Source organism: Streptomyces sp. NPDC043861, from assembly GCF_056435905.1.
This window is the reverse complement of sequence record NZ_JBWKDP010000003.1, coordinates 281008-363290: the sequence shown is the minus strand read 5'-3', so window position 1 is coordinate 363290 and position 82283 is coordinate 281008. Positions and strand designations below refer to the sequence as shown.

Sequence of the window (82283 nt, the reverse complement as noted above, 5' to 3'; positions counted from 1 at the left end):
GGCCGCCGCTGCGGGGGAGTCAGCAGCGGCCCGGGCGGCTGGGGCGGATCAGGCGGACGGTTCGGAGTCGGGGATCCAGTGGCCGTGGATGCCGGACGGGTTCGGGGCCCGGGCCGCCGCTGCGGGGGAGTCAGCAGCGGCCCGGGCGGCTGGGGCGGATCAGGCGGACGGTTCGGAGTCGGGGATCCAGTGGCCGTGGATGCCGGCGGGCACCCTGCGGGGGAGTTCGACCGCGGCCACGGTGCTCAGGTCGCTCGCGTCCAGGACGAGCAGCTCCGAGGCGTCGGCCTTGAGGTCGCTGACGACGGTGAGCAGATAGCCGTCGTCCTCGGCGGTCCCGCCCTCGGCGGGCGCGAAGACGGCCTCGCCGGGCATCCGGCCCTCGCCGTGCGCGAGCAGCTTCTCCTGGCCGGTCCGCGAGTCCAGCTTGACGGTGTGGTAGCCCGACAGGCCCGCGCCGGGGAAGGCGATGGCGTAGCTGTAGCGGTAGTCCGAACCGGTGTGGGCGTCGTTGATCGACGGGAACTCGGTGACAAGGTCGTTGAGGGACTCGGTGGTCACCTTGCCCGTGGCCGGGTCGACGATCCACCGGTGGAAGGTCGAGCCGGCGTCGGGGCTGGTGCCGTAACCGGGAGCGCCGACCCACCACTTCCACGAGTTCTCCCAGGCGGAACGGTCGAAGCGCGGTGCTTCGAGGACAATCCGGCCCTGCGCGTCGGTGTAGGCGTTCGCGACGTGCAACAGCGCCGCCTGGTCGGCCACCTCGAACCAGGTGGTCCTGCCCCCGGCGCGCGGCATCACGCCGATGCGCAGCGGGACGTCGTCGCGCCAGCGGTAGGGGATGCCGGAGTGCTCGGCGTGGTCGAAGACCACCGGCGAGTTGATGAAGACGACGTGCTCGCGGGTGATGGCGAAGTCGTGCATGAGCGACGGGCCCGAGCCGTCGACGACCTCCGACCTGACGATGTCGCCGGAGGCGTCGGCCACGTAGTAGGTCAGGTACGGCGGAAAGGGGCTGTAGCTGAAGAAGTGCAGCTCGCCGGTCTCCGGGTCCTCCTTGGGGTGGGCGGTCATCGAGCTGGTGAGCTTGCCGCCGAAGTCGTGGACGCCGATCGTGTCGAGGTCGGCGCTGACCTCCCAGGGCAGGTTGGCCTCCTGCAGGGCCAGATAGCGGCCCCCGTGGAAGATGATGTTGGTGGCGGCGGCGCTGACTTCGAGCTCGGTCCCGGTGAACGGCACGCCGTCCAGGAAGGGGGTTCGCACCCAGCGGTTGCGGTACCACTCGGCCCGGCCGGCCGTGAGGCGGACGCCGTGGATCATGCCCTCGCCGCGGAACCAGTGGGTGGGGGTGATGCCCGGCTTGGGGTTGTGACCGTTGCGGAAGTAGCGGCCGTTCAGCTCGGGCGGGAGGGTGCCGCGCACCTTCAGCTCATGGCCGGTGATCTCGTCGGTGACGGGGGTGAAGTGGCCGCTGATGTACGGCTTGTCCAGGGTCATGGTCATGCCTTTCGCGTCGAGAGAGCCGAGATGAGCAGCGTCAGGGCGGCGCAGGCCAGGAAGGCCGAGCCGAAGGAGGGGAGCAGGGTCAGGAAGGACAGGCCGATGGCTCCGCCGATCTGCCGGGTGGCGTTGACCAGCCCGCCGGCCAGGCCGTTGTCGGCGGCCGGGACACCCGTGGAGGACATCGCGGTGAGCCGGACGAAGGCCACCCCCAGCCCGATGCCGATGAGGAGCGTCGGGCCGAGCAGGTCCACAGGGAAGGTGCCGTCGGCCGGGGTTCGGGACAGCCAGGCCAGTCCGGCCGCCAGGACCAGCAGGCCCACGGGGAGCACATGGCGGCCGGACACCTTGCCGGTGACCCACGACGAGAGGGTGATCACGAGGGCGAGGGGAAGCTGGGTCAGCCCGGCCTCCAACGGCGAATAGCCGAGGGTGCGCTGCTGGTAGAGGGGCAGGAAGTAGAACAGGCCGAGCCAGACCGCGCCCAGCAGGGCCGTCAGCACGTTGGGCATCGCCACCACGCTCATGCGCGCCGGCAGCAGCGGGTCGGCGGCGCGGCGCTGGAGCACCACGAACAGGCCGAGCAGCGCCAGACCGATCACGGCGAGCGGCCAAGGGCCTGACAGGCCGTAGGTGAGCGCGACCAGCCCCGCCGTCACCGTCACCGCGCCGGCCGCGTCCAGGCTTCCGCCGCGTGGCCGGTCGGCCCCGACCAGCAGCCGGGTGGCCGCCAGGACGGCCAGGGCGAGGGGCACCATCACGACGAACACCGCACGCCAGCCGTAGATGCCGGTGAGCAGCCCGCTCAGCAGCACGCCCGCCGCCCCACCGGCACCGGAGACCGCGCCCCACACCCCGAGCGCGGTGCCACGCCGCTTCGTGTCGGGATACAGCGTCAGCACGAGGGCCAGCGCCGTGGGCGCCAGCAGCGCGGCGCCGATTCCCTGCACTGCCCTGCAGGCGATCAGCACGATCGCCGTGGGCGCCAGTGCCGCGCCCAGGGAGGAGAGGGCGAACAGGCCGATGCCGAACAGGAACACACGGCGAAGGCCGTATACGTCACCCGCCCGCCCACCCGGCAGCAGCAGCGCGCCGAAGACGAGTACGTAGGCGTTGACCGTCCATGCCTGGCCCGTGTCCGACAGATCGAGCCCGGCCCGGATCTGGGGCAGGGCGACGTTCACGATCGACGTGCTCAGCACGACCAGGAACTGGGCCGTTGCCAGGACCGCCAGCGGTATCCAGCCGGTGGTCGTCCGTTGCGGTGCGGTGCGGGTCATGGCTCGACACTCGCAGCGGGCGTCCGCCGCTCGCGTCGGTAGTCATCGCCTATACGACTCCTGCGGAGACCCTTAGGCGACCGGGGTCGTTCCCGGATTCCCCTGCGGCGCACGACCGCATAGGTTTTCGTACATGCCCGAGACATACACGGATGTGCTGATCGGTCGTCAGGACGAGATACGCCGGCTCGACGCCCTGCTCCAAGCGGCACGGGAAGGCCGGGGCGGCGCTCTGGTCCTGCGCGGTGAGCCGGGCATCGGCAAGAGCGCGCTGCTGCGGCATCTGGGCGAGGCCGCGACCGGATTCCTGGTCATACAGGCGTCTGGCGCGGAGTTCGAGATGGAACTGCCGTTCGCCGCACTGCACCAGTTGCTCGCTCCCGTCACCGGCCGGCTGATGGCGTTGCCGGCGCCGCACCGCAAGGCGCTGGAGATCGCTTTCGGCCTCGACACCGGCACACCCGATCCGTTCCTGGTCGGCGTTGCGTCGCTGGGCCTCCTGGTGGAGAACGTGCGGGAACGCCCGCTCCTGTGCGTCGTCGACGACGCACAGTGGCTGGACCAGGCGTCGGCCAAGGCGCTGGCCTTCCTGGCCCGCCGGGTCTCGGCGGAGTCGATCGCCCTCGTGTTCGCGGCGCGCGAGCCGAGCCGCCTGCCCGAACTGGACGGACTGCCCGCCCATTCGCTCCAAGGGCTCGGCGAATCCGATGCCCGCGCGCTGCTGGCCGCGGCGATCCGCGCCCCGTTGGACGAGCGGGTGCGCGACCGCATCCTGGCCGAGGCGCGCGGCAACCCCCTCGCGCTGGTGGAACTTCCCAGGACCGCCGGACTCGCCGGAATGGCGGGCGGATTCGCCCAGCCGGACTCGGTACCCGGCGTGATCGAGCAGAGCTTCCGGTCCCGGCTGGAACTCCTGCCGTCGGCGGCCCGGCTGCTGGTCACCGTCGCCGCCGCCGACCCGATCGGCGACCCCGGCCTGCTGTGGCGTGCGGCCGAACTCCTGGGCATCGACGCGGCTGCCGCCGCGGAGTCCGTCCCGCTGGTCGAGTTCGGCACCCGGATCCGGTTCAGCCACCCCCTCGCCCGCTCGGCCGCCTATCGTGCAGCGGCGCCGGAGGAGCGGCGCAGGGCGCACGAGGCGCTGGCCGCCGTGACCGACCGGGTCGCCGACCCCGACCGGTGGGCCTGGCATCGCGCCCAGGCCAGTGCCGGCCCGGACGAGCAGGTCGCCGCCGAGCTGGAAGCCTCCGCCGCCCGCGCCCAGGAACGTGGCGGTGTCGCGGCGGCTGCGGCCTTCCTCGAACGCTCGGCCGCGCTCACGGTCAACCCGGTCCAACGCGCAGAGCGGGTCCTCGCAGCGGTCCAGGCCAAGCTCTCGGTGGGCGACTTCGACACGGCGGCCGACCTGCTCACCACCGTCCGGACCGACGATCCGGGCCAGGCCGCCAGGGCGGACCTGCTCCGCGGCAGGCTGTCGTTCGTCCGCCGCCGTGGGGACGAAGGCCCCACGGCGCACCTCCTGCGTGCCGCCGCCCGGCTGGCGGACACCGACCCCGCCTGGTCACGGGAGTGCTATCTGGACGCCGTCGAGATGGGCCTTCTGCTCGGCGGCCTCGACCAGGTGGTGGAGGCCGCCAGGAAGGCCCCGCCACCGGACGGGCCGCTGTCCGGCGCGGCGGCGGTCCTGGCCGGTCTGATCAGCCTGGTCGGCGACGGGCATGCGGCGGCGGGGGAGATCCTCGGGCCGGTCGTCGGCGACACCGACGCCGAGGTGTGGACCAGGCGGCCGTCCCTGGGCTTCATGGTGGCCGGCGAGCTGTGGGACTTCGACGCCATGCACGGCATCGCCACCCGGGCCGTCGCGGCAGGCCGCGAGTCGGGCTCCTTCCATGCGCTGCCCATCGGACTGGCCATGCAGGCCACCACGGCCGTGCACACGGGCGACTTCGGTGCGGCGATGGAGCTGATCTCCGAGGAGGAGGCGATCGCCGACGCCACCGGCGCGGCACCGCTGGTCTACCCGCGCCTCCACCTGGCCGCGATGCGCGGGCGGCGCAAGGATGCCGTCGAACTGTTCGCGTCGGTGGATCACCGGATGAGCCTCAGCGTGCAGTGGGCGACGGCCGTGCTCAGCAACGGCCTGGCCGACTACCCGGCCGCGCTGACGGCGGCGAAGCAGGCGGTCGAGTACGGCGCCGTCGGCACGGCGGGCCTTGCCCTGCCCGAGCTGGTCGAGGCGGCCGTGCGGTGCGGCGAGACGGAGGTCGCCGCCGCGGCCCTCGCGTCCCTCCAGGAACGCACGCAGGCGGGCCGGCAGGCGTGGGGTCTTGGCGTCGAGGCCTGTGCGCGGGCCCTGGTGACCGAGGACGAGTCCGCCTACCAGGAGGCGATCGGCCTGCTCGACGACAGCGCACTGGTCGTCTACCGCGCCCGGGCACATCTGCTGTACGGGGAGTGGCTGCGCCGCCAGGGCCGACGGCGTGACGCCCGGTCCGCGCTGCGGCTGGCGCACGAGTCGCTGTCCGACCTCGGTATGGAGGCGTTCGCCGAACGCGCCGCCGGCGAGTTGCGCGCCACGGGCAAGCAGGCCCGCAGCCGCACGTCGAAGGCATCGGACCAGCTGACGATGCAGGAGGTGCACATCGCACGCCTGGTCGCCGACGGCGCCACCTCCAAGGAGGTGGCGGCGAAGCTCTTCCTCAGCCCGCGGACGGTCGACGCACACCTGCGCAACATCTTCCGCAAGCTCGGGCTCACCTCACGCAGGCAACTGCGAGACCTGCCCGACATTCGTTAGCCGCATGGTGGTGGCCGCGGCCTCGTGCGCGTTCATCGACTCCACGGGGCCGGGCCAGCTCAGCCCGTACTTGGCCCGGTAGGCACCGGAGACGCGCTGGACGAGCTCGGGGTCGTCCACCGGCTGGAGGGTGACGGGCAGCCGGGCCCCGGCCACCTCCACCTCCGTGTCCGCGCGCCGCAGGACCCGGCGGTACCACGCACTGCGCCGTCCGAAGGCCGAGCGGACATACGCCTCCCCGTCGAGCATCACCACCCAGACCGTCCTGGCCGACCACCGGCCGTTCGCATGCCGTACCCACAAGACGATCTCCGCGCGATCCATGACCGTGTTCATGGACCAACTTTCACCGTGCCGGCACTGCGTACGCGTCGGTGGTCATCACCTAGATAGGCGGGCTTCGCCGACGCGAGGGCGGTGCTCCCGCGACGAGGCTGAGTGCCATGACGAACATCGACGTGAACCCCGCAACCGCAACCACAACCGCGATCGGCACCGGAACCGGCACCCTCGAGGCGGCCCCAGGCGCAGCGGCGCCGCACGACGAGGGCTCGAAGAAGAACAAGGGCACGCAGAAGAACAAGGCCAGGCGGCGCGCCGCCAAGGCACTGGCCTACGTCGCCCTGATCTTCACCGGGCTCCTGGTCCTGGCCCAACCGTGGCTGCTGCTCCCGGTCGCGGCCCTGGTCCTGGCGATCTCCCTCTGGTACTGACCTGGGTGCCGCCGGGTGACGAACCCTCCTCGGAGGCCGTCCGCAACGACACGCGGATCCGAGAGCGAGGCGCAGCCGACGCTGCACCGGACCCCAGCGGCATTGCCGTCCGGACGATCCTTCCGGCCTTCCGGCCGCCACACGCCGACCGCCGGAAGATCAAAGAATGGACGGAGACCTCGCCCCTCGGCGGGCAGCGCCCGCGCAAACGCACTCATCACCGGCTCAGGGCAGGCCCCCCTGGGCAAGTGCATCCCCACGGGCCGCCTCGCACCGACCGGCCCGCAATCCGGAGCGAGGCGGCACCGTCTGAAGATCAACCGGAGAACAGGGTCCACATCGTGACATACGCCACGGTGTGGACCCTTTCACGTAGAAACGCAGCCGCGGAGCCGACCCAGGGCCGAGGGCCGCCACAGACAACGAGAAACGGGCCCCCATCAGGACATTCGTCCTGACGGAAACCCGTCTCTACTGGTGCGCGAGGGGGGAGTTGAACCCCCACGCCCTTTCGGGCACTGGAACCTGAATCCAGCGCGTCTGCCTATTCCGCCACCCGCGCAAAGGGTGTTGCCGCTGTGTCCCTCACCTGTTTCGGTGTCGGCCGGTCGCGACATGCAGAACATTAGCACGCGGTGGACGGTCGATTCACATGCGTTTGATTCGGCCCTCCACGGTGGAGGAGGAAAGAGCGGGCGGGGGCAAGGACGCCTCCCCCGACCCCCCGGGGTCCACCCCGAGTGCGGGACACTGTCAGGAAGCCGCCTCTACGATCCGTGTGGAGATCCGTGTGAGAGGTGACACTCATCGACGGGGCAGACAAGGGGAACCAGCCGATTTCCCGACGCGTGGATACGATCAGTAAGCAGTACCAGGACGGCAACGACGGAGGAGGTGCCCCATGGGAGTCCTGAAGCGTTTCGAACAGCGACTTGAAGGTCTGGTCAACGGCACCTTCGCCAAGGTCTTCAAGTCCGAGGTCCAGCCCGTCGAGATCGCGGGAGCCCTCCAGCGCGAGTGCGACAACAACGCCACGATCTGGAACCGCGAGCGGACCGTCGTACCCAACGACTTCATCGTGGAGCTGAGCACACCGGACTTCGAGCGGCTCAGCCCCTACTCGGGCCAGCTCGGTGACGAGCTCTCGGGCCTGGTCCGGGACTATGCCAAGCAGCAGCGGTACGCCTTCATGGGCCCGGTCAAGGTCCATCTGGAGAAGGCCGACGACCTCGACACCGGCCTGTACCGGGTACGCAGCCGTACCCTCGCGTCGAGTACATCACAGTCGCCCGACCGTGCACCCGCCGGACCTGGGGCCGGTCCGCACGGCGCCCCCGCGGGCGGCCCGCCGGGCGGAGGATACGGTTACCCTCCTGTTGGTGCTCCTCCCATGCCGGCCGCACCGCCGCCGGGGATGAACCGGCCGGGCCACGCGCCCGCCGCCGGCCGTCCTGCTCCGGCGACACCGGGCGGCATGCAGGGAACGCAGGTGCGCCGCTGGATCGAGATCAACGGCAACCGCCACCAGATCTCCCGCCCGACGCTGGTGCTGGGCCGCAGCACCGACGCCGACGTGCGGATCGACGACCCCGGCGTTTCGCGCCGCCACTGTGAGATCCGGACCGGAACGCCCTCGACGATCCAGGATCTCGGATCCACCAACGGCATCGTGGTGGACGGGCAGCACACCACCCGCGCTACGCTCCGCGACGGCTCGCGGATCGTCGTGGGCAGCACCACCATCGTTTACCGGCAAGCCGAAGGGTGAAGCGGGGGCAATGTCAGAGCTGACCCTGACGGTCATGCGGCTGGGTTTCCTGGCCGTTCTGTGGCTGTTCGTCATCGTGGCCGTTCAGGTCATCCGCAGCGACCTGTTCGGTACGCGCGTCACGCAGCGCGGCTCACGCCGCAATGCCGACGCCCGGCCGCAGCAGGCCGCGCGCCAGTCCGCTGCCGCGCCTCCGCAGCAGCGCCAGCAGGCCCCGCGCCAGCGCCGGGGGGCACCCACCAAGCTGGTCGTGTCCGAGGGCAGCCTCACCGGCACCACGGTCGCGCTGCAGGGCCAGACGATCACCCTGGGGCGCGCCCACGATTCGACGATCGTGCTGGACGACGACTACGCGTCCAGCCGGCATGCCAGGATCTATCCGGATCGTGACGGCCAGTGGATCGTCGAGGATCTCGGGTCCACCAACGGCACGTATCTCGACCGGGCCCGGCTCACCACCCCGACACCGATTCCGCTGGGCGCGCCGATTCGTATCGGCAAGACCGTCATCGAGCTGCGGAAGTAGTACGACAATGAGCGAGCGGAGCGAGCGAGCCGCAGCGGTCCCTGCACAGGACCCCGCAGCGGTCCCGGCAGCGGGCCGGGACGGGCAGCTCCCGACCGGAGGGTGGGCAGTGTGGCTCGAGACCGGCTGTACCCCGAGGCGGCGTCGACAGGGCAGGTGCGCATGAGTCTGTCACTGCGCTTCGCCGCCGGATCGCACCGAGGCATGATCCGGGAAGGCAACGAGGACTCCGGCTACGCCGGACCTCGCCTCCTCGCGATCGCCGACGGCATGGGCGGCCAGGCCGCCGGCGAGGTGGCCTCATCCGAGGTCATCTCGACACTCGTCCAGCTCGACGACGACGTGCCCGGCTCCGACATCCTGACCTCGCTCGGTACGGCCGTGCAGCGGGCGAACGACCAGCTGCGCGCGATGGTCGAGGAGGACCCCCAGCTCGAGGGCATGGGGACCACCCTGACCGCGCTGCTGTGGACCGGCCAGCGCCTCGGTCTCGTCCACGTCGGGGACTCCCGCGCGTATCTGCTCCGCGACGGCGTGCTGACGCAGATCACGCAGGACCACACCTGGGTGCAGCGCCTCGTGGACGAGGGCCGCATCACCGAGGAAGAGGCCACCACCCACCCGCAGCGCTCCCTGCTGATGCGCGCGCTGGGCAGCGGTGACCATGTGGAGCCCGATCTCTCCATCCGCGAGGTCCGGCCCGGTGACCGTTATCTGATCTGCTCGGACGGGCTGTCCGGCGTCGTCTCGCACCAGACGATGGAGGACACCCTCGCGAGCTACCAGGGCCCGCAGGAGACCGTGCAGGAGCTGATCCAGCTCGCGCTGCGCGGCGGCGGCCCCGACAACATCACGGTGATCATCGCCGACGTCCTCGACGTCGACGGCGGTGACACCCTCGCCGGCCAGCTCAGCGACACTCCCGTCATCGTCGGAGCGGTCGCCGAGAACCAGGTGCAGCTGGGCGACAACGGGGCCATGCAGACGCCCGCTGGGCGCGCGTCCGGTCTCGGCCGCCCGGTCCCCCCGCCGCACGGGGGCGGTGGCTTCGGTCCTCCCGGAAGCGGTGACGAGGCCGGCTACGGCGGGATGCCTCCGGAGGCCGGCTTCGACGCGTACACCGACGAGGACCTCGCCAAGCCGCGCTCCGGCCGGAAGTGGCTCAAGAGATCCTTCTTCTCGGTGCTCGCGCTCGCCGTCGTCGGCGGCGGTCTGTACGGGGCCTGGCGCTGGACCCAGACGCAGTACTACGTCGGCGTCAAGGGCGAGCACGTCGCGCTCTACCGGGGCATCAGCCAGGATCTGGCCTGGGTTTCGCTTTCGAAGGTCGAGAAGGACCACCCCGAGATCGAACTCAAGTACCTGCCGCCGTACCAGCAGAAGCAGGTCAAGGAGACGATCGCCGAGAGCAGCCTCGGCAGCGCCCGCCACAAGATCGAGGAGCTCTCCACGCAGGCGGCCGCCTGCAAGAAGGACGAGCAGCGGCGCAGCGCCGACAAGGCCGCACCCAGTGCGCCTCCCGGCGAGGGCCAGGCCGGCGGCACGACCGGCACCCAGCCCTCCACCCAGTCCGCCCAGACCAAGCCGACCGCAGCCACTCCCTCTCCGGGCCCCACCCTCTCGGAGGAGGAGCAGAAGCTGGCCTCGAACTGCGACAAGCAGTGAGCGGCATAGCGGTAGACCCGTAGGGGGCCTTTCTCCACCATGAGCGTTGTCACCAACACGACCACCATCGGCGCGATCGAACTGCCGAGCCGCCGCAACACCGAGCTCGTGCTGCTCGCCTTCGCCGTCGTCATTCCGGTGTTCGCGTATCTCAACGTGGGCCTCGCGCTCGACGGCGAGGTGCCGACGGGCATGCTCGGGTACGGGCTAGGGCTCGGCCTGCTTGCGGGCGTCGCCCATATCGTGGTGCGGAAGTTCGCCAAGTACGCCGACCCGCTGCTGCTGCCCCTGGCGACCCTGCTCAACGGGCTCGGCCTGGTGCTGATCTGGCGGCTGGACCAGTCGCCCCGGCTGATCTCGCTGGCCAAGCGGAGCATGGGCAGCTTCAGCCCGGACGCCCCCAACCAGCTGATGTACTCCGCGATCGGTATCGCGCTGTTCGTGGGTGTGCTGCTGGTCCTCAAGGACCACCGAGTCCTGCAGCGCTACACGTACATCTCGATGGCGGCGGCGCTGGTGCTGCTGGTGCTGCCGATCATCCCCGGCCTCGGTGCGGACGTGTTCGGCGCCAAGATCTGGATCCGTGTCGGCGGCTTCTCCATCCAGCCCGGCGAGTTCGCGAAGATCGTCATCGCGGTCTTCTTCTCCGGCTACCTCATGGTGAAGCGCGACGCCCTGGCCCTCGCCAGCCGCCGCTTCATGGGGCTCTACCTGCCGCGCGGCCGTGACCTCGGACCGATCCTCACGATCTGGGCAATAAGCCTGCTCATCCTGGTCTTCGAGAACGACCTCGGAACCTCGCTGCTGTTCTTCGGCATGTTCGTCGTCATGCTGTACGTGGCCACCGAGCGGACCAGCTGGATCGTCATCGGTCTGCTGATGTCCGCGGGCGGCGCGGTCGGCGTGGCCTCGTTCGCCAGCCACGTCCAGGCCCGTGTGAACGCCTGGCTCGATCCCTTCGCCTGCTACGAGGTCTCCGGCGCCTGCCAGCAGATCGGCCAGGCGATCATGTCCTTCGGCTCCGGCGGGGTCCTCGGCACCGGACTCGGCCAGGGCGACTCCGACCTCATCGGCTTCGCCGCCAACTCGGACTTCATCTTCGCCACCGTCGGCGAAGAGCTCGGCCTGGCCGGAGTGATGGCGTTCCTGCTGCTGTACGGCTTGATCATCGAGCGGGGTGTCCGCACGGCCCTGGCCGCCCGTGACCCCTTCGGAAAGCTGCTCGCGACCGGACTGTCCGGCGCCTTCGCTCTCCAGATCTTCGTCGTCGCCGGCGGTGTGATGGGCCTCATCCCTCTCACCGGCATGACGATGCCGTTCCTCGCCTACGGCGGCTCCTCCGTGATCGCCAACTGGGCCCTGATCGGCATCCTCATCCGGATCAGCGACACCGCGCGCAGGCCCGCGCCCGCCCCCGCCTCGTCCCCCGACGCCGAGATGACCCAGGTGGTCCGACCGTGAACAAGCCTCTGCGCCGCATCGCGATCTTCTGCGGACTCCTGGTCCTCGCGCTGATGATCCGGGACAACTGGCTCCAGTACGTACGCGCCGACGAGCTGAACACACACAAGTACAACCGCCGCGTCCAGATCGAGCGCTACGCCCACGAGCGCGGCAACATCATCGTCGACGGCAAGCCCATCACCGGCTCCGTCGCGACGGACGACACCGACTACAAGTACAAGCGCACCTATGTCGACGGCCCCATGTGGGCCCCCGTCACCGGCTATGCCTCGCAGGCCTATGACGCCAACCAGATCGAGAAGCTCGAGGACGGCATCCTCACCGGCAACGACGACCGGCTCTTCTTCGACCGGACCATGGCGATGTTCACCGGTGACAAGAAGAAGGGCGGCAATGTCGTCACGACCCTGAACACCAAGGCCCAGCGGGCGGCGTTCAAGGGACTCGGCGACAAGAAGGGCGCGGTCGCAGCCATCGACCCGGGTACCGGCAGGATCCTCGCGCTCGCGTCGACGCCGTCGTACGACCCGTCCACCTTCTCCGGCTACTCCGGCAAGGACGAGAAGGCCTGGCTCGCGCTGGAGAAGGACAAGGACAAGCCGAAGCTGAACCGGGCGCTGCGCGAGGCCTACCCGCCCGGCTCCACCTTCAAGGTCGTCACGGCCGCCGCCGCCCTGGAGAACGGCGTCGTCACGGACATCAAGGCCCCGACCGACACCCCCGAGCCGTACCGGATCCCGCTGTCCACCCGGCCGATGATCAACCAGCACGGCGGCTGCGAAAAGGCGAGCCTGAACAAGGCCATGGAGATCTCCTGCAACTCCGTCTTCGCAAACCTCGGCGACAAGGTCACGCGGGACAAGATGCTGGAGACGGCCGAGAAGTTCGGCTTCAACAACCCCGAGGTCGACATCCCGGTCCGCGCCTCGGCGTCGGTCTACGACAAGAACATGGACCGTGGTGGCAACGCCCAGTCGGCGATCGGCCAGTTCAACACCGCGGCCACCCCGCTCCAGATGGCCATGGTCGCCGCTGCGATCGCCAACGACGGCAAGCTGATGAAGCCGTACATGGTCGACCGCCTCGAGGCTCCCAACCTCGACGAGCTCGAGCGGACCGAGCCGGAGGAGATGAGCCGCCCGCTCTCCGAGAAGAACGCTCAGCTTCTCCAGGAGATGATGGAGAACGTCGTCGAGAACGGCACCGGTGACAACGCGAAGATCGACGGTGCGACGGTCGGCGGCAAGACGGGTACCGCTCAGCACGGCGTCGGCAACAGCAAGCGCCCCTACGCCTGGTTCATCTCGTACGCCAAGACCGGCGACGGCTCGCCGGTCGCCGTCGCCGTCGTCGTCGAGGACTCGGCGGGCACGGCCCGTGACGACATCAGCGGCGGTGGCCTGGCCGCCCCGATCGCGCGGGACGTCATGGAAGCAGTGATCAAGGGCTGAGGCCGTGGCAGTCGTCGCTCACGGGTGCGGCTGACACCCGTGAGCCCGGTCATGACGAAGACCTCCGGTGTGGTGCGGCCGTCCAGGCGCACCACACCGGAGGTCTTCGTCCTTCCCGCGCGCTCCCGGCCCCAAGACGGCTTCGGCCGACTGGTGTTGGCCTTCCGGAAGCCCCCGGACAGGTCGTTCTTGCCCTCCGCGGAGCCCGGAGCTCCCGGACCGGCCCGCGCGGAGCCCACTGGTGTTCGAAGCACGCCCTCCACAGCCGTGAGGGCCGAAGTCGGGCGCTTCCTGACCGTGGGAGCACTCCGCGTCCACCGGCTCGGATATGTCATGGCCGCGCGTCATTCCCTGCCTCGGACCACATGGCGGGCGCCGCGCGGCCCCATCGCGCGAGAGCGATGCCCATGGCCGTCGGAACCGATGCCGCTCCTGCTGCCGGCGGCCACCGTGTTTTCAGGTTCGGCACGCTCTTCGGAACAAGCGCGACGCCGCCGCTCCTACGGTGATTCGTCGATGCGGCCGTGCCGTCGGCGATCGGATTCTCCCTAGTTCCCTCGGGCATGGGCCCGGTGGGCGAACGACAGGTGAATCCACAGATGAATCCATATTCGGTGCAGGCATTTCGTGACCTGTTTCGCCCCGGCTCCAAGAAACGTTCCTTCTGTCGAGCGTTCGCATGAAGGGCCCGTGTCGGGCAGGCCGCTCCCGAACGCTCTTGAGCTTGGGCCGCGGCCGTTCCGGTGGCGATCTCGTCACGGTGCGCAAGGCATTCGCGAGCTCCACGGCTCATGGTCCGGCGTGACACCGGAACACGCCCCGGCAGTCGCCGTCATGGAAGTGCCGGTCACTACCGCACCGAATGCGTATGCGGAGCCGAGGCCGCTGTGGAATTCTTCACTGGATTCATCGGGGTGCCCTTCATCGGGCGGATCGAGTCTCCGTGGCAGCGGCTCCGCCGAAGGCCCGACGGGATGATCAGCCATTCCCTCGACGCGGCAATACCAGCCATCTCCTGGCCGAAAGCCCATTCCGGCGAAGTCCTGCGGCCGGGTCATGAACGCGTTCAACGACGGGTCCATGACAACCCTGGGGGACCCCTCGGCAAACCCTGACAGTGATACCAGTCACATATCAGCTGCCGGTCGGGGTCCAGTACCGTGCGGCCCGCCGGGTACGGTATCCCGAGCAACCACACGTGACGGTTGAGGGAGAGGTCTACCGCTATGGAAGAGCCGCGTCGCCTCGGCGGCCGGTACGAGCTGGGCTCGGTGCTCGGCCGTGGTGGCATGGCGGAGGTCTACCTCGCCCACGACACACGGCTCGGCCGGACCGTCGCCGTCAAGACGCTGCGGGCCGACCTCGCCCGCGATCCGTCCTTCCAGGCCCGGTTCCGCCGTGAGGCCCAGTCGGCCGCCTCGCTGAATCACCCTGCGATCGTCGCGGTGTACGACACGGGCGAGGACTACGTCGACAGCGTGTCGATTCCGTACATCGTGATGGAGTACGTCGACGGTTCCACGCTGAGAGAACTGCTGCACTCCGGGCGCAAGCTGCTGCCCGAGCGCACGCTGGAGATGACCATCGGCATCCTCCAGGCACTGGAGTACTCGCACCGCAACGGGATCGTCCACCGGGACATCAAGCCGGCGAACGTCATGCTGACGCGCACCGGCCAGGTCAAGGTGATGGACTTCGGCATCGCCCGCGCCATGGGCGACTCGGGCATGACCATGACCCAGACGGCGGCCGTCATCGGCACGGCCCAGTACCTCTCACCGGAGCAGGCGAAGGGCGAGCAGGTCGACGCCCGGTCCGACCTGTACTCCACCGGCTGTCTGCTCTACGAGCTGCTGACGGTCCGGCCGCCGTTCATCGGGGACTCCCCCGTCGCGGTCGCCTATCAGCACGTACGGGAGGAACCGCAGCCGCCCAGCGTCTTCGACCCCGAGATCACGCCCGAGATGGACGCGATCGTCCTGAAGGCACTGGTCAAGGACCCCGACTACCGCTACCAGTCCGCCGACGAGATGCGGGCCGACATCGAGGCGTGCCTCGACGGTCAGCCGGTCGCGGCGACGGCGGCCATGGGTGCCGTCGGCTACGGCGCCGGGTACGGCGGCCAGCACGACGACCAGCCCACCGCCGCACTGCGCCAGGCCGACCCGGCCGGTCAGACGTCGATGCTGCCGCCCATGAGCCCCGACGACGGCGGTTACGGCTACGACGACCGCCCGGACCGCCGCCGCCAGAAGAAGTCGAACACCTCGACCATCCTGCTGGTGATCGCGGGCATCCTCGTGCTCATCGGTGCGATCCTCATCGGCAGGTCGGTCTTCGGCCAGGACGGCGGCACCGGCAGGATCGCCGTCCCGAACCTCGTCGGGAAGCCCCTCGCGGAGGCCAAGCAGTTCGGGGTCAACGCGAAGGTCAAGGTCGCCCAGGACGGCACCGCCCGCTGCAACGAGCCGAAGGGCAGCGTCTGCAGCCAGACGCCGGCCGCGGCCCAGGGCGCCAAGATGAACGAGGGCGAGACCATCCGCGTCGTCGTCTCCGAGGGCGCTCCCCTGGTCGAGGTGCCGGACGTCGTGGAGCAGTCCGAGGCGAGGGCCACGGAAGCCCTGGAACGCAAGGGCTTCACTGTCAAGACGGAGTCGGTGGAGGCGGACCAGGAAGCCGGCACCGTCGTGAGCCAGGACCCCGAGGGCGGCACCAAGGCGGAGAAGGGGACCGAGGTCACCCTGAAGATCGCCAAGCAGGAGACGCAGGTCGTTCCGCCCGTGGTGGGCTCTCAGCTCGCCGCGGCGAAGGACCAGCTGACCAAGCTCGGGTACGTGGTCGTCGAGCAGCAGGTCGACTCCGACAAGCCTGCGGGCGAGGTCGTGGCACAGGACCCGTCGGCGGGCTCCAGGCAGCCGAAGGGTGCCACGATCACTCTGCAGGTCTCCAAGGGCCCGCAGACGCCTCAGACCCCGGTACCCAACCTGTTCGGCCAGACCCTCGGCAACGCCAAGCAGCTGCTCGCCCAGGCGGGCCTGCAACTCGGCAATGTCGACGGCTCCAACGACGACAACGCCATCGTCATCGCCCAGGACCCGCAGGCGAACCAGCCGGTCAATCCCCAGCAGCCCGTCAATGTGAAGACTGCGGGTGGCAACGGCGGCAACCCGGGCGGGAACGACAATGGCGGCGGCTTCTTCGGCGGTCCCGCCGGCTAGGGTCTTTCGTTTGGATCAGGCTGGATCAGTGAGCGGGTTCCGGTGCGACAACGCGGCGAGCGTGCGTGCCGGGACACGCGCGCCCGCCAAGATCCAAACGAGAGGCCCCAGGTCCTGACGGCCTTCGTGAGCCCCGGCATCCTGACGGTGCCGGGGCTCACTGCTGTCCCGGCTCGCGGCTGCCCGACTCGCAGCTGTCGGGAAGGAGGGAAGCAGGACGCCCGTCATGGATTCATCGTGAAAACACGGGGGACGGCACTGACGAATCCCCGCCCTTCTCGAATGTCCCAGAGGCCCCGTGCGATCGATCGCAGCCGTTCGCCGACGCCGACGACCCATTCCGTATGAAGCAGAGAGACGCTCGGGCTCTACCGAGGAATCGGTTCTGGGTGGGACGGGGCGACGTTCGCCCCATTCGGTCCCGTGAAGAGCAGGGCACCCCGGCTCAGGAAGCAGCGCACAGCCGGAGACGGCGCGGCTCGGCAATCAGCGCGCAGTTCGGGGCTCGCCGCGGACTCAGGAAGCAGCGCGCAGTTCGGCCGGCTTCGTACGGTCCTTGTCGACCTTCTCCGTGCGCTCCAGCTCGCCCCAGACGACGTATCGGTAGTCGGACGTGTAGACGGGCGTGCAGGTCGTCAGGGTGATGTACCGGCTGGGCTTGGTCCTGCCGGATTCCTTCGGGACCGGCTGGAGGACGTCGACATTGAACTTCGACGTCTCCTTGAGGTCCTTGAAGACCTTGTAGACGTACCAGGTGTCCTTGGTCTCGAAGACGATCGAGTCGCCCGTCTTGACCTTGTGGATGTTGTGGAACTTGGCCCCGTGGCCATCGCGGTGTGCGGCAAGCGTGAAGTTGCCCTGCTTGGCGGACGGAAGGGCCGACCGGATGGGGTCGATGTAGTAGCCCGCGACCCCGTTGTTGAGCGTCTCGGGGTCGGTGCCCTTCTTCACCAGCACTTCACCGTTCCTCATGGCGGGTACATGGAGGAAGCCGATGCCGTCCTTGGTGTCCAGCTCCCCCGGACCACCTGCCCAGCGGTCACGCACCAGGTTGCCGTCCTTGGCTGCCTCACGATCGGCGAGGACGTTCGTCCACCACAGCGAGTAGACGACGAAGAGAGCCAGCAGCACCCCCGCGGTGATCAGCAGCTCGCCGAAGACACTGATGGCGCCGGCAATCCGGCTGCGTGCACGTGCCACTGCACCTGTCCCTGTTGTATGTCGTCCTGAAAGCGGTCATCCGTCAGCCGACGAGAGCGTCGGGCTTGCCCTTGCTGCGCGGGCGTTCCTCGAACATCTTGCCCCACACGATCATGCGGTACGTACTCGTGAATTCGGGCGTGCACGTCGTCAGGGTGATGTACCGGCCAGGACTCGTGAAGCCCGAGCCCGTCGGCACGGGAGCGATGACACCGACGTTCGCCGGCGAGGTCTGCGGGAGGATGCTCGCCATCTTGTACGTGTAGTACATGTCCTGGGTCTCGACGACTATCGCGTCACCGGGCGTGAGGCGGTTGATGTAGCGGAACGGCTCGCCGTGCGTGTTGCGGTGGCCCGCGACCGCGAAATTGCCCTGCTTGTCGGACGGCATGGCGGTCTTGAGCTGCCCGTCGGCATAGTGGCCGACCATCCCGCGGTCGAGCACGGTGTGCTTGTCGATGCCCTCGGCGATGGGGACGACCACATCGAGCTTGGGGATGTGCATGATGGCGAATCCCTGGCCCGGCTCGAAGACGCCTGGTGCGCGGCCCTTGGCCCAGTCGTCCTGGATCTTGTCGGCGGCGGCATTGGCCTGCTGCCCCGCGAGGATGTTGGTCCACCACAGCTGATAGGTGACGAACAGCAGCATCAGCACGCCGATGGTGATGAAGAGCTCGCCGAAGACCCGGCTGGCGACGACCGCGGGGCTGTCCTTCTGGGCTCGGGCGAGACGGCGCGCCTCGACGCGGGAGAGCGGGGCCCCGCTCTCGCTCCGCGCGGACGGCGCTGATGCGGCCCCCGTCCGTGCGGGCGGTGCCGGAGCGGCCCGGCGTCGTCCACGGCCTTTTGCAGCGCGCCGGCGCTCTGCGCGGCCGCCGGTGGGCTGTTCGGGAGCTTCCGCGGCAACCCGGTGCGCGCCTCCCGCCCGGTGCTTGCCGTGCATGGCGTCGGTCCGCACGGCCGTCTCGTCAGTGGGCACCGGCGGGGGAGCCGGAAATGCCTGAGCGGCGGACAGCGGCTCCCGCATGAGCTGGGTGCGTGCCTGCTCGGCCTGTTGCTGCTGCCCGTACCAATCGCTCTGGTAGCCCTGGGAGTCGTCCACGGAGTACTGGCGGTGTCCCGCCCACTCCTGAGGCTCCTGGGGCTCCGGGGGACTGTCCCCGGCCCAGGACCACGGCGATCCCCCCTCGCCGTTCACGCCAGAGCCTTACCCACCACCGGCGCAAGCCCTGCCGAGCGGCCGACCGCGCCCGTGTCGCCGCACTGCTCCAACCAGTTGGCGAGCATCAGATGACCGTGTTCGGTGAGAACCGACTCGGGGTGGAACTGCACGCCCTCGACGGCCAGTTCACGGTGGCGCAGCCCCATGATGATGCCGTCCTCCGTACGCGCCGTGACCTCCAGCTCGTCCGGAACCGTCTGCGGCTCGGCCGCCAGCGAGTGGTAGCGCGTCGCCGTGAAGGGGGAGGGCAGCCCGGCGAAGACGCCCTTGCCGCCGTGCAGCACGGCGGAGGTCTTGCCGTGCAGCAGCTCGGGGGCGCGGTCGACAACACCGCCGTAGGCCACGGCCATCGACTGCATACCGAGGCAGACGCCGAAGACCGGGACGCCGGTCGCGGCGCAGTGGCGGACCATCTCGATGCAGACGCCGGCCTGCTCGGGCCCGCCGGGACCCGGTGACAGCAGCACACCGTCGAAGCCGTCCTGCGCATGCGACGTGGACACCTCGTCGTTGCGCACGACTTCGCACTCCGCGCCCAGCTGATACAGGTACTGGACGAGGTTGAAGACAAAGCTGTCGTAGTTGTCGACGACGAGAATGCGCGCGCTCACTGGCCGTCCACCGTCACATCGTTGAACGGAAGCAGCGGCTCCGCCCAGGGGAACACATACTGGAACAGCACATAGACGACCGCGAGGATCAGCACGAGCGCGATGAACGCCCGCGCCCATGCGTTGCCGGGCAGATGCCTCCAGATCCAGCCGTACATGCTGTCCCTTTCCATTCGGTACGGGACCAGAGTAAAGGGCGCCAGGGGCCTGTGGGTCAGCTGTGGAAAGCTTCGGGTTTGCCGTCCGTCACAGGCCGGACCTCGTCGAGGTACGCCCAGGCGATCAGCCGGTGGCTGCTTCCCCACTCGGGGTCACAGGTGGTCAGCGTGAGATAGCGGCCCGCCCCGTCGAAGCCGGACCGGCCGGGAACGGGGTCGATGACGGCGACATCACCGGGGACGGTCCGGTAGGGCTTCCGCTTGACGCGGTACGTGAACCAGGCCGTTCCGTCCGTCAGGATCACCGCGTCTCCCGGCCGCAGCCGCGGGAAGTCCTTGAACGGGTCCCCGTACGTACGGCGGTGACCGGCCACCGCGAAGTTCCCGGACTCGCCCGGACGGGCGGTCCCGGAATAGTGTCCGAGCCCCTTCTTCAGAGTGGCGGCGTCCGTGCCCTCGAGCACCGCCCAGTCCCAGTCCGCGCCGAAGCGGGGGACGTACATGACGGCGAAGGGCTTCCCCGCGGCGTAGGGGGCGGGCGGACCGGGGGCGGGCGCCGGGGATGCGGGAGTTCCGGGCGCCGCCGGGGTCGGTACGGGCAGCCGGGACCACTCCCGCTGCAGTCTGTCGATCTCCCCGTCCGTCGCGTCCGCGGCCTTCACGCCGGTCCAGAACAGCACGTACGCCACGAAGAGCACGATCACGGTGCCGACGGTGATGCAGATCTCGCTGAAGGTCCTGACGATCAGTCGCACCGGCACCGACGGGCACCTCCCGGGACTAGGGGCTTGCGTTGGATTGGGCTGGATCGGTGAGCGGAGTCCGGTGCGTGCGATCGCAAGGCGGAGGGAAGAGCCCACGCGGAGCGTGGGCGACCGACGACAACGGGACGAGCGTGCGTGCCGGGGCACGCGAGCCCGGCAAGATCCGAACGAGAGGCCCTAGCTCACGGGCTTCGCGTAGTGGAGATCCACTGTGCCCGAGTAACCGGGGAGAGTCACCGTGTCGCGCTCGTCGACTTTCCAGCCGAGTCCGTAGGCCTGCACATAGAGCTGGTAGTTCTGGATGGCCGGCGATGCGGTGAGCGCACGCTTGAGGCTGCCGGGGTCACCGACAGCGGTGATCTTGTACGGCGGGGAGTAGACCCGGCCCTGGAGGATCAGCGTGTTGCCGACACAGCGGACCGCGCTGGTGGAGATCAGCCGCTGGTCCATGACCTGAATGCCCTTGGCACCGCCCTGCCAGAGCGCGTTCACGACGGCCTGCAGGTCCTGCTGGTGAATGACCAGGTCGTTGGCCTGCGGTTCCGGGTAGCCCGGGGCCGCCTGGGCGTTCGGAGGCGCATCATTGAGAGTGACGGAGACGGCCCGGCCACTGAGCTTCTTGGTCCCGGCCGCCTCCTCCAGAGCCCGGAGTTTGTCGTCCTCGGCCTTGGTGGAGCCGTCGTCGCGGCGGGCGAGAGCGTCGACGTCCTCGCGGACCGCGCCGGTGGACTCGTCCAGCTCGGCGTTCTTCTCGCTCCGCTGCTGGATCAGGTCGGAGAGCTTCAGCAGCGAGTCGTCCGTGCGGAGGTTGGTGCCCTTGGCCGTATTGAAGCTGGTGACGAAGATCAGTCCGGCGAGCGCGAAGACGGCGGCCGTCAGCAGCCGGACCGGCCGCCACGCGGGGCGCCGGACCGGCCCTTGGGGGGAGTCGCCGGAATTGCTCAACGTACCCTTACTCCTACGGTCGCCGCGGAAGCACTACGCTAACGGACGCCCGGGGGAGGCCGTGATCCCCCTCTAGCTCCCACCCGGCGCCAGCCACAGTTCCCCTGCGCGGTCACGCAGCGCATCGACAGGAGAGTCCCTCGTGCCGAAGTCACGTATCCGCAAGAAGGCCGACTTCACGCCGCCGCCCGCGAAGCAGGCGACCAACATCAAGCTGACGAGTCGCAGCTGGGTCGCGCCGGTCATGCTCGCGCTGTTCCTCATCGGACTGGCCTGGATCGTCCTCTTCTACGTCACCGACGGCAGCCTGCCCATCGACAGCCTCCACAACTGGAACATCGTGGTCGGCTTCGGCTTCATCGCGGGCGGGTTCGCCGTGTCCACCCAGTGGAAGTAGCTGTCGGCAACGTCTGTCAAGCTCTGCCCCGAGGTTATCCACAGCGTTGTCCACAGCAGTGGGAAAAGGTCTGACGATCTGTGGATAACTCAGGGAGTGTTGACGCCGGTGTGACCACAGCGGCCATTCCAGCGACAACCGCCCACACTGTTCGCCCCTTGCCCCTTCTGGGAAAACCCAGCTCAGAGACAAGGGGCACAGTTGTTCTCCACGGGATGCACAAGATCCGCCACACGCTGTGGACAACTTTGGGGAAAGCTCGCGCTCAGGTGAGCGTGAGGGTCCTTGCCACGACGATTCCCACGACCGCGACCAGAACCAGCGCACAGGTGCCGTACTGCACGAGCGCCCTTCGCTCACGCGGGGCGTGCACCATGCCGAAGACGATGGCCATACCCGCGACCAGTCCGCCCACATGTGCCTGCCACGAGATCCCGGCCCAGGGGTTGAAGGTGAAAAGCAGGTTCAGCGCGAGGAGCACGATGACAGGGCGCATGTCGTAGTTGAGCCGGCGCATCAGCACGACCGTGGCACCGAGCAGGCCGAAGACCGCTCCGGAGGCGCCGAGCGTGGCCGTCGTGGGTGCGTCGAGGAGATAGACGAGCGCACTGCCCGCCAGACCCGACAGCAGATAGAGCGAGAGATAGCGCACCCGGCCGAGCGCCGCTTCCAGCGGACCGCCCAGCCACCACAGCCCCAGCATGTTGAAGGCGATGTGCCAGATTTCCTGGTGCAGGAACGTCGAGGTGAGCAGCCGGTACCACTGCCCGTCGGCGACACCCTCGAACACCGCGTGCGGCGGCGCGGGCCAGGCACCCAGCATGACCAGCTGATTGACCACACGGGCACCGCCCACAGCGGCGGCGATGAAGACTGCGAGGTTGATCCCGATCAGAATTTTCGTGATCAGACGCGGGTCGCCCGATGTGACCGCGGCGCCCACGATCGTGCGTGGCCGGTTCGCGGCCGGGGCGTGCCCGGTGCCCGACCCGCCGCGCACGCACTCCGGGCACTGGAATCCGACCGAGGCACTGACCATGCACTCAGGGCAGATCGGCCGCTCACAGCGGGTGCAGGTGATGCCCGTCTCACGGTCCGGATGGCGGTAGCAGCTCGGCAGCGCGTGCGCCGCCCGGGACTGGTCCGGGCTTCCTGGCGCCTGATCCATGAGATCCCCTTGTCTTGGCGCAATGCATCGCCCCGCTCGTCATACGGACGAGCGGGGCGCAAAGGTTCCCGTACCCGGAACCACCCTCGCGGGATCAGCTCGCGCGGGTCTCGATCACGACGGACTCGATCACGACGTCGTTGACCGGGCGGTCGGTGCGGGGGTTCGTCTGGGCGGTCGCGATGGTGTCCACGACCTTCTTGCTGGCCTCGTCGGCAACCTCACCGAAGATGGTGTGCTTGCGGGTGAGCCATGCCGTCGGCGCGACGGTGATGAAGAACTGCGAGCCGTTGGTGCCCGGGCCGGCGTTGGCCATGGCCAGCAGGTACGGCTTGTCGAAGGCCAGGTCCGGGTGGAACTCGTCCGCGAACTCGTAGCCCGGGCCGCCCGTGCCGTTGCCCAGCGGGTCGCCGCCCTGGATCATGAAGCCGCTGATCACCCGGTGGAAGACCGTGCCGTCATACAGCTTGTCGGTGGACTTCTTGCCGGTCGCCGGGTGCGTCCACTCGCGCTCGCCGGCCGCGAGCTCGGTGAAGTTCTTGACCGTCTTCGGCGCGTGGTTCGGCAGGAGCCGGATGTCGATGTCGCCGTGATTGGTCTTGAGGGTGGCGTAAAGCTGCTCGGCCACGATCTGCCTTCCTTAAGTCTTCTCTGACGTCCACCGATCCTCGCACGGAAGTGCCGTCAGCACAGAAAGCATGACCCGTATGCCCGTCCCGCATGCCGAGGCCGCGCTCAACGGGCATGATTTCGAAAAGGGCGGAAAGGCGAACTGTGCCCAGCCGGGGACGACACCCCCCAGAACCCCGCGACCGCCACCGAGGAGGAGGATCCCGTGACCCGCATGGACAGCGTGCGCGCCGCGACCGACACCGCGAAGGACAGCGTGCTGCACGCCGCGGAAGTGGTGGCGCCCTACGCCGGTACGGCCAAGGACCATGCCGCGCTATACGCACACGAGGCCCGCGTGTACCTCGGGCCGAAGGTGTCACGAGCCGCGCACCAGGCCCGTCACCAGGCTCGCGTCCAGTACGACAGCCGGGTGGCCCCTCATGTGCCGCCGAAGTTGGACGACGCTGCTCACCGGGCCGCCGTCATGACCCGGCATGCCGCGCGTCAGGCGGCGGACTACACGAAGCCCCGGATCGAGCACGCCGTCGCGGTGGCTCAGCCCGTCGGCCAGGAGGCCGCGGCCCGATCCACAGCAGCCCTGGCCGCGCTGCGCGGTCAGGTTACGCCCAAGGAGATCCAGAAGCTGGTCAAGAAGCATGAGCGGCGGGCCAAGGCCGGCCGAGTCGCGAAGGGCGTGGGCCTCTTCGCCGTGCTGGCCGCCGGGCTCTTCGCCGCGTGGAAGTGGTGGGACAAGCAGGCCAACCCGGACTGGCTGGTCGAACCGCCCGCTGCCACCGAGGTCCCGGACCCTGGTACTCCGTTGACATCGGTCGGCGGAAATGACCAGTCGGCGCTGGACCCGGAGGTTCAGGCGAAGCAGACCGAAGCGGACCGTGAGGACCGTCGCTGACCGAGGGCGGACGCACAGGGTCGGCCATCGTGCGGGACACCCGGGCCGTGGCATGACGTCGTACGCGGACGGATGAAGCAACCGAAGCGACCGAAGCGACCGGGGAACCGGAGAACCGCAGGGGAACCGCAGAACCAGCCGAGGCAGCCGAGGCAGAGGGCGCCGGGAGAGCCGAGAGCCTTCCGGCGCCTCATGCTGTCGCCGTGGCGAATGCTGCCCGGCCGACGAGCGGGCGGCCCGGCGGGGCGGCTGCGTAGTCGGCATGGTCGTCGTAGTCGCCGTAGTCGCCGTGGTCGCCGTGGTCGGCCGCGGGAAGGTGCCGGACCGACGGTGAGGTGCCATGGGCCTCGGCCCGGATGCGCTGCTTGATCGTCGGCGGTAGGGAACGGTCCCTCGGTTTCCGTGGCCGGACCACCCCCTGGTGCAGTCCGCATCCGGAAACCGCGCTCTCGGTCCGGTGCTGCTGAGGGACGGTGCCCTCCGGCAGCCAGGGTGCAGGCCGGCTGGTGGCCTTGGCGGAGCGTCCGAATCCGAGATGGGCGAGCAGTGCGACAAGCAGGCAGATGAAGGAGGTCCACATATGCGTGACCTTGACGGCGGCCATGACCCCTCACTTTCGAGTAGGGCGTTTTACATACCTTCCTCATGATGTGTACGCATCTCGAGAATGGTGGGATCTACGCCACGGGTCGGTCGATCTTCAGATGAACACCACCCGTCCGGCCCAGTCGCCCTGATCCGGCGTCACTTCGGGACCGGACCCACAACCCCCGCCTGGACTGCGAAGACGCTCCTGGACACCGGGGTGTGGCGCGCCCTGTAATGCCTCGTCACCGGTCGCGCAACCCGAAGCCGGCGCCCGCCTTTGGTCCGTTGTCGGGATCCCGGCAGGACGACCCCCGACGCCCTGTCGCCACCGCCGCGCCGAAGTCGTCGGCGCCTGTGCACGTGCGCGTCCAGGGCTGCACCCCCGCCCGACTCGGCCGTCGTCGGCCCGCCCGGGCACATGATCGTGCTGCCCGACGATCGGCTTCAGGGTGCCCGACCATGGGCTGGAACCGGCCGTCGGCGAACGCCGCGGCGCACTCCTCGTCGGCGGCGTTGAGTCCGGCGGGGATCGTGCCGCCCACCTCGACCACCGGCCGTGCGGCGCGCAAGGTGCCTCGACCACCTGGCCCTGCGGCGCGCATCGTGCCTCGACCACCGGCCCTGCGGCGCGCATCGTGCCTCGACCACCGGCCCTGCGGCGGGCATCGTGCCTCGACCACCGGCCGTGCGGCGCGCAAGGTGCGGCCATCCACCGGGAAGCCCCCATGCCGCGGCCCGGGTCCAGTCGCACGACGGAGTGGCGTCGGGAACCTGTTCCCGGCCCCGAGGCCAGGGGCACACAAGACGTATGTCGGGGCGCCCGCCTCGGACGAGGACGTTCAGGTGCTCATGGGCATGGGGAGCGGCCGAGACACCTTCACCACGGCCGACGTCCACGAACGACCGCCGTCGCCGCCCGGCTCCACCGTTGCCGCGCGCATCTTCTGCCCCGCACGATGCCGTACCCGACCGGGAGCGGTGCCGCTGCGGCACCGCCGCCACCGGGCACATGCCTCGACGGATGCACAGAAAACCCCCCGACCTGCGTTTCCGCTGGTCGGGGGGTATTCAACCGGTGGAGCCTAGGGGAGTCGAACCCCTGACATCTGCCATGCAAAGACAGCGCTCTACCAACTGAGCTAAGGCCCCGGAACGAAGACCAGAGTACCGGGTCACCCCCCAGATCTTGCAAAAGGATTGGGACTCCCGGTATTCGACCACTCTCCGTAAGATGCTCGTCGGGTTCGCAGCAGCGAAGTCAACGCATTGGGGAAGCGATGGGGAGACGCATATGGATGCAGCACAGCAGGACGCGACCGCCAGAGCCAGAGAGCTTCAGCGGAGCTGGTACGGAGAGCCGTTGGGGGCGCTCTTCCGTCGGCTGATCGACGATCTGGGGCTCAACCAGGCGCGGCTCGCGGCGGTGCTGGGGCTGTCGGCTCCGATGCTCTCCCAGCTGATGAGCGGCCAGCGAGCCAAGATCGGCAACCCCGCTGTGGTCCAGCGCGTGCAGGCCCTGCAGGAACTGGCAGGGCAGGTCGCCGACGGCAGCATCAGCGCAGCGGAGGCGACGGGCCGGATGGACGAGATCAAGAAGTCGCAGGGTGGATCCGTGCTCACCGGCACCGGCCAGACCACGACCAGCTCGGGGGCTCCGACAGTGCGGCGCGTGGTCCGCGAGATCCAGTCGCTTCTGCGGTCGGTGGCCGCGGCCGGCGACATCATCGATGCGGCGGACACCCTCGCACCGACCCACCCGGAACTGGCAGAGTTCCTCAGGGTGTACGGCGCCGGGCGAACTGCGGAGGCGGTCGCGCACTACGAGTCGCACCAGAGCTGAACGACGCGGCACGACGCAGCACACAGCGGGACGAGGCAGAACGCCGGATCAGGGAACTGGGAGCGGGCGCAGCGCAATGGGTGAGGTCTTCGCGGGTCGTTACGAGCTGATCGACCCGATCGGTCGCGGTGGAGTCGGCGCCGTCTGGCGCGCCTGGGACCAGCGGCGGCGGCGCTATGTGGCCGCCAAGGTCCTTCAGCAGAGCGACGCGCACACACTGCTGCGCTTCGTCCGCGAGCAGGCACTCCGTATCGATCACCCCCATGTCCTCGCCCCGGCCAGCTGGGCGGCGGACGACGACAAGGTGCTCTTCACCATGGACCTGGTGAGCGGCGGGTCGCTGGCGCATGTCATCGGCGACTACGGCCCGCTGCCGCCGCGCTTCGTGTGCACCCTGCTCGACCAGTTGCTGTCCGGACTCGCCGCGGTGCATGCGGAGGGGGTCGTGCACCGCGACATCAAGCCGGCCAACATCCTGCTGGAGGCCACCGGCACCGGGCGGCCGCATCTGCGGCTGTCCGATTTCGGCATCTCGATGCGCAAGGGTGAGCCGCGCCTGACCGAGACCAACTATGTCCTGGGAACGCCGGGTTACTTCGCGCCCGAGCAGATGATGGGGGCGGAGCCGGACTTCCCTGCCGATCTGTTCGCGGTCGGCCTTGTCGCGCTCTATCTGCTCCAGGGCCAGAAGCCCGACTCGCGCGCCCTGGTCGAGCACTTCGCGGCGTATGGCACCCCCGGCGCGCCCCAGGGAATCCCCGAACCGCTGTGGCAGGTCATCGCGGGCCTGCTGCAGCCCGATCCAGAGGCCCGGTTCCGTACGGCCACAGGTGCGCGCAAGGCGCTGACCTCCGCCGTCGAGATGCTCCCGGAGCCCGGCATCGACGACGAGCCCGTGGAGGTCTTCGACCAGATCGGCCCGCTGCCCGCAGGCTTCGGCCCCGAAGGGCCCGTGCCTCGCGCGACCACGGCCACCGCGGCGCCCGACGCGGAGGGCCGGGCCGCCGATGTCCCCAGTGCCGCGCCGGATCCGTACGCCCCGCACACGGGGCTGCACACGGGCCCACAGCCCGGCGGACGGGCACAGCAGCCCGAGGAACAGCCACAGCACCCCGGTGGACAGGCTCAGCACACCGACCACGGTCAGGCGGCATCGCATCTGACGGCCTCGCGCTCCGAGACGGGATCCTTCCCTCTCGCCCCGCCTCCGCAGCAGCCCACGCCGCTTCCGCAGCCGGCCCAGCCCTCCGTTCCCGCGCACGCGGCCTCCCCCCATCACGCCATCACGCCGGACTTCGCCCAGGCCCAGACCTCGGCCGTGCAGTACGAACCGGCTCCTACTCGTCAATACACCGGCCACGGCCACCAGGTTCCCGCTCCTGCACCCCCGGCCTTCGCCGCACCCGGATACGCCCCGGTGCATGGCACGGCCCCCACCGCGCCGCACACGCGTCCGGGACCGCCCCCGAAGGTGGCGATCCCGGTGCTGATCGTGGCGCTGGTCTGCTTCGCCGTGGGTATCTGGGCGCTCACCCAGGCCTGACCGCCGACCACCCGGCTACCAGGTCGGGGGCGGTCCGTACTGCCCAGGTGCCGGCGGCGCCTGGGCCGAGCGCCGTCTCGCCAGGAGCATCCAGGTGCCGAGACCGAGCACCAGCACGCTCCCCGCCCCGATCCCTGCAGCCGCAACCAGCGTCATCGCGGCGCTCTTCTCCGCACCGGGGCCGCTCTGTCCGCTGGCCGCCGCCTCCTGGTCGTCCTCGGTGAGGCCGAAGATTCCTGCGGCGCCGTCGTACCCAGGTCCGGGCTTCGCCTTCCCCCTCACATTCACCCGCAGCGTCAGTGGCACGGCTCTGTCGCCGTACTCCTCGGCGAGCTCGGGACTGAGCGTCGCCGACAGGTAGTACCAGCCGGCGAACCTCATCGCGCCCACCGCGCTGTCCGTGGCGTAGCGGTTCTCGTAGGACACCGGTGGCAGCGGGTCCAGAGCCATCGAAGCCGGCTTGCCGGAGTACGACATGGTGTTCCGGTCGACGCCGCCACGGGCGGGATTGTTCAGCGACAGCACGAACGCGTTGCCGATGTAGTTGTCGCTCGCCGGGCTGGTACCGAGATCCGCGCCGACGAAGAGCTGCTGGCCCCAGTCGACCGGCACCCGGTAGAACAGGGTCTGGCCCGGCTTGATGTCGTCACGCCACTCGCCCTGCCCGAGGCTCATGGCGTCGGTGAAGCTCGTGCCGCCCAGGCGCTTCTGCGGGCCGCCGGCGGGAGGCGCGGGGGAGACGGAAGGCCAGTTCTCGGGCGCCTCGGTCGGTCCGGCCGTCCTGAGGACGGGCTCGGAGTCGTAGCGGATCTCGAGATCCCAGTCGTCAGGAGCGGAGGTGGCCCTCGTGGTCCGCTCGACGAGCACGTAATAGGCCCCCTGCTCCTGGCAGGTGGAACTGCCGGACTTGATGTTCCGGTAGGCATAGGCGGCGACGGGCCGGGTGTACCCCGCCGACCCGAACTGCGCATCCTGCGAGCTGCACTGGGCACTCGAACCGCTCTCGAGGCTCACCTTGATGCCGTCGCCGTACACCGCCTTGCCACCCTGCCTGGGCACGGCCACCACCGAGACGTACGCGTTCGTCTTCGCATCGAGATCCACGCGGTAGTAGAGCTTGTCGTCCTTCTTGATGGTGTCGCGGTACGTGGACCCGGCCTCGAGCAGCTGCGCGTTGCTGTTGACTGCGGCACCCCGGACCTTCTTCGCGTCCTCGTCGAAGACGTACCGGCTGGGCTCACCCGCCGCCCGGGCCGTACCGCCGGGGAGCGCCGCCACCGCGCACATCGCCGCCACCCCGGCCAGCGTCACCCGGCCCCTGCTGCGCTGCCTCATCACGCGCTTCCCCTTGTCGTGTCGACGGCCGCCCGGCGCCGCGCCGCCCGCATCCGTACGCATGCGAAGACGAGTCCCGCGACCAGGACGGCTCCGCCGCCCACCGCCGCGGCGGTCGCAGCGCCGGTCCATCCTGCCCCGCCGGTCCCATTGCTGTCTGCGCGCGTGGCCGAAGCGCCCCCCTTGTCCCCCTCCTTGCCCGGCTTCTTCACGAGCACCGGTGCACCGTGCTGCGGCCCGGACCTCTCTTCGCCCAGCACCGCGACCCGCAGCACCACACCGATCTGCGGGTTCTCCGCGATCTCGGCCACCTCGGCTCCGAGCGTGACGGCGATGTAGAAGTCGCCCTTGGCGTGCACGGGAACGACGTTCCCGGGGGCCTCGTGGCGATTGGTCCAGGAGACCGGGACTGTACCCATCTTCAGTGCGGACGGGCGCCCGTTGTAGACCGCTTGCGGGATGAACTCGCCGGTGCCGCCGCCGACCGGTGCCCGTGCCGGTGTGAACACCTCGGTGGCGCCGTACGACAGCTGCGACGAACCATTCCTCAGCGTCGGTTCGTTGGCGAACTCGACGTCGTAGCGGAGCTGCTGGCCCCAGCCCACTGGCACCTTGTACCAGAGCGTCTGCGAGGGCAGCACCCGGTCGCGCCACACGCCCGGAGCGAGCTCCCTGGCATCGTTGAATCCGGTGCCGCCGGCCACGTCCCTCGGGTCGCCCAGCGGGAGGGCGGCGTCCTTGTCGCCCTTTCCGTACTCGGGCTGCGACTCGGCCGGTGTGATCCCCCGTGCGAGCGGCTTCTCAACGCCGTACGTCAGCTCCAGTGGCCACCTGGCGGCGTCGGAGCCGCTCTTGCTCTCCCGCTCGACCACCAACCAGTAACGCCCCGCCTTGTCACAGCTCTTGAAGCCCTGCTCGCTCGGGACGCGGGCCACTGCCGAGGTCAGTGGTGTCGCACCCTCCCGCTGGAGGAAGCGCTCGGTGCTCGACTCGCAGGAGCCCTCGGAGTTGTCGGTGGCGTAGGCGATCATGGTCCGCAGTCCGTCGAAGGTGTCGACCGCCGCCCCCGGTTGCGGCACCGCGGTCGCGGAGAAGTTCACGGTGGAGACGGCGTCCATGTCGACGGCATAGTGCCGTTGCTCCCCCGGCCCTATGGTGTCCAGATACTGCCCCGGCACCAGCGCGGGCGCCCCGCGGCGTTCCGGCGTGCCCTCGACCTGATCGCCCCGGAATCGGTAGCCGTCCGCGGACAGCTGCGCGGAGCGCTGCAGCTGACGCGCCAGCGCCTCGGCGTCGGGTGCGTCGTAGTAGCGCCCGTTGCCGGCCTCGGCGATGCACTCGAGCTGTTCGCGCGCCGTGCCGCGTACCTGGAAGCCGACGGTGTCGATGCGCAGCCCGATGCCGTCGCCGGAGAGCTGTTCGGCGACGGCGCAGGGCTCGGGCGCACCGCAGTTGTCGTCGCCGTCCGAGATCAGCAGGATCGTGCGTGTGCCGACGGCCCCGCCGGGAGGCTCGGGAAGATCCTGGGCCGCCTTCTGGAGCGACAGGCCGATCGGGGTGTCCCCCTTGGGCCGCAGGGACGCCACGGCCTCCTTCACGGCGCCTCGGTCGAGCGCCTCCACGGGCTGGACCAGACGGGTGTCGGTGCATCCCCGGGGCCGGTCCGCTCCGTAGACCCGCAGGCCGGTGGGATGGCCCTCGGGGAGTGCGTCCACGACGGTGCCGACGGCCTGGCGCGCGACTTCCATGCGGGTGCGTCCAGATCCGTCGTCGTCGGCCATCGAGCCGGAGGAGTCGAGCACCATCACCAGGCCGCTTCGCCCGTCCCCACGCGTGGCGGTCGAGTACGTGGCCGTCGCGTCCGGTGCCCCTTGGGCCGCGGACGCTCCGGTGGCCGCCATGGCCGGCAGTGGCCCCGCGGCCAGGGCGAACAGTGCCCCACCGATGACGACCGCCGTCCCCGCACGGCGCCGCATTCGTACCTTCACCCGGTCCCCCTTCACCTAAGCCCATCATTTGCTTTTGCAAGCTAGTGATTTGCTTAGGTGAACTCAAGGGTCCCGGTGTCACGGTCGAGCAACAGGCGGCACCCGCGGGTACGGCTCCCGCGAGCAGCACAGAGCCCCGGCCGCATCGGCGGCCGGGGCTCTGTTGCTCAAACTTGTTTGCGTCTCACACACCCGAACCTGCGGGCACGGAGTCGGTCGCCTCCGTCCACAGATCCTGCTCGGCGCGATCCGCCTGGATCTGGCGGTACACGAGGAGCCCGCCGATGGCGGCCAGTGCGACCAGGAGAAGCTTCTTCACCGCGCGACCTCGTCTTTCCTTGACGTTTGAGGACTTCTGGCGATCGACTATACACACCGATCGATACCGATCGGTGACCTGAGCCCCCGCCCAGCACTGCGCGGAGACGTGCCAACTCCCGCCCCCGCAACGAGGAATCGGCTCCACCATGGCACTCCGGGGCCCCATGGCCCACGAAGACGCGGATCGCCGGGCCGGGAAAGACGGGACCCGGGCTCGCTGCCTGCACACCACGGGACAGGGGCGGCGGCGACGGCGCTGACAGCGGCCGTCAACTGTCGGCTGCACTCGGGCAGGCTCTCCTGCGCCGGAGGACAACGGGGGGTGAGGGCAGGCAACAGCGGCGGCGGACAGCAGGGGCCGGACGCCACCGACCGCCCCGGCCTACGGCGTCTTCGTTGCGGACCGCTTCGCACTCCTGCCGGTGCCGGCGCTGGTCCGCCTGGGCTTGGCGGGCACACTCTTCCGCCTCCTCGGGGCCTCTTCCGTGCCTGCCGCCGTCCGTGCGGGCGCTGCCCGGGTCGGTGCGGTCGGCCACGTGAACTCGATCTCCAGCTCGACCTCCCCGCCACCGACCTCGACCTCGATCTCGCTGCGAAGGTCGTCGGGGATCCGCAGGCTCAGCCTCCCGGGGCCGAGATCCAGTTCGACGTCCCCGCCTTGCCTCAGGGCGGCTGCGAGCGCCATGAGCTGTTCAGCCGCCTCAAGGCGTGACAGCGAGCGCTTCTGCTCAAACTTGAGGTCCCTCATGGCTGTCTCCGATCCGGCAGAAAACCGTGGACAACGTCAATTTTGATGCCATGCACCGGATCGGACATCCTCCCGGCCGGGTGAAGGAACCGGATCGAACCGATGCTCCGCATGGACCGGCGGTCCGGCGCCGCGATCGCCGTCCCGACCGGTGAAGGCCGACGCCAGCCCGACCGCCCACCGAGAAGCCCTACCAGCCACGCACACGTTGTGGACGACGACCGGCGAGAGGCTGCGGCCACGCTCGTGGACCTTCCGCAAGATCCGCTCATCGACTTCGGCCGGAATGCCGGCCGGAGATGCCAAAGACCCCCGACCATGATCGGTCGGGGGTCTTCGAACCGGTGGGGCTAACAGGATTTGAACCTGTGGCCTCATCCTTATCAGGGATGCGCTCTAACCAACTGAGCTATAGCCCCGCCGCGCTGCGCGCTGACCCCTGAAGGTTAGCGCACGTCGGGGGCAGTCCCAAAATCGGTTACCTACCCCCCTGCCCTTCGCCTACTCGTCCTCCGCGAGCGTCAGCTCGACACCGCCCACGAACCCCGCGGAGAGGTTGTAGATGAAGGCGCCGAGCGTCGCGAGCGCTGTGGCCAGCACCACATCGATGACCGCAATCACCGAGGTGAAGATCAGCACGCGCGGCAGCGAGAGGAACGACTGCAGATCGAAACCGTTGCCGTCGCTCGACCCGGTCGCCTCGCTGATCGTGCCGCCGACCGTCGAGAAGACGCCCATCGCGTCCATGACCATCCACAGCACCGCGGACGCGACGACCGTGCAGATGCCCAGCGCGATGGAGAGCAGGAAGCTCACCTTCATCACGGACCACGGGTCCGCCTTGGCCACCCTCAGCCGCGCCTTGCGCGTCCGGGGCTGGGTGGTTGCGCCGGTGCGCGGCCGGCGCACTGCGGAGGCGGCCGCGGGCTGCGCACCGGTCGGTGCTGCCTGGGCCGGCTGAGCGGGGCGCTGCTGGCCGCCCTGGGTGCCTGCGGTGCCCTGGGGCGAGGGGTACGCCTCGGGCGGGTGGTATGGCTGCGTTCCCTGCTGCTGCACCGGCTGCTCCCCGCCGTAGGTCCTGTGCGGGGGCTGCGGTCCCCCTGTTTCCGTCACCGTAATCCCCCTGCCTTCGGCCGAGGTGCCCCCGCCCTGGGAATCCGTGGCGGAGCCAGGGGCGCCGTTCGATCCAGCAGCTCCGGCAGCGGCCGAACCGGCGCCCGTGGCTCCACTCACGCTCTACTCCTCGTGCTCCCCGGTCGAGGGGTCCGTACCCTCGCCGGTCCCGGCGGACTCGATGGCCTCGGCCACGACTCCGTCCTCGACCTCTCCGGCCCCTTCGACCTCTTCGGCCTCACGACCGGCCTCGGCGTTACGAGCGATGCCGACCACGGCGTCGCGCTTGTTTAGGTTGATCAATTGGACGCCCATGGTGTCACGGCCCGTCTCCCTGACTTCGTTGACTCGCGTACGAATCACACCGCCGGAGAGCGTGATGGCAAGGATCTCATCGGTCTCCTCGACCACCAGCGCGCCCACGAGCGAACCACGGTCCTCCACGATCTTGGCGGCCTTGATCCCGAGGCCGCCGCGACCCTGGACGCGGTACTCGTCGACGGCGGTCCGCTTGGCGTATCCACCGTCAGTGGCAGTGAACACGAAAGTACCGGGCCGCACCACATTCATCGACAGCAGCTCGTCGCCCTCGCGGAAGCTCATTCCCTTCACGCCGGACGTTGCGCGTCCCATGGGCCGCAGGGCCTCGTCCGTTGCAGTGAAGCGGATCGACTGCGCCTTCTTGCTGATGAGCAGCAGATCGTCCTCCGCCGACACGAGCTCGGCGCCGATCAGCTCGTCGTCGCCGCCGGCCTCGGTCTCCCGGAGGTTGATGGCGATGACACCGCCGGAGCGGGGCGAGTCGTAGTCCTTCAGCGGGGTCTTCTTCACCAGGCCGGCCTTCGTGGCGAGCACCAGGTACGGCGCCGCCTCGTAGTCGCGGATCGCCAGGATCTCGGCGATCTGCTCGTCCGGCTGGAACGCCAGCAGGTTGGCCACGTGCTGGCCACGGGCCTCCCGGCCGGCGTCCGGCAGCTCGTACGCCTTGGCCCGGTACACCCGGCCCTTGTTGGTGAAGAACAGCAGCCAGTGGTGCGTCGTGGAGACGAAGAAGTGGTCGACGATGTCGTCCTGCTTCAGTTTCGTGCCGCGCACGCCCTTGCCGCCGCGCTTCTGCGAGCGGTAGTCCTCGGTCTTGGTCCGCTTGATGTAGCCACCACGCGTGATGGTGACGACGATGTCCTCCTCGGCAATCAGGTCCTCGATGGACATGTCACCGTCGAAGGGGACCAGCTTGGAGCGCCGGTCGTCGCCGAACTTCTCGACGATGACGGCCAGCTCCTCGCTGACGATTCCGCGCTGCTTCTCCGGGGAGGCGAGGATCGCGTTGTACTCGTTGATCTTCGCCTGCAGCTCGTCGTGCTCCTGCACGATCTTCTGGCGCTCGAGGGCGGCCAGCCGGCGCAGCTGCATCTCCAGGATGGCGTTCGCCTGGATCTCGTCGATCTCCAGCAGACCCATCAGGCCCTCACGCGCGACCTCGACCGTGTCACTGCGCCGGATCAGCGCGATGACCTCGTCGATGGCGTCGAGCGCCTTGAGCAGACCACGCAGGATGTGGGCGCGCTCCTCGGCCTTGCGCAGGCGGAACTTCGTCCGCCGGACGATGACCTCGATCTGGTGCGTCACCCAGTGGCGGATGAAGGCGTCGAGCGAGAGCGTGCGAGGCACACCGTCGACGAGCGCCAGCATGTTGGCGCCGAAGTTCGTCTGCAGATCGGTGTGCTTGTAGAGGTTGTTGAGGACGACCTTGGCCACGGCGTCGCGCTTGAGCACGATGACGAGGCGCTGGCCGGTGCGGGAGGAGGTCTCGTCCCGGACGTCGGCGATACCGCCGACCTTGCCGTCCTTGACGAGGTCGGCGATCTTCTGGGCGAGGTTGTCCGGGTTGACCTGGTACGGAAGCTCGGTGACCACCAGGCACTGCCGGTTCTGGATCTCCTCGACCTCCACGACCGCACGCATCGTGATGGAGCCGCGCCCGGTGCGGTACGCCTCCTCGATGCCCTTGCGGCCCACGACCAGCGCACCGGTCGGGAAATCCGGGCCCTTGATCCGCTCGATCAGCGCGTCGAGGAGCTCCTCGTGGGTGGCCTCCGGGTGCTCCAGCGCCCACTGGGCACCGGCCGCGACCTCGCGCAGATTGTGCGGCGGGATGTTGGTCGCCATACCGACCGCGATGCCGGCGCTGCCGTTGACCAGCAGGTTGGGGAAACGCGCCGGCAGGACCGTCGGCTCCTGATTGCGGCCGTCGTAGTTGTCCTGGAAGTCGACGGTCTCCTCGTCGATGTCCCGCAGCATCTCCATCGACTGCGGCATCATCTTGCACTCGGTGTACCGCATGGCGGCGGCCGGGTCGTTGCCCGGGGAACCGAAGTTGCCGTTGGAGTCGACCAGGGGCATCCGCATCGACCACGGCTGGGCGAGACGTACCAGCGCGTCGTAGATGGAGGAGTCACCGTGCGGGTGGTACGTACCCATGACGTCACCGACGACACGGGCGCACTTGTAGAAGCCCTTCTCGGGCCGGTAGCCGCCGTCGTACATCGCGTACAGAACGCGGCGGTGGACGGGCTTGAGGCCGTCCCTCACGTCCGGCAGCGCTCGGGAGACGATGACGGACATCGCGTAGTCGAGATAGGAACGCTGCATCTCGGTCTCGAGCCCGACGGGCTCGATCCGCAGCTGCGGCCCTTCCTCTTCGGTTCCGGTGGTCGCGGGGGTGTTCTCGTCGGCCATTGCTGGTCTTCGGTCCTTTCGTGCGGTCAGCTGAGACCGACTCAGATGTCGAGGAAGCGGACGTCCTTGGCATTGCGCTGGATGAACGAACGCCGGGCCTCGACGTCCTCACCCATGAGCACCGAGAACAGATCGTCGGCCTGCGCCGCGTCGTCCAGCGTGACCTGGCCGAGCACCCGGTGCTCCTGGTCCATGGTGGTGACGCGCAGTTCCTCGGCGTTCATCTCGCCGAGGCCCTTGAAGCGCTGGATCGAGTCCTCCTTGATCCGCTTGCCGGCCTGCTTGCCGAGCTCGACCAGGGCGTCCCGCTCCCGGTCCGAGTACGCGTACTCGAAGTCGTCCCGGCCCCACTTGATCTTGTAGAGCGGCGGGCGGGAGAGGAAGACGTGCCCGGCCTCGACCAGCGGGCGCATGAAGCGGAACAGGAACGTCAGCAGCAGGGTGTTGATGTGCTGACCGTCGACGTCGGCGTCCGCCATCAGGATGATCTTGTGATAGCGGAGCTTCTCGATGTCGAAGTCCTCGTGGACCCCGGTGCCGAAGGCCGAGATCAGCGCCTGCACCTCGGTGTTCTGCAGGATCTTGTCGATCCGCGCCTTCTCGACGTTCAGGATCTTGCCGCGGATGGGCAGGATGGCCTGGTACATCGGGTTCCTGCCGGACTTGGCCGAGCCACCGGCGGAGTCACCCTCGACGATGAAGATCTCGCACTTGGTGGGGTCGTTCGACTGGCAGTCGCTCAGCTTGCCGGGCAGGGACGCCGACTCCAGCAGGCCCTTGCGGCGGGTCAGGTCGCGCGCCTTGCGGGCGGCGACACGGGCCGTGGCCGCCTGGATCGACTTGCGGACGATGTCCGCCGCCTCGTTCGGGTTGCGGTCGAACCAGTCGGTCAGGTGCTCGTGGACGACCTTCTGCACGAAGGTCTTGGCCTCGGTGTTGCCCAGCTTGGTCTTGGTCTGACCCTCGAACTGCGGCTCGCCCAGCTTGACCGAGATGATCGCCGTCAGGCCCTCGCGGATGTCCTCGCCGGAGAGGTTGTCGTCCTTCTCGCGGAGCAGCTTCTTGTCACGGGCGTAGCGGTTCACCAGACCCGTCAGCGCTGCGCGGAAGCCCTCCTCGTGGGTACCGCCCTCGTGCGTGTGGATGGTGTTCGCGAAGGAGTACACGCCCTCGGTGTACTGGGAGTTCCACTGCATCGCGATCTCGACCGAGAGCAGCCGCTCCTTGTCCTCGGCCTCCACGTCGATCACGGTCGGGTGGATCAACTCGCCCTTGCGGGAGTTGAGGTACTTCACGAAGTCGACGATGCCGCCCTCGTAGAAGTACGTCACCGTCCTGGCCGGCTGTTCCTCGGCCGCCTCGGCGTCGGGGTCGTCGGCGTTCATCGTCGCCTTGGCCGACTCGCGCTCGTCCGTCAGCGTCAGCGTCAGGCCCTTGTTGAGGAAGGCCATCTCCTGGAAGCGACGGGAGAGCGTCTCGAACGAGTACTCGGTGGTCTCGAAGACGTCCGGGTCCGCCCAGAACGTCACCGAGGTGCCTGAGTCCTCGACCGCCTCGTGCTTGGCGAGGGGGGCCGTCGGGACGCCGAGCTTGTAGTCCTGCGTCCAGCGGTAGCCGTCGCGCTTGATGTCGACGGAGACCTTGGTGGACAGCGCGTTGACGACGGAGACACCCACGCCGTGCAGACCGCCGGACACGGCGTAGCCGCCGCCGCCGAACTTGCCGCCCGCGTGCAGGACCGTCAGCACGACCTCGACGGCGGGCTTCTTCTCGACAGGGTGGATGTCCACGGGGATGCCGCGGCCGTTGTCGACGACGCGCACGCCGCCGTCGGCCAGGATCGTCACGTCGATCGTGTCCGCGTGGCCGGCGAGGGCCTCGTCGACGGAGTTGTCGACGACTTCCTGAACAAGGTGGTGCAGTCCCCGCTCACCGGTCGAGCCGATGTACATGCCGGGGCGCTTGCGGACCGCGTCCAGACCCTCGAGGACGGTGATCGCGCTGGCGTCGTACGAGGCGGTGACCTCGCCGTTCCCCTCGGCGGCAGTGGACGGGGTGTTCTCGTTGGGATTGCCGGAATCGGCCACGAAGCGCCCTTTCTGGCACAGCACAAGCCGTTCTCCGGGCTACCGGGAGCGGCTGCGTCGTTCGGCATTAATCGACGGGTCCCGCCCGTCGGGCGGGATTACCTACCAGTCTACCGGTACCGCCGACACGAATGGGGGTTTGCCGGTACCTGAGTCCGCATGTGCCGCCCTCAACGGGCGCCTACCGACTCCCCATATCCAGGAAGGGGCTCCAAGAGGCTCACGCGGGCATTGAGCGCTTCGGCCTGTCAACCTCCGGCTACGGTGAGGGACGCCTCATGAGTCACGTGAGTTTCGGTGGTGTCGAGGTGTGGGCGGGGGCGCGGTTCGGCCGCGCCTTCACACGTCGGCGGAAGACCGGGCGGCGGGCCGGCCGGGCGGCACGGTTCCCGTTCCCCGGCTCACGCTCCGGGGGTGGTGCGGGAGCTGCGGAGCCGTGGGACGAGTGCGTGCGCCACCGGCGGTGCGCAGGTCATCCGGTGCCGGGCCTGCCGGCAGCGCCGGTGCAGGGCGGCTGAGAGCGGGGCCGACGTGGATACGTCAGCCGTATGTGTCGCCCGGCCCCACGCTGCCCGGGGCCCGGAGCGGACCGAACCGGCGCGCCGGTCCACCGGGGCCGAGCACCTTGATCAGCCGGACCGTCCCGTGGCCGAGGTCCTCGTTCAGCCGGGCCACCAGCCTCGGAGCCAGCAGCCGCAGCTGCGTCGCCCACGCGGTCGAGTCGCACTGCACCGTCAGCACCCGATCCTCCGGGTCCTCGTCGTAGCGCAGCGGTATGCAGTGCTTCGCCAGGTCCTCGCCCACGATCTGCGGCCAGCGGCCCATCACTCCGCCCACCGCCGCGGGCGTCTCCCAGCCCCGCTCCGTGATCAGCCGGTTGATCGCGGCGCCCAGCGGCAATGGATCCCTGCCGTCGGCCCGTGCTCCGGAACGCAGACCGCCACCCCGCCTGGCCTGCCGTTTCTCCTGCGCCGCCGCACCTCGAGCCCGCGCCTGTTCCTTGGCCGCACGCAGCGCGACCCGCGCCAGGTCGACACCGGACGGTTCGGCAGGCGGGCTCGACGGCACAGATGCGCCCGACGGCAACGGGATCTCGTTGTCGGTCATGCGCGTTCCACCGCCCCGTCCTCGACGGCGTACCGGGCACCCCTCAGAACCGCCGGAACGTCCTCGTCCACCGCCGCGGTCACCAGCACCTGCTCGCCCGGTGCCACCAGCTCCGCCAGCCGCTCCCGCCGCCGGGCGTCCAGCTCCGCGAAGACATCGTCGAGCACGAGGACGGGCTCATTGCCCTCGGCCCTCAGCAGGTCGTACGAGGCGAGCCTCAGCGCCAGCGCGTAGGACCAGGACTCACCGTGGCTCGCGTATCCCTTCGCAGGCAGCTCGCCCAGCCCGAGCTGAAGATCGTCACGGTGCGGCCCGACAAGCGTGACGCCCCGCTCGATCTCCTGCTTGCGCACGTCCGCCAGTGCAGCGAGCAGCTGTTCGTACAGTTCCTCACGTCCATGGGCCCCGGCACCCGCCGATCCCCGGTAGTCCAGGGCGACCGGACCGCCCCCGGGCGCCAGCTGCTCGTACGCCTTGTCGGCGAGCGGCTGCAGTGTCGCGATCAGCTCCAGCCGCCGGGCCAGCAGCTCCGCCCCCGCCCGTGCCAGATGCTGGTCCCACACATCCAGCGTCGAAAGGTCCATCGACCGCCCGCCGTGCCGCCGCGCCATCGCCGCCGACTTCAGCAGCGTATTGCGCTGCTTGAGCACCCGCTCGTAGTCCGAGCGAACCCCCGCCATCCGTGGTGCACGCGCCGTGATCAGCTCGTCCAGGAAGCGCCGGCGCTCGCCCGGATCGCCCTTCACCAGCGCCAGATCCTCGGGGGCGAACAGCACCGTGCGCACGATCCCGAGCACGTCCCGCGGCTTGACCTGCGACGATCGGTTGATCCGGGCCCGGTTCGCCTTTCCCGGGTTGAGCTCCAGCTCAATCAGCTGGGACCGCTCCCCCTGAGTGACGGCCGCGCGAATGACCGCCCGCTCCGCACCCGTCCTGACCAGCGGTGCATCCGAGGCGACCCGGTGACTGCCGAGGGTCGCGAGATAGCCCACGGCCTCGACGAGATTCGTCTTGCCCTGCCCGTTCGGACCCACGAACGCGGTGACGCCCGGGTCGAGAGGGACCTCGGCCCGGGCGTACGAGCGGAAGTCGGCCAGCGACAGATGCGTGACATGCATGTGGAACGCCGACCTCCCCCGGCTTACCGCTTACTGCTCCCGGCAGGCTTCACCAACAGCCTCTTCCTGCCAACAGCCTGTGGATTACTTCTTGCTCTCGACCGCGTGCCCGCCGAACTGATTCCGCAGGGCGGCGATCATCTTCATCTGCGGGGAGTCGTCCTGCCGGGACGCGAACCGCGCGAACAGGGAGGCCGTGATCGCCGGCAGCGGCACGGCGTTGTCGATCGCGGCTTCCACAGTCCAGCGGCCTTCGCCGGAGTCCTGTGCATAACCGCGCAGCTTTTCCAGGTGCTCGTCCTCGTCCAGCGCGTTGACCGCCAGGTCGAGCAGCCAGGAACGGATGACCGTGCCCTCCTGCCAGGACCGGAAGACTTCGCGGACGTCCGTGACCGAGTCGACCTTCTCCAGCAGCTCCCAGCCCTCGGCGTAGGCCTGCATCATGGCGTACTCGATGCCGTTGTGGACCATCTTCGCAAAGTGGCCTGCACCGACCTTGCCGGCGTGCACCGCGCCGAACTCACCCTCGGGCTTGAGCGCGTCGAAGATCGGCTGAACCCTGGCCACGTGGTCCTCATGGCCGCCGTACATCAGCGCATAGCCGTTCTCCAGGCCCCAGACGCCGCCGGACACCCCGCAGTCGACGAAACCGATGCCCTTGATGCCCAGTTCGACGGCATGCCTCTCGTCGTCCGTCCAGCGCGAGTTGCCACCGTCCACGACGATGTCGCCGGGGGACAGGAGGGCAGCCAGCTCATCGACGGTCGACTGGGTCGCAGCGCCCGCGGGGACCATCACCCACACGACGCGAGGACCCTTGAGCTTGGCCACCAGCTCCTCGAGGCTGGGGACGTCGGCGAGGTCCGGGTTGCGGTCGTAACCGATCACGGTGTGGCCTGCGCGGCGGATGCGCTCGCGCATGTTGCCGCCCATCTTGCCGAGGCCGACGAGACCGAGCTCCATCAGAGAAATCCTTTAAGTCGTGTGCAGTTCTACCCGTGTCCGAGCCTACGCCCGGACACGGGTGCACACCTGTGGGGTCAGCCGCTCATGCGACGGGGCCTCACCCACCCCGGAGGAGGCTGCTCAGCCGCTCAGCCGCACCGGCATGATCAGGTACTTGTACGCCTCGTCAGCCTCCGCGTCCATCGCCGGCTTGCCGCTGAGCAGCGCGGGCTTGGTGGAGGTGGTGAAGGAGAGCTGGGCCACCGGGGAGTCGATGGCGCTCAGGCCGTCCAGCAGGAACGTCGGGTTGAACGCGATGGAGATGTCGTCACCCTCCAGCTGCGCGTCCACACGCTCCACAGCCTGTGCGTCGTCGCTGGAGCCGGCCTCCAGGATCAGCACACCCTGCTCGAAGCTGAGCCGGACCGGGGTGTTCCGCTCGGCGACGAGGGCGACGCGCTTGACGGCTTCGACGAACGGGGCGGTCTCGATCACCGCGATCGAGTTGAACTCGGTGGGGAAGAGCGTCCGGTACTTCGGCAGGTCGCCTTCGAGGAGCCGGGTGGTGGTGCGGCGCCCGGCGCCCTCGAAACCGATCAGGCCTTCGCCCGCCCCGGAGCCGGAGAGGGCGAGCGTGACCGTGTCTCCACTGGTCAGCGCCTTGGCGGTGTCCAGCAGGGTCTTCGCGGGCACCAGGGCCACCGCGGAGGCGTCCGGCGACTCGGGCTTCCACAGGAACTCGCGGACGGCGAAGCGGTAGCGGTCGGTGGAGGCCAGGGTGACGGTGTCGCCCTCGATCTCGATCCGGACACCGGTGAGAACGGGCAGCGTGTCGTCGCGACCGGCGGCGATGGCGACCTGGGCGGCGGCGGAGGCGAAGACCTCACCGGGGACCGTGCCGGTCGCGGTCGGCATCTGCGGCAGGGCCGGGTATTCCTCCACAGGCAGTGTGTGGAGAGTGAAGCGCGAGGAGCCGCAGACCACGGTCGCCCGGACACCGTCTGTGGAAATCTCCACCGGCCGGTTGGGGAGGGCGCGGCAGATGTCGGCGAGGAGGCGGCCGGAGACGAGCACCGTCCCGTCCTCCTCGACCTCCGCCTCGACCGAGACCCGCGCCGAGACCTCGTAGTCGAAGCTGGAGAAGCTGAGAACGCCGTCCTCCGCCTTCAGAAGAAGGCCCGCGAGAACGGGCGCCGGCGGACGGGCCGGGAGGCTCCTGGCCACCCAGGCCACCGCCTCCGCGAGTACATCGCGCTCCACCCGGATCTTCACCGGAACCGCCTCCTGCTGTTTGCTCGCTCGCCCTCTGGCCTTCGTCGTCGGCACGGGCGCTCCCGGTCTGAGCCGGGGCCGATGCCGGAGACCAGTCTGACGCACGGCACCGACACTCGGTGCGGCTCGGGGTCAAGTCGAGACAAGCGTGGGCCAGAGCTCCGGCGACGAGTTGTGCACAGGGCCCTCTTCGAAGCGAATTCCCCGGTAACTCTGAGTGGGAGTAGTAGTAGGGCCTGTGGAAACCGTGGATAACGCCATCCACGCAGGTCAGGCCCGATTTTTTGTCCACCGGCCCTGTGGGCGGGGGCAGTGGACAACCCGGGCTTTCTGTGGACGCCCGAAAGTTCTGCACACCCGATGCACAGGACACAGGGACTTCTCCCCAGTGCTGTCCCCAGCCTTACCCAGGTTCCCCACAGCCCAACCCAGCGCCTTGGTGTGACGCCTTTCACTCGGTCCGGTGATCCCGGGTGTTTCGTTGCCGAACAGTGGACAGCGGTGTGGAGAAGCTGTGGGCAACAGGGCCAAGCCTGTGGGCCGGGTGGGGACAACCCCGTTCCAGCCCTGTGGACGAGTTTTCTGTCCACAGTCTGTGGAGCGCAGTTGGCCACAAATCCACAACCGGCTGACCTCGTGTGATGGGTTCTCAGCAACCGTCCCTGTGGAGGCATTCTGGACAACTCTGCAGTCCCCAGGCTGTGGACGGAAGATCACCCGGATATCTGTGGAGAACAGCCTCGCAGCGGTATGTATTCGAACAGCCCAGGGCGGGCCGGTGGCAGTCCGAGCGCCCGATGACGGCCCGAAGGCGGCCCCGGAACGCAGAAGGGCGCCCTCGGAGAGATCTCCGGGGGCGCCCTTCTGCGCTCTGTGCACAGCCTGCGGCGGCCTGGGCCGCCGCGCGCCGGTGTCTGCGTAGGGTTCGCCCGGGCCGGCGGGGCTGCTCCGGGCCGGCCCGTGTCAGCCGTTCTTGATGCGGTTGGTGAGCTCGGTCACCTGGTTGTAGATCGAGCGCCGTTCGGCCATGAGCGCGCGGATCTTCCGGTCCGCGTGCATCACCGTCGTGTGGTCACGGCCGCCGAACTGGGCACCGATCTTCGGCAGCGACAGATCCGTGAGCTCTCGGCAGAGGTACATCGCGATCTGGCGTGCCGTGACCAGCACCCGACTGCGCGAGGACCCGCAGAGGTCCTCCACCGTCAGCCCGAAGTAGTCGGCGGTCGCCGCCATGATCGCGCCCGCGGTGATCTCCGGAGCGCTGTCCTCACCGCCGGGAATCAGATCCTTGAGCACGATCTCGGTGAGACCGAGGTCGACGGGCTGCCTGTTGAGACTCGCGAACGCCGTGACCCGGATCAGAGCGCCCTCGAGCTCCCGGATGTTGCGGGAGATCCGGGAGGCGATGAACTCCAGTACCTCCGGGGGGGCGTTGAGCTGCTCCTGCACGGCCTTCTTGCGGAGGATCGCGATCCGCGTCTCCAGTTCGGGCGGCTGCACGTCCGTGGTCAGACCCCACTCGAAGCGGTTCCGCAGCCGGTCCTCGAGAGTCATCAGCTGCTTGGGCGGCCGGTCCGAGGACAGCACGATCTGCTTGTTCGCGTTGTGGAGCGTATTGAACGTGTGGAAGAACTCCTCCTGCGTCGACTCCTTGCTCGCGAGGAACTGGATGTCGTCGACGAGCAGGATGTCCACATCCCGGTAGCGCTTGCGGAACGCGTCGCCCTTGCCGTCGCGGATGGAGTTGATGAACTCGTTGGTGAACTCCTCCGAGCTCACGTACCGAACGCGCGTCCCGGGATAGAGGCTCCGCGCGTAGTGCCCGATGGCGTGCAGCAGGTGGGTCTTGCCGAGGCCCGACTCCCCGTAGATGAAGAGGGGGTTGTACGCCTTCGCCGGGGCCTCGGCCACTGCGACGGCCGCTGCGTGGGCGAAGCGGTTCGACGCGCCGATGACAAAGGTGTCGAAGAGGTACTTGGGATTCAGCCGGGCATGCGGCTCACCCGGGCCGGGGGCCGGTGCGGGCTGTGCTCCCAAGGGGCCCGGGGCGCCACCACCGCCGGGTGCGCCACGGCCGGTTGCTCCCCCGGGCGGCGGACCGCCGTGCCGCGGGGGAGCCGGCTCCTGGAGGTCGTGTCGCTCCGAGCGCTGCTGGTCGTACGGACCGCGACCCGGCATCGGCGACCGGTAGTCGTGCTGCGGCTGCTGGGTGTGGGCAGTGGCGTACGGATCGCGCTCCTGGAACCCGCCGAGGTGCTGCTGCTGCCAGGACAGGTCCTCCTGGGTACGCGGCCACGCTCCGGGCTCCGGGCGCTGCTGCTGGTACTCGGGGTAGGCGGGGCGGACGGACGGCAGTCCGTCGCCGCCCGTGGGCCGGTGCCCGTAGCCCTCGTAGGCGTCGTTCTGACGCTGCTCGTCGTGCTGTGGACCCGGGTAGCGGGAGTGCTGTTGTACGGGAGGCGCCGGTGGGCCGGGAGGCTCGGCGGCCGAGTCGTCGACGGTGATCGCGATACGGATCGGGCGACCGCACTCACGGCTGAGGGTGTCACTGATCAGCGGGGCCAGCCGGCCCTCGAGCACCCGCTTGCCCCATTCGTTGGGGACGGCGAGAAGGGCGGTGTCGGCCACCAGCGCGAGCGGCTGACACCGCTCGATCCACTGTTTGTCCTTGGGCTCGATGCTCTGCTGGCCGTCTCCTAGGAGTTGCTCCAGCACTCGTGGCCACACTGCGGCAAGATCGGCAGGTACGTCAGCCACAAGGCACGCTCTCTCACAGGTCCCACGAATGTGTGGTTCTCGGGACGGGTCGGTCAGGCCCGGCAGGCGGGTAGGAAAGGAATTCGAGTTCAGCCACGGTAGTCAGGGCGACCCGCGCGGTTCAAGTTGTTGTCCACAGCCTGTGTACAGAGAGGCCCGCCGTGCTCCTGGTTTGACCGAATGGCGTAGCCGCGCGTACCGTAACCAGGTCGAGTTGTCGATGGCTGCTGCCGCCTGCCTCCGATGGGCAAAGATCACGATCAGTGATCGTGAAGCGGTGCACTCGGGCGTATTGCGAGCTACTCGTGGGCGCACGGTGACAGCCAGGCGATGCCCCGCCACCACACGATTCATTACTGGAGCCCCCGAGTGAGCAAGCGCACCTTCCAGCCGAACAACCGTCGTCGCGCGAAGACCCACGGTTTCCGCCTGCGCATGCGTACCCGTGCCGGTCGCGCCATCCTGGCGAACCGCCGCAGCAAGGGTCGCGCCAACCTGTCCGCCTGATCGCGACAGGTCATGACGTGCTGCCTTCCGATAATCGGCTGAGGCGGCGCGAGGACTTCGCGATCGCGGTACGGCGAGGACGCAGGGCTGGACGCCCTCTGCTCGTCGTCCATCTACGCAGCGGTGCAACGAACCCGCACGCGCCTGGGGAGAGCGCTCCCCAGACACGTGCGGGTTTCGTCGTGAGCAAGGCAGTAGGTGGTGCGGTCACTCGCAACCAGGTGAAGCGGAGACTGCGCCACCTGATACGCGAACGACTGCCCGAGCTGCCCCCCGGTAGCCTGGTGGTCGTACGGGCGCTGCCCGGAGCGGGCGACGCCGACCATGCACAGCTGGCCCGAGACCTGGACGCCGCTCTCCAGCGGCTGCTGGGAGGGGGCACGCGATGAAGTACCCGCTGCTGGCTCTGATCAAGCTGTACCAGTGGACGATCAGCCCGCTGCTGGGACCCGTCTGCAGGTACTACCCGTCGTGTTCTCACTACGGATATACAGCCATCGACCGGCATGGCGCGGTGAAGGGCACTGCCCTGACCGCCTGGCGCATTCTGCGGTGCAACCCGTGGTCGCCCGGCGGTGTGGACCATGTCCCTCCCCGAAAACGACCTCGTTGGCACGAGCTGCTGCGTGATCGCCTGCGCGGTGGCAAGGGCGGGCCACCTCTTGAGACCAGCCCGGCCGCAGAGACCTCGCCCAATGCTCAAGGAGCCTGATTAGTGGACACGATTGCAAGTCTCTTCAGCTTTATCACCACACCCGTCTCCTGGATCATCGTCCAGTTCCACTCGCTGTACGGAGCGGTCTTCGGCCCTGACACGGGCTGGGCCTGGGGACTGTCCATCGTGTCCCTGGTGGTTCTGATCCGTATCTGTCTGATCCCGCTTTTTGTGAAGCAGATCAAATCGATGCGGAACATGCAGGCGCTCCAGCCGAAGATGAAGGCGATCCAGGAGCGCTACAAGAACGACCGGCAGCGCCAGTCCGAAGAGATGATGAAGCTGTACAAGGACACGGGTACCAACCCGCTGTCCTCGTGCTTGCCGATCCTGGCGCAGTCCCCGTTCTTCTTCGCGCTCTACCACGTGCTGAGCAACATCGCCTCGGGCAAGACGATCGGCGTGCTCAACCAGACTCTGGTGGACAGCGCACGACAGGCAGAGATCTTCGGCGCCCCGATCGCCGCGAAGTTCACGGACTCCCAGGAGAAGGTCGCGGCGCTCCACGCTTCGCTGACCGATGTCCGCGTCGTTACCGCGGTCATGATCGTCCTGATGTCGGCGTCGCAGTTCTACACGCAGCGCCAGCTGATGCAGAAGAACGTCGACCTCTCGGTCAAGACGCCCTACATGCAGCAGCAGAAGATGCTGATGTACATCTTCCCGGTGATCTTCGCCGTCATGGGCATCAACTTCCCGGTCGGTGTTCTCGTCTACTGGCTGACCACCAACGTGTGGACGATGGGCCAGCAGATGTACGTGATCAACCAGAACCCGACCCCGGGCTCCAAGGCTCAGGACGCCTATCTGCAGCGTCTGCTGAAGGGCGTTGGTGCTCACGGTGATGTGCGCGGCCGCCGCAAGCGCAATGTCGTCCAGGCCATCGTCGCGAAGGGCTCGGACCGCAATGAGAACGAGCGCCGGTTCATCACGGGCCTGGCCAAGGCCGGTTTCGTAGCCCAGGCCGACGGCAGTGTGACCAAGAGCGACTCCGTCACTGCCGAGGACGAGAACGGCTCCGCCGCACGGCGCCAGCAGCCCAAGCGCCAGACCAAGGCCCAGCGCCAGTCGACTGCTCAGCAGGACTCCACGGCAAAGCCGTCGCTGGAAAAGCACGACGAGCCGCAGGACACCAAGCCGAAGCCGGCGGGCAAGACCGCCCCCGGTTCCGCCCGCCAAGCCAAGTCCGGACAGCGCAAGGGCCAGCAGCGGCCCAAGCACCCGTCGTCCAAGAAGTAAGAAGGAGTCCATCCGTGACGGAAGGCACCACCTCCGCCGCCGCTGAGGGTGGCGACACCCTGACCCGCTTGGAGCAGGAGGGGGAGATCGCCGCTGATTATCTCGAGGGCCTGCTCGACATCGCCGATCTCGACGGCGACATCGACATGGACGTCGAGGCGGACCGGGCCGCGGTCTCGATCATCAGTGAAGCGGGCAGCCGTGATCTTCAGAAGCTCGTGGGCCGGGACGGCGAGGTGCTCGAGGCGCTTCAGGAGCTGACGCGGCTCGCAGTGCACCGGGAGACCGGTGACCGCAGCAGGCTGATGCTGGACATCGCCGGCTTCCGTGCCAAGAAGCGTGCCGAGCTCGCCGAGCTCGGGGCCAAGGCCGCGGACGAGGTCAAGAACACCGGTGAGCCGGTGAAGCTGAAGCCGATGACCCCGTTCGAGCGCAAGGTTGTGCACGACGCGGTCGCGGCAGCCGGTCTGCGCAGTGAGTCCGAGGGCGAGGAGCCCCAGCGCTTCGTCGTCGTGCTCCCGGCCTGATCTTCGTTGTTCTGTCGGCCCCGTCTGTTTCGCAGGCGGGGCCGGTTTTTGTCAGCCTGTAAGTCAGCCACCACAGCGCGGTAGTGCGGTACGGAAGGACGGTTCCGGTGACGGAGGCAGCAGAGCTTCCCCAAGCGCCCCAAGAGGCGCGAACGGTCTTCGGTGAGTTCTTCCCCGAAGCTGTCCGATACGCGGAGCTGCTCGCGGATGCGGGAGTCAAGCGAGGCCTGATCGGCCCTCGTGAGGTGCCCCGGTTGTGGGAGCGGCATCTGCTGAACTGTGCCGTGCTCTCGGAAGTCGTGCCCGAAGGTGTCACGGTCTGCGACGTCGGGTCCGGCGCGGGCCTGCCCGGTATTCCGCTGGCTCTCGTTCGTCCGGATCTCAAGATCACACTCCTCGAGCCGCTGCTGCGCCGCACCAATTTCCTCCAGGAAGTCGTCGAGCTGCTGGGGCTGGACCATGTCACGGTGGTGCGTGGCCGGGCGGAAGAGGTGCTGGGGAAGCTGCCCCCGGTTCATGTGGTGACAGCGCGAGCGGTGGCTCCGCTGGACCGGTTGGCCGGATGGGGTGTGCCGCTGCTGCGTCCTTACGGCGAGATGCTGGCGCTGAAGGGGGACACCGCAGAGGAGGAGATCGGTGGCGCTCGGGCGGCCTTGAGCAAGCTTGGTGTGGTGGAGACCTCGATCCTGCATGTCGGGGAAGGGATCGTTGATCCGCTGTCCACGGTGGTGCGGGTCGAGGTCGGGGAAAGTCCTGGTGGAGTGCGCTTTGCGGCGAAGCGGGCCAAGGCTGCCAGCACTGGACGCAACCGCCGACGCCGCTGAGGTCCTGCTGTTTCATCGTCGAGCTTGCCGACCCGTCGGCGGCCTGTATCCCCGTACGTACGCATTTCGGAGTGTCGTAACGATGTGACCCTGTGGCGCGTGCATCGTGTTTCACGTGAAACGTCGCTCACTGCTGCAGGGAATCATCAGTCGCGGTCGCGCTGCCACACCGCGTGACCGCAAGCCCCTCGCAAGGGCTACGGACTTGTCCACAGAGGTGGAATTCTCCACAGAACCACCGGCCTCGCTGGTTCACGACCCCGAAAGCATGGCAGGCTCTGCTCATTGCGAGCCTGAAGTCGAGGAGAGTGAATCCTTGCGGTCCGACGCCAACATCGCGGGACCGATGACCGATCCGGTCCCTGGTCCCCGTACCGAGTCCGCGGGGGAGGATGTTTCACGTGAAACACCGCCGCCGATGGACGACACCCCCATTGGTCGCGCTGCCCAATTGGCGGTGGAGGCTCTGGGCCGTGCCGGTGAGGGTCTCCCCCGACCTGAGCAGACACGCGTCATGGTGGTCGCCAACCAGAAGGGCGGAGTCGGCAAGACGACCACAACGGTCAACCTTGCCGCTTCGCTGGCACTGCACGGTGCCCGTGTTCTGGTGATTGACCTGGATCCACAGGGCAACGCCTCCACGGCGCTGGGGATCGACCATCACGCCGAGGTCCCATCGATCTATGACGTCCTCGTGGAGAGCAAGCCGCTCTCCGACGTGGTCCAGCCCGTCCCGGACGTCGAAGGTCTCTTCTGTGCCCCTGCCACCATCGATCTCGCCGGTGCGGAGATCGAGCTGGTGTCTTTGGTGGCGCGGGAGAGCCGACTGCAGCGGGCGATTCAGTCGTATGAGCAGCCGCTGGATTACATCCTCATCGACTGCCCGCCTTCCCTCGGCCTGCTGACAGTGAACGCACTGGTCGCCGGTGCCGAAGTGCTGATCCCCATCCAGTGCGAGTACTACGCGCTCGAGGGCCTGGGGCAGCTGCTGCGCAACGTGGACCTGGTACGCGGCCACCTGAACCCGGCGTTGCATGTGTCGACGATCCTGCTCACCATGTACGACGGTCGGACCAGACTGGCCTCGCAGGTGGCGGAGGAGGTCCGCAGCCACTTCGGTGACGAGGTGCTCCGGACGAGCATTCCGCGGTCCGTGCGTATCTCGGAGGCGCCCAGCTACGGGCAGACTGTCCTCACCTACGACCCGGGTTCCAGCGGCTCGCTGTCGTATCTTGAGGCCGCGCGCGAGATCGCGCTGCGGGGAGTAGGGATCCATTACGAGGCCCAGGCCGCACATGTGGTCAGCCAGAACAACCAGCAGAGCATGTCGGAGGGGATCCAGTGAGCGAGCGACGTAGAGGGTTGGGGCGTGGGCTCAATGCGCTGATCCCGGGCGCTCCGCAGGAGCGGCCGGCGTCCTCGGACGGAACGGGCTCACCGGCCTCGGGAACGGGCCCTGTTCTCACGGCGCAACGGGGTGTGGCTGCCGCCAAGCTGGCCACGCTGCCGGGACCGTCGACCGAGCCCCGATCTGCAGACCCGGAGCCGGAGGCGGCGCCGGAGTATGTGTCCCCCGCCGTGGCGCACTTCGCCGAGGTGCCGCTGGACGCCATCACTCCGAATCCTCGACAGCCGCGCGAGGTCTTTGACGAAGATGCGCTCGCCGAACTGGTCACGTCCATCAAGGAGGTCGGCCTCCTCCAGCCCGTGGTTGTCAGGCAACTGGGCCCCGACCGCTATGAGCTCATCATGGGTGAGCGTCGTTGGCGGGCCTGCCGTGAAGCGGGACTCGACCGCATTCCTGCGATCGTGCGGGCAACGGAGGACGAGAAGCTCCTTCTCGACGCCCTCCTGGAGAACCTTCACCGGGCGCAGCTGAACCCTCTGGAAGAGGCGGCCGCCTACGACCAGTTGCTCAAGGACTTCAGCTGCACGCACGACCAGCTCGCCGACCGGATCGGTCGCTCGCGTCCGCAGGTCTCCAACACGCTTCGCCTGCTCCGTCTTTCACCCCCCGTGCAGCGCCGTGTCGCTGCCGGCGTTCTCTCCGCCGGTCATGCCCGGGCTCTGCTCTCCGTGGAGGACTCCGAAGAGCAGGACCGGCTGGCCCACCGCATTGTGGCCGAGGGGCTCTCCGTGCGTGCCGTCGAGGAGATCGTGACCTTGATGGGGTCACGGCCCATAAGCGCTCCCAAGGCCAAGGGTCCCCGTGCCGGTGCCCGCCTCTCACCGGTGCTCAGCGATCTGGCGTCCCGCTTGTCGGACCGCTTCGAAACCCGGGTGAAGGTCGACCTCGGTCAGAAGAAGGGAAAGATCGTCGTCGAGTTTGCCTCGATCGAGGATCTGGACCGTATTCTCGGCACCCTCGCCCCGGGAGAGGGGCGGGTCATGGAGAAGGGGCTCGCCGAGGAGGCGCCGGACGACGACGAGGTCTGAGTCCTCCGTACAGTCATCAGGGCGGATCGTGTCCGGCACTCGGCGGAACACGGTCCGCCCTTTGCCGTCTCACGGTAGGCGTGTCCTCGCTGGGTGGATACGATGCGTTCTGGTATGGCGCATCCACCTTTACCCATCTCAGAGGAAGGCGAGCCATGCGATCGGTGAGCCGCAGCCGGCTACTGACAGCAGGCCTGGGCATTGGCGCGGTCGGCGGATTCATCGGCAGCCTGCTCCGGGAACGGAGCACGTTGTCTGCTGCCCTTGGCGCGGCAGTAGAAGGAAGTGAGGAGCAGCCTTCATGGGGCGTCGGCTCGTACCGCTCACCTTGGACAACCTTCCAGACCTCCCCAAGCGCTGTCGAGCGTGTGTGTTCTGGGAGCTTGATCCCGTCAGCGGAGAAGCAGCAGTAAGAGCGGGTAAACCAGAGCTGGAGAAGGAAGCCTGGATCTCCGCTGTCTTGCTGGAGTGGGGATCGTGTGGCCGTGTCGTCTATGTCGACGAGGTCCCCGTCGGGTTCGTGCTCTATGCGCCACCTGCCTATGTGCCGCGATCCACGGCCTTTCCCACGAGCCCTGTATCGCCGGACGCCGTGCAGCTGATGACTGCCTTGATCATGCCTGGGTACCAGGGACAGGGGCTTGGCCGGGTGATGGTGCAGACCGTGGCCAAGGATCTGCTTCGTCGGGGGTTCAAGGCCATCGAGGCGTTCGGGGATGCCCGGTGGACCGAGCCGGCCTGTGTGCTGCCCGCAGACCATCTCCTGGCGGTCGGCTTCAAGACGGTCCGTCCTCACCCGGCACACCCCAGACTGCGGCTGGAGCTGCGCACCACGCTCTCGTGGAAGGAAGACGTGGAGTTGGCACTCGACCGGCTTCTGGGAGCCGTGCAGAAGGAGCCGGCGCTTCGGCCACTGTGATCAGCACTGTCCTGCTTGCTTCCCGCATATCGCGAGACGACGAATGGGCCGACCCCCAGGGTCGGCCCATTCATGTTTCACGTGAAACGAAGCGCCGCAGCGTCAGGCTTGGGCAACCTCGTCGCCGATGAAGGGGTCCAGCTCCCGCAGCAGCATGGCCTTGGGCTTGGCACCGACGATGGTCTGGGCGACCTCACCGTTCTGGTACACGTTCAGAGTCGGAATGGACATCACGCCGTACTTGGCGGCCGTGGCCGGGTTCTGGTCGATGTTGAGCTTCACGATCTCGATCTTGTCGCCGTGCTCAGCAGCGATAGCCTCCAGCGACGGGGCGATCTGGCGGCACGGACCGCACCATTCGGCCCAGAAGTCGACGAGAACGGGCTTGTCGCTCTTCAGGACTTCATCGTCGAAGTTGGCGTCGGTCACAGTCTTCAGGGCCACGGCGGCCTCCTTCACTTGCAGGGGTGTGGGGTGTGGGGTCGTTGAGAGGGCGTTGGGTCAGACCGTGACTGCGGCTGCGGCCTTCTCGTCGTCGGCCAGTGCGGCGAGGAAACGCTCGGCGTCCAGTGCTGCGGAGCAACCCGTACCGGCGGCGGTAATGGCCTGCCGATACGTGTGGTCAACCACGTCGCCGGCGGCGAAGACGCCACGCAGGTTGGTGCGGGTCGAAGGCGCGTCGACCTTCAGGTAACCCTCTTCGTCGAGATCCAGCTGGCCCTTGAAGAGTTCGGTACGCGGGTCATGGCCGACAGCGATGAAAAGACCGGTGACGGGCAGTTCGGAGGTCTCGCCGGTCTTCGTGTTGCGAAGCGTGAGACCGGCGAGCTTCGGCTCGCCGTGGATCTCGGCCACCTCGCTGTCCCAGGCGAACTTGATCTTCGGGTCGGCGAAAGCACGCTCCTGCATCGCCTTCGACGCACGCAGGCTGTCGCGACGGTGGACGACGGTGACGGACTTCGCGAAGCGCGAGAGGAAGGTCGCCTCCTCCATCGCGGTGTCGCCGCCGCCGACAACGGCGATGTCCTGGTCCTTGAAGAAGAACCCGTCGCACGTCGCACACCAGGAGACGCCTCGTCCCGAGAGGGCGTCCTCGTTCGGCAGACCGAGCTTGCGGTGCTGGGAGCCGGTGGTGACGATGACGGCCTTGGCCCGGTGGACGGTACCTGCAGTGTCCGTGACCGTCTTGATCTCACCGTTGAGGTCCACGGCGATGACGTCGTCGGGGACAAGCTCGGCACCGAAACGCTCGGCCTGCGCCCGCATGTTGTCCATCAGCTCGGGCCCCATGATGCCGTCGCGGAATCCGGGGAAGTTCTCCACCTCGGTGGTGTTCATCAACGCACCGCCGGCGGTGACAGCGCCCTCGAACACCAGCGGCTTCAGCGATGCTCGCGCGGTGTACAGCGCAGCGGTGTAGCCGGCCGGCCCGGAGCCGATGATGATCACATTACGGACGTCGCTCACGGGTTTCTTCCTCGTCTCTGCAGACTGCCTACTGCCTACTGGGGCCGGGTCAACGACTCTCACCCCACCCAACGGATCCTACGGGGCTTGCATTCCCGCGGTGTCCGACCGGCACGGCGGCAATCAGGGGCGAGGGTAGGCATGTGTCAGCAGGAGCTCGCCCTTACCCTCCGGTGCCGTGTCGACACACGTCGCATCGATCACATATGCCTGGACCTGAGCGCTGTCGCTGGAGTGGGGCAGCACGAGGAGGTACGCCCTGGTACCCGCGTACGTGCCCTGCTCGACCGCGAGAGCTCGATCGGTCCGGCCGGTGCCCTTTTGGACGCAGGCAGGTACAGGGGTGCTCGGCGTGTGCAACGGAGCATTGGGGCTGGCCTCGATACCGACGGAGGATTCCTTCTCCATGCGGGGTGCAGGCTTCGTTCCGCCCGGCGAGGCGTCCCGGGGCGCCTCGCCGGCCGCCAGCAGGGTGCTTACACGCGCCTGGAGCCCGCTCTCCGAGAACTCGGACGCGGTATCCGAGGCTCTGAGGTCGCTCTCGGCATTCTGTGCTCCGTTTCCTCCGTTGCCGACCGACTGGAGGAGCAGCACGCTCATCCCGATGGCAGCTGCACCGAAGGCTGCCCCGAGAACAGCCCTGCGGCGGCGACGGGGAGGGCGACTCCGGCCGGGACCCGTGGCCGCGCGCGGGCGCCCGGAAGGGCGGTCCACAGGTGTGGTCTCGCTCGGCGTCGCCGATGTTTCACGTGAAACATCGGCCGGCTCCTCGTCCGCAGTGGCAGCAATGGGCGGTGCTTCGGCTGCCAGTGCCGCATCGATGCGTTCCGCGATGTCGGCGGGCATGCGAGTCGGTCCCGGGAGCGTGCCCAGGAGGCCGCGGATCTCGTCCAGGGAGGCCCGTACGTCGGCACACAGGGGGCAGTCGGCCAGATGCTCGCTGACGGCGGCCTGACGGGACGGTGAAAGAAGACCCTCGGTGAGATCGGAGATCTCTGAGACGTCCGGGTGCTCAGCCTTGCCAGTCGTGGAGGTCACGCGCGCCCACCTCCGCCCTTCACCGCAGCAGGATCACTTGATCCTGTATCTCTTGCTCCCGACGCCGGTGGGACGGATGGCCCCGGCGTCCGGTTCCTTCCCCGGTCGTGACTGGAGTTTTCCCCGGTGTCCTCGCGTAGATGAGTGAGCATGGGAAGCAGTCGTGCTCGACCGCGTGCGCAGCGGCTTTTCACCGTGCCGGTGGGAACGTCGAGCACTCGTGCCGCCTCCGCCACCGGGTATCCCTGCATATCGACCAGGACCAGTGCGGCCCGCTGATCGGCCGGGAGCGTGGCCAGTGCAGCAAGGAGTTCACGATGGAGATCCTGGCGCTCAGCAGGTGCCTCGGCGGACTCGTGCGGCTCAAGCAGCTGTTCCAGCCGCTCGGTGTCGTCGACGGGGGATGTCTTGCGGTAGGCAGCCTTACGCGCTCGGTCGAGACATGCGTTGACGGTGATGCGATGAAGCCAAGTCGTCACCGCGGACTGACCACGGAACGTATGCGCGGCTCGGAAAGCCGAGACGAGCGCGTCCTGGACGGCGTCGGCCGCCTCCTCACGGTCACCGAGGGTGCGGAGTGCAACCGCCCAGAGCCGGTCACGGTGGCGGCGCACCAGCTCACCGAAGGCGTCGGGATCACCGGCGACGTGCCGGGCCAGCAAATCCTGGTCACTTACGTTGCCGAGCGTGTGGTCCTCCATCGCCGCCTTCCCTCCCAGGGATACGGTACGCGTTCACCGAGGTGAGGACGATGGGTACGCCCCTCCTGGCCGTGACACCGAAACCGACGTCCAGCATGTGATGACGGAAGGGAACAGCGACGGCCTCGATCGTCCCGCCCGGCCCAACGCAGACCGGCGAACGAGGTGCTCCCCCTGAGCGCGAGCGCGGAGTAGCCATGGCGGAGACGTCGCCGATTGCGCCCCGCCGGGCGGTGCCTCCGGGAAAGCACTGGAGGCACCACCGAGAACCCGCCGGCAGCGGTGGGCCGGCCCCTGCACACGCATCAGCCGAGAATGTTGATCTCCGAGATACCGCCCCTGTACCTGTCCGATGAGCCGTCCGAGGGAAGCTCGGTCAGGTGGACCAGTACGTAACGGGTGCGCAGGGGGCGCTCCAGCGTCGTCTTCACCTGGTCGCCGACCTTCTCGGTCTGGCTGAGTCGTTGTGAGAAGTCGCCGAGGGACGTCGGGTTGGATGCGTTCTCGTCCGCGGCGAGCACCTCTATCGTCTGTCCACCGGTGGACATGGCGATGTCGAACCCTCTGACGGTCTGCACCGAACCCAGATCAACGACTATGCCGCTGCCGTCCTTGCGCTGGGGCAGGTTTCCGAAGTTCGGATAGCCCCGGTACTCGGGCGTGACCCAGGCAGTGTCGCTCTTGCCGTCCACTGCCAGCGGTACGTCTTCTTCTTGGATGCCGGTACCGCTGGGCATGAACTCCGCCGCACCGCTGATCCTCAGCGGTTTCCCCGGATCGGCGGGTGGCTTGTCGTCCTTGCCGTCGCCTCCCGCGGACTGGCTCGGGTTCTTGGGGTCGTTCCCGGAAGGGTTCCGGTTGTCCAGCAGCTTGTCGGCGACCTGCCAGCTACCGAGGCCCAGGGCGGCGATGAGCAACGCAGCCACGGCCCACTTGAGCACCTTTCCGGTGCGGCTCTCCAGCGGGGCGGGCGGGGGCACGACGGGCTGGGCGGCCGCAGGGCCGGCGTGGCTCGGGCTACGCCCGTAGGTGCCCTGCTGGTACGTGGTGCGCTGGTACTCGGGAGGCGGCGCGAAGGTCGGCTCCGGCGGACGAATGCGCGGGATCGCCGAGACAGCCTTGGCCAGCTCGTCCGGAGTCGTGCAGGGCGGCTCCTGGCGGGACGCGGTGGCCCCGTCATTGACCAGGGCACGCATGGCCAGCTCGGACAGGCCGCGATGGACGCCTGCCCGCACCTGGTCGGGGGCGATGAGGCCGACACCCTTGGGCAGCCCTGAGAGGCCATACGCGTCGCTCTCGTAGGGCCAGCGCTGCGTCAGCGCCGCGTAGAGGAGAGCGCCGATCGCTTCGGTGTCGGTTCGCTGCGGGAGGTCGGCGCTGATTCCGCGCAGCGCGGCGTTCACGGCCAGGCCGCGGATGCGGTACTGGCCGGTCGAGCTGCGCAGGACCGCGTTGGGCGTGAGGCGCAAATGGGCCAGGCCCTCGCGATGAGCTGCAGCCATGGCCTGGGACAGCTGGCTGACCAGTTGATAGGCGTCGTGCGCCTCCATCGGACCAGCAGCCAGGAGTGCCGTGAGCTCAGTGGCATCAGGAAGCCACTCATGGACGACGTAGACCAGTTCGTCCTCCTCGACAGCGTCGAGGACCTGTACAAACCGCGGGTCACCGAGAAGTGCCGAGGAGCGTGCGGCAGCAAGAACCGAGCGGGCCCGTGGATGATCGGCGGGAAGGATGTGCACGCCGACGGCCCGGCGCAGTTTCTCGTCGACCGCACGCCAGCTGCTGAATCCGTCCAGACGGGTGACGCACTCTTCCAGGCGGTAGCGTCTGGCGAGCTTGTGGCCGCTGTGCAGTTCGGGCGTCCTGATGGTGGGCTGTTCGCTGTCCTTGTGCTCGCTGTCCGTGTCGTCGGCGCTCTTCTCCGCCGTCTCGTCGGCTTCCGCCACCCCGTCGGTCGTGGCCTTGCCCGCCTTGGCGGTCAGCGGGTTCTCACCGCTGTTGTCGGCCACGTCGACGGCAGCCGTGCTACGTTCCGCCACCGTCGTTCCCTGCCTCCCCATCCGTTGCGCCATATCCAACAGCCATGCCAATTGTGCCCACAGTCCGGCGCTATGCACGACACACAGTGGTGGACGATGGTTGTGCGCGAAGTGAGTGTTCTAGCGCCCGAGACGTCCGCGGACCATGCCGACCAGGGCGTTGAGCTCTTCGATCCGCATTTTCTTCGCGGCCAGGAAGAACACGCCTAGCAGTACCACTCCGCCCGCCGTCAGTGCGACAAGTGATCCGAAGGCACCCTCACCGAGCGTCCTCAGCAGGAAGAAGCCCAGTGCGCCTCCTGCCAGCGCCGCCGGGAGGGATGCCAGGCAGAGCCGGGCATAGGTTCGCACCACGTGGGACCCGTCCAGATCGCCGCCCAGCCGATTGCGCAGCCGACGCCAGGCGACACCCACACCGACGGCGTAGGCGAGGCCGTACGAGGCCGCCATGCCCACCACGGCCCACTGGGCGGGCAGGACGAAGTAGCAGGCGGCCGATGCGGCAGCGTTCACGAGCGCCACGATCACGGTGTTGTAGAACGGCGTTCGCGTGTCCTCGTAGGCGTAGAAGCCGCGCAGGACGACGTATTGCACCGAGTAGGGGATCAGGCCGAGTCCGAACGCCATCAGGATGAACCCCATGGAGCGGGCGGCGCCGGTACCGGCGGACGCGTACAGCAGGGTGCACATCGGCACGCCCAGCGCCAGGAACGAGAAGGCGACCGGGACGATGGCGACCGCTGAGTTCCGCAGGCCCTGGGAGATGTCGTCGCGAACGGCACCGGGGTCGTCGTCATGGGCGGCCCTGGAAATGCGCGGCAGCAGAGCCGCCATGACCGACACCGTGATGATCGCTTGCGGCATGCCCCAGATGAGCTGCGCGTTGGAGTACGCGAGGAATCCCGCTCCGTCCTTGCCGGAAGCCGCACCGGCAGCGGTGGAGAGCTGGGTGACCACCAGTACACCGGCCTGATTGGCCAGGACGAACAGGACGGTCCACTTGGCCAGCCTGACGGTCTTGCCGAGTCCGTGGCCCTTCCAGTCGAAGCGGGGGCGGAACCGGAAACCGGTCTCCCGCAGGTAGGGGATCATCGCCAGTCCCTGGACGGTCAGTCCCAGCAGGGTGCCGATGCCCAGCAGCCGCACGCCCTCCGGAGGGATCGTCTGCACCGTCATCTGGGACTCGGCGGACGTGCCGTACACCCAGATGAACAGCCCGAAGGTGAAGATCATGACGACGTTGTTGAGGACCGGGGTCCACATCATCGCGCCGAACTTTCCGCGGGCATTCAGGATTTGGCCCATCACCACATGCACGCCCATGAAGAAGATCGTGGGCAGGCAGTAGCGGGCAAAGGTGACGGCGACGCTGTTCGCCGGCGGGTCGCCTGCGATCGTGGGCGACAGTGCCGCGATCAGCAGCGGCGCGCCGAACACGGCGATGACGACGATCACGCCCAGGGCGACCATGACGAGGGTCAGCAGCCGGTTGGCGTATGCCTCGCCGCCGTCCTCGTCGTTCTTCATCGCGCGCACGAGCTGCGGCACGAAGACCGAGTTGAGGCCGCCACCCACCGTGAGGATGTAGATCATCGTCGGCAGGGTGTAGGCGACGGTGAATGCGTCACCGAGCAGCGCGGCGCCCAGGGCGCCGGTGATCACCAGGCTGCGGACGAAGCCCGTGAGGCGCGACACCAGGGTGCCGGCTGCCATCAAGGCGCTGGACTTGAGGAGCCCCGAGGCCCGGCCGGCAGCCTTCTTGGGCGGTGCCGGCGCCGGAGCGGAGACCTGTTCCGGTTCGGACGAGGCCGCAGGCTGACCGGAACCCTGCTGGTCGCGGTACAGGTGCGCGAACGCATCCGGCTCCGGCTCGTCCTCACCTGCCTTGGTCACCAGCTCGTCCACCCCGGTGAACTGGACCGTACGGGTGTCGTCCCCATAGGGCAGACGACGCGACGGACCATCCGGCTCGGGTGGCGGGGTCTGAGCCCAGATCCGAGGGTCCGGGGCGTGCTGCTGTACGGGCGGCTGCTGGTACAGCTGCTGTTGCTGCTGGGCGCCGGGCGGTGGCGGAGGGTGAGCGGCACGGTCGTATAGCGCTTCCGACACGGGGTCCTGAGCGGAGAGGTCCTGTGCGGGATACGGGGCGTGCACATAGGCGTCCTGGACGTACGGGTCCGCCGTCTCGGGCGACGCCGGCGGCACATGACCCGTCGCCGAATGCTCGGCTGCCTGTGGGCCGGGCGAGGGGTACTGAGACCCCGGGGACGGCGCATTGCCCTCCGCGCCCTCCCCATGGTCACCGTCGTACGGCGCGTTCATGGATACCCCACCTCATTGTCCCCGGCCCGACCGGCCATGACATCGCTCAACGATCCACTTTCTCACCCGTGCCCGACGGCTCCCCGCTTTCCGGTCCGGTGTCAGGGGTCGGGTCACTCGGCTGCTCGGGGCGGTCGCCCTCGTCGTCCGCCGCGGCAGGTTCGCGTGCCGCAGCGCGCTTGCGCTGGGTGTACATCCTGACGCCGGCGAGGACGAGCAACAGTACGCCGCCCGCGATGACAAGCATCACGGTCGGGGTGATCTCGGAGACCCTCACGGTGAAGGTCATCGGGCCGCCGTAGAGCCGGCCGTCCTCGGTGTACAGCTGTGCCGTCACCTGGACCGGTCCGTTGGCGTTGGCCGCGGCGGCGAACTTCACGGACTGGCTGTGCCCGCCCTCGATCTTGATCTGCTGCTCGGCGACATCTCTGTCGTCGTCGAGCTTGAGACGGGTGGGGTTCGATGTCTTCAGCCGAAGCACGAGGTGGTCGACCCCTTGGACCAGCTTGTTCTGCACCGTCACCGGGATCGTCGCGCTGCGTCCCGAGAGCGTCACAGCCGACTTCTGGATCAGCTGCACCTCGGTGGTGAGGTCTTCCAGGAAGCTCTGGACCCCACTGCGATAGGTTGCCGCATCCTTTGCCCTCCCCCGCCACGACGTGGACATCTCACGGTGGATCGCATTACCGAACGGGGTCACCACGCGATCCGGCGCAGTGAGGATGACCTTGAAGTTGTCGAGAGTCTCTTGGGTGGTCTTGATGTCCTGGAACGTCTGGACCGGGAGCTCCCGCGCGCGGAGCTCGTCGGGGTACCGAGAGGTGGCGGGCACGTCGGTGGTCGCATCGGGATCCGGCTTCGCGGCCGCCGCCGCAACCAGGTCGAGAGGCTCGGTCCAGCGTTGGCCGGCGAGGCCATGCAGGGCGCTCGCCATCGTCTGAGCCTGGGAGGCCGAGGGCATCCGCTGCGGCGCGACCACGATGCTGCGCTGCTTGCTCGGTGCCTGAAGGTTGAGCGCCAAGGTCTGCGCGAGGAACTCCTGGACTGCGAGGGTCGAGTTCCGTGCCTTGGTCATGTCTCCCTGGAAGGCGGTGGAAAGGCGGTAGTCCGCGACGACAGCCTTGGTACCTCCACCGATGGGCCGAGCCGCGGACGGCGTGTAGGACACCGAGCCGGTCTCCCGGAGGCTGTCACTCCGGGCAATGATCTTGTGTGCTCCGGCCGAGGTCCCCACATCGACGATCGAAGGATCGATCGCACCGTCCACCGGCCAGGCGAAATCGGTGGACGGCTTCACATGGAGGATGGTCTCGACCGTCGTCTCGGCCACAGCGGTGGCGGGCTGGAGCTGGCTGAGTGACCCCGGGACGTTCTTGCCGCGATGGGCGAGGGACGCCAGGTCGGGGTCGGCGAACGGCAGTGCAACGACCTTGCGTCCCTGGACGGCCTTCTCGAGGGAATCCAGCCACTTCTTGGCCACAGCCTGATTCCGGCCCGGGATCGTGTCCGTTCCGTTTCTGATCTCGTAGTTCCGGGTCATTGCATCGATCGTGGACAGAAGATCCGGATCGATCACCCAGGTCACCGGCAGCTCGCTGCCGAGCGAGACCAGCTCCTCGAGGCGCCCACCGGGGGCGAGCTCCGTCGCCAGGGTGTCGTTCTCGAAGACGGGAGTCTGCTGCTCGTCGGATCCGGTCTCGGCGGACAGACGCGTCGTGGAGATCAACGGCCACATGAAGGTGAGCTGGGTCTTCTTCCCGACAGCCTCAGGCTGCCAGGGCAGGAACGTGCGCTCCATGCCCAGGACCTGGTCGTACGGCTCGCTCCGGGTCTGTCCGGAGAGGGACACACCGAGCTGGTACACACCCTCCTCGTCGAGCCCGAGCTTGCTCACCGGCACGGTCAGCGAGAAGTCCTCACTGACTCCGGCGGCCAGCGCAGGGAGCTTCACGCGGTAAGGAACACCGAGTTCCTCGCCATCGCTGCCCGGCGAGTAGCTGCCTCGCTCGGACGCCTCGTCGATCTCGGCCCGGCCCGACATGTGCGGTCCCACGCGAAGATCAACCTGCGCTTCCGTGACCGGTTCCTTGCCCTTGTTGGTCACGGTGCCGGTGACGGTCAGCGTGTCGTCCTTCACAGGAACGCTGGGGGACAGTGTGTCCAGGGACACATCGACGGTGCTCGAGTCGGCGGCATCCATGGCGGCATGCGCGGGTGAGGCCGCCGGCAGGTACAGCAAGCCGGCGAGCAGGGGTGCTCCCGCGATGAGTGCGACGCTGCGCCGCAGCCACCGGCGGGCAGGAGAGATGTCCATCCCCTGAAATTCTGCCGCCTCGGCCACGCGTTCGTCCGTCCCTTGTCGTCTGATGCGCTGGTGGGTGTCGCTGGCGCTGTCACCGGAAAGGTTCACCGGCTCGCGACGCCTGTACGGCACCCCGCTGCGTTGTCGCATCACCCGAGTACGTCCAGTACGAGGGCGATCCTCCGCCTTGCGATGCACCGCGCCGGACGCCGGGGGATTCCCGGCAGACCCTTCCGGTCGCAGCACTAGGTGCGTCCAGGCATGGTAACGAGGTGCGCTGTGATGAAGTGCTGGGGACTGCTCCACAAGATCGGAACAGCAGCGGGGGTAGGGAAAACGGTGAAGCCACGGTGCGGGCGGGCACGTACCCTTTTCTGTTGTGCCGAATGCCAACGAAGACAGCCCCGCTGCCCTGAGCCAGGTGCAGCATCGCGCGGTCAGCGAACTGCTGCGAGTTTCCCCCGTCGCCGATGATCTAGCTCGCCGTTTCCAGCAGGCCGGATTCAGCCTTGCCCTGGTCGGTGGCTCAGTCCGGGACGCGCTGCTCGGCCGGCTCGGCAATGATCTCGATTTCACTACCGATGCCCGGCCCGAGGACGTCCTGAAGATCGTCAGGCCGTGGGCGGACTCGGTGTGGGAGGTGGGGATCGCGTTCGGCACGGTTGGCTGCCAGAAGGATGCCCGCGTCGGTGACGCTGTTCAGCGCTTTGAGATCGAGGTCACGACCTACCGCTCCGAGGCGTACGACCGGACCTCGCGCAAGCCCGAGGTGTCCTACGGCGAGTCCATCGAGGACGATCTGATCCGTCGCGACTTCACCGTCAATGCGATGGCCGTCGCTCTGCCGGAGAAGGAGTTCATCGATCCGCACGGTGGTCTGAAGGACCTCGCTGAGCGGGTGCTGCGCACTCCCGGCACCCCCGAGGAGTCCTTCTCCGACGATCCGCTGCGCATGCTGCGAGCGGCTCGCTTCGCCGCTCAGCTGGACTTCGACGTGGCTCCCGAGGTCGTCACCGCGATGAGGGAGATGGCGGACCGTATTGAGATCGTCTCGGCCGAGCGAATCCGTGACGAGCTCAACAAGCTGATTCTTTCTCCGAACCCGAGGAAGGGCTTGGCGCTCCTGGCGGACACCGGACTTGCGGAGCACTTCCTCCCCGAGCTCCCGGCTCTGCGACTGGAGAGTGATGAGCACCACCGTCACAAGGATGTGTACGAGCACTCACTGACCGTGTTGGACCAGGCCATGGACCTGGAGGAGAACGGCCCCGACCTCGTGCTGCGGCTGTCTGCGCTGCTTCACGACATCGGCAAGCCGAAGACCCGACGCTTCGAATCGGACGGCCGGGTCTCCTTTCACCACCACGAGGTGGTGGGCGCAAAGATGACCAAGAAGCGGCTCACGGCGCTCAAGTACTCGAATGACATGGTCAAGGACATCTCGCGGTTGGTGGAGCTGCATCTGCGCTTCCATGGTTACGGCGCCGGGGAGTGGACCGACTCTGCGGTGCGCCGGTATGTGCGCGATGCGGGTCCCCTGCTCGAGCGCCTGCACAAGCTGACCCGTTCGGACTGCACCACGCGGAACAAGCGGAAGGCGAACTCGCTGTCGCGCGCGTATGACGGCCTCGAGGAGCGCATCGCCCAGCTCAAGGAGCAGGAAGAGCTCGACTCGATCCGCCCGGACCTCGACGGGAATCAGATCATGGAGATCCTCGGCGTGGGTCCCGGTCCGGTGGTCGGTAAGGCTTACAAGGCCATGCTGGAGCTACGTCTGGAGCATGGGCCGATGGAACGCGAGGCAGCCGTAGCAGCGCTCAAGGAATGGTGGGCGACGCAGGGCTGATTCGGCGATGGGCCGAAGAGCCGACGATGTTTCACGTGAAACATCGTGGCTCGAAGGTGATCGAGGGCTGATGTTTCACGTGAAACATCAGCCCTCGCGCCATTGAGTCATGGCGACGGCGACGATGGCGTACAGAGCCGAGAGCGAGAGGACGAGCGATACGGACTTGCCGTCCGGGGGGAGCATCAGTGCTGCCACGCCCGCCGCGCCGACAAAGGCGACGTTGAAGAGCACGTCGTAGAGAGAGAACACCCGGCCTCGGAAGGCATCGTCGATGGACGTCTGCACGATGGTGTCCGTTGCGATCTTCGCTCCCTGGGTGATGGTGCCGAGGATGAACGCGGCAATGAATATCGGGATGGGCGAGAAGGGCAGGCCCAGGGCCGGTTCGAGTGCTGCGGCCAGACCCGCGCACATCGCCACCCAGCCGTACTGTCCGAGGCGATCGACTGCCCAGGGCGTGATGAGGGCCGCCGTGAGGAAGCCTGCCCCCGATACGCCCACGGCGAGTCCGAGCAGAGTCAGTCCCTCCGACTCCGTGCTCGACCATGCATACCGGCAGAGCATCAGGACCATGACGGTCAGCGCGCCGTAGCAGAAGCGGAGCACGGCCATCGCCCAAAGGGCCCGGGCAGCGGTCCGCCGCTCCGCCAGATGGTGCAGCCCGTGCAGGAGTCCGCGGGCCGTTGAAGCCACCGCGGCGGCCAGCTCGGGTTGCACCCGTTCCGGATCAGGGCCGAGCAGTGTGCGCTTCATCCGCAGGGACGCGAGCCCGGCGCCGAGATAGAGAGCGGCCCCCAGGAGGACCACCACGGCGTCGGAGTCGGAGGTCGTCACACGTACAGCGAAGGCGAGCCCGGCGCCCGCGGTCGCAGCGAGCGTGCCCGCTGTCGGTGAGAGGGAGTTGGCCATGACGAGCCGCTCTTCATCGACCACGCGTGGCAGCGAGGCGGACAGCCCGGCCAGAATGAAGCGGTTGATGGCTGTGACGGAGAGCGCGGAGACATAGAAGAGCCAGTTCGGGGCGGAAGCGAGGATCAATGCCGCAGTGCCGGCGGCGAGCAGGGCCCGCAGGACATTGCCGTAGAGGAAGACCTGACGGCGCTGCCAGTGGTCCAGCAGGACTCCGGCGAAGGGCCCGACGAGTGAGTAGGGCAGCAGCAGTACGGCCATCGCAGAAGCGATCGCGGCCGGGGAGGTCTGTCTCTCGGGTGAGAAGACGACGTACGCGGCGAGTGCAACCTGGTAGACCCCGTCGGCCGACTGGGACAGCAGTCGAACCGCGAGCAGGCGGCGGAAGTTCGTCAGGCGCAGGAGTACGCGCAGATCACGTACGACAGGCATGTGCGCAAGCGTCACACAGGAAGAGGGCCCCCGGGCAGATGCCACGGGGACCCTCGGAAGTCCGCAAACCCACATGTCGAGTGGAACGGCGCCGGTGCGATGCGGTCCGGCTCGGGAGGGCGTGTCTCCCTGCCCTGCGAGCAGGCGCCGGCCTGTCCGGCCGGCGCCCTGTCCCGCCGGCGCGCCGCTCAGTGCCGCCGGCGCGCCGCCCCTGTCTCGCTAGCGCTCGACTTCACCCTTGATGAACTTCTCGACGTTCTCGCGAGCCACGTCGTCGAAGTACTGGACCGGCGGGGACTTCATGAAGTACGAGGACGCGGAGAGGATCGGGCCACCGATACCGCGGTCCTTGGCGATCTTCGCGGCGCGCAGGGCGTCGATGATGACACCCGCCGAGTTCGGGGAGTCCCAGACCTCGAGCTTGTACTCCAGGTTCAGCGGGACGTCACCGAAGGCGCGGCCCTCGAGACGGACGTACGCCCACTTGCGGTCGTCGAGCCACGCCACGTAGTCCGACGGACCGATGTGGACGTTCTTCTCGCCGAGCTCCCGGTCGGGGATCTGGGAGGTGACGGCCTGCGTCTTGGAGATCTTCTTGGACTCCAGGCGCTCACGCTCGAGCATGTTCTTGAAGTCCATGTTGCCGCCGACGTTCAGCTGCATCGTGCGGTCCAGGATGACACCCCGGTCCTCGAAGAGCTTCGCCATGACGCGGTGCGTGATCGTGGCGCCGACCTGCGACTTGATGTCGTCACCGACGATCGGAACACCGGCCTCGGTGAACTTGTCCGCCCACTCCTTCGTGCCGGCGATGAAGACCGGAAGGGCGTTGACGAACGCGACCTTGGCGTCGATGGCGCACTGCGCGTAGTACTTCGCAGCGTCCTCGGAACCCACCGGGAGGTAGCAGACGAGCACGTCGACCTGCTTGTCCTTGAGGATCTGGACGACGTCGACCGGGGCCTCGACGGACTCCTCGATGGTCTCGCGGTAGTACTTGCCCAGACCGTCGAGGGTGTGGCCACGCTGGACCTTCACGCCCGTGGACGGCACGTCACAGATCTTGATGGTGTTGTTCTCGCTGGCACCGATGGCGTCCGCGAGGTCGAGGCCGACCTTCTTCGCGTCGACGTCGAAGGCGGCCACGAACTCGACGTCCCGCACGTGGTACTCGCCGAACTGGACGTGCATGAGGCCCGGCACCTTGGCGGCCGGGTCGGCGTCCTTGTAGTACTCGACGCCCTGCACCAGCGAGGCGGCGCAGTTGCCCACGCCGACGATGGCTACGCGAACCGAACCCATTCCGGTTGCTCCCTGTTTGTTCTCGAACGAGACCCTGCGTGGATGCGGGGTCTCACTTGGTGGTGTCATCGGACGGATCCGGCGGGTCAGGGTGCCCGGAGGGGCGCCCCTCCGGGGCCGTATCGCCCCGGTGCCGGGGCAGGCCGCCCGTCTCTCCAGATGAAATGTCCTGCTGAGTGCTGTCGCCGGAGGAAGGGGATCGTCGCCGGTCCCGCCCCGCCCGCTCGCTCTCGATGAGCTCGTTCAGCCAGCGCACCTCGCGCTCCACGGACTCCATGCCGTGTCGCTGCAGCTCAAGCGTGTAGTCGTCGAGGCGCTCACGTGTCCGGGCGAGAGATGCGCGCATCTTCTCCAGCCGCTCCTCCAGCCGGCTGCGACGGCCCTCGAGCACTCGCATCCTCACCTCGCGCTCCGTCTGCCCGAAGAAAGCGAAGCGGGCGGCGAAGTGCTCGTCCTCCCAGGTGTCGGGGCCGGTGTGGGACAGGAGCTCCTCGAAGTGCTCCTTACCTTCCGCGGTCAGCCGGTAGACGATCTTGGCTCGACGTCCCGCGAGAGAGGCGGCCAGCGCATCCTCGGGGGCGCTGCCCGGCTCTTCCATCAACCAGCCGTTGGCGACCAGCGTCTTGAGGCAGGGATAGAGGGTCCCGTAACTGAAGGCCCGGAAGATCCCCAGCGACGTATTGAGCCTCTTGCGCAGCTCGTATCCGTGCATGGGAGCTTCGCGGAGCAGCCCGAGAACGGCGAACTCGAGGATGCCGGAACGTCTGCTCATCGACCGCCTCCTCCGCCTTCCCGGGTTCCTATGCCGCTTTGATGTATCGACTCGATACATCCAGACGATAGAACGGTGGTCCTGCTGCGACAAGGGGGGCCATCGTGACCGGCGTCACATCCCCAATTCGCATCAATCGAGTTGCCTTCTTTGAGGTGAATTTCACGTCAAAGTCCGTTTCGGACGTGCGTAGTCTGTGCGGCATGCAGACCACCGGGAACCGTGTGACGCCCCCAAGCGTCGTCATCCTGGATGCATCACGGATGAGCCCGTCGCCGGGCTGGTCCGTATTCATTTCGGGGGGACCGGATCTCAACTGCCGCTTCCAGGCGTTCATGCCTGCCCGAGGAGTAGTCGTTCGATGAGCGAGCACCGTCGCAAACCGCCGCAGCCCCAGGGTGGCGGACGTGCCGCGGCCAGGCGCGCCGCCCAGCAGCCCTCAGGCCGCCGCGCGGCCCCGCCCCGGGGCACCAGCACCGGATCCCCTTCCGAGGGGTACGGGCAGGAACCGATGCCCTCGTACGGAGGGCGCGCCGAAGCGCGGCGTGCTGCCCAGCGCGGCGGTGGTGGCCGCAGGAGAGCCGCCGAAGGCGGTGCGGCCGGCTACGGCGGCCACGGAGGCGGCCGGCGCGGCGGTGGCGGCGGTCCCGGTGGGCCGGGCGGCCGTGACTGGGGCGGTAGCCCCGGGAAGAAGCGGCTGATCGACTATCCCCGCCACGACAAGTACGGCTGGCGCCGCTGGGTGCCGTCGTGGAAGCTCACGACGGGGCTGTGCCTGGGCTTCCTCGGCAGTCTGATGGCGGCGGGGACCATCGCCTACGCCATGGTCGGGGTCCCGAACCCCAGTCTCGCCTCGAAGGCGCAGAACAACGTCTACTACTGGGCCGACGGCTCGCAGATGGCCGCCACCGGTGGTGAGGTCAACCGGCAGATCATCCCGATCGAGCAGATCCCCCAGGACATGCAGAACGCGGTGATCTCGGCGGAGAACAAGACTTTCCGGCAGGACAAGGGAGTCGACCCGATGGGTATCGGGCGAGCCCTCTTCAACATGGCCAGGGGTGGCCAGACCCAGGGTGGCTCGACCATCACCCAGCAGTACGTCAAGAACACGCGGCTTACCCAGGACCAGACCCTGAGCCGTAAGTTCAAGGAGCTGTTCATCTCCATCCGGGTCGGCGCGGACCTGACCAAGTCCGAGATCATGGCGGGCTACCTGAACACGGCGTACTACGGTCGCGGTGCCTACGGGATCCAGGCCGCGGCGCGTACGTACTACAACAAGGACGCGACCCAGCTGAACGCGAGCGAGTGCGCCGTCCTCGCTTCGCTCCTCAAGGGTGCGACGTACTACGACCCGGACGGCGCCACGGCGATCGACCCCGAGGCCACCCGCGAGAACAACACTGCGCGTGCGACCAAGCGCTGGAAGTGGATTCTCGACGAGATGGTCAAGGACGGCCATCTCGACGCTACGAAGCGCGCGACGTTCCAGGAATTCCCCCGGCCAGACCCGCCGAAGAAGAACGCCCAGCTCGGCGGACAGATCGGTTATCTCATCGACCTGGCCAAGGCGAACTTCGTCAACAACAACGACCGGGGCATCACGGCCGACGAGCTGACCAAGGGCGGCTACCAGATCCATACGACCTTCGAGAAGACGAAGGTCAAGCTGCTCGAGGACTCCGTCAAGAAGATCTACAAGAAGAACATCGATCCGAAGAAGCGCCCGGAGAAGGACACGCATGTCCAGTTCGGCGGCGCCTCGGTGAACCCCAAGACCGGGGCGATCGTCGCCATCTACGGTGGTGAGAACGCCACCAAGCACTTCACCAACAACGCAGACCAGACGGGTGCCCAGGTCGGGTCGACCTTCAAGCCCTTCGTACTCGCCGCCGCGATGCAGGACGGAGTGCGCGATCCCTCGCTCGGTGCGGATCAGGGTGCGGAGACCCGTACGCGTGTCGACCCGGACAAGAGCAAGTACAACGGCGCCAACAAGCTCAAGATCAAGAACTACGACGGGACCGTCTGGCGCAACGAGGAAGGCAAGGAGTGGCTTCAGGCCAACGACGGCCAGAAGTCGTACAAGGACATCACCCTGCGTGAAGCCATGATCGACTCGGCGAACTCCCCCTTCGTCCAGCTGGGCATGGATGTCGGCATCGACAATGTCCGCCAGGCGGCGATCAAGGCGGGCCTGCGGGAGCAGAGCCTGGTCGCGGCCAACGTTCCGTCGTTCTCCATCGGCATCTCCGACCCGAGTGCCATCCGGATGGCGGGGGCGTACGCCACCTTCGCTGCCGAGGGCAAGCAGCGCGACCCGTACTCCGTGACCAAGGTCGTCAAGAGCGGGAGCACTGTCTACGAGCACGAGGACAGGGCCAAGTCGGCCTTCTCGTCCGCCATCTCGAGCAATGTGACCGATGTCCTGAAGGATGTCGTCGAGAAGGGCACCGGCACGAACGCCCGGCTCCCTGATCGTCAGGTCGCCGGCAAGACCGGTACCACCGACGGCAACAAGTCGGCCTGGTTCGTGGGCTACACGCCGCAGCTTTCGACGGCCATCGACATGTACCGCATGGACGACAACGCGGAGAACAAGAAGCGCAAGTTCCTCGAGATGTTCGGTACGGGCGGCCAGCAGAAGATCCACGGTGCGTCGTTCCCCTCCGAGATCTTCCGGGAGTACATGTCCGGTGCTCTGAAGAACCAGGAAGCGATCCCGTTCCCGGAGCCCGAGCCTCTCGACGCCGAAGCCGTCTACGGTGGCGGCCAGCCGAGCCCCACGCCCAGTTCGGCGCCTCCGGCCGAGCCGTCCGAGTCGCCTTCGGAGTCCCCCTCCGAGTCGCCTTCGGAGTCCCCCTCCGAGTCGCCCGAGCCCAGCAACTCCTGCGGCCGGTTCGACTGGAACTGCCCCCCCACCGGCGGTCAGGACGGTGGAGGCGACACCACCGGTACCGACTCGGGTGGCACCACCGACGGCGGTGCCACCGACGGCGGAGTGACCACCAGTCCGTCACCGCCCACGGCAGGCGGCGACAACGGGGGCACCCAGGGCAACGGCAACAACGGTGGCGGCTTCTTCGAAGGTCCCGAGGGCTGAGGCACGCCGCTGCGGACCTGCCACGAGGGCCGCTTCACCGGAGGAAGGACTCCGGTGGGGCGGCCCTCGCCCATGTTGTCCACAGGCCCGGACGAGGCGGCCCCGGCGTACGGCAGGATGTGCCCTATGCCGACCTCAGAGAAGACGAGCGTGCACCAGGGCCAGCCGGTCGTACGTCCCACGCAGCGGGACGAGGTCGCGGCGGCCGGCAGCGAACTGATCGGCGGCCCTCTGGGCCGGTTCGCGCAGGTCGGCACCAGCCGGGTCACGCCCGTGCGGGTCATCGCGCTGGTCGCGATCGGAATGTTCGCGCTCGGCATGGTGCAGAAGATGCCCTGCTACGACTGGGCGTGGTTCCGTGGCGCCAGCTCGCAGTACACGCACGCCTGCTACTCCGACATCCCGCACCTCTTCATCGGGCGCGGTTTCGCGGACGGTCTCGTTCCGTACTTCGACCGGCTCAGCGGTGACATGGAGTACCTCGAGTACCCCGTTCTCACCGGCCTGTTCATGCAGGTTGCCGCCTGGCTGACGCTGCCCTTCGGCGGCTCGGTCCAATTCCGCGAGCAGATGTACTGGATGGTCAATGCGGGGATGCTGCTGATCTGTGCCGCCGTCATCGCGGTCTGCGTCACCCGAACCCACCGCCGCCGTCCCTGGGACGGTCTGCTCGTCGCCCTCGCGCCCGCATTCGCGCTCACGGCCACCATCAACTGGGATCTGTTCGCCGTGGCCCTCACTGCCGCAGCGATCCTGATGTGGTCGCGCGGACGGTCCCTGGCTTTCGGCATCCTCATCGGGCTCGCCACGGCCGCCAAGTTCTATCCGGCGCTGGTGCTCGGGCCCTTGCTGTTCCTGTGTCTGCGGGCGGGCAAGTACCGGGAGTACGGGACGGCGGTACTGGGCGCGGCGAGTGCCTGGCTGGTCGTGAACCTTCCGGTGATGCTGCTCGCCCCCGAGGGGTGGAAGAAGTTCTACAGCTTCAGCCAGGAGCGGCAGGTCGACTTCGGATCCTTCTGGCTGATCGTCACCCAGCGCACGGGCGTGCAGTTCGAGGTCGATGCGGTCAACACGTACGGAACGCTGCTGATGATCCTGGCCTGCATCGGCATCGCGGGGCTGACCCTGACCGCTCCGCGCCGGCCGCGCTTCGCGCAGCTCGCCTTCCTGGTGGTGGCGGCTTTCATCGTCACCAACAAGGTCTACTCGCCGCAGTACGTGCTGTGGCTGATCCCGCTCGCCGCGCTGGCCAGGCCGCGCTGGCGGGACTTCCTGATCTGGCAGGCCTGCGAGGTCATGTACTACCTGGGCATCTGGATGTACCTCGCCTACACGACCAGTGGTGACAAGCACCAGGGACTGCCGCCGGAGGGGTACCAGCTGGCGATCGCCGTGCATCTGCTGGGGACGCTCTACCTGTGTGCGGTCGTCGTGCGGGACATCCTGATGCCGGAGCGCGACGTCGTGCGCCAGGACGGGTCCGACGACCCTTCAGGAGGGATCCTGAACAGGGCGCCGGACGTGTTCGTCCTCGGTCGGGCGGCCCATCCACCGCGCCACGCGGCACACGCGGTCGAGGGGCCCAGGGTGGAATGGGGGACCAGCGGGTCCACGGCGGGCTGAGCGGCCGTGGAACGCCGGCACTAGCAGTCGACGAGGCGGTCGAACTGCGTGGTCGTGTGGCGCAGATGGGCGATCAGCTCGTCGCCGACCTTGGGCTCCTGTGAGTCCGCCGGGATGAACAGGATCGAGACCTGCATATGCGGGGGCTCGGCGAACCAGCGCTGCTTGCCGGCCCACACGAACGGCGACAGATTGCGGTTGACGGTGGCGAGTCCTGCACGCGCGACGCCCTTGGCGCGTGGCATGACGCCATGCAGGGCTTTCGGAGCCTCCAGGCCGACACCGTGGGAGGTGCCACCGGCCACAACCACCAGCCAGCCGTCCGACGCCGCCTTCTGCTGGCGATAGCCGAACCGGTCCCCCTTGGCGACCCTGGTGACGTCGAGGACCGAGCCGCGGTACTCCGTCGCCTCGTGGTCGCCGAGCCACAGCCGGGTGCCGATCCTGGCGCGGAATCGAGTCTGTGGGAACTGCTGCTGAAGGCGGGCCAGTTCCTCGGCGCGCAGATGGCTCACAAACATGGTGTGCAGAGGAAGCCGGGCAGCTCTCAGCCGGTCCATCCAGCCGATGACCTCCTCGACCGCGTCCGAGCCGTCCGTACGGTCCAGCGGCAGGTGCAGTGCGAAGCCTTCGAGCCGTACGTCCTCTATGGCGGCGTGCAGTTGGCCGAGATCGTGCTCGGAGATACCGTGCCGCTTCATCGAGCTCATGCACTCGATGACGACACGTGCACCGACCAGTGCGTGCACTCCATCGACCGACGACACGGAGCGGACGACCCGGTCGGGCAGCGGAACTGGTTCCTCGCCACGCCGGAAGGGAGTGAGAACAAGGAGGTCTCCGCTGAACCAGTCCTTGATCCGGGCGGCCTCGTAGGTCGTGCCCACGGCGAGCATGTCCGAGCCGAAGCGGGTCGTCTCCTCCGCAAGGCGCTCATGACCGAAGCCGTATCCGTTGCCCTTGCAGACCGGGACGAGGCCCGGGAACTGGTCGATCACGGACTTCTGGTGCGCCCGCCAGCGCGCGGTGTCGACGTAGAGGGAGAGCGCCATGGCCGGGACCGGAACCTTTCTGGTGGCAGCGGTGTATCAGAGATATGAGCGAGGTTACGGAAGGATCAGCGGCGCGACATGTAGATGTCGAGTGCCTTGTGCAGCAGCTTGTTGAGCGGGAAGTCCCACTCGCCGATGTACTCGACGGCTTCGCCGCCGGTTCCGACCTTGAACTGGATCAGACCGAAGAGGTGATCGGTCTCGTCGAGCGAGTCGCTGATGCCCCGCAGGTCGTAGACGGTGGCGCCCATGGCGTAGGCGTCACGCAGCATCCGCCATTGCATCGCGTTCGAGGGCCGGACCTCGCGGCCGATGTTGTCGGATGCGCCGTAGGAGTACCAGACGTGCCCCCCGACGACGAGCATCGTGGCCGCGGACAGGTTCACCCCGTCGTGCCTCGCGAAGTAGAGGCGCATGCGGTTCGGGTCCTCGTTGTTCAGCACCGTCCACATGCGCTGGAAGTACGAGAGCGGGCGGGGCCGGAAGCGGTCGCGTACGGCGGTGATCTCGTACAGCCGCTGCCACTCGGCGAGGTCGTCGTAGCCGCCCTGGACGACCTCGACGCCGGCCTTCTCGGCCTTCTTGATGTTGCGCCGCCACAGCTGGTTGAAGCCCTTGAGAACGTCGTCGAGCGACCGGTTCGCCAGCGGCACCTGGTAGACGTACCGGGGCTGGACGTCACCGAAGCCCGCACCACCGTCCTCGCCCTGCTGCCAGCCCATCTTGCGCAGCCGGTCCGACACCTCGAAGGCACGCGGCTCGATGTGGGTCGCTTCCACGTCGCGCAGCCGCTTGACGTCCGGGTCCTGGATTCCGGCCTTGATGGCGGGGGCGTCCCAGCGGCGGATGACCACCGGAGGGCCCATCTTCACGGAGAAGGCGCCCTGGTTCTTCAGGTGGGCGAGCATCGGCGTCAGCCAGTCGTCCAGGTTCGGGGCGTACCAGTTGATGACCGGGCCTTCGGGCAGATAGGCCAGGTACCGCTTGATCTTCGGAAGCTGGCGGTACAGGACGAGGCCGACTCCGACGAGCTCGCCGCTCTTGTCGAACCAGCCGAGGTTCTCGGAGCGCCATTCGGTCTTGACGTCCGCCCACGCCGGGACCTGGCAGTGACTCGCCGCGGGCAGGCTCTGGATGTATGCCAGATGCTGCTCTCGGCTGATGGTCCTCAGGGTCAGGCTCATGCGGGGCGCTCCTCGGCAGGTGTGTCCCCATGGATACAGGGGTTCCGGCTCTCGCGCCGAAGCCTACTGCGCCCGAGGAGCGCCTGGTCTGGCCCTACAGGTTCGGAAGCTAGCCGAACAGGCCGCCGAAAAGCCCGCCGCGGGCCATCCCGAGGAAGAAGCCCAGTCCTGAGGCACCCAGTCCGATGACCGTCAGGAAGCGCTCGCGGGTTGTGGCGGATATGAACTGGCCGTACCCGCCAGTGAGGATCCCGATCAGCCCGGACCACGAGGCGAGCAGATGCAGGCTGTAGAACTGCGCGGACACGAAGGACACTGCGCCCAGGACCAGCGTCACCACCATCAGGGTGTCCTGAAGCGGATGAGGCTTGCCGTCCGTCGCAAGGAGAGAACTGGAGGGGTTAGGTCGCATTGCCTGTGCCATGGAGACCTCCTGGCCTTCCGGAAGGCGGCGCATTGTGACACCGCACACACCCGATGCGTACAGAGTGCGGTCCCCTGCACCCGGATTTCAACCGGAAGCGGGTGTGCGGGTACTGTGTACGGTCTGCACCGGTGTCTGCCCAGGGCTCAGTACTCGGTCCTCGCTCGTCGAGGCCGATTGTCAGTGGCTCCTGATTTACTCATAGACATCGATGCTTACGCATCACGACCCTCCTGCCACGGAACGACCGTGGCCGCTGAGTCCAAAGGAGGTGGGTTCCACATGCGTCACTACGAGGTGATGGTCATCCTCGACCCCGATCTCGAGGAGCGTGCTGTCTCCCCGCTGATCGAGAACTTCCTCTCCGTCGTCCGTGAGGGCAACGGAAAGGTGGAGAAGGTCGACACCTGGGGCCGTCGTCGTCTCGCTTACGAGATCAAGAAGAAGCCCGAGGGCATCTACTCGGTCATCGACCTGCAGGCCGAGCCTGCGGTCGTCAAGGAGCTCGACCGCCAGATGAACCTGAACGAGTCGGTCCTCCGGACCAAGGTCCTCCGTCCCGAGACCCACTGAGCGCGTAGCTCAGAGGTCATCGGGCTTCGAGTAGCAGCAAGCAGCCAGAAGCAATCCCGCCGAGAGGTTCACCCATGGCAGGCGAGACCGTCATCACGGTTGTCGGCAATCTTGTCGACGACCCCGAGCTGCGCTTCACCCCGTCCGGTGCGGCGGTCGCGAAGTTCCGCGTCGCGTCCACCCCCCGCACCTTCGATCGTCAGACCAACGAGTGGAAGGACGGCGAAAGCCTCTTCCTGACCTGCTCGGTCTGGCGTCAGGCGGCGGAGAACGTCGCCGAGTCGCTCCAGCGGGGCATGCGCGTCGTCGTGCAGGGCCGGCTGAAGCAGCGGTCTTACGAGGACCGCGAGGGTGTCAAGCGCACGGTCTTCGAGCTGGACGTCGAGGAAGTCGGCCCCAGTCTCAAGAACGCCACGGCCAAGGTCACCAAGACCACCGGTCGCGGTGGCCAGGGTGGCTACGGTGGCGGCCAGCAGGGCGGCGGCAACTGGGGCGGCGGTCCCAGCGGTGGCCAGCAGGGTGGCGGCGGTGCTCCCGCCGACGACCCCTGGTCCTCCAGCGCGCCGGCCGGCGGCCAGCAGCAGGGCAGCGGCGGTGGCAGCTGGGGCGGAGGCTCCGGCGGCGGCTACTCGGACGAGCCTCCCTTCTAAGGGGTGCGTCCCATCGGGACGGTCCCAGGGGCAGCTCGTACCCCCACTTCTTGATCACACAGGAGATACACCATGGCGAAGCCGCCTGTGCGCAAGCCGAAGAAGAAGGTCTGCGCATTCTGCAAGGACAAGACCGCGTACGTGGACTACAAGGACACGAACATGCTGCGGAAGTTCATTTCCGACCGTGGCAAGATCCGTGCCCGTCGCGTAACCGGCAACTGCACGCAGCACCAGCGTGACGTCGCCACGGCAGTCAAGAACAGCCGTGAGATGGCGCTGCTGCCCTACACGTCCACCGCGCGCTAAGGGAAGGGTGACCTAAACATGAAGATCATCCTCACCCACGAGGTCTCCGGACTCGGTGCCGCTGGTGACGTCGTCGACGTCAAGGACGGATACGCTCGCAACTACCTGGTCCCGCGCGGTTTCGCGATCCGCTGGACCAAGGGTGGCGAGAAGGACGTTGAGCAGATCCGCCGTGCTCGCAAGATCCACGAGATTGCGACCATCGAGCAGGCCAACGAGATCAAGGCCCGGCTCGAGGGCGTGAAGGTGCGTCTGGCCGTTCGCTCCGGCGACGCCGGCCGCCTCTTCGGCTCGGTCACCCCGGCTGACATCGCTTCGGCGATCAAGTCCGCCGGTGGTCCGGACGTCGACAAGCGTCGCGTTGAGCTCGGTGCGCCGATCAAGACCCTGGGCGCGCACCAGGTGTCCGTGCGTCTGCACCCCGAGGTTGCCGCGAAGCTCGGCATCGAGGTTGTCGCCGCCTGAGCGACTGCTCCGAGAGCATGAGAGAGGGCCGTACTCCCTTGGGGTGCGGCCCTCTCGCCGTTTCACGTGAAACACACGCCACCGTGAACCCGGCACGGGTGATCATCCGGGGGCTCGGTCGGTCACTCGGCCGGTCAGCGGGTTGCGCCCGTCACGATCCAGCGGCCCGAGCGGGCACGAAGCCACAGCGTGAGCATGCGGACCACCATCATCAGTGTCATGGCCCACCACAGTGCGGTCAGTCCCCCACCGAGGAGGGGCACGAGCAGGGCTACCGGCGCAAAGACCGCCAAGGTGACCAGCATCGCCCCGGCCAGATAGGGGCCATCCCCGGCACCCATCAGCACGCCGTCCAGCACGAAGACCACACCTGCCACCGGCTGCGAGAGTGCCACGACCAGCAATGCCGGGAGCAGAGTGCTGTTCACTGCCGGATCACCCGTGAACAGGGGAATGAACAACGGCCGGGCCAGCGCGATCAGGGCGCCGAGCACCATCCCGGAGAGGATCCCCCACTGCACCATGCGGCGACAGACCTGTCGTGCGCCTTCGGCGTCGCCGGCGCCCAGATAGCGACCGATGATCGCCTGGCCCGCGATCGCGATCGCATCCAGTGCGAAGGCCGTCAGGCTCCAGAGGGCAAGGATGATCTGATGCGCGGCGATGTCGGCGTCACCGAGACGAGCCGCGACGGCGGTGGCGATCAGCAGAACGGCACGCAGGGATAGCGTGCGAACCAGCAGGGGCACACCGGCGTGAGCGCTGGCGCGTATGCCCGCTGCATCGGGGCGGAGCGATGCTTTGTGACGGCGGGCTCCGCGCACGACGACAACGAGATAGGCGGTTGCCATTCCGCACTGGGCGATGACGGTGCCCCAGGCGCTTCCTGCGATGCCGAGACCGGCGCCGTACACAAGCCCGACGTTGAGGGCCGCGTTGGCAGCGAAGCCACCGAGGGCTACATACAGGGGAGTGCGGGTGTCCTGCAGGCCGCGCAGCACCCCCGTGGCAGCCATGACGGCAAGCATCGCGGGGATGCCCAGGCTGGATATGCGGAGATAGGTTATGGCGTAGGGAGCGGCAGTCTCGGACGCGCCGAAGAGCCCGACCAACCAGGGGGCGGCCGGAAGGATCACCGCGACCACGAGGGCGCCCAGGAACAGGGCGAGCCAGATGCCGTCCATGCCCTGACGGATGGCGGCTCCGAGGTCGCCGGCGCCTACTCTTCGCGCGACCGCAGCCGTGGTGGCGTAGGCGAGGAAGACGAAGACGCTCACACCCGTCATCAGCAGGGCGGCGGCCACCCCGAGTCCGGCGAGCTGAGGGGTGCCGAGGTGGCCGACGATGGCGCTGTCCACCATCAGGAAAAGCGGCTCGGCGACGAGAGCGCCAAAGGCAGGAACGGCGAGCGCGATGATCTCGCGATCATGTTGACGTCGGCTGGTCTTCGGTGCCACGGGGGCCTGAGTCATGGGGTCAATCTAATCTTCCACAGGTAATGGATGCAAAGCTTTTCTGCTCCTTACCAATCCATGAGACACGGCTTCTGCTGTGCGCCGTTTGTTCTGATCTTGATCCGGCTGGAGAAGTTTTTCTCCCCCACAGCCGGTGGATGGAAAAGATGCAGGTCAGACGGCTCATGTGGGGAGGGCTATGACTTTGTCCACAATGCTGTCCCCCGGTCCGTGCACAGGTTCTGTGGGGTTCTCCACAGCATCTGGTCGGTCGTCCACATGGCCTGTGGATAACCAGATTGGCTGACGGTGCCCGCGGCCCTAACGTGTACCGGCGCCCGACGCGCCGGAAGTGGAGTCGGGCCGCTCGTTTTGTCAGTGCCGTGCCTTAGAAAGAGTGGCACGGTGAGGTCCGCGGAGCGGACGGGAGGGAGGCGGCCGGTGACCATTCCCGAGCCCCTGGACGATCCCTGGGCCGACATCGGTCCGGGGGACCGTCTGCCGGTCTCCCGACCCCGACGCGGAGAGGGCCGCGGCCGTGGCCGCGAGGAGCAGCACGACCGCGGCCGGGAGAGCGCCCCGTGGGAGGACGGTGCCCCCGGTGGGTTCGAGCGGGTACCTCCGCAGGACCTCGATGCCGAGCAGTCCGTCCTGGGCGGCATGCTGCTGTCCAAGGACGCCATCGCGGACGTCGTGGAGATCATCAAGGGGCATGACTTCTATCGGCCTGCCCACGAGACCGTCTACCAGGCGATTCTCGATCTCTACGCCAAGGGCGAGCCGGCCGACCCCATCACGGTGGCCGCAGAGCTGGTCAAGCGTGGCGAAATCACCCGCGTCGGCGGTGCCTCGTATCTCCATACGCTCGTACAGTCGGTGCCGACCGCTGCCAACGCCTCGTACTACGCGGAAATCGTCCATGAGCGGGCGGTGCTGAGGCGTCTTGTGGAAGCCGGCACCCGAATCACGCAGATGGGATATGCAGCCGACGGCGACGTCGACGAGATTGTGAACTCCGCCCAGGCGGAGATCTACGCCGTCACCGAGCAGCGCACCAGCGAGGACTACCTTCCGCTCGGCGACATCATGGAGGGCGCGCTCGACGAGATCGAGGCGATCGGTTCACGCAGCGGTGAGATGACCGGTGTGCCCACCGGCTTCACCGACTTCGACTCGCTCACCAATGGGCTGCATCCCGGCCAGATGATCGTCATCGCCGCTCGTCCCGCGATGGGTAAGTCCACGCTGGCGCTGGACTTCGCCCGGGCCGCCTCGATCAAGAACAACCTGCCCAGCGTGATCTTCTCCCTCGAGATGGGCCGCAACGAGATCGCGATGCGTCTGCTGTCCGCCGAGGCTCGGGTAGCCCTGCACCATATGCGCTCCGGGACGATGACGGACGAGGACTGGACCCGGCTGGCTCGCCGGATGCCGGACGTCTCCCAGGCTCCGCTCTACATCGACGACTCGCCGAATCTGTCGATGATGGAGATCCGTGCCAAGTGCCGCCGTCTCAAGCAGCGCAATGATCTGAAGCTGGTCGTCATCGACTATCTGCAGCTGATGCAGTCCGGTGGTTCGAAGCGGGCCGAGAGCCGGCAGCAGGAGGTTTCGGACATGTCCCGTAACCTCAAGCTGCTCGCCAAGGAGCTCGAGGTCCCGGTGATCGCGCTCTCCCAGCTGAACCGTGGCCCCGAGCAGCGTACGGACAAGAAGCCGATGGTCTCCGACCTGCGTGAATCCGGCTCCATCGAGCAGGACGCGGACATGGTCATTCTGCTGCACCGCGAGGACGCCTACGAGAAGGAGTCGCCCCGCGCGGGCGAGGCGGACCTGATCGTGGCCAAGCACCGTAACGGCCCCACGGCGACCATCACCGTCGCGTTCCAGGGGCACTACTCACGCTTCGTGGACATGGCTCAGACCTGATGCCGCATTCGTAGGTCTCAGATTTCGTGCCGGAATCTCACGGTCGATGTCGGATCGAAGTCGGATCCGACACTGAGCTGAGATTCGCAGGTCTCTGCCGTACCTCGTTCGAGTGGAAGCGTTGCTGGTTTGCTCCCGTCAGCGTGTTGGGCGGGAGCATCGTGCTGCCGAGGGCAACTCCAACTCGGGAGTGGGGATGGAAGCGACGGTCAGCTTTCGTGGGCACGGTGGCGGGGTTGAAGAGTGTCCTGGGCGTCTGTGGCACCGGCGTCGCTGCAGACGGCTCATCCGTGGCGGACGTTCCGCTGGTACAGGGAACGGAAGCACTACTCGGGCACCTACTGGTCGGCGACGATGCGCGACCACGTGATCTACCAGTCACGACTTGAACTGTCGCGTCTGCTCTTCGCCGACTTTGATCCGTCCGTACACGCCATCGTGGCCCAGCCCTTTCTGCTGCAGACGGTGCTGGAGGGGCGACTGTCCCCTCAGCGCCCCGCTACCGGGCCAGGGTGAGCAGGACCCTCTCCAGCATCTGTCGCAGGGCTGTCCGGTCGGTGGTGTCCGGGCCGGGTCGCGTCACTCCGTCGTACGTGAGTCCCTCAGCGAAGGCAACCACGATCCGCCCGCCCTCTTCCGGATCCGGGCTGCCGAGAGCCGCCGCCAGCATCCGCGCCTGGCCGACGAAGCTCTCCCGGGCGCGGAGCAGTTCGGTGCCCAGCTCCCCTTCCGGGTGGCGCGCCGTCAGGAGGATGATCTCCAGGCGGGCGCGGGTGCGGTCGCGTTGGGGGCCGAGCCAGTGGGCGAGTACGCCCGCGAAGCGGTCGGCGATCTGGCGTACCGGCGGCGCCTCGGCCAACTCTCCGGAGACGGCCGCCGCTTCGATGTCCGCCACCTCCTGTTCGGCGATGAACGCGACCACGGCGGCAAGCAGCGCCTGCCGGGTACGGAAGTAGTAGCTGGTCGACCCGGCAGGCACCTTCGCCTGCCCGTCGACCGCCCGGTGGGTGAGCCCTCGCAAGCCCTCGTCGGCGATGACCGCCACCGCCGCGGTGAGCAGCGCCTGTACACGGGGGCTTCTGGCGGTGCTCATGCGACGGCCCGCTTCCTGAGCCTGCGGAGCATCATCCGGCGGACGAGGCCGCTGAACGGCTCGATGAACCGCCAGTACCGCCCCATGGCACGACGAGCCGCCGCGTCAAGGCACAGGACCCGGGTCTCGGTGACGACCCGCGTGCCGCCGGTGGCGGCGTCCGCGGCGAATCGCATGCTGAACGTCGCCTTCGCGTAGCCGGGTTCGTCAAATGCCAGGAACTCGCGAGGGCCTGTGACGTCCGGCCGTCC

Annotated in this window: 70 protein-coding genes and 3 tRNA genes (1 of these 73 running past the window's edge); 30 read left to right on the top strand and 43 right to left on the bottom strand. The window is 68.0% G+C overall.

The genetic code is table 11. From position 1 onward, the window contains the following. Positions 1-159: 159 nt before the first annotated feature. Both AC068D_RS09300 and AC068D_RS09295 read right to left on the bottom strand, forming a co-directional pair. The gene (locus AC068D_RS09300) at positions 160-1503 is read right to left on the bottom strand and encodes a carotenoid oxygenase family protein (protein WP_478822341.1); all 1344 of its coding nucleotides are present in this window, start codon (positions 1501-1503) and stop codon (positions 160-162) included. Continuing rightward, entirely contained in the window at positions 1500-2780 is a 1281-nt protein-coding gene (locus AC068D_RS09295) for an MFS transporter (protein ID WP_478822340.1), read from the bottom strand. Before AC068D_RS09295 ends, AC068D_RS09300 begins: the two co-directional genes overlap by 4 nt. A 133-nt stretch (positions 2781-2913) precedes the next feature. On the opposite strand from AC068D_RS09295, the gene AC068D_RS09290 reads away from it, so the two are divergent. Further along, positions 2914-5577, top strand: coding sequence for a helix-turn-helix transcriptional regulator (locus AC068D_RS09290; RefSeq protein WP_478822339.1), 2664 nt, complete (start codon positions 2914-2916; stop codon positions 5575-5577). On the opposite strand, the gene AC068D_RS09285 is transcribed toward AC068D_RS09290, so the two are convergent. Next, positions 5539-5913: a DUF2255 family protein gene (locus AC068D_RS09285; RefSeq protein ID WP_478822338.1), complete on the bottom strand. Its 375-nt coding sequence runs from the start codon at positions 5911-5913 to the stop codon at positions 5539-5541. The two genes, AC068D_RS09290 and AC068D_RS09285, sit on opposite strands and share 39 nt — an antisense overlap. A gap of 107 nt (positions 5914-6020) precedes the next feature. Between AC068D_RS09285 and AC068D_RS09280 the strand changes: the two genes are divergently transcribed. Further along, a complete protein-coding gene (locus AC068D_RS09280) occupies positions 6021-6290 on the top strand; it encodes a hypothetical protein (protein WP_478822337.1) in 270 nt (89 codons plus the stop codon). Between the two features lie 475 nt (positions 6291-6765). Here the strand turns inward: AC068D_RS09280 and AC068D_RS09275 are convergent. Next, positions 6766-6852, bottom strand: a tRNA-Leu gene (locus AC068D_RS09275). A gap of 339 nt (positions 6853-7191) precedes the next feature. Between AC068D_RS09275 and AC068D_RS09270 the strand changes: the two genes are divergently transcribed. The 6 genes from AC068D_RS09270 (at position 7192) to pknB (ending at position 16382) form a co-directional block, all read left to right on the top strand. Further along, positions 7192-8058, top strand: a complete 867-nt coding sequence (locus tag AC068D_RS09270; RefSeq protein WP_478822336.1) for an FhaA domain-containing protein — start codon at positions 7192-7194, stop codon at positions 8056-8058. A gap of 10 nt (positions 8059-8068) precedes the next feature. After that, positions 8069-8584 (top strand): FHA domain-containing protein FhaB/FipA, encoded by a 516-nt coding sequence (locus tag AC068D_RS09265; RefSeq protein WP_478822335.1) that lies wholly within the window; start codon positions 8069-8071, stop codon positions 8582-8584. A gap of 162 nt (positions 8585-8746) precedes the next feature. Further along, the gene (locus AC068D_RS09260) at positions 8747-10249 is read left to right on the top strand and encodes a Stp1/IreP family PP2C-type Ser/Thr phosphatase (protein WP_478822334.1); all 1503 of its coding nucleotides are present in this window, start codon (positions 8747-8749) and stop codon (positions 10247-10249) included. A gap of 39 nt (positions 10250-10288) precedes the next feature. Next, a complete protein-coding gene (locus AC068D_RS09255; RefSeq protein ID WP_478822333.1) occupies positions 10289-11710 on the top strand; it encodes an FtsW/RodA/SpoVE family cell cycle protein in 1422 nt (473 codons plus the stop codon). Continuing rightward, positions 11707-13164, top strand: coding sequence for a peptidoglycan D,D-transpeptidase FtsI family protein (locus AC068D_RS09250; protein WP_478822332.1), 1458 nt, complete (start codon positions 11707-11709; stop codon positions 13162-13164). Before AC068D_RS09255 ends, AC068D_RS09250 begins: the two co-directional genes overlap by 4 nt. Positions 13165-14390: 1226 nt before the next feature. Beyond that, positions 14391-16382, top strand: a complete 1992-nt coding sequence (gene pknB / locus AC068D_RS09245; protein WP_478822331.1) for a Stk1 family PASTA domain-containing Ser/Thr kinase — start codon at positions 14391-14393, stop codon at positions 16380-16382. A gap of 516 nt (positions 16383-16898) precedes the next feature. Here the strand turns inward: pknB and AC068D_RS09240 are convergent. The 6 genes from AC068D_RS09240 to AC068D_RS09215 all read right to left on the bottom strand — a co-directional run bounded on the left by AC068D_RS09240 (position 16899) and on the right by AC068D_RS09215 (position 21282). Beyond that, the gene (locus tag AC068D_RS09240; RefSeq protein ID WP_478822330.1) at positions 16899-17582 is read right to left on the bottom strand and encodes a class E sortase; all 684 of its coding nucleotides are present in this window, start codon (positions 17580-17582) and stop codon (positions 16899-16901) included. 43 nt (positions 17583-17625) lie between these two features. Continuing rightward, a complete protein-coding gene (locus tag AC068D_RS09235; RefSeq protein WP_478822329.1) occupies positions 17626-18780 on the bottom strand; it encodes a class E sortase in 1155 nt (384 codons plus the stop codon). Beyond that, the gene (locus tag AC068D_RS09230) at positions 18777-19415 is read right to left on the bottom strand and encodes an aminodeoxychorismate/anthranilate synthase component II (protein WP_478822328.1); all 639 of its coding nucleotides are present in this window, start codon (positions 19413-19415) and stop codon (positions 18777-18779) included. The genes AC068D_RS09235 and AC068D_RS09230 overlap by 4 nt, the downstream gene beginning before the upstream one ends. Then, entirely contained in the window at positions 19412-19588 is a 177-nt protein-coding gene (locus AC068D_RS09225; RefSeq protein WP_478822327.1) for a hypothetical protein, read from the bottom strand. The genes AC068D_RS09230 and AC068D_RS09225 overlap by 4 nt, the downstream gene beginning before the upstream one ends. 41 nt (positions 19589-19629) lie before the next feature. Then, on the bottom strand, positions 19630-20334 hold the full coding sequence (locus AC068D_RS09220) for a class E sortase (RefSeq protein ID WP_478822326.1): 705 nt from the start codon (positions 20332-20334) through the stop codon (positions 19630-19632). Between the two features lie 180 nt (positions 20335-20514). Continuing rightward, a complete protein-coding gene (locus AC068D_RS09215; protein WP_478822325.1) occupies positions 20515-21282 on the bottom strand; it encodes a DUF881 domain-containing protein in 768 nt (255 codons plus the stop codon). Between the two features lie 142 nt (positions 21283-21424). Here AC068D_RS09215 and crgA point away from each other — a divergent pair, with 142 nt between their 5' ends. Continuing rightward, positions 21425-21679 (top strand): cell division protein CrgA, encoded by a 255-nt coding sequence (gene crgA / locus AC068D_RS09210; RefSeq protein ID WP_478822324.1) that lies wholly within the window; start codon positions 21425-21427, stop codon positions 21677-21679. A gap of 265 nt (positions 21680-21944) precedes the next feature. Here crgA and AC068D_RS09205 read toward each other — a convergent pair whose 3' ends face one another. Together AC068D_RS09205 and AC068D_RS09200 are read right to left on the bottom strand one after the other, a co-directional pair. Next, entirely contained in the window at positions 21945-22847 is a 903-nt protein-coding gene (locus AC068D_RS09205; protein WP_478822323.1) for a rhomboid family intramembrane serine protease, read from the bottom strand. Positions 22848-22941: 94 nt separating this feature from the next. Beyond that, positions 22942-23475 (bottom strand): peptidylprolyl isomerase, encoded by a 534-nt coding sequence (locus AC068D_RS09200; RefSeq protein ID WP_478822322.1) that lies wholly within the window; start codon positions 23473-23475, stop codon positions 22942-22944. Between the two features lie 207 nt (positions 23476-23682). Here AC068D_RS09200 and AC068D_RS09195 point away from each other — a divergent pair, with 207 nt between their 5' ends. Continuing rightward, the gene (locus tag AC068D_RS09195; RefSeq protein WP_478822321.1) at positions 23683-24369 is read left to right on the top strand and encodes a DUF5324 family protein; all 687 of its coding nucleotides are present in this window, start codon (positions 23683-23685) and stop codon (positions 24367-24369) included. A gap of 190 nt (positions 24370-24559) precedes the next feature. Here AC068D_RS09195 and AC068D_RS09190 read toward each other — a convergent pair whose 3' ends face one another. After that, positions 24560-24973: a DUF6344 domain-containing protein gene (locus AC068D_RS09190; RefSeq protein WP_478822320.1), complete on the bottom strand. Its 414-nt coding sequence runs from the start codon at positions 24971-24973 to the stop codon at positions 24560-24562. Between the two features lie 1060 nt (positions 24974-26033). Beyond that, positions 26034-26106: transfer RNA gene (locus tag AC068D_RS09185), tRNA-Ala, on the bottom strand. A 142-nt stretch (positions 26107-26248) separates the two neighbouring features. Here AC068D_RS09185 and AC068D_RS09180 point away from each other — a divergent pair. Then, positions 26249-26797: a helix-turn-helix domain-containing protein gene (locus tag AC068D_RS09180; protein WP_478822319.1), complete on the top strand. Its 549-nt coding sequence runs from the start codon at positions 26249-26251 to the stop codon at positions 26795-26797. A gap of 76 nt (positions 26798-26873) precedes the next feature. Continuing rightward, the gene (locus AC068D_RS09175) at positions 26874-28340 is read left to right on the top strand and encodes a serine/threonine-protein kinase (RefSeq protein WP_478822318.1); all 1467 of its coding nucleotides are present in this window, start codon (positions 26874-26876) and stop codon (positions 28338-28340) included. A 15-nt stretch (positions 28341-28355) separates the two neighbouring features. On the opposite strand, the gene AC068D_RS09170 is transcribed toward AC068D_RS09175, so the two are convergent. The 13 genes from AC068D_RS09170 to dnaA form a co-directional block, all read right to left on the bottom strand. Further along, a complete protein-coding gene (locus AC068D_RS09170; protein ID WP_478822317.1) occupies positions 28356-29675 on the bottom strand; it encodes a hypothetical protein in 1320 nt (439 codons plus the stop codon). Then, on the bottom strand, positions 29675-31651 hold the full coding sequence (locus AC068D_RS09165; RefSeq protein ID WP_478822608.1) for a vWA domain-containing protein: 1977 nt from the start codon (positions 31649-31651) through the stop codon (positions 29675-29677). Before AC068D_RS09165 ends, AC068D_RS09170 begins: the two co-directional genes overlap by 1 nt. Positions 31652-31847: 196 nt before the next feature. Beyond that, positions 31848-31982 carry a DLW-39 family protein gene (locus AC068D_RS09160; RefSeq protein ID WP_003958712.1) on the bottom strand — a complete coding sequence of 45 codons (135 nt, stop codon included), beginning with the start codon at positions 31980-31982 and terminating at the stop codon, positions 31848-31850. Positions 31983-32366: 384 nt separating this feature from the next. Continuing rightward, positions 32367-32732 carry an amphi-Trp domain-containing protein gene (locus tag AC068D_RS09155; protein WP_478822316.1) on the bottom strand — a complete coding sequence of 122 codons (366 nt, stop codon included), beginning with the start codon at positions 32730-32732 and terminating at the stop codon, positions 32367-32369. A 345-nt stretch (positions 32733-33077) separates the two neighbouring features. Beyond that, positions 33078-33151, bottom strand: a tRNA-Ile gene (locus AC068D_RS09150). 82 nt (positions 33152-33233) lie between these two features. Then, positions 33234-33965 (bottom strand): DUF3566 domain-containing protein, encoded by a 732-nt coding sequence (locus AC068D_RS09145; RefSeq protein ID WP_478822315.1) that lies wholly within the window; start codon positions 33963-33965, stop codon positions 33234-33236. Positions 33966-33968: 3 nt separating this feature from the next. Further along, positions 33969-36584, bottom strand: a complete 2616-nt coding sequence (gene gyrA / locus AC068D_RS09140; protein ID WP_478822314.1) for a DNA gyrase subunit A — start codon at positions 36582-36584, stop codon at positions 33969-33971. A gap of 41 nt (positions 36585-36625) precedes the next feature. Then, the gene (gene gyrB, locus AC068D_RS09135; protein WP_478822313.1) at positions 36626-38695 is read right to left on the bottom strand and encodes a DNA topoisomerase (ATP-hydrolyzing) subunit B; all 2070 of its coding nucleotides are present in this window, start codon (positions 38693-38695) and stop codon (positions 36626-36628) included. Between the two features lie 516 nt (positions 38696-39211). Further along, positions 39212-39778, bottom strand: coding sequence for a DciA family protein (locus AC068D_RS09130; protein WP_478822312.1), 567 nt, complete (start codon positions 39776-39778; stop codon positions 39212-39214). Continuing rightward, on the bottom strand, positions 39775-40896 hold the full coding sequence (recF, locus tag AC068D_RS09125; RefSeq protein WP_478822311.1) for a DNA replication/repair protein RecF: 1122 nt from the start codon (positions 40894-40896) through the stop codon (positions 39775-39777). Before recF ends, AC068D_RS09130 begins: the two co-directional genes overlap by 4 nt. A gap of 84 nt (positions 40897-40980) precedes the next feature. Then, positions 40981-41859 carry a phosphogluconate dehydrogenase (NAD(+)-dependent, decarboxylating) gene (gene gnd, locus AC068D_RS09120; RefSeq protein ID WP_478822310.1) on the bottom strand — a complete coding sequence of 293 codons (879 nt, stop codon included), beginning with the start codon at positions 41857-41859 and terminating at the stop codon, positions 40981-40983. Between the two features lie 123 nt (positions 41860-41982). Further along, positions 41983-43113, bottom strand: coding sequence for a DNA polymerase III subunit beta (gene dnaN, locus AC068D_RS09115; protein ID WP_478822607.1), 1131 nt, complete (start codon positions 43111-43113; stop codon positions 41983-41985). A 963-nt stretch (positions 43114-44076) separates the two neighbouring features. Then, positions 44077-45870: a chromosomal replication initiator protein DnaA gene (dnaA, locus tag AC068D_RS09110; protein ID WP_478822309.1), complete on the bottom strand. Its 1794-nt coding sequence runs from the start codon at positions 45868-45870 to the stop codon at positions 44077-44079. A 369-nt stretch (positions 45871-46239) separates the two neighbouring features. Here dnaA and rpmH point away from each other — a divergent pair, with 369 nt between their 5' ends. The 9 genes from rpmH (at position 46240) to AC068D_RS09065 (ending at position 53037) form a co-directional block, all read left to right on the top strand. Next, positions 46240-46377 (top strand): 50S ribosomal protein L34, encoded by a 138-nt coding sequence (gene rpmH / locus AC068D_RS09105; protein ID WP_018846094.1) that lies wholly within the window; start codon positions 46240-46242, stop codon positions 46375-46377. 17 nt (positions 46378-46394) lie between these two features. Beyond that, positions 46395-46766, top strand: a complete 372-nt coding sequence (gene rnpA, locus AC068D_RS09100; RefSeq protein ID WP_478822308.1) for a ribonuclease P protein component — start codon at positions 46395-46397, stop codon at positions 46764-46766. After that, positions 46763-47089, top strand: a complete 327-nt coding sequence (yidD, locus tag AC068D_RS09095) for a membrane protein insertion efficiency factor YidD (protein ID WP_478822307.1) — start codon at positions 46763-46765, stop codon at positions 47087-47089. Before rnpA ends, yidD begins: the two co-directional genes overlap by 4 nt. 3 nt (positions 47090-47092) lie before the next feature. Further along, a complete protein-coding gene (gene yidC / locus AC068D_RS09090) occupies positions 47093-48331 on the top strand; it encodes a membrane protein insertase YidC (protein ID WP_478822306.1) in 1239 nt (412 codons plus the stop codon). 14 nt (positions 48332-48345) lie between these two features. Beyond that, positions 48346-48858: a Jag family protein gene (locus tag AC068D_RS09085; RefSeq protein ID WP_478822305.1), complete on the top strand. Its 513-nt coding sequence runs from the start codon at positions 48346-48348 to the stop codon at positions 48856-48858. A 107-nt stretch (positions 48859-48965) separates the two neighbouring features. Continuing rightward, complete coding sequence (gene rsmG, locus AC068D_RS09080) at positions 48966-49682, top strand: 16S rRNA (guanine(527)-N(7))-methyltransferase RsmG (protein ID WP_478822304.1); 717 nt, start codon at positions 48966-48968, stop codon at positions 49680-49682. A 268-nt stretch (positions 49683-49950) separates the two neighbouring features. Further along, complete coding sequence (locus AC068D_RS09075; RefSeq protein ID WP_478822606.1) at positions 49951-51027, top strand: ParA family protein; 1077 nt, start codon at positions 49951-49953, stop codon at positions 51025-51027. Continuing rightward, the gene (locus AC068D_RS09070; RefSeq protein WP_478822303.1) at positions 51024-52118 is read left to right on the top strand and encodes a ParB/RepB/Spo0J family partition protein; all 1095 of its coding nucleotides are present in this window, start codon (positions 51024-51026) and stop codon (positions 52116-52118) included. The genes AC068D_RS09075 and AC068D_RS09070 overlap by 4 nt, the downstream gene beginning before the upstream one ends. Positions 52119-52419: 301 nt before the next feature. Then, positions 52420-53037, top strand: a complete 618-nt coding sequence (locus AC068D_RS09065) for a GNAT family N-acetyltransferase (protein ID WP_478822302.1) — start codon at positions 52420-52422, stop codon at positions 53035-53037. A gap of 102 nt (positions 53038-53139) precedes the next feature. Here AC068D_RS09065 and trxA read toward each other — a convergent pair whose 3' ends face one another. The 7 genes from trxA to AC068D_RS09030 form a co-directional block, all read right to left on the bottom strand. Continuing rightward, complete coding sequence (gene trxA / locus AC068D_RS09060) at positions 53140-53481, bottom strand: thioredoxin (protein WP_478822301.1); 342 nt, start codon at positions 53479-53481, stop codon at positions 53140-53142. 57 nt (positions 53482-53538) lie between these two features. Then, positions 53539-54504, bottom strand: a complete 966-nt coding sequence (gene trxB / locus AC068D_RS09055) for a thioredoxin-disulfide reductase (RefSeq protein WP_478822300.1) — start codon at positions 54502-54504, stop codon at positions 53539-53541. Positions 54505-54627: 123 nt separating this feature from the next. Beyond that, positions 54628-55542 (bottom strand): anti-sigma factor family protein, encoded by a 915-nt coding sequence (locus AC068D_RS09050; protein WP_478822299.1) that lies wholly within the window; start codon positions 55540-55542, stop codon positions 54628-54630. Beyond that, positions 55539-56243, bottom strand: a complete 705-nt coding sequence (sigM, locus tag AC068D_RS09045; RefSeq protein ID WP_478822298.1) for an RNA polymerase sigma factor SigM — start codon at positions 56241-56243, stop codon at positions 55539-55541. Before sigM ends, AC068D_RS09050 begins: the two co-directional genes overlap by 4 nt. A 305-nt stretch (positions 56244-56548) precedes the next feature. Then, the gene (locus AC068D_RS09040; protein WP_478822297.1) at positions 56549-58282 is read right to left on the bottom strand and encodes a serine/threonine protein kinase; all 1734 of its coding nucleotides are present in this window, start codon (positions 58280-58282) and stop codon (positions 56549-56551) included. Between the two features lie 120 nt (positions 58283-58402). Beyond that, positions 58403-60604 (bottom strand): murein biosynthesis integral membrane protein MurJ, encoded by a 2202-nt coding sequence (murJ, locus tag AC068D_RS09035; protein ID WP_478822296.1) that lies wholly within the window; start codon positions 60602-60604, stop codon positions 58403-58405. 46 nt (positions 60605-60650) lie between these two features. Then, entirely contained in the window at positions 60651-62945 is a 2295-nt protein-coding gene (locus tag AC068D_RS09030; protein ID WP_478822605.1) for a DUF6049 family protein, read from the bottom strand. 340 nt (positions 62946-63285) lie between these two features. Here AC068D_RS09030 and AC068D_RS09025 point away from each other — a divergent pair, with 340 nt between their 5' ends. Further along, on the top strand, positions 63286-64752 hold the full coding sequence (locus tag AC068D_RS09025) for a CCA tRNA nucleotidyltransferase (RefSeq protein WP_478822295.1): 1467 nt from the start codon (positions 63286-63288) through the stop codon (positions 64750-64752). Positions 64753-64839: 87 nt separating this feature from the next. On the opposite strand, the gene AC068D_RS09020 is transcribed toward AC068D_RS09025, so the two are convergent. The 3 genes from AC068D_RS09020 to AC068D_RS09010 all read right to left on the bottom strand — a co-directional run bounded on the left by AC068D_RS09020 (position 64840) and on the right by AC068D_RS09010 (position 68170). Beyond that, positions 64840-66096 carry an MFS transporter gene (locus tag AC068D_RS09020; protein WP_478822294.1) on the bottom strand — a complete coding sequence of 419 codons (1257 nt, stop codon included), beginning with the start codon at positions 66094-66096 and terminating at the stop codon, positions 64840-64842. 219 nt (positions 66097-66315) lie between these two features. Then, a complete protein-coding gene (locus AC068D_RS09015) occupies positions 66316-67398 on the bottom strand; it encodes an inositol-3-phosphate synthase (RefSeq protein WP_478822293.1) in 1083 nt (360 codons plus the stop codon). A 52-nt stretch (positions 67399-67450) separates the two neighbouring features. After that, the gene (locus tag AC068D_RS09010; RefSeq protein ID WP_478822292.1) at positions 67451-68170 is read right to left on the bottom strand and encodes a PadR family transcriptional regulator; all 720 of its coding nucleotides are present in this window, start codon (positions 68168-68170) and stop codon (positions 67451-67453) included. A gap of 361 nt (positions 68171-68531) precedes the next feature. Between AC068D_RS09010 and AC068D_RS09005 the strand changes: the two genes are divergently transcribed. Both AC068D_RS09005 and AC068D_RS09000 read left to right on the top strand, forming a co-directional pair. After that, the gene (locus tag AC068D_RS09005; RefSeq protein ID WP_478822291.1) at positions 68532-71276 is read left to right on the top strand and encodes a transglycosylase domain-containing protein; all 2745 of its coding nucleotides are present in this window, start codon (positions 68532-68534) and stop codon (positions 71274-71276) included. A 126-nt stretch (positions 71277-71402) separates the two neighbouring features. Further along, positions 71403-72899: a glycosyltransferase family 87 protein gene (locus tag AC068D_RS09000; protein ID WP_478822290.1), complete on the top strand. Its 1497-nt coding sequence runs from the start codon at positions 71403-71405 to the stop codon at positions 72897-72899. Between the two features lie 20 nt (positions 72900-72919). Here the strand turns inward: AC068D_RS09000 and AC068D_RS08995 are convergent, their stop codons facing one another. The 3 genes from AC068D_RS08995 to AC068D_RS08985 form a co-directional block, all read right to left on the bottom strand. Then, positions 72920-73951, bottom strand: a complete 1032-nt coding sequence (locus AC068D_RS08995) for an alanine racemase (protein ID WP_478822289.1) — start codon at positions 73949-73951, stop codon at positions 72920-72922. A gap of 65 nt (positions 73952-74016) precedes the next feature. Continuing rightward, on the bottom strand, positions 74017-75135 hold the full coding sequence (locus tag AC068D_RS08990; RefSeq protein ID WP_478822288.1) for a lipid II:glycine glycyltransferase FemX: 1119 nt from the start codon (positions 75133-75135) through the stop codon (positions 74017-74019). 109 nt (positions 75136-75244) lie between these two features. Beyond that, on the bottom strand, positions 75245-75559 hold the full coding sequence (locus tag AC068D_RS08985) for a hypothetical protein (protein ID WP_478822287.1): 315 nt from the start codon (positions 75557-75559) through the stop codon (positions 75245-75247). 282 nt (positions 75560-75841) lie between these two features. Between AC068D_RS08985 and rpsF the strand changes: the two genes are divergently transcribed. From rpsF to rplI, 4 genes are all read left to right on the top strand, one after another. After that, the gene (gene rpsF, locus AC068D_RS08980; protein ID WP_004950685.1) at positions 75842-76132 is read left to right on the top strand and encodes a 30S ribosomal protein S6; all 291 of its coding nucleotides are present in this window, start codon (positions 75842-75844) and stop codon (positions 76130-76132) included. A gap of 74 nt (positions 76133-76206) precedes the next feature. After that, positions 76207-76782: a single-stranded DNA-binding protein gene (locus AC068D_RS08975; protein ID WP_478822286.1), complete on the top strand. Its 576-nt coding sequence runs from the start codon at positions 76207-76209 to the stop codon at positions 76780-76782. Positions 76783-76854: 72 nt separating this feature from the next. Beyond that, complete coding sequence (rpsR, locus tag AC068D_RS08970; protein ID WP_005315025.1) at positions 76855-77091, top strand: 30S ribosomal protein S18; 237 nt, start codon at positions 76855-76857, stop codon at positions 77089-77091. A gap of 18 nt (positions 77092-77109) precedes the next feature. Beyond that, the gene (rplI, locus tag AC068D_RS08965; protein ID WP_478822285.1) at positions 77110-77556 is read left to right on the top strand and encodes a 50S ribosomal protein L9; all 447 of its coding nucleotides are present in this window, start codon (positions 77110-77112) and stop codon (positions 77554-77556) included. A gap of 134 nt (positions 77557-77690) precedes the next feature. On the opposite strand, the gene AC068D_RS08960 is transcribed toward rplI, so the two are convergent. After that, positions 77691-79028 carry an MATE family efflux transporter gene (locus AC068D_RS08960; RefSeq protein ID WP_478822284.1) on the bottom strand — a complete coding sequence of 446 codons (1338 nt, stop codon included), beginning with the start codon at positions 79026-79028 and terminating at the stop codon, positions 77691-77693. Between the two features lie 441 nt (positions 79029-79469). Here AC068D_RS08960 and dnaB point away from each other — a divergent pair, with 441 nt between their 5' ends. Both dnaB and AC068D_RS08950 read left to right on the top strand, forming a co-directional pair. After that, positions 79470-80939, top strand: coding sequence for a replicative DNA helicase (gene dnaB, locus AC068D_RS08955; RefSeq protein WP_478822604.1), 1470 nt, complete (start codon positions 79470-79472; stop codon positions 80937-80939). Positions 80940-81182: 243 nt separating this feature from the next. Continuing rightward, the gene (locus AC068D_RS08950) at positions 81183-81455 is read left to right on the top strand and encodes a hypothetical protein (protein ID WP_478822283.1); all 273 of its coding nucleotides are present in this window, start codon (positions 81183-81185) and stop codon (positions 81453-81455) included. Here the strand turns inward: AC068D_RS08950 and AC068D_RS08945 are convergent. Together AC068D_RS08945 and AC068D_RS08940 are read right to left on the bottom strand one after the other, a co-directional pair. After that, the gene (locus tag AC068D_RS08945; RefSeq protein WP_478822282.1) at positions 81439-82032 is read right to left on the bottom strand and encodes a TetR/AcrR family transcriptional regulator; all 594 of its coding nucleotides are present in this window, start codon (positions 82030-82032) and stop codon (positions 81439-81441) included. The genes AC068D_RS08950 and AC068D_RS08945 overlap by 17 nt on opposite strands. Then, positions 82029-82283, bottom strand: partial view of a hypothetical protein gene (locus AC068D_RS08940; protein WP_478822281.1) — the end only. The gene runs 315 nt beyond the window's last position; only the last 255 of its 570 coding nucleotides appear in the window; the start codon falls outside the window, past its right edge; its stop codon occupies positions 82029-82031. The genes AC068D_RS08945 and AC068D_RS08940 overlap by 4 nt, the downstream gene beginning before the upstream one ends.

Excerpts from the sequence above, each read along its gene's own strand:
- AC068D_RS09295 (WP_478822340.1), bottom strand. The coding sequence starts at position 2,780 with ATGACCCGCACCGCACCGCAACGGACGACCACCGGCTGGATACCGCTG.
- pknB (WP_478822331.1), top strand. The coding sequence starts at position 14,391 with ATGGAAGAGCCGCGTCGCCTCGGCGGCCGGTACGAGCTGGGCTCGGTG.
- sigM (WP_478822298.1), bottom strand. The coding sequence starts at position 56,243 with ATGGAGGACCACACGCTCGGCAACGTAAGTGACCAGGATTTGCTGGCC.
- AC068D_RS09020 (WP_478822294.1), bottom strand. The coding sequence starts at position 66,096 with ATGCCTGTCGTACGTGATCTGCGCGTACTCCTGCGCCTGACGAACTTC.
- rpsR (WP_005315025.1), top strand. The coding sequence starts at position 76,855 with ATGGCGAAGCCGCCTGTGCGCAAGCCGAAGAAGAAGGTCTGCGCATTC.
- yidD (WP_478822307.1), top strand. The coding sequence starts at position 46,763 with ATGAAGTACCCGCTGCTGGCTCTGATCAAGCTGTACCAGTGGACGATC.
- AC068D_RS08945 (WP_478822282.1), bottom strand. The coding sequence starts at position 82,032 with ATGAGCACCGCCAGAAGCCCCCGTGTACAGGCGCTGCTCACCGCGGCG.
- AC068D_RS09270 (WP_478822336.1), top strand. The coding sequence starts at position 7,192 with ATGGGAGTCCTGAAGCGTTTCGAACAGCGACTTGAAGGTCTGGTCAAC.
- AC068D_RS09285 (WP_478822338.1), bottom strand. The coding sequence starts at position 5,913 with ATGAACACGGTCATGGATCGCGCGGAGATCGTCTTGTGGGTACGGCAT.
- rplI (WP_478822285.1), top strand. The coding sequence starts at position 77,110 with ATGAAGATCATCCTCACCCACGAGGTCTCCGGACTCGGTGCCGCTGGT.
- AC068D_RS09170 (WP_478822317.1), bottom strand. The coding sequence starts at position 29,675 with ATGAGGCAGCGCAGCAGGGGCCGGGTGACGCTGGCCGGGGTGGCGGCG.
- gyrA (WP_478822314.1), bottom strand. The coding sequence starts at position 36,584 with ATGGCCGACGAGAACACCCCCGCGACCACCGGAACCGAAGAGGAAGGG.
- AC068D_RS09180 (WP_478822319.1), top strand. The coding sequence starts at position 26,249 with ATGGATGCAGCACAGCAGGACGCGACCGCCAGAGCCAGAGAGCTTCAG.
- AC068D_RS08990 (WP_478822288.1), bottom strand. The coding sequence starts at position 75,135 with ATGAGCCTGACCCTGAGGACCATCAGCCGAGAGCAGCATCTGGCATAC.
- AC068D_RS09225 (WP_478822327.1), bottom strand. The coding sequence starts at position 19,588 with ATGGAAAGGGACAGCATGTACGGCTGGATCTGGAGGCATCTGCCCGGC.
- AC068D_RS09075 (WP_478822606.1), top strand. The coding sequence starts at position 49,951 with ATGGCAGGCTCTGCTCATTGCGAGCCTGAAGTCGAGGAGAGTGAATCC.
- AC068D_RS08985 (WP_478822287.1), bottom strand. The coding sequence starts at position 75,559 with ATGGCACAGGCAATGCGACCTAACCCCTCCAGTTCTCTCCTTGCGACG.
- gnd (WP_478822310.1), bottom strand. The coding sequence starts at position 41,859 with ATGGAGCTCGGTCTCGTCGGCCTCGGCAAGATGGGCGGCAACATGCGC.
- AC068D_RS08960 (WP_478822284.1), bottom strand. The coding sequence starts at position 79,028 with ATGACTCAGGCCCCCGTGGCACCGAAGACCAGCCGACGTCAACATGAT.
- AC068D_RS09175 (WP_478822318.1), top strand. The coding sequence starts at position 26,874 with ATGGGTGAGGTCTTCGCGGGTCGTTACGAGCTGATCGACCCGATCGGT.
- AC068D_RS09010 (WP_478822292.1), bottom strand. The coding sequence starts at position 68,170 with ATGAGCAGACGTTCCGGCATCCTCGAGTTCGCCGTTCTCGGGCTGCTC.
- AC068D_RS09005 (WP_478822291.1), top strand. The coding sequence starts at position 68,532 with ATGAGCGAGCACCGTCGCAAACCGCCGCAGCCCCAGGGTGGCGGACGT.
- AC068D_RS09165 (WP_478822608.1), bottom strand. The coding sequence starts at position 31,651 with ATGCGGCGCCGTGCGGGGACGGCGGTCGTCATCGGTGGGGCACTGTTC.
- rpsF (WP_004950685.1), top strand. The coding sequence starts at position 75,842 with ATGCGTCACTACGAGGTGATGGTCATCCTCGACCCCGATCTCGAGGAG.
- AC068D_RS09265 (WP_478822335.1), top strand. The coding sequence starts at position 8,069 with ATGTCAGAGCTGACCCTGACGGTCATGCGGCTGGGTTTCCTGGCCGTT.
- AC068D_RS09280 (WP_478822337.1), top strand. The coding sequence starts at position 6,021 with ATGACGAACATCGACGTGAACCCCGCAACCGCAACCACAACCGCGATC.
- AC068D_RS09130 (WP_478822312.1), bottom strand. The coding sequence starts at position 39,778 with ATGACCGACAACGAGATCCCGTTGCCGTCGGGCGCATCTGTGCCGTCG.
- AC068D_RS09065 (WP_478822302.1), top strand. The coding sequence starts at position 52,420 with ATGGGGCGTCGGCTCGTACCGCTCACCTTGGACAACCTTCCAGACCTC.
- AC068D_RS09290 (WP_478822339.1), top strand. The coding sequence starts at position 2,914 with ATGCCCGAGACATACACGGATGTGCTGATCGGTCGTCAGGACGAGATA.
- AC068D_RS09205 (WP_478822323.1), bottom strand. The coding sequence starts at position 22,847 with ATGGATCAGGCGCCAGGAAGCCCGGACCAGTCCCGGGCGGCGCACGCG.
- AC068D_RS09155 (WP_478822316.1), bottom strand. The coding sequence starts at position 32,732 with ATGAGGGACCTCAAGTTTGAGCAGAAGCGCTCGCTGTCACGCCTTGAG.
- AC068D_RS09190 (WP_478822320.1), bottom strand. The coding sequence starts at position 24,973 with ATGGCCGCCGTCAAGGTCACGCATATGTGGACCTCCTTCATCTGCCTG.
- AC068D_RS09260 (WP_478822334.1), top strand. The coding sequence starts at position 8,747 with ATGAGTCTGTCACTGCGCTTCGCCGCCGGATCGCACCGAGGCATGATC.
- recF (WP_478822311.1), bottom strand. The coding sequence starts at position 40,896 with ATGCATGTCACGCATCTGTCGCTGGCCGACTTCCGCTCGTACGCCCGG.
- murJ (WP_478822296.1), bottom strand. The coding sequence starts at position 60,604 with ATGAACGCGCCGTACGACGGTGACCATGGGGAGGGCGCGGAGGGCAAT.
- AC068D_RS08995 (WP_478822289.1), bottom strand. The coding sequence starts at position 73,951 with ATGGCGCTCTCCCTCTACGTCGACACCGCGCGCTGGCGGGCGCACCAG.
- AC068D_RS09000 (WP_478822290.1), top strand. The coding sequence starts at position 71,403 with ATGCCGACCTCAGAGAAGACGAGCGTGCACCAGGGCCAGCCGGTCGTA.
- AC068D_RS09300 (WP_478822341.1), bottom strand. The coding sequence starts at position 1,503 with ATGACCATGACCCTGGACAAGCCGTACATCAGCGGCCACTTCACCCCC.
- AC068D_RS09015 (WP_478822293.1), bottom strand. The coding sequence starts at position 67,398 with ATGGGTTCGGTTCGCGTAGCCATCGTCGGCGTGGGCAACTGCGCCGCC.
- AC068D_RS09255 (WP_478822333.1), top strand. The coding sequence starts at position 10,289 with ATGAGCGTTGTCACCAACACGACCACCATCGGCGCGATCGAACTGCCG.
- AC068D_RS08975 (WP_478822286.1), top strand. The coding sequence starts at position 76,207 with ATGGCAGGCGAGACCGTCATCACGGTTGTCGGCAATCTTGTCGACGAC.